Source organism: Pseudomonas muyukensis, from assembly GCF_019139535.1.
Classification (GTDB): domain Bacteria; phylum Pseudomonadota; class Gammaproteobacteria; order Pseudomonadales; family Pseudomonadaceae; genus Aquipseudomonas; species Aquipseudomonas muyukensis.
In genome coordinates, this window is the sequence record NZ_CP077073.1 from 3,485,476 (window position 1) to 3,597,497 (window position 112,022).

The following is a 112,022-nucleotide window of genomic DNA, read 5'->3' on the forward strand; positions in this document are numbered from 1 at the left end:
CGAAGGACGCATGTTGCGCAGTTGCCAGGCCCACGAAGACGTGCTCTACCACTACGACGAGCTTGGTCACCTGCAGGCACGTCAGGTGCACGCGCTAACCGGCGCAGGCCAATGGCAGGTGCACAGTGAACATGACAGTTTCAACCGGGAAAGCGCACGCACCTTCCTACGTAACGGTGTCCCCTGCTTCCGTCAACAGATGACCTGGCGCGGCGATGGCCGTCTTGAAAGCAAAGCCAGCTACCAAGATGGCGAGCTGCTACGTACCGAGCGATTCACCTATGACTTGCTCGACCGTCTCGAAAGTTATGTGTGCGACACCACGCAAGCGGCACTCTGTCCCCAAGATGGTAACGGTACTCCGATCAAGGCCCAGACATTCACCTGGGATAGCCAGAGCAACCTGACCAGCTGGACCAATACCCCGTACGAAGGCGCTACGCTGACACAATCACTTGCCTATGCAACCTCGGACCCCACTCGTCTGACCTCGCTGACAACTGGCGAACAGGTGACCTCCCTCGACTGCAACAGCAATGGCCAACTGTCGGTCGACGGCCAACAACGGCAACGGGCCTACAATGCCGCCGGTCAACTCAGCCAGATCAAGAACGCCAACGGTGCCCTGTTCACACGCTACGAATATGACGGCCTGCAACGTCTTGCGGCGCAGTATGACCCGCACCACCAGACCACCTATGAGTTGCGTTACGACGGCGATGAGCTGATCGGCCAGGTGCGTTTCGACCAGGCTGGCAAAATCACCGGCAACACCAGCATTTCTCCAGGGCTGGCGCAGTATGACGGCGAGCAGGTGCGTTGGCTGATCGACGATCCCCAAGTGGGTATCGCCGGCCAGGTGTGCGACACCGACCTGCAACTGGCCCCCCTGCTGCCCTTCGGCGAAGGCGCGGCGCTCGACGGCTTGATCAGCGGCTACAACGGCATGCGCCGCGACCCCGTGACGGGCCAGTATCATCCAGGCAACGGTTACCGCAGCTACGACCCAGAGCTGCGCCGGTTTACCCAGCCTGACTGGCTGAGCCCGTTTGGCGAAGGAGGGATCAACGACTCTGCCTACTGCCCCGACCCGGTCAACCAGACTGATCTCAGTGGCGCGATCATGCTCAGCCGTTGGGGGCAAGATCAGGAACTGGCCAATTACGCAAAGATCCTGCGTGACACCAAACCCATGCCGGTCGGCGGACGCTGGCGCGGCCTGATGCTTTCAGCCGTGCTGACGGTAGTGGGTATCGCCGCGTCGGTAATGACCGGTGGCGCCGCCTCAGTGTTCTTCGTCGCGATCACGGCCTGCTCGCTCCTCTCGTTCGGCTTCGAGGTGGCCTCCGTACTGACGGAAGAGTCCAACCCCGAGCTATCCAGGAAACTGGGCTATGCATCGCTGGTGTTCGCGGTGGCGTCGCTAGCCCAAACGGCGGTTGGCCTTATCAAGAAAGCACCGGGACTGATCAAATCCGTGATGCGATCAATGCGCCAGATCGGTAAAAGGCTCTCCAAGGCCAAGCTTGACGGAAGGGTGACGAGCAGCATTGTGCGCCCCAGAGGATACGCGTGGGAGCAACTCGGTAGTATGCCCAGCGTCAGCCAAACGGCGAAACCTGCCCATCAAGGCCTGTTGGCCACACTCAAGGCGGTAGGGAGCAAGTTGTTCGACTACATCGCTGAGGCACCATTCAAGAATCTCAAAGATCTACGCTATGCGCGCATGGGCTATTACGGTACCGCCTTGCGCCAAGCGCACAGGCTGAACAACTTCGCGACTCGGTCACGGCAGGTGAGCGCGGGGGCTTGGATAATCGGCAAGGTGGTCGAAGGCTACCTTGTTCAAGGTTCAGTCAGGGCCGTTATCGCCTTCGCGACTAATGATGTGGAGGCCCACGTTACGCCTTGGTCGCGTTACTTCCCCCCAAAAAAAGAACCGAAGGAGCAAGAAATCCTATCCGAAGACTAACGAACGCTACCGGTCTTTGTTCGCCAGCCGCAATCGGCAACCACTCAGACTCACAGGGTCCAAGCACCGCTCGAGCAACTAAGGCTTCATTGGCATCCCAAACAGATCAAATTAGGAGTTGAGCCATGAACAATGTGAAAACCGCAAAGGTCAAGATGTACAACGCCTCGGAAAAGTCTGGTTTCCTTGATTACGAGATTGATGGTGACGATGTCATCCTGCGTAAGCAGTCTGCCGCGAAGTTTACCTTAAAAAGCGGTGACGAAGTGACCTTCGAAACTGTAGAAGAGGACGGAAGCTTCTACGCCATAAATGTAAAACCCATGTAGACGCATCAAAGCTGATGCCGTCGCATTAATCGGCAGAACACTGGATTAACCCTCACTGCCTGTACTAGGCTCTGTATGAAAAGTCTTGAGACGAAGGTCAGGCAAGGCGAAAACAGCCGAGCAAGCGCAGTGTACTGGAGTACAGGAGCATTGCGAGGCGGTTTTCAACGCAGCATGAACGAGTATCAAGGCTTTTCGTACAGAGCCTAAGCTGATCACCGCTGTAGCCACGAGGTGCGGTCAGTACAGGCAGTGTGTCAAACGTTGCCCCAGGGGTTCAGTCATCGCTACCGGGCTCTGCACGAAAAGCCTTGGTACTCGTTCAGGTCGCGTTGAAAACAGCCTCAAAATACGCATGTACGCCAGTGCAGTCGAGCGCGACGCCAACCGTTCCTCAGCTGTTTTCGCCTGACCTGACCTTCGTCCAGGCTTGTCATACCAAGCCTAACCATCGTCGCGCAGGTGCCGCTCACGCAGCTCCTGGCGCTCCTTGGCCTCGATGCACAGGGTGGCGGTGGGCCGCAGCAACAGGCGGCGCAGACCGATCGGCTCGCCGGTCTCGGCGCACCAGCCGTAGTCGCCGCGGGCCAGCCGTTCCAGGGCCTGGTCGATCTTGTCCAGCAGCTTCTTTTCCCGCTCCAGGGTGCGCAGTTGCCAGTGGCGCTCGGCCTCGGCGCTGCCGATGTCGGCGGGGTCGCTGTGCACCTCCTGTTCGCGCAGGGCACGCAACTCTTGCTCGATGCGGACCTGCAACTCGCCGCGCTGGGCCAGCAGCAGGTTGCGGAAGAATTGCCGCTGGGGCTCGTTCATGTAGGCGGTGGCGGGTTGTTGCAGCAGTTGTTCTTCAGTCATGGAATACATCCAAAAAAGCCAGGCGCCAAACGCCTTGTCGCGGGGCAAGCCCGCTCCCACAGGGCTGCGACGCAGCCCCACGCTGTCAGCGGTCGAACATCAAAGGCAGGCCCTGGCATTGATCACGCACCCGTCCTTGGTGCCAGGCCAATTGCCCCGACACCACCGTGCTGCGCACCAGGTGGTGAAAACTGCGCTGCTGGAATGGGCTCCAGCCGCAACGCGCCAGCACCGGGTCGGCGGCGGCCGGGCGCGGCGTGGCCAGGCGCTCGACCAGGGCCAAATCGGCCCAGTAACCCTCGCGCAGAAAACCCCGCTCGCGAATGGCGAACAGCTCGGCCACCGCGTGGCTGGTCTTGTGCACCACCTGGGCCATGCTCAACAGCCCTTCGCTGACCAGCTCCAGCGCCGCCGGCAGCGCATGCTGCACCAGCGGCAGGCCGGCCGGCGCGCGGCTGTAGACCCGGCGTTTTTCCTCCAGGGTGTGCGGCGCATGGTCGGTACCGATCACGTCGATCACGTCGCTGGCCAGGGCCCGGCGCAGGGCGTCGCGGTCGCTGCCGGTCTTGATCGCCGGGTTGCACTTGATCAGGTGCCCAAGGGTGGCGTAGTCGCTGTCGTCGAACAGCAGGTGGTGCAGGCACACCTCGGCGGTGATGCGCTTGCCGGCCACAGGCCCAGGCTGGAACAACGCAAGCTCCCGCGCGGTGGTCAGGTGCAGCACGTGCAGGCGCGTGCCGAAGCGTCGGGCCAACGCCACCGCCAGGCTGGAGGAGCGGTAGCAGGCCTCGGCATCGCGGATCAGCGGGTGCGCCGCCGGCGGGATGAACTCGCCATGGCGGCTGCGCCACCAGCGCTCGTTCTCGAGGATGCTCGGGGTGTGCTCGCAATGGGCCAGGACAAGGGTCGGCGCATAGATGAACAGCTTCTCCAGCACCTGCGGGTCGTCCACCAGCAGGTTGCCGGTGGAGGCACCCATGAACACCTTGATCCCGGCCACCGCGCAGGGGTCGAGGGCGGCGATGGTGTCGAGGTTGTCGTGGCTGACGCCGAAGTGGAAAGCGTAGTTGGCCCGGGAGCCGGCGGCAGCGCGTCGCTGCTTGTCGGCCAGGGCCTCGAGGGTCAGGGTCGCCGGCTGGGTGTTGGGCATGTCCATGAAACTGGTGATCCCGCCAGCCACCGCCGCCCGCGACTCGCTGGCGATACTGCCTTTGTGCGGCGCGCCGGGCTCACGGAAATGCACCTGGTCGTCGATCATCCCCGGCAACAGCCAGGCACCCGCAGCATCGAGCTCCAACGCCGCCTGCACGTTATCGAGGCTGCTGGCGATCCGCTCGATGCGGCCATGGCGCACCAGCAGGTCGGCTTCGAATTCGCGCCCCTCATTGACCAGCCGGGCGTTGCGCACCAACAAGTTGTTCATCGTCAGAACTCGTTCTGCAGGGCCTTGTAGCCCTGCACCAGGTCGATGTTGGTGCGCGCCACGTCCTCGGAGAACTCCGAAGCCGACACGCTGACCGGCGGGTAGCTGGCCAGGTCGGTGTGCGGGCCGATGTGCTCGGTGGGCGGCACGTAGAAGCGCGGCGGCAGGTCGCGGCCGTCGACCACCGAGTTGTGCCGCACCACGCTGCCGTCGCCGACCTTGCAGTTGAACAGCACGCTGTTGAAGCCGATGAACACCCGGTCGCCCACCTCGCAGGGGCCATGCACGATGGAGCGATGGGCAATGGAGCTGTACTGGCCGATGCGCACCGCGGCGCCGGACTTGGAATGGATCACCACGCCATCCTGGATGTTGGAGTTGGCGCCGATGACGATCGGCTGCATGTCGCCACTGGCGTCCACCTCGTCGGCGCGGATCACTGCGTAGGGGCCGACGAACACGTTGTCGTGGATGATCACCTTGCCGCAGATGATGGCGGTGTGGTCGATGTAGGCCGACTCGGCGATTTCGGGGAGGTGGCCGGAGGGGTTCTTGCGGATCACGGGGGCGGTCCTGGGCAAAAGGAAGGCGTTAAATGTTACGTTATAACAATTACTTTGCAACACCTTTGCAGGAGGATCTGGCAAACTTCACCCCTTGCAGGAGCCGGCCTTGCCGGCGAACACCGGTGTAGCCGGTGCCATTCACGCTGTTGCCTGGTTCGCCAGCACGCTGGCCCGCACCCTCAACGTTCACAACGCCAGGCCTTTACCATGCGCATTCGCCCCACCCTCGCCCGCGACGTCGCCCTGCTGCCGGCCCTCGAGCGTTCGGCCGCCCAGGCCTTCCGGCAACTACCGGCCCTGGCCTGGCTGGCCGACGGCGCCGTCATGGCTGAAGCCGACCACCTGGCGTACGTCAGCGCCGCCAGCAGCTGGGTCGCGGTGGATGAGCACGACACCCCGGTGGGCTTTCTCTGCGCGACGGTCGCAGGCGACGCCCTGCACATCGACGAGCTGTCGGTCGGGCTCCAGGCCCAGGGCCATGGCCTGGGGCGGCGCTTGCTCGACCAGGCCAGCGCCTCCGCCCGCCAGCACGGCCAGCGCTGCCTGACCCTGACCACCTTCGCCGAGGTGCCGTGGAACGCCCCGTTCTACCAGCGCTACGGCTTCGTGCCGTTGTCGGTGGGGCAACTCGACGCGCGCCTTTCAGCCGTGCTGGCCGCGGAACTCGCCCACGGCCTGCACAACCGCTGCGCCATGCGCCTGTCGCTCGCCCTGTGAGCCGCGGTATCCAAGGCCCCCGCCTCTCACGTAAAGTCAGCTGACCTGCGGTAACGGACAACCCGATGGATAAATACGCCCCCCGCCAGTGGCTGCCCCACGAAAAGCCCAGCCTGCCCGGTTCGCCTTCCACGCCCCTGCACGCGCCGGCCAAGCGCCTGGCCTACGGCGTGGTCGGCCTGCTGGTGGCCATCACCGGTGGCCTGGGCAACGCGCTGGTGGTGGCCAACCTGCCGTTCCTGCAAGGCGCCCTGGGCGCCACCAGCGCCGAGATGGCCTGGCTGCCGGCCGCCTTCGTGATGACCAACGTGTCGATGAACCTGCTGCTGGTGAAGTTCCGCCAGCAATTCGGCCTGCGCGCCTTCACCGAGGTGTTCCTGGTGCTCTATGCCCTGGTCACCTTCGCCCACCTGTTCGTCAACGACCTCAACTCGGCCATCGCCGTGCGCGCCGCCCACGGCATGGTCGGCGCCGCGCTCAGTTCGCTGGGGCTGTACTACATGATCCAGGCCTTCCCCGCCCAGTGGCGGCTCAAGGCCATGGTGCTGGGCCTGGGCGCCTCGCAACTGGCGGTGCCGTTGGCGCGGATCTTCTTCGAGGACCTGCTGCAGATCGCCGAATGGCGCGGGTTGTACCTGTTCGAACTGGGCCTGGCACTGGCGGCGCTGGGTTGCGTGCTGCTGCTCAAGCTGCCGCCGGGCGACCGCTTCAAGACCTTCGAGCCGCTGGACTTCCTGACCTTCACCCTGATGGCCAGCGGCACCGCCCTGCTCTGCGCGGCGCTGTCGCTCGGGCGCATCGACTGGTGGCTGGATGCGCCGTGGATCGGCGTGGCGCTGGCGGCGGCCATCGCTTTGATCTTCTCGGGGCTGGCCATCGAGCACAACCGCAGCAACCCCCTGTTGATGACCCGCTGGCTGGGCAGCGGCGCGATCATCCGCCTGGCCCTGTGCGTGATCCTGATCCGCATGGTCACCTCCGAGCAATCCACCGGCGCGGTGGGTTTTCTGCAGGCACTGAACATGAGCAGCGAGCAGATGCGCACGCTGTACGCGATCATGCTGCTGGGGGCTATCGCCGGGCTGGCCAGCAGCGCCCTGACCATCAACCCCGCCCACCTGGTGCTGCCACTGTTCATCTCGCTGGCGGCGATGGCCACCGGCGCCTTCATGGACAGCAGCTCGAGCAACCTCACCCGCCCGGCGCAGATGTACTTGAGCCAATTCCTGCTGGCCTTCGGCAGCACCTTCTTCTTCGGCCCGTCGATGGCCCTGGGCATCAGCCATGTGCGCGCCAACCCGCGCAATCTGGTGAGCTTTTCGGTGCTGTTCGGGATCTGCAACAACCTCGGCGGCCTGATCGGCTCGGCGTTGCTGGGCACCTTCCAGACCCTGCGCGAGAAGTTCCATTCCAGCACCCTGGTCGACCAGCTCAGCAGCCTTGAACCGCTGGTCGGCGCACGGATCCAGGGCGGTGGCGCCGGCTACGCCGGGGTCATCGTCGACCCGGCGCTGCGCAACGAGGTGGGCATGCGCCTGCTGGCCAACGCGGCAACCCGCGAGGCCAACGTGCTGGCCTACAACGATGTGTTCATGCTGATCGGCACGATCGCTATCCTGACCATGATCTGGATCTTCATCCGCAGCCTTTACCTGCGCTACCTCAACGCCACCAGCGGTGCCCCGACCCGATGACCCAGGAAACGCCCACGACCACCACCACCGCCATCGCCGAAACCCCAGAGGGCAGCGTGCCACCGAGCGAGCCGAGCAGCCCGGCGCGCACCCGGCGGGTACGCCTGCTGTCGTCGCTGAGCTTCGCCGCCGTGGCCCTGGCTGGCATCCTGCTGGTGCTCTACGCCTGGCGCCTGCCGCCGTTCAGCAGTGCCATCGAGAGCACCGAGAATGCCCTGGTACGCGGCCAGGTGACGATCATCGGCCCGCAGCTGGGGGGCTATATCGTCGAGGTGCCGGTGCATGACTTCCAGTTCGTCAAGCAAGGCGACCTGCTGGTACGCCTGGATGACCGCATCTACACCCAGCGCCTGGCCCAGGCCATTGCCCAGCTCAAGCAGCAGCAGGCGGCGCTGGCCAACAACCTGCAGCAACGCAACAGCGCCGAGGCCACCATCGCCCAACGCCAGGCGGCGATAACCGATGCCGCGGCCCAGGCCGACAAGGCCCGCGCCGACCTGCAGCGCAACCAGGCGCTGGTCAGCGACGGCTCGGTGTCGCGCCGCGAGCTCGACCTCAGCCGCGCCAGCCAGGCCGCCGCCATCGCCAGCCTGGCCCAGGCCAAGGCCGCACTGGAGATCGCCCGCCAGGACCGCGAGACGGTGATCGTCAACCGCGCCGCCCTGCAGGCTTCGGTGGAGAACGCCAAGGCCGCCGTCGAGCTGGCCCGCATCGACCTCGACAACACCCGGGTCAAGGCCCCGCGCGACGGCCAGCTCGGCCAGATCGGCACCCGCCTGGGCGCCTACGTCAACCCGGGCGCGCAGTTGATGGCGCTGGTGCCCGATACCCTTTGGGTGATTGCCAACATGAAGGAGACGCAAATGGCCAACGTGCGCATCGGCCAGGCGGCGACCTTCACCGTCGATGCGCTCAACCACCTGAAGCTGCGCGGCCATGTGCAGCAGATCTCGCCGGCCACCGGTTCCGAGTTCGCCTTGCTGCAAGGCGACAATGCCACCGGCAACTTCGTCAAGATCGCCCAGCGCATCCCGGTGCGCATCACCGTCGACGCCGGGCAGGCCGATGCCCGGCACCTGAGGCCGGGGATGTCGGTGGTGGTGAGTATCGATACCCATCAAGGCGTGGTTGCCGAATAAGGACCCTGCGCATGACCGCCATTCGAATACCGCGTCACCGATGGCGCGCCGACCTTTGAGTATTCCGGGTCTGCCGAACGCCAGATCAGCGCATGCACCAACGCCCACTCTCCATGATTCAAAACCGCTCGGCGACCATCTTGAACGGGTACGGCTGGGCCTGGTACTTGCCGATCTTGCCACGCTTGGGCAACACCACCTTGTGTTCGTGGCGCAGGTCCTTGTAGGGGATCTGCTGCAACAGGTGGCTGATGATGTTCAGCCGCGCCTTGCGCTTGTCTTCGGAGCGCGCCATGTACCAGGGGGCCCAGGATGAGTCGGAGGCGGCGAACATGTCGTCGCGGGCGCGGGTGTAGTCGTCCCAGCGGTTATAGGACTTGACGTCCATCGGTGACAACTTCCACAGCTTGCGCCCGTCGTTGATGCGGTCCTGCAGGCGCCGGGTCTGCTCCTCGGCGCTGACTTCGAGCCAGTACTTGATGAGGATGATCCCCGACTCGACCATCATCCGCTCGAACATCGGCACCACGGTGAGGAACTTGTGCGCCTGCTCGTCGCTGCAAAAGCCCATCACCCGCTCGACCCCGGCGCGGTTGTACCAGCTGCGGTCGAAGATCACCACCTCGCCGGCGGCCGGCAGGTGGGTCAGGTAGCGCTGGGCGTACATCTGGGTCTTTTCCCGGTCGGTGGGCGCCGGCAGCGCCACCACACGGAACACCCGCGGGCTGACCCGCTCGGTGATGGCCTTGATCGTGCCGCCCTTGCCGGCACCGTCGCGGCCCTCGAAGACGATGCACACCTTAAGGCCCTTGGCCACTACCCACTGCTGGAGCTTGACCAGCTCCACGTGCAGGCGCTTGAGCTGCGCCTCGTAATGCTTGCGCCCGAGTTTTTCCGATGCGTTGTCGTGCTTGCGTTTGCTGCCCCCGGCCTTGGCCATCACCTGCTCCTCGTTGACGGTCCCCGGTGGCACCGGGGCGGATCAGAGGAGTATGGATGAGCGCTGGCAAATTGCCGGGCAAGCCGCCGCCGCGGTGCGTGGGTACTTTGCCAAACGCCGCACAACCTCGTCGACATGTCGTCTTGCCATGATTGCGGGGGCTCTGCAACGCGGGTTTTAATCCTGGCGTCGTACATTCAAGGAAGCCTTACCATGGACAGGAAGCTCATAGCGCTGGCACTGCTGGCAACCTTGGCCGGCTGCTCGGACGGCCAGCAGCCCAACGAAACCGACCTACGCCAGGCCGCCCAGGCCTACCTCGATACCCAGTACCCCTACTGTTTCGTGATCAGCGCTTTTCCTGCCCGTACCCGCGACTTCGATGTCGAGGGGACCAACCAGGCCCTGCATGCCCTGGCCCAGGTCGGGGTGGTCAGCGAGCGCGAGATCAGCCGCACCGAAGTGCCCGAGCGCCTGTGGCAACCGGCGCGCACCGATATCTACTATGCCTACGAGCTCACCGACGAAGGCCGCCGCTACTACAAGGCCGATGTGCGCCAGGACAAGGCTGGCAGCCTGGGTGGGTTGTGCTTTGGCAAGGCCGAGGTCACCGCCATCAAGGGCTTCAGTGAACCCAGCGAGCACCAGGGGCGGACCCAGGCACAGGTCACCTACAGCTACCGGGTGACCGACCTGCCGAGCTGGGCCGCCGATCGCGCGGTGCAGGCGGGAATCGCCGGGCTTGGCCAGGCACTGGCCAGTGCTGAGCAGCCCTTGGAGGAAACCCGCAGCATGGTGCTGACCGAGCGGGGCTGGGTGCATGAGCGGTTGTTGGTCAATTGAAATAGGGGTGTTTGCCGCGAGTTATGCAGCGTCTGGGAGATCGAGCGCCGCGCGGGCGGCGCTCGATCTCCCAGGCGCTGTAAATCCCGCGCCCCCCTGCGGCCTCTCGTCGCAGGCACCTCCCCCTTGGCAAATCCGCCACACACCGTAAAATCCCGCCTCCTTTTCCCGTCGCCCCCGGCCTTGCGCCTCCTGCCCACGCGCAGCGCTCGCACGCCGACACGGCGTATATCCGCGTGTTCCAACTTGAGGTCCGTATGTCTGCGCGTTTGCTGGCGATGGCGCTGGCGCCCCTGCTCGGCTTGTTCATCATTGCCCTGGGCAATGGCTTCCTGTCGTCCCTGACCACCCTGCGCCTGGGCGCCGCCGGCGAATCGGCGACCACCATCGGTATCGTCTCCTCGACCTACTTCATCGGCCTGACCCTGGGCGCGGTGTTCAACGACCGGTTGATCCTGCGCATCGGCCATATCCGCGCCTACAGCAGCTTCGCCGCGCTGATCGGCGCGACCATCCTGCTGCAGGGGCTGTTCTACGACACCACCTGGTGGTCGGTGCTGCGCCTGATCAACGGCTGGGCCGCCGTCGGCGTGTTCCTGGTCATCGAGAGCTGGCTGCTGCTGGCCGGCGACGCCAAGATCCGCGGTCGCCTGCTGGCGCTGTACATGATCACCTTCTACGGCGCGGGGGTGATCGCCCAGGCCGGCCTGGGCGAGATCACCCGCCTGGGTGACACCGCGCCGTTCATGCTCGCCGGCATGCTGGCCACGCTGTCGGTGCTGCCGATCGTGATCCTGCCGCGGGTATCGCCGCTGCTGGACCAGGTCGAGCCGCTCAAGCCGCGCCAGTTGCTGGGCGTGGCGCCGACCGGGCTGGTCGGCTGCTTTGGCTCCGGCGTGGCCATTGCCGCGATCTATACCCTGCTGCCGCTGTACCTGCAGCGCATCGGCATGGATGTGGGCGAGGTCGGCGGGATGATGGCCTGGGTGATCCTCGGCGCCATGCTGTTGCAGTACCCGGTGGGCCGCTGGTCCGACCGCAAGGACCGGCAGACCGTGCTGATCGCCCTGGCGGCGCTGTGTACCGTGCTGTCGCTGCTGATCGTGCTGCTGCCGGCCGACACCCTGCTGCTGCCGGCCCTGCTGTTCCTGCTCGGCGGTGGCGTGTTCGCGCTGTACCCGGTGGCGGTCAGCAGCGCCGCCGACCGGGCCCCGGCCGATGCGCTGGTGCCGATGATCCAGGGCCTGCTGCTGATCAACTCGCTGGGTTCGGCGCTGGCGCCCCTGGCCATTTCGCCGATGATGACCTCCTACGGCGAGGTCGGGCTGTTCTGGGCCTTCGCGGTGATCAACCTGGCCATGGTCGGGTTCTTCCTGTGGCGCCGCGGCAAGCGCCCGGCCCCGGAGCACCCGGCGCCGTTCGCGCCGACCGCGACCTTCTCGCCGACCGGTGCCGAACTGCGGGTCACCGAGGACCTGATGCACGCGGCCCAGGAGCATCCGCCCCTGGATGCGATGGCGGCCGCGCCTGCGAAGCCTCGGGCCGACCTCGGCTGAATCCGCCAAGGGCCGCTGCGCGGCCCTGTTCATGACCGCTCGTCGCGCCGCGGGCACCCCGGCCCGGCAGCAGTGGCCAAAGCCATGACAGTTCATCCGACAGGAGACGCATCATGGTCCGTAACCGCCCCCTTGCCGTCCTGCTGGCCCTGACCCTGGGCCTGGCATCGGCCGCCAGTTTTGCCGCCACCGACATGCACGGCAGTGCTGGCCACAGTGAACAGTCATCGGGCGATCAGCCCAAGGGCAAGACTGCCGGTGAAGGCAGCAGCGTGAACGATCCCGGCGGCAGCCGCAGCAATGACAGCAGCGATACCGGCAGCGGTTCGGATGCCGCCGACGGGGCCGCGGGAGGCTCGAACAGCACCGGCGAGGCAACCGGCAGTGGCGCCGGGGCGTCGGGAGGTACCGCCGAGGACCAGGACAGCCGCTAAGCCTTGAGGCCATTGCCGGCGAACCACCGGCGCAGCCGGTGCCAGGCACGTGGTTCGCCAGCAAGGTCGGCACCTACCGGCAGGGGCACCAATCAGGCCCCTCAACGCCAATATCGCGCCTGCTCCACCACCCGCTCGTGCTCGGCAAACAGCAACGGCAACTGCGCCTTGAGATAATCCAGCCAGGTGCGCACCTTGGCATCCAGGTAGTGCCGCGACGGGTAGATCGCATAGATCTCGCGCTGGCGTAGCCGATGCGGGGCCAACAAACGCAGCAGGCGCCCCTCCTCCATCGCCAGGCTCGCCGAATAATAAGGCAGCAGCCCGATCCCCATGCCCAGCTCCGTGGCCTTGAGCATCGCATCGGCGACATTGGTCAGGAAGGTGTCCTGGGGCACGATCACGCAATCCTGCGGGCTGCCTTCGAACGACCAGTCCTCCTCGAACAACGGGTCGACCGTGCGCAGGCAGACATGCCCGTGCAGGTCTTCGGGGCGCTGCGGCACGCCCTGGCGCTCGAGGTAGTCGGGCGAGGCGCACAGAATGCTGTGGATGCTGCCCAGGGGGATGGCGATCAGTTGCGAGTCCGGCAGGCCCTGGCCGATGGCAATCACCACATCATGCCCTTCGGCCAGCGGGTCGGGGTTGCGCTGGGACAGGGTCAGCTCCATGACCACCTCCGGGCAGGTCGCGTTGTAGCGCGCCACCAAAGGCATCATCAACAACCCCAGGCCGTGGGTGCAATGGATGCGCAAGCGCCCACGCGGGGTCAGGTGGGCGCCGCGGGCCTCATCCATGGCTTCCTCGGTGAGCAGCATGATCTGTCGCGCACGCTCCAGGAAACGCTCGCCCGCCTCGCTCATGCGCAGGCGTCGGGTGGTGCGGTGCAGCAGGCGGGTCTGCAACTGGTTCTCCAGTTCGGCAACGATCCGCGACACCTGCGCCGCCGAGATGTCCAGGGCGCTGGCCGCCGCGGCGAAGCTGCCGCATTCCACGACCCGGGCGAAGGTGCGCATTGCATGCAGCATATCCATGAGCTGATGCCTCATTCATACGTAATGGGCATGAATCTATCACGGGATAGCCCATTTATTGTGAAACGTAAATGAATGGATCATGAGGCATGTTTCACAAACAGGAGCTGCTCATGAAATCTTCACTCGCCTTCATCGCCCTTTGCACTTCGCTCGCTTCGTTCGGCGCCTTGGCCGCCACCGACGCCCAAACCTACGAATACGGCATGCCGCTCGATGTGGCCAAGGTCATCTCGATCACCCCGGCGAGCAACGCCGCCAACTGCCAGATCGGCACCGCGCACATGGTCTACATCGACCGCCAGGGCCAGACCCGCGAAGTCGACTACCGCGAAATGGGCAACTGCTCGCAGCAGTGAGCTGCGGGAAAAATACCAGCCAACGTGCTGAAAGTGCATTTGCCCTGCCCGCGCCGCACCGCATGATCTTCCGGGACAACAACAAGAACAGCCCGGACCATGAACCCGACCGATACCCCCGCCGCGCCCTGCGCGCCCGCCTCGCCCAGCGCCCACGCCCGTGTCACCTGGCGGCTGATGCCGCTGTTGCTGGTGTGCTACCTGTTCGCCCACCTGGATCGCATCAACATCGGCTTCGCCAAGATGCAGATGAGCGCCGACCTGGGCTTTTCCGATACCGTCTACGGCCTTGGCGCCGGGCTGTTCTTCATCGCCTACGCGCTGTTCGGCGTGCCCAGCAACCTGGCCCTGGAACGGGTTGGGCCGCGGCGCTGGATCGCCGCGCTGATGATCACCTGGGGGCTGCTGTCCAGCGCCATGATGGGCGTCGAGGACGCCGCCGGGTTCTATGCCCTGCGCTTTTTGCTGGGGGTGGCCGAAGCGGGCTTCTTCCCCGGCATCCTGGTGGTGCTCAACCGTTGGTACCCCGCCCGGCGCCGGGCCCAGGTCACCGCGCTGTTCGCCATTGCCGTGCCGCTGGCCGGGGTGGTTGGCGGGCCGTTGTCCGGCGCAATCCTCCAGGCTTTTCATGACCTCGGCGCACTGCGTGGCTGGCAATGGATGTTCCTGATCGAGGGCTTGCCGGTGGTGCTGCTTGGCCTGGTAGTGCTCAAGGCGCTGCCGGACAGCTTCGAGCAGGTGGCTTGGCTGAGCGACGCGCAAAAGCACGCCCTGCGCACGGAAATGGCTGGCGAGGAGCGGCGCAAGCCGGTCACTTCGTGGCGTGGATTGTTCCGCGACGGCCATGTGTGGTTGCTGGTGGCGGTGTATTTCGCGGTGATGCTGGCGGTCAACACCCTGGCGTTCTGGATGCCCAGCCTGATCCATGGCGCCGGTATCGGCAGCGACGGCCAGGTCGGCCTGCTCAGTGCCATCCCCTACCTGGCCGGCTGCCTGTTCATGCTCGGCTGCGGGCGTTCGTCCGATCGCCTGGCTGAGCGCCGTTGGCACCTGTGCGTGCCGCTGCTGATGGCAGCCGCCGGCATCGCTTTGGCGGGCCTGGTACCTGGTAGCCCGGTGCTGGTGATGGCTGGGCTGGTGGTCGCCGGCATGGGTGCCAGCGCGGCCCTGCCGATGTTCTGGCAACTGCCGCCGGCGTTCCTGGCGGGCACTGCCCAGGTCACCGGGATTGCCATGATCAGTTCGTTCGGCAGCATCGCGGCGTTCCTGGCGCCTTACCTGATCGGCTGGATGCGCGATACCGCCGCAAGCCCAGGGCTGGCCCTGCAGGTGCTGGCGGTGGCGATCATGCTGGGTGGGTTGCTGGTGCTCAAGGTGCCGGCGGCGCTGGCGGATCCGTGCTGACCGCCGTGCTGTCGCGCAGGGAACCATGCCCTGTGGGAGCGGCCTTGCGTCGCGAAAGGGGCGCGTAGCGGCCCTAGATTCCGAGCCCTCATCGAAATTGCTGGGGCTGCTGCGCAGCCCTTTCGCGACGCAAGGCCGCTCCCACAGCGTTAACGGTTTGCTCCATGGTAGCCGGCTTGCCAGGCGCCGCGCGCAATCAGCCCAGCAGCTCGCTGATCCAACGCGCCTGGCGGGTCATCTCGCGCACCTTTTCCTCTGGTACCGCCTGCCGCGCCCGGGCGAAGTTGTCCAGGGTCTGCTGCTTCTGGCGCAGCATGCGCCGCCATTTCACCAGGAACGCCGGGCTGCGCGCCGCCATCAGCAACGGGCCGAAGTACAGTTGCTCGGCGCTGTAGCGCACCGCCTCGCAGCGTTCGGCAACGATGATTTCGTAGTCGAAGCGATTCTCGCGCAGCACTTCCTCGACCAGGATCCGATAGCCGTTGTCCATCAACCACTGACGCAGCGGCTGCTCGCCGCCGTTGGGTTGCAGGATCAGGCGCTCCTGGCCGCTGAGATACGCCTTGCCCGCCTCGAGGATGGCGCAGATGGTCTCGCCGCCCATGCCGCAGACACTGACCGCGGTGATGCCATCCTGCGCCGCGATCGCCGCCAGGCCATCGGCGTGACGCACGCTGACCTGCGCCTCGAGGCCGTTGTCACGCACGGTGCGCTGGGCCGAAAGAAACGGCGTCAACGCCACCTCGCCGGCCACCGCGGCGCTGATCGCCCCACGGCGCACCAGCGCCACCGGCAGGTAGCCGTGGTCCGAGCCGATATCGGCCAGGCGCGCGCCCGCCGGGACATGGGCCGCCACGCGCTCCAGGCGCGCGGACAATCTGTGTTCGTTCAACTGCTGCCTCTCTCACAACCTGGGCCCGGCGCCTGCGGCCGGGTCGGGGCGCGATTCTGCCGGGGCTGGCCGTGCATTTCAAATGCCCGCGACCAGTACCCGCCTCGACCTGCCCGGCGCGCTCGCGTAGGCTTGCCGCTTTCCTTCCGTTGCAAGGCGAGCCCCATGGCCAATAACGACATCATCTACACCCCCGACCCAGACGCCGACTCGATTTCCTCGGACGTCGCCGAGTACAACGGCATCCTGGTCAGCACCCAGATCCCGGTGCACGCCGATGGCAGCCTGGCTCTCGGCGACATCACCACCCAGTGCGAATGCACCCTGCAGGCGCTGAAAGTCGCCCTGGAACGCGCCGGCAGCTCGATGGACCGGGTACTGCACCTGACCATCTACCTCACCGACATGGCCGACCGCGCCGCGTTCAACGAGGTCTACCAGCGCTTCTTCAGCAAGCCATGGCCGGTGCGCGCGGCCGTGGGCGTGGCGTCGCTGGCGTTCGAAGGCATGCGCGTGGAAGTGACGGCGATGGCGGCCAAGGGCTGATCGTCTGGCCAGGCGGCCAAGGCAAGCCTTGGCCGCCACTCACTCCTTGGGCAGCAGCGGCAAATAGAATGGCATCTCGAACTCCGGCATGCCGGAACCATCCGCCGGCCTCACGACCACCTTGCCATCCTTGCAATAGCCGCCGATCACGCTCATCTGGCCGACCACCGCCATCAACGAACGCTTGGCCATGCGCGTCTCGCGCTCCTGCGGGCTGGTAAAGCACGGCGCCATGCTAGCCTGCAGGCCATCGTCGAGTAGCGGTGGTTGGTCTGGGGCGGCGCAACTGGCGTCGAGCATTGCCTGGTCCAGTCCCTTGGCCCCTTTCAAATTTGCCCCGCTCAGATTGACTTCGGCCAGGTTCGCCCCCTGAAACTTCGCGCCAGCCAGGTCGGCGTCCTCGAAGTCGGCCAGCATCAGGTCCGCCCCCGAAAAATCGGCAGCGCCTAGCTTTGCCGAAGTGAACGTCGCGCCATTGAGGGTGCTGGCCGAGAAATCGCTGCCGCGGGCGGAAGCCCCCTTGAAGTTGGCGAACAACATGTTCGAGCGTTGGAACCGTGCTTCTTCCAGAACAGCATTGGCGAAGGAACTGGCGTTCAACTCTGAAAACGACAAGTCACTCATCGTCATCCGGCTACCGTTGAAGTTGACGCCCGTGCCGTGCAAAGAACGGGCGGACATCCGGATCATCTGCAACCGAGACAGGTCCTGGCATTGCACAATGGCACCGTCCAGGTCGATACCGTCCAGCACCGCCGACGCCGAGCGTAATGTCGCGACGGCCTCGGGGAATTCCGCCGGCAACAGGCTGCCACGGGCGGATGCGACGGTGCCAAATGCTTTTTCCAGGTAACTTTGCGCCAGGGGTTTGTGGTTGAACCAGATGATCCCCCCGGCGACGGCGCCCACCGCCAGGACGAACGCTGCCTGACGCAGCCTCGAACGACGCCGCCTTCCCGACAGGTAGCCATCCACGCGGGCGCTGATGGCGGCGACCTCTACGCGCTTGTTCTGGACCAGCCGCAACGCGGCGCCTTCGCCCGACATCACCGAGGTGAACACATCGATACCTGGCAACCCGTAGCTGCTCGCATCCTCCACCGCCTGCTGCACGCTTGCGCCCAGCCGAGCAAGCTCTGCCACCGACAACGCACTCACCTCAGGTACGCCGTTCAGCGCGGTGATCACGCTCTCGCGAAGTGACTCCAGCGCAGGCCCGACCATGAACGCCAGCTTGCCCAGGACCGCGGCAAGCACATCGCTGGCCAGGCCGGTCTTGCCGACCAGCACCGCCAATTCGTCGGCACAGGCCTGGTTGGACCTGTCGAGCGAGGTGATCCATGACTTGAGCAGCACAAGGCTCCGGCTCTTCCTTGCGTCATCGTCAGCGGATTCACCCGGGATATAGGCCGCGACGTTGCTGCAGATCACATAGCGGTGGATGCGCGCACCCCAGGTAGCTTCCAACTGACCGAAACGAACCAACGCCTTGACCATGTCCGCGTCGCGCGTGGTCCATTTGCCGTTGCCCTGGCGCGTCTTGACCTGGAACACGTCGATCCCGCCGTCACCCCGCACCCCGAGGATGTCCTCCCTGTGTTCGAACCAGAATTCGTTATAGGTTCTGGTGCGCATCGCATCAAACAGCAGTAGCACCCCCATGGTTGCCTGGTATCGATAGCGTCGCTGCACATCGGCGGCGATATCGGATGATTGGCTTGGGAGCTGGCTCGGCGCCGTAAGCGGCGGCTGCCTCATTGGGTCATGGGTGGTCAAGGTCTTCCTCCGTTGCACCCAAGATGCGGCGCAAAAGCATTTTTTCAAGAGAATTCATGCAGATACCCAGCGAATTTGGCCAAGAGCCGCCGCGCCTGGCCGAGCAGGCGGCATCGATCCGTCGCCTGCGGGTAGTGAAAGGTGCGAGCGCCCTGTTTCGCCGTTACAATGCCCGCCTTACCGTGACAGCCCGAACCTATAACGACATGTCCCTTCCAAAGCACCACCTGGAACTGCTCAGCCCTGCCCGTGACGTGAGCATCGCCCGCGAGGCGATCCTGCACGGCGCTGACGCCATCTACATCGGCGGCCCGAGCTTCGGCGCGCGCCACAACGCCTGCAACGATGTCAGCGACATCGCCGGCCTGGTCGAATTCGCCCGGCGCTACCACGCCCGGGTGTTCACCACCATCAACACCATCCTCCACGACAACGAACTGGAACCTGCGCGCCAGCTGATCCACCAGCTGTACGACGCCGGCGTCGATGCGCTGATCGTCCAGGATCTGGGGGTGATGGAGCTGGACATCCCGCCGATCGAGCTGCACGCCAGCACCCAGACCGACATCCGTACCCTGGAGCGGGCCAAGTTCCTCGACCAGGCCGGTTTTTCCCAACTGGTGCTGGCCCGTGAACTGAACCTGCAGCAGATTCGCGCCATCGCCGGCGAAACCGACGCGGCCATCGAGTTCTTCATCCATGGCGCGCTGTGCGTGGCCTTCTCCGGCCAGTGCAACATCTCCCACGCCCAGACCGGGCGCAGTGCCAACCGTGGCGACTGCTCCCAGGCCTGCCGCCTGCCATACACCCTCAAGGACGACCAGGGCCGCGTGGTCGCTTTCGAGAAGCACCTGCTGTCGATGAAGGACAACAACCAGACCGCCAACCTGGCTGACCTGGTCGATGCCGGCGTGCGCTCGTTCAAGATCGAAGGCCGCTACAAGGACATGGGGTATGTGAAGAACATCACCGCCCACTACCGCAAGGAGCTCGACGCCATTCTCGAAGGCCGCCCGGAACTGGCTCGCGCCTCCAGCGGGCGCACCGAGCACTTCTTCCTGCCCGACCCGGACAAGACCTTCCACCGCGGCAGCACCGACTATTTCGTCACCGACCGCAAGGTCGACATCGGCGCCTTCGACTCGCCGACCTTCACCGGTTTGCCGGTGGGTGTGGTGGAGAAAGTCGGCAAGCGCGACCTGCAGGTGCTCACCGAGGTGCCGCTGACCAACGGTGACGGCCTGAACGTGCTGGTCAAGCGCGAAGTCGTGGGTTTTCGCGCCAACATCGCCGAGCTCAAGAGCGAATCCGAGGAAGACGGCCAGAAGCGCTACCGCTACCGCGTCGAACCCAACGAAATGCCCGAGGGCCTGGACAAGCTGCGCCCGAACCACCCGCTGTCGCGCAACCTCGACCACAACTGGCAGCAAGCCCTGCAGCGCACCTCGTCCGAACGCCGGGTCGGCGTCGAGTGGCACGCGGTGCTGCGCGAGCAACGCCTGCTGCTGACCCTCAGCAGCGAGGAAGGCATCAGCGTGCAAGTGGCGCTGGACGGCCCGTTCGGCGCGGCCAACAAGCCGCAGCAGGCGCTGGAGCAACTGCACGACCTGCTCGGCCAGCTGGGCACCACGATGTACCACGCCAACGCCATCGAGCTGGATGCGCCACAGGCGTACTTCATCCCCAGCTCGCAACTCAAGGCCCTGCGCCGCGAGGCCATCGAGGCACTGACCCAGGCCCGCGTCCAGGCCCACCCGCGCGGCTCGCGCAAGGCCGAAGCCACCCCGGCGCCGGTGTACCCGGAGTCGCACCTGTCGTTCCTGGCCAACGTCTACAACCAGAAGGCCCGCGACTTCTACCACCGGCACGGCGTGCAGCTGATCGACGCGGCGTACGAAGCCCACGAGGAGCACGGCGAAGTGCCGGTGATGATCACCAAGCATTGCCTGCGCTTCTCGTTCAACCTGTGCCCCAAGCAGGCCAAGGGTGTCACCGGGGTGCGCACCAAGGTGGCGCCGATGCAACTGATCCAGGGCGACGAAGTGCTGACCCTGAAGTTCGACTGCAAGCCGTGCGAGATGCATGTGATCGGCAAGATGAAAGGCCACATCATCGACTTGCCGACCCCTGGCAGCGCGGTGGCCCAGGTGGTCGGGCACATCAGCCCGGAAGACCTGCTCAAGACCATCCCACGCGCCCCTCACTGACCCAGTAGCAGCCCAATTGCTGGCGAACCGGCGACACAGCGCCGGGTTCGCCAGCAAGATGCCGCCGCGAGGTCGAGTCTTTTTAGTCTCATGTGATACACTCGAGCATCTTTGGCATAGCCAGACATCGACTCGAGGCCACCCATGCGCATCACCCTCCAGGAAGAACGCCTGCTCAAGGCGCTGGCCCACGCCATCGTGGTCCACCCCCGCGCCACCCTGAAAGAGCTGGCCGAGACCGCCGGCGTCAGCAAGGCCACCCTGCACCGCTTCTGCGGCACCCGGGAAAACCTGCTGAGCATGCTCGAGGACCATGGCGAACACGTACTCAACCAGGTCATCGACGAAGCAGACCTGACCCAGGCCGAGCCGCTGCACGGTATCCGTCACCTGATCGCCGAACACCTCAAGCATCGCGAGATGCTGGTGTTTCTAATGTTCCAGTATCGCCCCGACACCCTGCTCAACGACGCCGAGGACCAGCGCTGGCTGGCCTATACCCAGGCCATGGACGCCTTCTTCCTGCGCGCCCAGCAACTGGGCGTGCTGCGCATCGATATCAGCGCGGCGGTCTTCACCGAGATGTTCATGACCATGATCTACGGCATGGTCGATGCCGAGCGCCGCGGCCGCGCCGCCAGCGCCAACAGCGCCCAGACCCTTGAGCAGCTGTTCCTGCATGGGGCCCTGGCACCTGCCTGACGCCGCTCGGCGAACACCTGGTCGCCCAGGAGACCGAGCGCCGCTCGCGGATGGTTCGCCTTAGGTGATCTAGCGCCTGTGAGACCGAGCGCCGCCCGCGCGGGCGGCGCTCGGTCTGATAGGCGCTGCATCTGCGTCGGCGAACACCTGTCAGCCATCACGCCCCTGTCTCACCCCGTCTCATTCTGCGACACCCCGCGCCAAGCCCTGCCCGCGCCACCCAGGACAAAACCCTTTGGCGCCGGGCCCATCGCCACTTCACAGCCCTTGGCACGCCCTTTGCCAAAGCCCTGGCTACCCCCAAAAGCCAAGAGGCACCGTCTGATGAATACCGAACTGCCGATTCTCCCCGCTACCCGCGCCTTCCTGGCGCGCAAGCTGAAGATGCGTATCGGCGCTGAGTGGCAGGATGCCGCAAGTGGCCAGACCATGACCTTCCGTAACCCGGCCACCGGGGAAGTGCTTGGTGAAGTGCCCTCGGCCCAGGCACAGGACGTGGACCGCGCGGTGCACGCCGCGCGCCAGGCCTTCGACGACTCGGCGTGGAGCCGCATGCGCCCCCGCGAACGGCAGAACCTGCTGTGGCGCCTGGCCGACCTGATGGAGCGCGACGCCCAGCAGCTCGCCGAACTGGAGTGCCTGAACAACGGCAAGAGCGCCGTGGTGGCCAAGGTGATGGATGTGCAATTGGCCATCGACTTCCTGCGCTACATGGCCGGTTGGGCCACCAAGATCGAAGGCAGCACGGTCGAGCCGTCGATGCCGCTGATGCCCGACGGCGACTTCCATGCCTTCGTCCGGCGCGAAGCCGTGGGCGTGGTCGGCGCCATCGTCGCCTGGAACTTCCCGCTGCTGCTGGCCTGCTGGAAACTCGGCCCGGCCCTGGCCACCGGCTGCACCATGGTCCTCAAGCCCGCCGACGAAACCCCGCTGAGCGTGCTCAAGCTCGCCGAGCTGGTGGATGAAGCCGGCTACCCGGCCGGGGTGCTCAACGTGGTCACCGGCACTGGCCTGAACGCCGGCGCGGCCCTCAGCCGCCACCCCGGCGTGGACAAGCTGACCTTCACCGGCTCCACCGAGGTCGGCAAGCTGATCGGCAAGGCGGCCATGGACAACATGACCCGTGTCACCCTCGAGCTGGGCGGCAAGTCGCCGACCATCGTCATGCCCGATGCCAACCTGCAGGAAGCCGCCGCCGGCGCCGCCATGGCGATCTTCTTCAACCAGGGCCAGGTATGCTGCGCGGGCTCGCGCCTGTACGTGCACCGCAAGCACTTCGACAACGTGGTGGCCGATATCGCCGGCATCGCCAATGGCATGAAGCTGGGCAACGGCCTCGACCCTTCGGTGCAGATGGGGCCGCTGATCTCGGCCAAGCAGCAGGACCGGGTCACCGGCTACATCAACCTGGGCCGCGAGCTGGGCGCGACCCTGGCCTGCGGCGGCGAAGGCTTCGGCCCGGGCTACTTCGTCAAGCCCACGGTGCTGGTGGATGTCGATCAGCGCCACCGCCTGGTGCAGGAGGAAATCTTCGGGCCGGTACTGGTGGCCATGCCGTTCGATGACCTCGACGAAGTGGTGCGCCTGGCCAACGACAACCCCTATGGCCTGGGCGCAAGCATCTGGTCCAACGACCTGGCGGCGGTGCACCGCATGATCCCGCGGATCAAGTCGGGCTCGGTGTGGGTCAACTGCCACAGCGCCCTGGACCCGGCGCTGCCGTTCGGTGGCTACAAGATGTCCGGCGTGGGTCGCGAGATGGGCGCGGCGGCGATCGAGCACTACACCGAGCTCAAGGCGGTGATGATGAAGCTCTGACGGCCCGACCTCAAGCCAACCTGCACACGCCAGCCTTGCTGGCGAACCCGGCGTGAGCAGGCGCGCGAACAGACGCCCCTGGCTCAGCCGCGCAAGTGCTTGAGCTTGCGGTACAGCGTCGCCCGGCTGATGCCCAGGGCCTCGGCGGCAGCCGAGACATTGCCCTGGTGCCGGGCCAGGGCGGCGCGGATCAGCTCCAGTTCGTTGTCGCGCAGGCTGCCGGAGGGCGCTGCGCCGCGGGTCAGCTCGTCGAGCAGGCAATCGGTGAGGTGTTCGAGGGTCAGCACCTGTTCGTCGGCCTCGCGCATGGCCAGGGCGGTGCGCAGGACCATCTCCAGCTGGCGGATGTTGCCTGGCCAGTCGAAACCGTCGAGCAACGCGGCCAGCGCTGGGTCGAGGCTCACGCCACGGCCCGCGGACTTGTCCAGCAGGCCCTGGATGATCGCCGCCAGGTCCTCGCGCTCGCGCAAGGCCGGCAAGCGCAGCGACACGCCGTTGACCCGGTAGTACAGGTCCTGGCGCAGACGCTGCTCGGCCACCAGGCGCTTGAGGTCGCGGTGGGTGGCGCAGATCAGCGCCACGTCGATGTCTTGCTCGTCAGCGGCCCCCAGCGGCGCGACCCGGCGCTCCTGCAGCACACGCAACAGCCGGGCCTGCAAGGCCAGCGGCATGTCACCGATCTCGTCGAGGAACAAGGTGCCGCCGTGGGCCTGCATCAGCCGCCCGACCATGCCACCCCGGCGCGCACCGGTGAAGGCGCCGTCGCGGTAGCCGAACAGTTCCGACTCGATCAGGCCTTCGGGGATCGCCGCACAGTTGACCGCCACGAATGGCTTGTCGGCCCGCGGCCCGGCCTGGTGCAGGGCGCGGGCAGTGACTTCCTTGCCGGTGCCGGTCTCGCCCAGCAGCAACACCGGCAACCCGCTGGCCAGGCCTTGGCCGGCCATGCGCAAGGCCCGGGCCAGGCGCGCGTCGTCGCCGGCCAGCGCCTCGAGGGCCTGGGCCTTGGCCGGCGAGGCCGACCGGGGCGGCGCCACCGCGCCCTTGAGTGGCGATTGCCGCGGCAGGTGCAGGGCACGGAAGAAGAGTTCGCCGCGGGCAGTCTGCACACTGCTCACCGCGCCCTGCCACAGACGGGCGATAAAGCCCGGCGCGCGTTCGCCAAACAGGTCACTGGCAGGCTGGCCGAGCAGGGCCTGGCGGCTTGCCCGCAGCAGTTGGCAGGCATTGTCGTTGGCGGCCAGCACCTCGCCGTCCAGGCTCAACGCCAGCAGGCCCTGCCAGGCGCTGGCCAGGTACTGCGGGCGGCTATGGAAGGCCAGCACCAGGTGCTCGGCCTGTTGCAGCGCGAACAGCCGATTCTCGATCTGCCCGGCCGCCAGCAGCAGCGTCGACAGGCTGTCCTGGGGCTGGGCCATGACCCCTTCGCGGGTGACATCGAGCACGCCGATCACCTGGCCTTGCGGGTCGCGCAGTGGCACCGAGGTACAGGAGAACGGGCTGAGCCGGTCGAGGTAATGCTCGCCGCAGTTGATCAGCGTCGGTTGGCCTTCGACCAACGCCGTGCCGATGGCGTTGGTGCCGCGCAGCGCCTCGCTCCAGCAGCTGCCAGGGTGCAGGTCGCGCAGGCCCTCGCGGGCCAGCACCTGCTTCTGGCCCTCGATGGCCAGTACATTGGCCTGGGCATCGCCGAGGATGACGATGCCGCTCTTGCCCTGGCGCTTGACCAGGTAATCCAGCTCCGGGGTGACGGCGTCGATCAGCAGGCGGTTGTGCTCCAGCAGGCTGCGCAGCTCCTGGCCCTGGCCCAGTTGCTCGCCTTGCAGGCAGTCCAGGCCGTGGCTGAGGCTTCGGCGCCAGGAGGCGTCGATCGCGTCACGCAGCATGCCCGAAGGCAGTTCGCCTTCGTTGGCCAGTTTCAGGCGCACCAGGCGCGATTGCTGCAGAGGGTCGCCGGCGCCGAGGGCCGAGGTAGGTTGTCGCGCCATTGCATGCTCCATGCGCTGCCTCGTTTGTACGAGGCATCCAATTTTTCGGCAGTGTGCGTCAGAAATGGGTTGGCGTCATCAGGTGAGGGTTGTTCGTCGGGGGGATTTGCCGCCAGGCACGCGTGCAGGTGGCTTCATCGAGCAGGCGACGCGGCTCAGACCTCCCACGGCACGCCGCCCTCCCAGCGCGCCACCAGCAGGTCGATGAACCCTCGCACCCGTGGCGACAGGTGGCGCTTGCTCGGGTAGACGATACGGATCGGCTCCGCTGGCGGCCGATAATCGTGCAACACCTCCAGCAAAGCCCCGGCGCGCAAGTCGTCGCTGGTGATGTAGGTCGGCAGGTGGATCAGCCCGAACCCGGCCCGCGCACCGGCCAGCATGGCTTCTGAGCTGTCGATGTTGAGCCGCCCGGGTTCCTCGCACAGGTGCAGCCCGGCCTCGGTGCGAAAGCGCCAGGGCGCGGACTTTTCGCCAACCAGGAAGGCAATCTTGTCATGCCCATACAGGTCCGCCGGCACCTGCGGGGTGCCGTGACGCTCGAGGTAGCCGGGCGAGGCGCAGGTGACGAACTGCTGCCAGGCCACGGTACGGGTCAGCAGCTGCGAGTCCTCTTTCGGCGCGCCGATACGCACCGCCACGTCGACGCCCTCCTCGACCAGGTCGACATACCGGTCGGTGAACCGGATATCGGCGCGCAGGTCGGGCCACTGCTTGAGATAGGCATCGAGAATCGGCAGCACATGGCGCTGGCCGAACGACAGCGGCGCGGTCAGGCGCAGGGTGCCGGTGGGCTTGCCCCGGCGCAGGGCCATGGTGCTCTCGACCTCGTCGAGGTCGTCGAGAATCTGCCGCCAGCGCTCGAACGCCACCAGCCCTTCGTCGGTCAGGCTCAACTTGCGCGTGGTGCGGTTGAGCAGGCGCACGCCCATGCGCACCTCCAGGCGGGCGATGCCCTTGCCCACCGCCGAGCGGGTCAAGCCCAGGCTGGCCGCCGCTGCGGTGAAGCTGCCGGCTTTCACGGCGCTGACAAAGGCGGCGATATCGCCGAAACGGTTGGGTTCCATGCTGTTTCCTGGGTAAGGCAAGACCTGCTAGATGGGTGCGGCCTGGCCGATTGCAAGGGTCAGTGCCCGGCCTCGATGGCCGGCGTCGCCCAACTGGCCAAGGGTAACGGCGGCTGCGGGGCCAGGATCCGCCGCCAGATCAACCCCAGCTTGGCGCCATCGAACATCGACGCCGCGCCGCCACCGGCCCAATCCCGTGGCGCAATCGCTGCCCACTGCCCGGCGGCGTCACGCCGGGCCATCTCGAAGCGAAAACTGTAGTTGCCCGGCAAGCCCATGCGCAGGTCGCTGACCACCAGCGCGTCGCCAATCACGTCGTAACGCAGCCAATCCCCGGTGAACCAGCGCAAGCGCTGCAGCAACGGCGCATCGGCCAGTACCTCACCGGCCTGAAGATTACGTGGCAGGCGCAGGTGCTCCGCGGGCGTGCGGTCGAAAAGGCTGCTCACGCCCTCGTAATAATGGCCATCCGGGGTTTTCGCCAGCAGCCGCCAGACCAGGCTGTTGAAGGCGATCGGCACGGCGCGCACTTCGCTTGCGGCTACACCCTGGGCCTGCAACGCCTGCTCGAAGCGCTGCTCGACGAGTATCCGTCCGGCCAGGCCGAAGCCCAGGTAGGCCGTACTGAAGGCCAGGGCCAGCGACAGCAGTGCCACGGCCCGGCCACGCAAGCCCCGGCACCCGGCATACAGCACCGCCGCCAGCAGCGGCAGGGTGTAGAGCGGGTCGATGATGAACACCGCCGCCCAGCTTTGCGGGGTCGGCTGCAACGGCCAGAACAGTTGCGTGCCGTACACGGTGAAGGCATCCAGCAACGGATGGGTCACCAGCACCAGCCAGAAGGCCAGGAACAAGCGGGGCCAGGCGTAGCCCTTGTGGCGCCCGACCCAAGCGACCAGCCAGGCCAGCAACAAGGCCAGGCCGCTGAGCACGAACAACGAATGGGAGAAGCCGCGATGGTAGGTCATCTGCGACACCGGGTCGGCGTAGCGGATCAGCACGTCGAGGTCTGGCAGGGTGCCGAGCGCGGCGCCATACAGCAGCGCGCGGCGGCCCTGGACACGGCCCAGCACGGTGCCCTGCAGGGCGGCGCCGAGAACGGCTTGGGTCAATGAGTCCAAGGGGCAGGATCCTTTATGCTGATCGATCCGTGGAACCTACCCGGATCCAGGCACCCCGTGCAAACCCTCGTTCACCGCCAACGCGACCGCCTTAGAACTGCACCCCACGGGTCAGGCCACCATCGACCAGCAGGTTGGTGCCGGTGATGAAGCTTGCCGCGGGGCTGGCCAGGAACACCGCCGCCCGCGCCACTTCATCGGGCCGGGCCATGCGCCCCAGGGGGTTGGCGGCCAGGCTGCGGGCGAAGGCCTCGGGTTGCTCGCGCTCGATCTTGCCCCATACGCCATCGGCGAAATAGACATTGCCCGGCGACACGCAATTGACCCGGATGCCCTCGTGGGCATGGCGCGCCGACAGGGTCTTGCCATAGTGATTGAGGGCGGCCTTGAGCACGCCATAGGGTTCGTCGAAGCTGCTCAGTTCCCGGCCCGACACGCTGGAAATCAACACCACCGCCGCCCGCGCCGAAGCCCGCAACCATGGCAGCGCCGCCGCGACCAGGCCGACGCTGCCCAGCAGGTCGGTCTCGAACGCCTGGCGCCACACCGCGGCCTCGCTGCCATGGGCCAGGGCGCTGACATTGGGCACGACGATATCGACGCCGCCCAGGCGCTCAGCCGCCTGGGCAACCCAGGCCGTGACTTGCCCGGCATCGGTGATATCCACCGCCCAGCCCTGGGCATCGGCCCCCAGCTCGGCCTCGGCGGCGCGCACGCCGGCCTGGTCACGGGCACAGAAGGCCACCTGGGCGCCTTCGCCCAGGAAGCCCTCGACGATTGCCCGGCCAATACCGCGGGTGCCGCCGCTGACCAATACCCGTGCGCCTTGCAGTTGCAGGTCCATGCATGTTTCCTCTGGCTGATTGAAGTGGCGCGAGTCTAAGGGCGATCGCGCGCCAGCCTGCGCTATGGGCCGAGAAAAGCCATGCAGTTCGACAATGCCGAACAGGCACGCCTGCAAGCCTGGCCGATTGCAGGCACAATGGCCGGCCACCGCCCACTCGGGATCGCCCCATGTCCAGCAATAGCCGCCAGATCCAGTCCCTCGAACGGGCCATGCACCTGCTCGAGCTGATCCGCGCCGAGGGCGGCCGCGCCCGCCTGAACGACCTGGCCGCACTCAGCGGCCTGGGCAAGAGCACCGTGCATGGGCTGCTCGACACCCTGATGTCGCTGGGCTATGTCAGCCGCGACCAGCGCCATTACGCCCTGGGCCTGCGCCTGCGGCAACTGGCGCAGCCGGTGGGCGAAACCGAGCAACGCCTGCGCCAGGCCTTCACCCCGGCCTTGCGCGCTTTCGCCGAACTGTGCGGCGAGCGTTGTTTCCTCGCCGTGCCCGGCGGCACCCGAGCCTACCTCACCCTGGCCGCGCTCGATGGCCGCGGCCAGCCCCTGCAACTGCCGGCGGACACCCGCCGCGACGGCCTGACCACCTCGGCGATCGGCAAGGTGCTGCTGGCCCACGACCGGCAACTGGCGCGGCAGTTGGCGCGCACCCAGCCGGTGGCCGAGGCCTTGACCGAGGACCTGCGCCAGGTGGCCAACCAGGGGTATGCCCTCGACCTCGCCGCCTCGCGCCCCGACCTGCACTGCTTCGCCCTGCCCCTGCGCCTGCGCGGCCAGGTGGTCGCCGCGCTGGGCGCCGGCGGCCCGGCCGAACGCCTGCAGGCGCCGGTGATGCGCCGCATGGCGAGCCGAGCAATGCGTTCGCTGTTCGACCTGGTCAAGTGCTGAGCGCTACAGGCGTTTAGCCATTAGCACAGGCGTGCTAATCGACCCTGGCCAGCCAAGCCCCCTATAGTCCCTGCCTGTATTGGAAAAATCAGGAAAGGACCTCCATGCCCCGCACACTTGCCCACGCCTGCCGCTGGCTGGCCGCCCTGGCCTTGGCCGGCAACGCAGCGGCCATGGCCGCGCAGCCCTCGGGCGACTACTGGATCATCTACGGCAAGGGTGAGCGTCTGCACAACGAGGTGTATGTCGCCGATGCCGCCGGCATCATGCAAAAGCCCGGTGGCGTGCAATCGGCGCAGGTCATGCAGCTGTTCGAGGACCCGGCCTTCCCGACCCTGGCCGCCTACGAGGTGCAGGTCAAATGCAAGCAGCGCCAGATCCGCATCGACAGCGCCCGGGCGATCCGCCGCTTCGACGGAGCCCTGCGCGATGTGAAAACCAATGTCAAAGGCTGGGTCGCACCGAAGGACTACTGGCTGCAACGCACCTTCGCCTTCGTCTGCGCCCCCGACAACCGCGCGCGCAACCAGATGCTGGCGCTCGGCAAGATGCCGGCGGCGCAGATGGTCGCCACCATCCAGGCCATGTTCATCCAGCTGATTGGCGTGCAGGCCAACAGCCAGGCGGTGCAGGAGCTCGACGACATGCTGGGCAACAGCCCACGATGAGCACTCGCGCGCGACTGATCCTTGGCCTGTTGCTGCCGACCCTGGCCGGCTGCATCCCGACCCTGCCGGAGCTGTTGGCGAGCAACCAGTGGCAAGGGCGCGACGCCAAGCAGGCCATCGACTTCTTCGGCCCGCCCATGCGCATGGAGCCCTTGCCTGGCGGCGCTGGCGTGCAACTGGGCTGGTACCGCGATACCACCTACGTGCGCAAGGAGGTGGTCGGCAGTACCGCCGAGATGCAAGGCAACGTGATGGTCCACACCAACTACTGGGACGACGTGGCCCATCCTGGCGGCTGCACCATCCTGATGAGCGTGAACAAGGCACGGCAGATCAGCGATTTCGCCACCAAAGGCCGCTGCAACGGCGTCGACCTGGCGCCATGAGCGCGGGGCCAGCCCGCGTTCGCGGCCAGCCAGGACTTGCCCCGCGCGTGTAGGGCGCCGCCCTGGCCAAACACGGCGAACCGTCTTTACTTGCTGGTACACCCCTTGCCCTCGGTGTACGCCCATGAAGATCGTGGTCACCAGCATCCTCGTCGACGACCAGGCCAAGGCCCAGGCCTTCTACCACCATGTGCTGGGCTTCGAGCCCAAGCACGACATCCCCCTGGGCAAGCACCGCTGGCTCACCCTCACCTCGCCCAACGACCCCAACGGGGTCGAACTGCTGCTCGAGCCCGACGCCCATCCGGCGGCCAGGACCTACAAGGCCGCCCTGAAACAGGACGGGATCCCCGCCACCTCGTTCGGGGTGCGCGATATCCAGGCCGAATACCAGCGCCTGTGCAAGGCCGGTGTGCAGTTCACCCAGCCACCCACGGACGTGGGGCCGGTCACGGTGGCAGTGTTCGACGATACCTGCGGCAACCTGATCCAGATTGCCCAGCGGCATTAGCCGAACTGACGGCTGTCCAGCAGGTGCGCCCTAGGGCCCACTCCCCCAGCGCAGCCACAACAAGGAAAACCCATGCGCTACGAGTTCAGCGAAGTCCTCAATGACCAGGTCGACTATTTCCTGCTCGGTGATATCCAGTTGCTCGAGCAGTTCAAGCAACAGCATCAACTGCCCGATGACCTGGCCCGTGCCTTCACCAGCGGTGACAGCGGCGACCAGGCGGTGCGCGAGGGCGTCATCCTGCCCCTGGCCGGCATCGACAACCTGCCCTACCGCATCCTCTTCACCCTCGATGGCCATACCCCGGCCCTGCTCGAACCTGGCAGCCGCCTCAAGCACCGCCGAGACGGGCACCGGCTGCGGGTCGAGCATCGCGGGCTGATGCTGTTCACCTGGCGCATCCTGCAGCACTTCACCAACAAGACCCTCGGCGACCTGCTGGCGCGCTACCAGGAGCCGGGGCGGCCGCTGATCGCCCTGGACAATGGCGAGTATGACGTGCAGGTGCTGGCCGGGGCGCTGGTGCGCGACGGGTTGTACGAGCCGGCGTTCGAGTTCGTGCTGCGCAAGGTCCACCGCCGCGAGCCGGTGGCCGAGGTGGACATCAGCTATCGCTATGCCCTGCGCGGCTACTTCGACTGAGATCTGGCCATCGCGGGTCAAGCCCGCGCTGCCTGGCACCGGCCATGCCGGTGTTCGCCGGCAAGCCGGCTCCTAGCCCAGCCCCTAGCCTTGCTGGCGAACCAGGCGCCGCGAAGGGCTGCCTCAGGCATGGTTGATATCGCGGTCCTTGGTCTCTGGCAGGAAGAAGATCCCCAGCACCGCGGTCATCACCGCGATCACGATCGGGTACCACAGCCCGTAGTAGATATCCCCCGTGGCCGCGACCATGGCGAACGCCACGGTTGGCAGGAAGCCGCCGAACCAGCCGTTGCCGATGTGGTACGGCAGCGACATCGAGGTGTAGCGGATCCGTGCCGGGAACAGCTCCACCAGCCAGGCGGCGATCGGCCCGTAGACCATGGTCACGTAGATCACCAGGAGGGTCAGCAACAACAGCACCATCGGGTAGTGGATCTTCGTCGGGTCGGCCTTTTCCGGATAGCCCGCCTCCTTCAGCGCCGTGCCCAGGGTGGCGGTGAACGCGTCGTTCCGGGCCTTGAAGTCCGCCGCTGCCAGGCTGTTGCCATCGAAGCTGGACAACACCCGCTCGCCGATGCGCACCTGGGCCACGCTACCGGGCTCGCCAGCCTGGTTGGTGTAGGGGATGGCGCGCTTGGCCAGCAGGCTCTTGGCGATGTCGCACGAGCTGCTGAAGCGGGCCTTGCCCACCGGGTCGAACTGGAACGCGCACTGGGCGGGGTCGGCGATCACCACCACCGGGTTCTGTTCCTGGGCGACGAACACGTCCGGGTTGCCGTACTCGGTGAGCCCCTTGAAGATCGGGAAATAGGTCAGCGCGGCAACGATGCACCCTGCCATGATGATCGGCTTGCGCCCGATACGGTCGGACAGGCTGCCAAACAGGATGAAGAACGGCGTGCCGATCAGCAGGGAACCGGCGATCAGCAGGTTGGCGGTCTGCGGGTCGATCTTGAGCATCTGCAACAGGAAGAACAGCGCGTAGAACTGCCCGGTGTACCACACCACCGCCTGGCCGGCGGTGCCACCGAGCAGCGCCATGATCACCACCTTGAGGTTGTCCCAGCGGGCGAACGATTCGGTCAGCGGCGCCTTGGAAGCCTTGCCCTCGGCTTTCATCTTCATGAACACCGGCGACTCGTTCAGTTGCAGGCGGATGTACACCGAAATCGCCAGCAGCAGGATCGACAGCAGAAATGGCAACCGCCAGCCCCAGGCCTCGAACGCCTCGGTGCCCATGGCCGTGCGACAGGCCAGGATCACCAGCAGCGAGAGGAACAGGCCAAGGGTGGCGGTGGTCTGGATCCAGGCGGTGAAAAAGCCCCGCCGCCCCTTGGGTGCGTGCTCGGCCACGTAGGTCGCCGCGCCGCCGTACTCGCCGCCCAGTGCCAACCCCTGCAGCAGGCGCAGGGTGATGAGGATCACCGGGGCGGCCACGCCGATGGCCGCGTAGCCGGGCAGCAAGCCGACGATGGCGGTGGACAGGCCCATGATCACGATGGTGATGAGGAAGGTGTACTTGCGCCCGATCATGTCGCCCAGGCGGCCGAACACGATGGCGCCGAACGGGCGCACGGCGAAGCCTGCGGCGAAGGCCAGCAAGGCGAAGATGAACGCGGTGGTTTCATTGACCCCGGCAAAGAAGTGCTTGGCGATGATCGCCGCCAGTGAGCCGTAGAGGTAGAAGTCGTACCATTCGAACACCGTGCCCAGGGACGAGGCGAAGATGACCTTGCGCTCCTCCCGGGTGATGCCGCGTTGGGGCGCGCTACTGCCCGTGGATGCGCTGTCGAGGACCGCCATGGGTCGCCTCCGGGATGATCGGTGCGGGCCGGCGTATTCCCAACGATCTCGAACGCACATACCCAGGCCGCAGGGCTTTAAGGTTGCGCGAAGCACGACGAGGCGCGGCCTCGGATCGCGGCAAGGTAATCTGAAGCATAATCGCCTTTGCGTGGATATCCACCCAGGTGCCAAGCAGGTAGACCAATGACGCGAACGGATACCCCATGACAACAAGCCCCGACACCGCCTGGCATGGCGAGCTGTGGTTGGCCGACGACCATTGCCTGGTGCTCGGCACCCCCGGGCGCACCTCGGCCCATGCCCACTACGCCCACCAGGTGCTGATCGCCGAGCACGGCGAGCTGTGCCTGGAGATCGCCGGCCAGCGCCAGTGCGGCGCCTTGCTGGCGGTGCCGTCGCTGCAAGCCCATGCCGTGGTCGAGCCACAAGGGCGCTGCATCACGGTGTTCGCCGAGCCGCTGGCGTTCGACCTCGATACCCTGGTTGCACTGTGCCGCCAGGCCCAAGGCGATGCCCAGGCCTTGGCCGAACGCCTGCGCGATTGTCCGCGTCGCCCGCTCGACCCACGCCTGGCCTGCGCCCTGGCGCGCCTGCGCGCGCTGGATGAACAGCCCCTGCCGGCGCACGCCCTGGCCCAGGCCGCGAGCCTGTCGCTGAGCCAGCTGGAACGGCTGTTCAGCGCCCGCCTGGGGCAGTCGGTGCGACGCCTGGTGCTGTGGCAGCGCCTGCGCCTGGCCTTGCAGCGGGCGTTGGCCGGCGACAACCTGACCGCCGCGGCCATGGCCGCCGGCTTCGCCGACTCGGCGCACCTGTCGCGCAGCCTGCGCCAGCAGTTCGGCATTCGTGCCAGCGAGGCGCTGCGTCATCTGCGCTCAGGCGCCCTCCCCTAAGGCCGCGCGCAAAGCCGCCGGCACGCTGGCCGGTGGCTGCTGGGCGCGTGCATCACACCAGGGTTCGCGCAACTGGGCCAGGTACCCGACCGGGTAGTCCGGACGGTCGCCGATGCCCATGTCGTCGTCGGCCAGGGCATAGCCCGGCAGGTGCAGCGCGGTGCCCAGCAGGCGGTCCCACAGCGGCAGGAACAAGGCGAAATTGACATCGCCCACGTGGCCGTACTTCAGGTGATGCAGGCGATGTACCGGCGCCCAGGCGAACACATGGCGCAGCCAGCCGATGCGCATGTCGACATTGCTGTGCTGCAGCAGCAACTGGATGGCGATGCTGAACGCCAGCAAGGCCGCGACATCCTGCGGCAGGCCCAGCAACACCAGTGGCAAAACGCCGCCCAGGGCCTCGGCCAGCTGATGCAACGGGTGTTTCATCAGGCCATTGAAACCGTACAGCCGGGTCACGCTGTGGTGCACCGCATGCAGGCGCCAGAGCAGCGCGCTGCGGTGGCTGGCGTAGTGCACCAGGGTGATGCCCAGGTCCGCCAGCGGGATCGCCAGCAGCAGTTGCCAATGCACGGCCCAGTGGCTGGGCCAGCAATCGCTGCTCGGCAGCCAGGCGGGCAGCAGCGCGATGGCGGCGATGCTGAGGCTGTTGAGGGTCTCGTTGACCAGGGCGTGCAGATAGTCGCGCGGTCCTTCGCCGGCGCCCGAGGCCCAGGCCTGTTTGTAGGGGTACAGGGCCTCGCAGCAGAACGACAACAGGATGGCCACGGCCAGCAGCGGCAGCAGCCAGGCAATGCTGGCACCGAGGTGGATCAGGTAGAGCGCGGTGCCGATGAAGCCGAAGAACAGGCACGGGGCGTAGAGGAGGCGCATGGGTAGGTCCGTCTCTGGTTGGGGAGACGCCAGTGTTGCTTGAGCGCGGCGGTGCGGGCTTGAACGAATGGCGCATGTTGCCGCTGCCCATTCCCCAACCCTGGGGCCACTCGCCCACCCAGGAGCCCTCGGGCAAAGCCCCTGTGCCACTGCCGCGAGCCGCGGTCCAGAGCCTGCCGTGCGCCCTGCCGAAGAACCTGGCACAACAGTTGCCCATCCCTCCCCAGACGCCCCAACCCCTGGGCCCGTATGCAGGAGGACGCGACTCATGCACCGACCGACACCCCACCCGCTGGCCGTGGCGATCTTCGCCGGCCTGCTCCAGCTACCGGCCCAGGCTGCGCTGTATGCGGTCGACACCGGCCCCTACGCGCTGCCCACCGGCAAGTTCCCCGCCTGGTACCAGGACACCCATGGCCGGGTCCTCGACCTGTGCCTGTCCAAGGCCGTCAGTTCGCGGGTGGCCGGCGCCCCCGGCGCGCCGTCGTACATGTGCACCCTGCTGCCCACCCCGGGCGTGTTCGATGACACCCGCCCGCTGGCCTTCCCCAGCAACTTCCCCGACGAAGCCTTCTGGTTCACCGCCGACGCCGCCATCGTCGACGCCGCCCGCGGCATCGACCTGAGCTTCGGCACCGCCATCGAGGCGGCCTTCGGCGGCGGCGATCCGAAGGACAACGACCAGGTCAGCTTCGCCCGGGTGCGCATCCGCGTCGATGTGCCGGTGGCCGGCACCTACGTGGTCACCCACCCCTACGGCGTCGATGTGTTCGACGTGCCGGCCGGGGGCCGCCGGGCGATCAACATGACCCGCGACATCGGCATCGGCTCGCCGGGCGATTTCAGCGGCGCGCTCAAGGGCGACGTCGGGCCATTCCTGCGCAGCGTCAATGGCCCCTACAGCGAAACCAACCCGGACACCGGCGCCAGCGAGCGCTACGTCGGCGACCCGAACCTGGAAGAGCCGGTGACCGGCAGCCCGTTCAACACCAACTTCGTGCGCATCGAGGGGCCCAACGGTATCGACCTGCGCACCGAGCTGTTCGCGGTCTCTGGCAAGTTGTCCACGGTCAACCGCCCGACCCCGCTGATCCCGCAGCGCAGCACCTACTCGCGACACAGCGAGAACGGCGACCTGCGCGCCCAGCAGGATGTGTTCGTCATGGCCCCGCCAGCCCCGGCCACGGTGACCCTGAGCAGCCAGGCCCCGACCCTGGCCCTGGGCGAGGCCAACGGCACCGGCGCCTGGTACGCCCAGTCGGCGCTCAACCCGACCTTGCCGCTGACCTTGCAGGTGACCGCCGACAACAGCCTGGCCATCGCCACCAGCACGCCGACCACCGCAGCCATGCCCCTGGTCGACCTGGTGACCATCAGCCGCGCCGAGTACAGCCTGGCCAGCGGCCAGCTGACCCTGGTCGCCAGCAGCAGCGACGAGACCAGCCCGCCGGCGCTCACCGCGCGCACCGGCACCGGCACCTTGATCGGCAGCCTCAGCGGCAACGGCGCGGTCAAGACCCTGACCACCGGGCTTTCGCCGATTCCGCCGGCACGGGTGCAGGTCAGCAGCGCCAATGGCGGCAGCGACAGCGAAGACGTGGTGCTGGTGCCATGAACAGACAAAGGCCCCGCCCTCAAGGAGGCAGCATGAACACTTGGTCACGCCGTGCCCTGTGCGCCGCCGGTTTCACCCTCACCCTGAGCAGTGCGGCCTGGGCCGCGCTGTCCGAGGTCGACCCCGGCCCCTACACCTTCGCCACCGGGGGCTACCCCATGTGGTACAAGGACCACACCAACCTCGCCCTGGAGCTGTGCCAGTCGCGCGCCACCAGCAGCCGCGCCCCCGGCGCGCCCGGAGCCCCGGCCTACATGTGCACCCTGCTGCCCGAGCCAGGCGTGTACGACGACGCGCTGCCGCTGGTGTTCCCCGACAACTGGCCGCCAGAGATGTTCTGGTTCCTCGCCGAGACCGAGATCCCGCAGGTCGGCAACAGCGGCTATGAGCTGGAGGTCTACGTGGCCGGCCTGGAGGCGGCATTCGCCGCCGAGAACCCGGTCGACGGCGACCAGCAGAGCTTCGCCCGCATCCGCATCCGCGCCTCGGTGCCGCGCGCCGGCACCTACACCATCACCCACCCCTATGGCGTGGAGACGGTCAACGTCGCCGCCGGCCAGGTCGGTCGACGGGCGATCAACATCACCCGCGACATCGGTATCGGCGCCCCGGGCAACTTCAGTGGTGCCCTGACCGGTGACCTCGGCCCGTTCCTGCGCGGCATCGGCGGCCCCTACACCGCGGTCAACCCTGATACCGGCGCCACCGAGACCTTCGTCGGCGACCCGAACATCACCGAGGCGGTGACCGGCAGCCCCAACAACACCAACTTCGTGCGTATCCAGGGCCCGGCCGGGACCATCCAGACCAACGTCTTCACCGTCTCCGGCAAGGTCCTCGACCAGCGCCAGCAGACCCCGGTGAGCCTCGAGCGCGCCACCTACCAGCGCAACGCCGCCGGTACCCGAGTCGAGGTCTACGCCAAGGCGCCGAACAGTGCCAGCCTGTGCTTGCGCAACGGCCTGGCGCTGGTCGGCACGCCGCCTTCGCCGTGCCAGTTCGCCCTGCTCGCCGACAACAACGGGCTGTTCTTCAGCCAGCAACTGAGCCAGGCCGTGCCGCCGCCCGTGGTGGTGGTCACCGCCAGCAGCCCCACCGGCAGCACCCGGCCCACCTCGCTGTCGAGCAAGCTCAGCGACGTGGTCAAGGTCAACACCGCCCGCTATGACTGGGCCAACAAGCGCCTGCTGATCGAGGCGCGCTCCAGCGACGAAGTGGTGGTGCCCGACTTGCTGGTGCAGGGTTTCGGGCGCATGTCCAAGGCTGGCGTGGCGCAGAGCCTCACGGTCAACGACCTGGGCCAGCCGCCCGCGTCGATTACCGTCAAGTCGGCCCACGGTGGCAGCGATGTCGAGCCAGTGGTGGTGGTCGGCAGCGCGCCGGTGCAGGCCGAGAACCAGGCACCGATCGCCCGCGCCGATGCGGCCAGCACCAGCGTCGGCGTCCCCGTGACCCTCAGCCTGCTGGCCAACGACAGCGACCCGGACGGCAACGTGCCGCTGTCGATCAGCGACCTCACCCAACCTGGCACCGGCCTGGGCGGCGTGGTGCTCAATGGCACCACTGCCGTCACCTACACCCCGCCGGCCGGGGCCACCACGCCACTGCTGGTCACCTTCAGCTACCGCGCCATGGACGCCAAGGGCCTGAAGTCGACAGCAGCCACGGTGACCGTCAACGTCGCGCCGAACCAGCCGCCCAGCGCGGTGGCCGACAGCGCCGCCACCCTCGGCGTGCCGCTGACCATCAATGCCCTGGCCAACGACACCGACCCGGAAGGCAACCTGCCGCTGAGCATCGCCAGCGTCACCCAGCCGACCACCGCCGGGCGCGGTACGGTCAGCACCGACGGCAACGTCATCACCTACACGCCACCGGCCTCGATCCCGAGCGGGTTCACCACCAGCTTCAGCTACGTCGCCCGTGATGCCCTCGGGGCGCTGTCCAGCCCCGCCACGGTCACCGTGCAGGTATCGCCACGGCCAGCCCAGGAGACCTTCGCGGTCACCGCGGCAACGGTCACCGCGCGCTCGAACAACCGCTTCAACTGGGACATCAGCGGCACCTCCTCGGTGACCACCGGCAACACCATCACCGTGCGGGTGACCACCACCACTGGCGTGCAGACCCTGGGCACCACCACGGTGCCGGTGACCGGGCGCTGGCGCCTGGCAGTGAGCAACAGCACCACGGCCGTGCCGACCGCGGCGCCAACGGCCACGGTAACCAGCAGCCAGGGCACCACCCGTACCGTCAACGTGACCGTGCAATAGCCGCCGGAGGACACCATGAAGCCCCTGCATACCCTGTTGCTGTGCCTGGCCCTGGTCGGCCAGGCCCAGGCCGACGACCTGATGGACAACGCCGACCTCGCCGCCGGCAACGACCTCGGCGAGCCGCTGGTGGTGCGCCTGCTGCCGCTGGCTGCCGGCCAGGCGGCGCTGATCGAGCAACAGGGCACAGGCAACCGCGCCGCCCTCGACCAGTCCGGCCAGGCCCTGCTGGGCCGCATCGTCCAGGCCGGGGGCGCGCAGGAGGCGTACATCCTCCAGCAAGGCAGCGACCTCAGCGCGACCATCAGCCAGCAGGGCTACGGCAACGACGCGTCGATTCGCCAGAGCGGCAGCAGCAACAGCGCCGCCATCGAGCAGGTCGGCAACCACAACAGCGCCAGCATCGACCAGCGCGGCACGGGCCTGAACAGCACCGTGACCCAGGCCGGCAATGGCCAGCAGATCCACATCACCCAGTACCGCTAGACAGACCTGGAGGCATCACCATGCATACGCTCGCCCCCCTGAGCGCCGCCATTGTCCTGGCCCTTGCCGGCCAGGCGCTGGCCGACGACAGCAACTCGACCCAGTCCCAGCAGGGCAACCAGAACATCGCCGAGGTCAAGCAAATGGCCGCGCCGTTCGCCTCGGCCACCCAGACCCAGACCGGCCAGGGCCACAACCACATGGCCCTGCAGGACAACAGCACCAGCCATATCCAGCAGAGCGCCAGCGGCTCGTACAACGCCGGCTACGCCGAGCAGTTGTTCGAGAACGGCAGCCAGATCACCCAGCGCGCCGGCGGCAACACCAACGATGCCTTCGCCAGCCAGTCGGTGGGGGTCAACAACGAGGCGCTGCAGGTGCAGCAAGGCGGCGGCAACCGCTCGGTGATCTGGCAGGACACCCAGACCACCAGCCAGGCCACCACCCTGCAGTCCGGCCACGGCAACGACGCGACCATCGAGCAGTTGTTCGGTGGCACCAACAACAAGGGCCTGATCCAGCAAGGCGGCACCGGCAACCAGGCCGCCGCCGAACACATGACCCACCTGGACGGCGATATCGCCATCTACCAGGAAGGCAAGCAGAACTGGGCCTATGGCGACCAGCGCGATGGCCTGGGCGGCAGCATCGGCATCAACCAGTACGGTACCGGCAACTCGGTGGAGGTGTGGCAGGACAACCAGTCCGCCAGCTATGCCAACGTCTACCAGAATGGCCAGCAGAACGAAGGCTACATCGACCAGAGCTTTGGCCAGGGCAACACGGCCGGCCTGAGCCAGACCGGCCGCGGCAACGCCAGTTGGTCGGACCAGTTCGAGACCAGCCAGTCGGTCACCAGCATTTCGCAGATCGGCAACAACAACCTGCATTTCACCTACCAGACCGGCGACAACCATAGCCTGAGCATCAGCACCCAGGGCAATGGCAACCAGATCATGGCCAGCAACTGGAAGGGCGCGAAGTCAGGTGGGCAGTTCGGTGACAGCCAGCACGCCGAGATCAACCAGGCCGGCAATGGCAATGGCGTGAACATCACCCAGGAAGGCAGCAGCCAGCTGGCGCGGTTGAACCAGTACGGTAACCGCAACCAGATGGAGACTCGCCAGGGCGACAGCAACAACGAGTTGTATTTCGAGCAGAACGGTAGCGACAACCTGCTGATCGCCGACCAGCGCGGTAGCGCCAACTACGCCGAGGGCCTGGCCGGGGGCAATGGCGGCAGCATCAGCCTCGATCAGTCCGGCAGTGGCAACCAGAGCTATACCTACCAGCTGTATGGCCAGGGCAACCAGGCCACCATCAAGCAGACCGACGGCGTCAACCTGGCCTACGTGACTCAGGGCGGCAATGGCAACCAGGCCTTTGTCGACCAGAGCGGGGCCAGCCAGACGGCCACCATTACACAGTACGGCAATGCCAACATGGCGACCGTTACCCAGCAGTGATGCCCTTCCCCCTTGGACCGCGGTGTTGGCCTCTCCCTGGCACTGCGGTTCTTTTTTTTCTGGGAGCTGTTCTGTTGTTCTGGGGTTTTGGGGTTTTGGGGTTTTGGGGGGCTTTGACTTCCCGAGCGTGGGTTTTGAAAGCTATAGGCGCATTCATTGGCTATATCGACGCACAGTCACCTTTTCGCCTTTACGGCGACCTACTTTTGCACGCGGGCAAAAGTAGGCAAAAACCGCTGGCTCCATTCATCCGGCCCCTACGCTTCGCTCCGGGGTCCCCTCGCTCCGTTCTTGCTCCCGTGGGGACCGCGCTGTACGCCCCATCCTGGGGCGCAGCGCTCGACGGCCATCCATGGCCGTCGCCCCACTACGCAAGAACTCCACTCGGCCTCCTGAAGTCGCAATTGGCGGCGCCTGAACTATCGCGCGCTTAGAAGCAAAATCAAGAGCAGATCAAGAGCAGATCAAGAGCAGAGATATCGCTTTATATGTTGTTTGCCCCGCGATGCGATCCAGAGTTCCCACTGTTTCAACTAGCGACTAGCTGCGCCAGTGCAGGCGCCGCCCGTAACTTCGCGACTTCAGGAGGCCGAACGCAGGCCTTGCGTAGGGAGGTGACGGGCATGGATGCCCGTCAAGCGCTGGGGCCCAGGATGGGCCCTACAGCGCGGTCCTCCCGGGAGCAAGGCCGGAGTGAGGGAACCCGGAGCGTAGCGGAGGGCCGGATGAATGGAGCGCACGGTTTTTGGTTCCTTTTTGCCACGACAAAAAGGAACTCGCCGTAAAGGCGAAAAGGTGACTAAGCGTCGATATAGCCAATGAATGCGCTTACATCTGTGAGTACCCACGCCGACCGACTTTGACTTTGACTTTGACTTTGACTTTGACTTCAAGAGCCATAACCCATTGAAGCCCTACCCGCGAACACAACAACCAACGCCACACAACGAATAGCAAGACAAACACCCCAAAAAGAAGGGATGCCGCCCCCACCTCCCGGCAGCAGCGAACATCCCCCTCGGCTACTGCCCCGCCACCTCACTGGCCGGCGCCAGCTGCAACACCTCGCTGGTATAAGCCCACTCCTCCTGAACCTTCTGCGGATGCTCGTTCAACTTGATCCCGTAGGACGGAATGATCTGCCTGACCTTCGCCTGCCACTGCGGCGTGGCCAACTTGTCCTTGAATACCTTGCCCAGCAAGTCGAGCATGATCGGCGGCGCGGTCGAGGCCCCCGGCGAAGCGCCGAGCAAGCCGGCGATGCTGCCGTCCTTGGCGGTGACGATCTCGGTACCCAGCTTCAGCACCCCGCCCAGGTTCTCGTCCTTCTTGATGATCTGCACCCGCTGCCCAGCCTGCCACAAGCGCCAATCCTCCTTCCTGGCCTCGGGAAAGTAGGTCTGCAACGCGGCGAAACGGTCATCGTCCGATTGCAGCACCTGGCCAACCAGGTACTGCACCAGGTCGAACTCACGCACCCCCACCCGTACCATCGGCCAGGTGTTGTGCAGCGACATGCTGGCGAACAGGTCGAACAGCGAACCCTCCTTGAGGAACTTGGTGGAGAACGTGGCGAACGGCCCGAACAGGATCATGCGCTTGCCATCGAGCACCCGGGTGTCCAAGTGCGGCACCGACATCGGCGGCGCGCCGGTGGCGGCGATGCCATAGGCCTTGGCCATGTGCCGCTGGGCGATGGCCGGGTTGTCGGTAACCAGGAACGAGCCCCCCACCGGGAAGCCGGCATAGTCCTTGGCCTCGTCGATCCCCGACTTCTGCAGCAGCGTCAACGCCGCGCCGCCGGCGCCAATGAACAGGAACTTGGCATCGGTGGCGGCGCTGCTGCCGTCCTTGAGGTTCTTGTACTGCACATGCCAACTGCCATCGTCGTTGCGGGTGATGGCCTCGACCTCGCTGGACAGCTTGAGGTCGAAGTTCGGCCGGGTCTGCAGGTAGCCGACGTACTGGCGGGTGATCTCTCCGAAGTTGACGTCGGTGCCGATCGGCGTCCAGGTGACCGCGAGTTTCTGCTTGGGGTCGCGCCCTTCCATCATCAGCGGCACCCACTTGGCGATCTGCGCCGGGTCTTCGGAATACTGCATCGGCTTGAACAGCGGGCTGGCCTGCAACGCCTGGTAGCGGCGCTTGAGGAAGCTGATGTTGTCGTCGCCCCAGACGAAGCTCATGTGCGGCGTGGTATTGATGAACGAGCGCGGGTTCTGCAGCACCCCCTGCTTGACCTGCCAGGCGAGAAACTGCCGCGTCACCTGAAACGACTCGTTGATCTCCACCGCCTTGCTGATGTCGATCTTGCCGTCCTTCTCCGGCGTGTAGTTGAGTTCGGCCAGGGCCGAGTGGCCGGTACCGGCGTTGTTCCAGCCGTTGGAACTCTCCTCGGCGACCTTGTCCAGGCGCTCGACCATCTGCATCGACCAACTCGGTTCCAGCTCGTTGAGCCAGACCGCCAGGGTGGAACTCATGATGCCGCCGCCCACCAGCAGCACGTCCACACGCTTGCTCTCGGCGGCCTGGGCATGCAGCCCCAGGGCCAGGGCCAGGCCGGCCAGCGCCCATTTGCTCTTGTCGGTGATCTTCATGTGCTCTCCCTCTTCGCCTGTGCGGGTCCTTTGAGTACGCCTGGGTCAAGCGTAGCTGAGCGAACCGCGCGGGCATGCCCGCCTGGCCAATGCGCAGCTACGCCCGAAAGGCGCGATAGCGACAGGATGTTGGTTTAGACTGCGCGCCATTTCCCAGGACAGCGACCATGGCGACGATCATCGGCCCTCGTGCAACCCTCTGCGGCCTGGCCGCGATCCTGCTGTGGAGCACGGCCTCGGCGCTGATCCGCAGCGTCAGCCAGTATTTCGGCGCCATTGGTGGCGCCGCCCTGATCTACAGCCTGGGCGCCGGGCTGCTGGTGCTGTTGCTGGGCAAGCCGCGGCTGCGCAAGGCCTCGCCCGGCTACCTGCTAGGCGGCTCGGCGTTGTTCGTGGCGTATGAGGTGTGCCTGTCGCTGGCCCTGGGCTACGCGCTGGACAGCCACCAGGCGATCCAGCTGATGGTGGTCAACTACCTGTGGCCGAGCCTGACCGTGGTGCTGGCCATCGTGATGAACCGCCAGCGCACGCGCTGGTACATCGTGCCGGGCACGGCCATGGCCCTGCTGGGCATTCTCTGGGTGGTCAGCGGTGAGGGGCTGTCGCTGCAGGGTGTGCTCGCCAATATTCGCTCCAACCCACTGGGCTACAGCCTGGCGACCACCTGCGCGATCACCTTCGCCCTGTACTGCAACGTGACCCGGCGTTATGCCGACGGGCAGAACCATGTGGTGCTGTTCTTCCTGCTGACCGCCGCGGTGCTGTGGCTGAAGTATGCCTTCAGCCAGGAAGTACTGCCGGCATTGCGCTGGGACGCGGGCCTGGAGTTGCTGGGGGCCGGCCTGGCCATGGCCGGCGGCTACGCGTTGTGGAACATCGGTATCCTGCGCGGCAACCTCACCCTGCTGGCCACTGCCTCGTATTTTGCCCCGGTGCTGTCGTCCGGGTTCGCCGCCCTGTGGCTGGGGGCGCACCTGGCGCTGCAGTTCTGGCAAGGGGCGGCGCTGGTTACCGCCGGATCGTTGTTGTGCTGGCAGGCGACCCGCGCGCCCCGCCAGCGCCGTGCTTCGTAGCCACCGGCGGGACCTGCGCCGTCATGGCTGCTGATACTGGCTCAGGTACTTGTCCAGCACTGCCTTGTCGCCCTCCCCGGCCACCTGCCACAGGCGCCGCTCGATACCCTGGGCCAGCAGATGCCCCACCGCCGCCTCGATCGCCGACAGCACGCACAACTGCGCCGGCTCGTTGGTGGTGTAGCCCACCTCGGCCTCGAGCAGCTTCTTGAATTCGATGAACTTGAACACCCCGGCGCTGCGCCCCACCGAGTAGATGGTCTTGCTGGTCATGACGTTGGCCAGCACCTGCCCGGTGCGCACATCCACTGCCCGCAGGTTGACCGTGACCTGGTCGACCCGGTACTCGCGGGACAGGTCGATGCCCAGGTAGCGCGCGCCCTCGCCGCCGCTGCGCACATTGGTGTCGTAGGCGATGATGCCGCCCTCGAGCATCAGGTTGGCGGCCTGCAGCGGCGGCAGCTCGCCCTGGATATTCTCGGCCACGTCGGGCTTTTTCTGCGAGGCGCGGATGATCTTGCGCTCGGTCAGCAGGTTCTGCAGGCCTTCGCGCTCCAGCACCACGAACCAGCCACTGGCATTGAGCGCGTCCATCAGCATGCTGGCCGCGCCCTGGGTGACGCTGGTGGAAAACGAGCTGGCCGGGGTCGGCTTGTACTGCCCGGTCTGGTCGCGGAAGCCATACACCACCGCCATCAACCGCCCCCGCGGCCTGGGCATGTTGATCAGGTCGTAGTAGGTCGAGGCGCGCGGCGTCAGGGTCGGGGTCTGGCTGTCCTGTTCGGCCGGCATCGGCTCGCGCAGGCCGCAGCCTTGCAGGGCGGTGAGGATCAGCAGTGTGCTCAGCAGACGTTTCATGGTGTTCTCTCCCCTTGGAAATGGCCGTCCCTCTCAGGGGTTCAGGCCGCTCACGTCGATGATCGAGACTTGCCCGGTGGCGCGGTCGGTGACCCGGATGCTCAAGGCACCGGAGTCGTCGATCACATCGATGAGAAAGGCATCGGTGGCCATGCTGCCGCCCTGGCCGTTGCCAATGTTGTCCAGCAGTTGCCCCAGCAGCCGCGATTCGAGCTGGTTGCTGAAGCGCTCCAGGGCGCTGGTAGTGGCGAACGCCGAGCTACGGTCCTTGAGGTCCGGGTCGTCATGATCGTTCTGCGCCTGGGCGTTGTTCAGCAGCCAGGTGCCGTTGAGCGGGTTGCCGCCGAAGGCCGGGTTGACCGGGGTGTACACCAGCTCCGTGGCCAGGGCCTGGCAACCGAGGCCGGCGGCCAGCAGGCAGGCGGCGACTCGCAGGGGTATGTGGTGGCTCATAGCTCGTCCCTCTCCAGATCGGTTGTGTCCTGCAGCAGCCGTTGCAACTTGCGCTGGATAATCTGCTGGCGGACCAGGTCGGCGGCCTCGACGGCCTCGTCATTGAGTTGCGTGGTGTTTGGCGGCAGGAAGCGCCGGTACACCACCTCGCGTTCGTACTCCACCGTCACCAGGCTGCCCCAGCGGGCATCCGGGCGCTCGCGCACCACCAGGTTGAAGTCGAGCCGGCTGGTGGCGCGCAGCCGGTCGCTGAAGGCGTAGTAGAAGTCGTGGCCGATGTGCGAGATGGTGTTGTCGACGATGAACCCCATCATCTCGTCCTCGTCGCCGGCGTAAACCTGTGCCTGTGCCAGGGCCAGGCACAGGCAGGCCATGGCCGCCAGGCGCTTCATGGCGCATCTCCTGCGCCTGCATGGCTGCGGGCGCCGCTGGCGCTCTCGGCGAATGCCTGCTCGGCCACGAACTGCCAGTCGCTGTAGCGCTGCAGGCCTTCGAACGCGCTCCACTGGGCGTCGAAGCCGCTGCGCTTGAGCGGCGCGGCGTCGGAGCGGCTGTACACGCCGGTGATGCGGCCATCGACCGCGCGCAGCAGGCCCCAGTCATCACTGCCGGTGACCGGGTCGGGGTACAGCCGACGCAGGTGCCGTTGCGGCGACGGGAAGCGGTTGTCCTCGAGCAGTTCGGCCAGCGCCTGCGGGTACTGGGCCAGCCCCGGGGAGGCGCGATAGAAGCTGCGCAGCGCCTGGGCGTACTGGCCGCCGATCCACAGCAGCTGGCGCTCGTGCTCGCGCTGCACGCAGGTGCTCCACAGGGTGCCGCTGGCGGCCAGGGCCACGCTGCTGACCGCGATCAGCAACAGCACCCCCAGGTAGGTGAAGCCACGTTCACCACTCGGCATAGAGGCTGCCATCACGCGCCCTCCCTGTAGCCCCGCTCTTGATGTCGGCGACGCCACCGGCCACGCCCTCGGGCGGCGGTACCAGCTGCCAGGCGTCGCGGCGCTCGCTGATCGGGTCCAGCGGCGCGCTGCGCAGGTAGCGTTGCTCCACCAGTTGCTCGAGGGAATCGGGGTAGCGCCCGGTGTCGCCGTAGTAATGGTCCAGGGCCTCGCGCAGCACCGCCAGGCTCTGGCGCAGGGTGGCCTCGCGGGAGGCCTCGAGGCTGTTGAAGTAGCGCGGCAGGGCGATGGTCATCAGGGTGGCGATGATGGCCATGACCACCAGCAGTTCGATGAGGGTGAAGCCCTTGCTCGGTTTCATCGCCGTCACCATTGCCCATAGGGGATGTTGTTGAGGCCCTTGCCCGGGGCCTGGGAGTACACGTCGAACACATCCTCGCCTTCGCGCGGGTTGTCCGCGGCGCTGTCGTAGGCGCGCAGGCCCCAGCCGCCCTGGTCGTCGGCCTTGGCCGCGCGCAGCGGGTCGTGGGGGATGCGCCGCAGGAAGTAGAACTTCGCGCCCTTGGCGCTGCGCACATCGCGCACGCCGTCCACCAGCACCTGCAGGTTCGGCGGGTAGCCGCTGGCGTTCAGGCGCTTTTCGATATAGCCGGCGTCGAAGGCGCGCTTGTAGGCGTCGATGGCGTCGCGGATCTGGTACAGCGCCTCGCGCAACTGCTGCTCCTTGCCCCGGCGCACCACTGTCTCGGTCAGCGGCGCGGCCATGCTGGCCAACAGCCCGAGCAGCGCCAGGGTCAGCACCACCTCGATCAGGCTGAAACCGCGCTGGGCGGGGTTCATGGCCGTGGGCTCCGCTCGCTGGGCACCACCGCCATCTGGCCCTGGACCACCGGTGCGGCGTCGGTTTCCGGGCTGGGCGCGTCGGTCGGCACGGCGCCGCTGGGCAGCGGCTGGGCCAGCTGGCGCACCTGCAGGCTCGATTCGGTGCCGGTGGCGAACTCCATGTCCGAGGGGCTCTGGTACGGCAGGTTGCGTACGATGCGCGGGGTGATCGCCAGGACCAGCTCGGACTTGCTGTTCTCGTCATGGTTGCTGCCGAACAGCCGGCCCAGGCCGGGGATGTCGCCAAGGCCGGGGATCTTGTTGCCGCTGCCGGTCTTGTCGTTGCGCACCAGGCCCGCCAGTACCTGGGTCTCGCCATCGTGCAGGCGCAGGCTGGTCTGGGCGTTGCGGGTGTCGACCTGCACCGGGATGGTGCCCTGGCGGGTCGGCTCCAGGGGCGTGGCGTTGCTCACTTCCAGCGCCACCTTGATCGCCACTTCGTTGTTCAGGTGCACGGTGGGCTGCACCTCGAGCTTCAGGCCGACGTCGAGGTAGGTGACGCTCTCGGTGATCACCGGCCCCTGGGTCGACGGTACCGAAGTGGCGCTGATGATCGGCACCCGCTGGCCAATGTGGATGCGCGCCTGCTCACGGTTGCTGACGCGGATCACCGGGCTGGCCAGGGTGTTGATGTCCTTGTCCTGGGCGTTGATCTTGGCCTGGGGCGCCGGGGCGATGGAGATGCGCCCGGAATTGATGCCGCGCAGCTGGTCGAGCACGCCCACCGGGGTGCCGTCGCTGTTGATCACGCCGAAGGTGTTCGGCCATTGCAGGCCGAGGTCGAGGATGCGCGAACGGGCCACCTCCATCACCTCCACCTCCAGCACCACCTCGGGGTTGGACTGGTCCTGGGACTGCAGCAGCTTCTCGGCCATGCGCACGGCGTCGGGGGTGTCGCGCATGGTCAGGGTGTTGAGGCGCTCGTCGACGAACACGTCGCGGGTCTTGAGCATGGTCTTGACCATGTTCAGCGCGGTATTGGCGTCGATGCTGGTCAGGTAGAAGGTGCGCATGACCAGTTCCTGGTAGTCCTTGGTCTTTTGCGGCGAGTCGGGGTAGATCAGCAAGGTGTTGTCGTTGACGATCTTCTGGTGCAGCTGGTTCTGCTCCAGCAGCAGGGCCACGGCGTCCTCGATGCGCACCTCGCGCACGAAGATGGTGGCTTTGATGTCCGGGCGCAGGTCCTTGTCGAAGATGAAGTTGATCCCGGCGACCTGGGCCAGCACCTCGAAAATGGTCTTCAGGTTGGCGTCGCGAAACTCCAGGGTCACCGGCCGCTCCAGCTTGCTGCGCAACTGCGGGAACGGCGTGGCGGTGCGCGCCTGGACGTTCTCGATGTCGCTGCGCAGGGTCTGGCCCTTCTGGTTCTGCGGGTCGAGGCGCAGCACTTCGCGCATGTAGCGCTCGGCGCCGAACAAGTCGCCCTGGCGCAGCGCCGCCTGGCCCAGGGCGACGCGCTCGTCGAGGGTGCGGATCAGCTCCAGTTGGCGGATGCCTTCCAGGGCTCGGCGGTTGTTCGGCTCCAGGGTCAGGACCCGGCCATAGCCCATGCGCGCGCCGGCGAAGTCGTGGCGGCCACGGTCGCTGTCGGCCTGGCCGAGCAAGGCCTCGACCGCGGTCTGCCGGCCGTGGGCCAGGGCGATGTTCAGCTCGGTGTTGCGCGGGTCATCGCGCAGGGCCTCTTCCAGGCGGGCGATGCCAGCTTCGTACTGGCCTTCCTTGATCAGGTCCTCGCTGTCCTCGCGCACGGCGCTGGAGCCGCAGGCGGCCAGCGCCGCGCACAGGGCCAGGAGCAGGAATGGAGCAGGCTTGCACGACTTCGAAGGCTTCATGGTGCGCTCCCGACAGACAAGGTCTGTGGCTGGTGCAGTGGCAGGTAGACCAGGCTCAGCTCGGTGGCCGAGACGCGGTCGAGGCGGTAGGTGTCGTCGATCACATCGCCCTGGCGCACGACGTAGAGCTTTTCGCCGCTCTGCAGGAAGATCTGCAGGTCGTCGCGCTCACCCATGCGGCCGATGAACTGGAACGGCAGCGCCGGGGCACTGGGGGCAACGGGCGTGGGTGCGCTGAGCACAGGTTGTTCGGTGACCGTGGCCAGGGTTTGCGGTGCGGTCCATTGCTGGCTGGGGAACAGGTCGCGTGAAGGGCTGGCGGCCTCATCGCCGGGCACGGCCGCTTGCACCTTGACGGACGTCGCGTGGGAGCGCGCTTGCCCCGCGATCGGGGCAACCGCCTCCACGCCGAACCAGTGCCCCGGCGCCCACGCCAGCACGGCGCTCAAGCCCAGGAAACCGCCCCACATCACCGCACGCTGAGTGTTCATCACGACCTCGACAGGTAAAGGGTCATGCGGACACGGCCGCTGAGTTCGCGGTCGCCGATACGCTTGCGTTGCAGCTCCAGGTCCTCGAGCACCAGGGTCGGCAGCTGGCCGCTCAAGCCCTTGAGGAAGCCGCGAATCTGCGGGTAGCTGCCACGCACCGGCAGGACGATCTGGTAGCGCGCCAGCTGTGTCCTGGGGTCGATGCCCAGGGCATATTCGCCGCGCGCCAGGCTGATGCGCTCGGCGCTGGCCAGGTGGTACAGGCGCTCGATCAGTTCGCTGGCCTCGGGTTGGCCGGGCAGTTGCTGGCGCAGCTCGTCCAGGGCCTGCTGCTCGGGCTTGGCCTGGACCTTCAGCTCGCCCCGCGCCAGGCGCTGAACCTGCACCGTGGCGTCGGCCTCGGCGGCGCGCAGCGCCCGCACGGCCTGCCACTGCGGCAGCACCGTGGCCAGGACGAAGCCCAGGGCCAGCAGGCCGACCAGCAGCGCGGCCAGCCCTGCCCGCCCCAGGCGCAGGACGGCTTCATGGAGCAACAGGCTAGGGACGCGCATGGCCGGTCTCCCAGGTGGCGGTGAGGTTGAAGCGCACCGGGTGCTCGGCCTGCCCGGCCAGCACTTCGTGGTTGAGCAAGGACACGTCCGAGAGCTGCTCGCTGCGCTCCAGGCGCTGGTGGTACTGCAGCATCGCCTCGAGGTTGCGGGCCTCGGCGCCGATCCGCAGCTGGCCCTTGCGCGCGTCGGGGGTGAGGCTGAGCAGCGCCACGTCTTCCTGGGGCATCGCCTCGAGCATGGCGAACAGCTGCTGCCAGGGCCGCTGCAGCTGCAACGAGACGCTGCGCATCTGGGCCAGGCGCTCGGCCTGCTGGCGAATCATCGCGCTGCTCTGTGGCGCGGCAGTGGCCGGGCGCCGGCCGAGCTTGAGTTCGAGCTGGTGCACGCGGCCTTCGAGGGCCACCTGCTCGCTCACCAGGTGCTGCTGGGCCAGTACCAGCACCGCCAGCGCGGCGCCGCCCAGGGCCAGCAGGGCCCAGGCTGCCGGGCCGCTGTGGCGGGGCTGGAATTCCAGGTCGAGGCGGCGCATCTCAGGCCACCGCCCGCCACATGGCGCACAGCGGGTCGGCCTCGGCGCCCGGCGGGCACAGCTGCACCGCGCCGATAGCCGAGTGCGTGCCACGGCCGGGGGCATGCAGGTACACCCGTGGTGGTTGCGCGCCGTACAGCTCGCAGGTGCGCTCGATCAGCGCCTGCAAGGCCTGGTCGTTGTCGGCGCAGCCTTGGGCCAGCACCTGCTGCCAGGCACCGCCGGCGGCCAGCAGCAACACGCTGCGGCGCGGTTCGGCGAGGACGAAGAGAAAATCGCCCGGCTGCAACTGCGCCGCGCAGCGGTTGTAGGCGGCCATCAGGTAGGGCTGCACCGAACGCAGCCTCAGCTGGTTGTCCCGACCCAGCGCCTGCAAGCCTTGCAGCAGGGCCTCGGGCAGCGCCGTGGCGATGCGCGCGGCACCCGCCGGCTCGGGCGAAAGCACGATGCGCCAGTCGTCCAGGGCCTGGCCGTAGAGGTGTTCGAAGCAGGCTCGGGCATAGGCCTGCAGTTCGCGCGGATGGCCGATGGCATCGCTCCAGGGCACCAGGCAGAAGCGGCTGTAGCGCGCCGAGAGCAGCACCTGCAGCTGCGCGCCGCGCACCGGCTGCTCGGCCAGCAGGCCGCCCAGGGCGGTCAACGCCGGGGCCCAGGCAGGCTGGGCGGCCTCGCAGGCAACCTCGCGGCTGCCCAGCCACAGGGGTTGATGAGCGTGCCAGCGACCCAGGCCGACACCCTCGGCGCCGAGCACGGCGCAGTATTTGTCAGGCGATAAATGTGACACGGTTGATCTCCTCCAAGGTGGTGCGGCCGGCGCGGACCAGGTCCAGGGCCGAGGCCCGCAGCAGGCGCAGGCCGCGCTGGCAGGCCAGCTGCTTGATCTGCCCGAGCGGGCGGCGTTCGACGATCATCTGCCGCAGGTCGTCGTCCAGGTGCAGCAGCTCGGCAATGGCGCAGCGCCCGCGGTAACCGCTGCCGCGGCACTGGCCGCAGCCCTGGGCGCGGACCAGCTGCCAGCCGCCGACCGCCTCGCGGCTAAGGCCCGAGGCTGCCAGCAGCTCGTCGTCCGCCTCGCAGGCCTGGGCGCAATGCGGGCAGGCCAGGCGTACCAGGCGCTGGGCCAGCACGGCGTTGAGCGCCGAGACGAAGCTGTAGGGGTCGACCTGCATCTGGCTGAAACGGCCGATTACGTCGAAGACGTTGTTGGCGTGGATGGTGGTGAACACCAGGTGCCCGGTGAGCGCCGATTGCACGGCGATCTGCGCGGTGTCCGGGTCGCGGATCTCGCCGACCAGGATCTTGTCCGGGTCATGGCGCAGGATCGAGCGCAGGCCACGGGCGAAGGTCAGGCCCTTCTTCTCGTTGACCGGGATCTGCAGCACGCCGGGCAGTTGGTACTCGACCGGGTCCTCGATGGTGATGATCTTGTCCACGCCATGGTTGATCTCGCTGAGCATGGCGTACAGGGTGGTGGTCTTGCCGCTGCCGGTGGGGCCGGTGACCAGGATCATGCCGTAGGGTTCGCCGGCCAGGCGACGCAGCGCGCGCAGGGTCTGCTCCTCGAAGCCCAGGGCCTGCAGCTGCACGCCGCTGACCTGGTCGCACAGCGCCTGCTTGTCGAGCACCCGCAGCACCGCGTCCTCGCCGAAGATGCTCGGCATGATCGATACGCGAAAGTCGATCTGACGCTCGCCGATGGCCACCTTGAACCGGCCGTCCTGGGGCACGCGCTTCTCGCCGATATCCAGCTCGGCCATCACCTTGATGCGCGAGATCACCTGTTCGGCAAAGGTGCTGCCGCTGGCCTTGCCGGCAGCGTTGAGCACGCCGTCGATGCGGTACTTGATCACCAGGCCCTGGCCGGTCATGCCCAGGTGGATATCGCTGGCGTGCTGCTTGAGGGCGTCGTAGAGGGTCGAGTTGACCAGCTTGACCACCCGGCTCTGGTCCTCACTGATGCTGGTCAGCGACAAGCGTTGCAGCGGGTCGGCCTCGGTGCTGGCCTCGCTGTCCTGGCCGAGGGCCTCGACGGCGTGGAAACTTTCTTCATGGCGGGCAAGGTAGGTGGCCAGGTCGGCGGCGTGGGCCAGGTACAGCGGCAGGCCTTGCAGGCAGTCGTCGATCCAGGCCAGGCGGGCACTGTCGAAGGGGTCGGCGAACACGCCGATCAGCGCGCCGTCGTGCTCGACCAAGGCGAATTCGCGCTTCAGGCATTGCGCCAGGCTGACCCGGTCAAAGGCCGGGACGCAGGCGAACAGGGCCTGGGTGGCGAGCATCGGGTAATGCAGGGTGACCGCCAGGCGCTGGGTGAAGGTGGCCGGGGTGTCGCCGCAGAGGCGCTCCAGGCAGGCCAGCAGGCGCGCTTCGCCGGCTTGCTGGCGGGCCTGGGCGATGAGGTCGCGGGGGTAGCCTCGCGCTGGGTCCAGTGGATCTGTATCGAGTGCCTGGGACATGGCCTGCGACTCCGCTCAGGGGCGGCGCCGCAGGCCAGGGGCCTTGGGCGCCGCTATTCCCCGGTGAGCAGTTGTTCGTCGTCAGGTTCGGCAGGCCTGCCACCGTTGCGTCGGCGGTCGGCCAGGACCCAGCTGCCATCGTACAACTGCAAGGGGAACGACTCGTTCCTGTTCTGGCGTCGCTCGACGAACCCCGCGGCGGGGTGGTCCGTGGCCCTGCGCTGGCGCTCGATGCCCATCAGGTCGAAGACGGCGCGGGCCAGTTCCATCAGCGGGAACGGCTTGAACAGGACATGGCTCACCCCAAGCTCGGCGGCCCGCTCACGAACCTCGGCGGTCGGGTGGGCGGTAATCAGCACGAAATGGCACTGCCTGTTCCTGCGCACGGCCTCCAGGACCTGAAACCCCTCCATGTCGGGCAAGCGGTAATCCAGCACGATCACGTCCGGTGCCAGGCTCGTGGCCAGTTCGATGCCAGCGGCACCGTCGTGGGCGAGATGGACCTGCAGGCCTTGCGCCTGCAAATACGCCTGCAGGTTCTGCGCAAGGGTCTGTTCGTCATCGACTACCAGTACTCTGTTCACCAAGGTCCACTCCCCTGAACTGCCCGGTTCCCCGGTCTGCGAAGTGCGGCCTTGTAGAGGCTTGAGCAGGCTTCGTGCCAGGCATGAAAAATCATCGCACACCGCTGTTAAGTCACTGATATTGCTTAAACTACTTTGCCGCTTTGGGCCGCGCGAGCGGGCGGTTCCCCACAACCGGGGAAGCTGATGGCACATTGCCCTGCGGCGATTCCCCAACACTGGGGAATCGCCTTGGCTAGCCCCTCAATCGGCGCGCTCCACTGTAGCCCAATCACGCAAACGTTGGCGCGCCGCTTGCCGCGCCTGGGCCTGCAATTGCGCGACAAGCGCATCCCTGGCCAGGCGCAGGCCGTGTTCAGTTGAGACAGAAGTATTATCACTTTGGTTCTGCTTTGCTTGCAGTGCTTGCCCATTGGCTTGATGGAAGGCGGCGATTTCGGCGGCGCTGGGCTCGGCGATGACGGTCAGCCGGGCATAGGCTTGCTGGGCGGCCAGTTCATGACGAGTGTAGTCCGCGAAGCCCGGGCGATCGAAGCCCGCCTCCTGCAGCCGCCGCTCGAACAGCGCCGGGCTGGCGAACGCCGCTTCCACTGCGGCCACCTGGGCCTGGACCTGCGCGTCGCTGATCTCGATGCCCTGGCGCCGCGCCTCCTGCCACAGCAGCTCCTTGTCGATCAGCTCATCCAGCGCCTGGTCGCGCAGGCGCTTGTACAGCGTGGGGTTGCGGATGCTGGTCAGCGCCCGGCCCTGGGCCTGGAGGTAGTCGCTGAAGTAGCGCTCCAGGCGCAGCACGCCGATTTCCACGCCGTTGACCCGCGCCACAGGCTGCTCGGCGTAGCTCAGCTGGGCGAACAGCAACAGGCAAAGCAACATTCTCATCAGCGCATCCTCGCTACCAACCTGTAGAAGCCAGCCTTGCCGGCGAACCCTGGGACGCCCCGCCCCCGCGCCAGATCCTGGATTCGTTCATGGCATCTGCGCCGCTGCACGATACGGCGCCACCTCGACAAACCGCGGCCCCGGCAAGCTGACCGCCACCACATGGGCACCTGCCAGGCCCTGGCGCCGCCCCGGGCCAAACCCCAGCAACGGGGTCAGCCCGGTGTCGACGTCATGCAACTGCTCCAGGGCCGCCAGCAACTGCTCGCGGCTGGCATCGCGGCCAACCTGCTGCAACGCCTCCGTCAGCAGCCGCCAGGCACACAAGGTGCTGACCTGCAACGAGGCCTGCCGGGCATCCAGCCCCTGGCGCCGCTGCATCCCGGCCAGGGCCGCCCTGCCCTGCGCGGTCCAGTCGCCGGGCACGAAGGGGTAAGCCAGGAACACCCGCTGCGACCACTGCGCCGGCAAACCTGGCACGGCACTGGCCACTTGCGCCGAGGCCGCGAACAGATAGGGGGTGCGCCCAACGGCCTGCAAGCGCCCGGCCAGCTCGGCGAAGGCCTGGGCTCGGCCCACAAAGACGATGCCCTCGCCCGCGGCCTGGGTGGCGACGGCCTCTTGCGGCGGCGGTGGCGACCACCCCAGCTGCTGCAGGCGCTGGCGCAAGGCCTCGGCGTCGGCGGCCTGGTCGGCTCCGGCATAGACGATCTGCAGGTTCTCCAGGCGCAAGGTTTCGCGGGCATGCAGCGCAACGCTGAGCAACTGTTCGGGCACGCTGGGCAAGGGGTCGAATACCAGGCTGGCGCCGCCTGTACGAGGCGTGCTGCCAATCAACGGCACGCCCGCGCGCTCCAGGGCCTGGGTCTGGAGCAGCGGCGCCACGGGCGCGACCAGCGCGAACACCTGTTGTTGCAACAGCGCCTGCAATGCCTGCTGGGTGCTGACCGGGTCGTATCCCGGATCCTGCACCACCAGTTGCACGCGCCGGCCATGCACGCCGCCCAGCCGGTTCAGTTGCTCGACACTATCCTCCAGCACTGCGCGCACCACCCGCCCAGCCTCAGCCAGCGGCCCCTGCTGCGGCAGCAGGGTGCCCAGGCGCAAGGTGTTCTCTTGCACGCCGGGATCGCGTTCCTCGCCCAGGCGCTTGAGGTAGGCCGTGAGGTTGCGCTGGTCGGCCAGGGTCAGCTCGAAGCGCGGCATCGCCGGGTCGAGGCGGTTGCCGGCAGGGTCGATGCCGCTACGGATGACGCGCGCCAGGCTGGCGTCGCTGTAGGCCGGGTAGCGCCGGCTATTGCTTTCGCGCTCGCCCTGGCCCAGCGCCAGGCGCTGCCAGTCCAGGCTCGGCGGGCGCACCCCGCCTTCGCTGCGGCCACGGCCATCGTTGCCGTGGCAACTGGCGCAAGGCAGCACGCTGGCCGGCACGCTGATGTCGCTGGCGCCGACCCGGGCGGTGAGTTGGGCGTCGCTGCTGGACAGGCCTTCGCGGTACAAGCGTTTGCCGGCTTGTTCGTTCGCGCTGAGGTCAAGGGCCACAGCGGGGCCCTGGGACGCCAGGCAGTAGATAAGAGCCATCATCCATGAAAGCCCCAAGCGAAACCTTGGGGGAGCGGCCTTGCGTCGCGCAAGGGGCGCGCGGCGACTTCGGGATGTCAGCACAGACACATGAATCGCCGGGGCTGCGTCGCAGCCCTTTCGCGACGCAAGGCCGCTCCTACAGGCGTTGCGCCAGCGCTCGACAATGTGTTGCCACAGCGACCGGGCCATGGCTGCTATCGCCCGGCCAGGGGTTGGGCCAGCAGTTGCAAGCGCTGGGCAATGGCCGCAGGCGGCGCGTCTGGGCGGATCTTGCTCCAGCGCTTGCCCGCCACGTCGCCGGCGATCAGCTGGGTCGAGTGCTGTTCAGGGCTGGGCAGGAACTGCCCCAACCGCCCGAGCACCAGCTCGACGCTGGCCTTGTCGCCTGTGAGGAACAGCCAGTTCGGTCCATCCACCCCCTGCTGGCCGGCAAAGGCCTTGAGCACCTCGGGGCTGTCGTTGAGCGGGTCGCTGCTCACCGAGACGAAGGTCACCTGCGCCGCCAGCGCCGGCCCCATGGCCTCGCGCACCTCGCGCAGCTTGCGGGTGATCAGCGGGCAGGCATCGTTGCAGTGGGTGAAGATCACATTGAGCATCACCACCTTGTCCTTGAGCACATCGCTGTAGAAGCGCAGCGCGCGGCCGTTCTGGTCTTTGAGCACGGTATCGGTGAACCAGGCCTGCGCATCGCGGGTACCGCCGCCGCTGACCATCGGCTGCGGCGCAGGTTGCGCGGTCGGGGCGTGGCCCTCGTGGGCCAACGCCATCGAGGTGAAGATCCACAGGCAGGCCGCCAGCACCAGCCAGTCGAGGCTGCGCATGCGTGAAGTGTGGCTACTCATGGTTGAGCCTCCTGGCCGGCGATGGCCGTGCTCTTGGCATGCACCCGGCGGGCGCCGAGGCGGTTGATCTCGGTGACCAGCACGTTGGGGTCGGTGAAACCGTAAAAACGTGTCCAATGGCCACTGCGCCCGTCACCGACCAGGATCAGCGGCGGGTGCTCGCTGAGGTTGGCGCTGAAACTGCCCAGCCCCTTGAGGGTTTCGCTGATGGCGTAGGGCGAGCCGGTCAACCAGCTCCAGCCCGGCCCGTGCTGGAAGGCCCGGGCATACCCGGCCAGGCGCTTGGCATCGTCGCGCTGCGGGTCGATGCTGATCGACACCAGGCGGATCTCCTCCCCCACCCGACCGCCGAGCTGCTGCTGGACCTTGCTCATGATCGACGACACCACCGGGCACACCGTGGTGCAACTGGTGTAGATGAAGCCCATGACCACCAGGTGGTCGCCGACCAGGTCCTGTTCCAGGCGCACCGGCATGCCGTCCTGGTCAAGCAGCGGCACATCGGCGAAGCGCACGCTGGCCTTTTCCTGGCGGGCGGCGGGCGGCTCGGCGGGCTTGGCGCCGTGCTCATGGCCGGCATGGGCCAGGGCCAACGGGCTGGCCAGCAACAGGCTCAAGCCCAGCAGGGTGATGGCGGTGGGTCGATTCATCGCAGGCTCCTGGGTTCCCCTTGGGAAGCGGTAGGCGTCGCCGTGGCCGGCAGCACGCGCAGGCTGGTGTAGTTCTCTTCGGCGAAGGTGCGACCAAGGCTGGGCGACTGCACGTGCAGGTACCAGGCGCCGGCCTCGGCCAGCTCCAGCGCGGCCTGGTAGACCCCCTCGCCCATGTCCACCAGTTGCACGTTGCGCGGCAGCGACGAGGGCGCGAGGAAGTAGCGCAGGGTCAGGTCGCTCAGGCCGGTGCGCGGCTGCCCGTCCTCGCCGAGGATGCGCACCCGGGCCAGGTACGGGCTGTGCTGGCGCGCCAGCTGGTCGGCACCGATGAACTCGGCATGCACGCGCTTGTGCAGGCTGGACTGCGGCAGCGCCGCCACTTCGGTGCTGAAGCAATGGATGATCTGCGGCTGGTTGAGCAGGAACGCCACATCGAAGGTGCCGGCGGCCGGCAGTTTCACCGTCGAGCCATACACCCCCGGCGCCACCTCGCGCAGGCTGCGGTCGATGACCATGGCCGCGCGGGCCTGCTGGCCGCGGTTGTTGTAGCCGGACATCGGCGCGTTCATGCCTTCGGCGTAGAAGTAGGTGGTGTTGTCCACCGGGTTGACCACGAACACCGCGTTGTCGTCGCGCGACACGCTCACGCCCTGGGCCAGTGGCAGGTCGCCGGCCTGGCGCGGCGCCGCGGGCCCGGCCTCGAAGCCCTGGACGATCGGCTCACGGCCCTGGCCGAGGCTGGCCAGGTTGATCATGCTGACTTTCGCCGAGGCCAGGCCGCGCACGTAGGCATAGCCCTTGGTGAAGGTCAGCTGGTAGGGCTCGGCGGCCACCGGGATGCGGTGGAGCAACTGGTCGTTGCTGGCATCGATCACCAGGGCCTGGTTCTCCAGGGTGTTGAGCACCACGCCATAGCGCCCGTCGCGGCTGAAGCGCATCGGCCCCAGGCCCTGCTCGGCCTTGACCTTGTGGCGCAACTGGTGGCTGCGGGCGTCGATCACCCACACCACGCCCTCCTCGCCATCGACCACATACACCGCCTGGGACAACGGCGAATAGGCCACCGCCAACGGCTGGCGGCCGACCTCGAGGGTTTTCACCAGGCGCATCTGGGCGATGTCGATGACGCTCAAGGTGCCGGCGTCGCGGTTGCTGACGAAGGCGTACCGCGAGTCGGCGCTGAAGGCGATCTCGTGGTGGCCGGAGCCGGTGGCGAACGATTTGAGCGTGGTGCGGCTGGGCACATCGATCACCGTCACCCCGCCCTTGGCCGGATCGCTGCTGTTGTTGCCCACCCACAGCAGGCGCTGGTCAGGTTGCAGGGCCACCCGCAGCGGCTGTTCGCCGGCCTCCAGGGTGGCCACGCGGGTGAAGGTCTCGGTGTCTATCAACGCCACCTGGTTGCGTTCGGGCATGGACACGAACACCTGCTTGTCGTCGCCGGTGGCCACCCAGTCCATGGGCCGGCCGGGCAGGTCGATGCGCGCCAGGGTGCTGGTGACCCCGCCCACCGAAACCGTGGGGTCGATCACCGTGAGGCTGGCGTCCTTGTTCAGCACCAGCAGGAAGTAGCTGTTGAGGTCGAGCAAGGGTCGGGCGCCGATGCTGCTTTTGAGGAACAGCGCCACCCGTGCCTTGCAGCTGCTGTCGCGATCACCGAGCGGGGCCGCTTGCGCCGGGTCCAGCCAGGCACCGGGGGCCATGCCCGAGAGCGGCTGGCCGCTGGCCTGGTCGCTGAGCTTGAAGCGGATGCTGGCGAAGTCGCCCTCGCGCAGTTCGCTGCCGCTCAGGGGCCGCGCCTCGAACTCGACGGTCACCCCGTCGCGGCTGAGGCGATGCAGGGCCTGGGGATCGGCGGCCTCCTGCAACAGCTCGCGGGGGTCGCACCAGAGCTTTTCGTAGGCGATCCCCAGGCCGATCAGCGCGCTGCCCAGCAGCAGGCCCAGGTATACCGGGCGCAGCTTGCGGTTCATGCCGGCACGCGAGGGGTGGGGAGTTCGAGGGGGCTGAGCATGCTGCACCTCCACAGGTTCAAGGGGTCTCTGAAGGGGTGCAAGCAAGCGTTGTGCCATGAAATAAAGGCTTTTTAATCAATGGCTTGGATCTTGGGTGGTCGAGGATGCTGGGGGGGGTGACCCAAAGCCGGGGGGCGCAAGTGTTCGCCGAGAAAGTTGCAGCGCCTGGTAGATCGAGCGCCGCCCGCGCGGCGCATCGCGGATGAATCCGCTCCTACATTGGTTGCAACGTGGCCATGCCTGATAGGCCATGGTTGTCAGCCTTGTGCGCTCGACGCGTTTTTGCGTGGGCGTTGCCGCCGCCCCGCCTTTCTTGCGCCCTGCGCCAAGGCTGGCAACCATGGCCTGACAGGTTCGGTACGTTGCAACAGATGTAGGAGCGGATTCATCCGCGATGCGCCGCACGGGCGGCGCTCGGTTTCATAGGCGCTGCACTACTTTCGGCAAACACCTGGCGGCCTCCCCCAACGCCTCCCCCAACGCCCGCAACTCCCCCCCCCCTACTGCCCCGACGCCACCGCCGGCGGCGCTTCATTGGTCACCCGCAACAACCCCCACAACCCCGACGTATTCCCATACGCCGCATAATCCCGGTACAGGTAATCCCCCGGCAGCGCATTCGCGCCCCCGGCACTGGGCAGCATGAAGCTGAAGTGCGCCGCCGGCAGCACGCTCTCCTGGGCGCCGATGTACATCGCCATCGGGTTGTAGCCAAAGCGCACCGAGCCAATCCCCGGCAGCCCCATCGGATAGCCCTCGACATCATTCTTCTCGGCCTGGAAGTTGTGCAGCGGCCAGACATGCCCATCGAGCTGGTAGGTCATGCCGCGGCTCCCGCCGCTGGGCATGACGATATGGTTGCGCACTGGCTGCCCGGGCTTGGCGTACAGCACCGGGGTCTGCGGGTCACCGCCAACCAGGGCGTTGCTATAGGCCATGTGCGCATTGGGAATATCGGCAAAGCCCAGCCCGTCGGCATGGCCGAACGGCGAGTCCGGGGCCATGCCGAAGCGCAGCCACAACGGCTCGGTCCGGTAGTTCACCGCCATGTTGCCGTTGTCCTGCGGGTCACCTGCCGCGCCGTTGCCCTCGGTGTTGATCCCCGCCACCGGGGCGCCGTCGGCCCAGCGCATGTTCAGCGCCCGCTGCCACACCGTGACGAAGTCGCGGTAGTCGGCCTGGCCGCTGACTTTTACCGTGGCCTGGGCGCGGCTGGCGTTGTCCTCGGTCCAGGTCGCGCCCTGCGGCAGGATGCTCATCGCGCCCACCAGGCCCTTCTGCGGCTGCTTGATCACGTCCGCCGGGGTCAGGTTGAGGCCGCCGAACTCGATGGCGGTGGTGTTGATGTTGTCCACCGTGCGGCCCAGTTGCAGGGTCGGCTTGCCTTCGCGCTCCAGGTGCCCGGCATAGTACTGGTACACCTTGCTCGGGTAGGCGCCGCTGCTGCCAGTGCGCGGCGCCACGGTCTGCACCGGGTTGAGGCCGACGTTGACACCATCGGACTTGGTGATGTCGTAGGCCAGCAGTTGCGCGTGCAAGCCCACCTGGCTGGACGGACGCATCAGGTTGTTGGCGAAGGCCGTGGCGCCCTCGCTGTCGAAGCGGTCGCGCTTGACCACGTTGTGCATCACCGCGGTGCTGGGCAGGTCCGGCATCATCAATGGCAGGCGGTTTTCCAGGGTGACGCTGATGCAGTCGCCGGCATTGGCGCGCAGGATCAGCGGCTCCACCGGCACGCCGGGCTTGAGCTTGCCAGTGCCTGGGTCGAGGTCGGCCTTGCGCACATAGAGGATGGCCGTCGGGTCGTGCAGCGGCGCGCTGTGGCCACCGACGGTGAAGGTCTCGCCATCCTCGGGGTCGACCCCGCTAACCAGCGGGATGCTGGTACGCCGGCTGTTGAACACCAGGGTGCCGCCATTGGCCTTGAGCGCCCCGCCAACGTGCTGGCCGACGCCATTGGGGTCGTTGATGGCCAGGTTGTGGCGGTTTTCGAGGATGTCGTTGGCCAGCGCCGCGACCACTTCGTAGCTGCGCTTGACCGTCGGCCGGGTGCCGATGCCATTGGCGTTGGCCGTGGTTTTCGGGCAGATGCCGTCGAAGTTCACGGTGTTGCGCATGGCCACCGGCTGTGGGTTGTTGGGCAGTGGGAACAGGTCGGCGCGTTGTGCGGTGTAGTTGCGCATGATGCCCCAGATACCGTTCCAGTAGCCCTCGAGCGCCGCGTCCAGCGAGTACAGGTAGTCGCCGTTGCTGGCCGCGGAACTCGAGATCATCGACACCGGCGCCATGAAGCCCAGTTGCTCGGAAATGCCGATCATCTGCGAGGACTTCCACCCCGAGTTGGAGCTGTTGCCGAAGCCAGAGCCATTCTGTAGCCACTTCACCCCGTGCAAGGTGACGTTGTGTTCCTCTTCGTGGCCACCGGCGTGCATGCGCAGGCGCACGTTATCACCCGAATAGGTGCGCAGCATCGGGGTGAACGGGTCGCCCGGCTCGCTGCCGGCCTTGTTGATATGCGGCGGGAACAAGGTGGTGCCGCCCGTGGGGCCGACCGCCTGGGTGATCGCCGAGGGCGCCAGGTTCATCGCCGGGATGGCCCGGTCGGTGCGGGTCTGCAGGGCGTAACCAAGGTCGCCGCCAGGCCCGTCGGCCTGCATGCCGCGCTTGCCGTCGGGGCCGACCTTGTTCGGGTCGAACACCCGCAAGGCCAGGGGCTCGTTGCGGTAGTTGACGACGAACATGCCGGGGTCGTCCACCGAGATCGCCTGCGGGCAGGGCCGAGTCGGGCAGCCGGGGTTGATACCGCCGCGTGCCTCGACAATGGCCTCGAGCAGGTTGGAGGCCTTGCCGCGCACCGGCGGGTTGATGGCGTAACGGAAACTGTCGGCGGTGGCCGGGTAGGCCTGGCCGTCCGGCACGCCGTTGGGGCCGGCGCCAACGTACACGCCGGCTTCATAGGCGTGCTGGAAGTCGCTGTATTCGAGGAAGAACTCGCGGTAGCTGTCGTTCTTGCCATCGCCATCGTGGTCGCCGGTCTGGATCACCGCCTGCCACGAGGTCGGGCCGCCGTCCTGGCGGGTGGCCGGGTTGTACAGTTGCTCGCCGGTCTCGGCGTGGTACCAGGTGGAGCCGGCGGGCTCGGCCAGCACGGTGGCGTACAGGCCCAGTTGCTGGTGGGTCGAGGGGCCGAGGTGGTCGTGGGTGAAGATGGTGCCCAGGCCACGGTCGACGTTATGCACGTTGACCAACGGGTCGGCGAACCAGCGCTGCATGGCGGTGCGCGCACCGAGCCAGTCGGCACGGCCGAAGCGGCCGAAGTACGGATGCTGCTTGGCTTTCGGGCAGGCCGCGGTGCCATCGCGGGCATCGCCCTCGCTGCAATTGTTGAAGCTGCGGATGGCATGCACGCGCTCGACCACGCTGCCGGGCGAGAGGATACCGTCCTCGTAGTTCCAGCCGTTGGCCGAACCGTCGGCGGCAGTCAGGTCCCACTTGGGCAGGTGAATATGCTGGCCGATCACGTCGGTGGGGGTGCGCACCTGGTAGTCGTCCATCTCGTAGAACGACGGGATCAGGTTGGTGTGCACGTACTGGGTGCAGTCGAAGGTGTTCATGCGCATCACCAGCGGCTCTGGCGGGCGCTGCTTGGTGATCACCGGCCAGGCGTCCTCCCACAGGGCGAGGATGCGCGCCTGCGGGAAGTGATAGCCGACCTTGTTGTACACCGCATCGAACTGGATGTTGGCGGCCTTGTACAGCCGCGGCCGGTCGGCGGTGAAAGTGGAGGCGCCACGGAAACTCATGCCGGTGAGGCTCTCGCCGCTGAAAAACTCGCCCACCCCGGACGCCTGGGTCAGGCGCTTGCCACGGTCATCCATGCACGGCTCATAGAATGGCGCGCCGGCGGTGGGCAAGGCGCCGTTGGTGCGAAAAGCCCTGGCCACCGGCTGGCTGCCGGGGATCAGGGCAAAGCTTGGATGCTCGGCCTTGGCGTGGAACTGCATGGCCGCCTGTTCGACCTCGGTGCCCTCTTCGGGCAAGTAGATCGGCTTGGCCTTGTGCACCACCTTGGAAAAATCCAGCTTGGTGGTGGTGGTCACGGCATCCCCACCGGCAGACACACCGTCGAGGGTGTGCCGGCCCAGGCCGCCGTCCCAGCCGTCGACCTGGTTGGGGTCAAGGTTGGCCCACAGGGCCTTGCCGCTGTCCTTGAGCTGACGGGCCAGGGCCGGGTCGAGCATGTCCAGCGGCGGGGTCGGCGGGCGTTGGCCGACGCTGCTTTCCATGCCGCCGATCCAGAACGGGTAACCGGGGTTCTTCAGCGTGCCGTCGGCATTGCGGTTGCCCTCGCTGCGGTCGACCAGGGCCAAGGAGCCGACCGCGCGTGGCGCGGCGGGCTCAGCGGGATGATCGTCGCCCTGCTCCTGGTTATCGTCATGCCCGGCGAGCAGGGTTTCGGACAGCTTGGGCACCACGCTGACCTTGCCCGGCATCGGCGCCATGGCCTTGCCCGGCAACGGCACGATGGCCGGGATCGGCGTGCCGGCGACGATCTCGCCGTCCGGCAGCGCCCGGGCACCCAGGGCCGGCTTGCCGCTGCGCAGGGCGAACGGCGTGGTATGGAAGCCGTTTTCGCCCTCGCCGCTGACGGCCAGCCGGGTGCCGGGCTCGAACACATCGTGCACCCGCCACATGGCCCACATGCCCTGGGCGAAGTGCGGGTAGAAGTGGCAGTGGTAGATGGCATCGCCCGCCACCCGGTTGCGGTTGCCCGAGCCGCCGTTGGCGATCTCGTAGGTGTAGCCCACCCCGGGGCCGATGCCCTGGGCATCGATGTAGTCGGAGTTGTCGTCGTTGGGGTTGAACAGCCACTGGTGCCCGTGCAGGTGGAAGATATGCTGCTCGTGGCCATTGTGGGTGTTGCGAAACTTGGTGAAATCGCCGATGTAGCTGTGGTGCACGTTGGCCGGTTCGGCCGGGTACAGGGCCATGCTCGCCTTCACCCCGATGGCGCTGGCCGGCGGTACTTCGCCTGGGCGGATATGCTCGAGGCCGACGTTGGCCGGGATGTCCACCAGGGTGCCGATGTCACCGACGGTATGGGCGCTGAGGAAAAACTCCTCGTAGGCGCACGACAGGCAGTCGTGCATCGGCCCCACCCCCAGGCGATTGGCCACCACCTCGGCGCCCATGCCGCCGGAGCCGTAGTTGATCATGAACGAGTCGCGGGTCGGCTCCAGCACATGGCCCATCACCGGGTCGGCCCAGTAACCGGGGAAGGCCTGGGTGCCGGCGACTTCGTCGGCGAACTGCGAGGCGAAGTCGCGAAACGCCTCGAGCCGGTTGGGCAACGCCGGGTTGCGCTTGCCGACGCTTTCCAGCGGGTAGGTATTCTTGGGGAAGCTGCCGTCGGGGTTGGGGCCCATGACGATGGCATCGGTCTCGCTGTTGATGATCTCGTTGCCATCGACCATGGCGATGATCGGCTTGCCGGCCTTGCCTTCGGCGATCCACGGCTGGCTTTGCGGGTAGCGCGCCGCGTAGTCGATCACCGGCTGGCCGGTGGCGGTGCGGCCAGTGGTGGCCAGGCGCATTTCCTCCTCGGTCAGGGTGTTGCGATAGGTACGCCCGGCCTTGGGCACCACCACCACCTGGCCGAACAGGCCGTTGGCGACGTTGCCGGCATTGCCCTCGCCGCCGAACGGCGCGCCGCGACTGGAGGCGGCGAAGGCGCCTTCACGCTCGGCATACAGGGTGTAGCTGCGGGTGCTGCCCGGGGCCACCAGGAAGTTGCCGTTGCGCCCGGTGTTGGCGGCGATGTCGGCGATGCTGTTGACCGCCTGCATGCCGTTGACCTGGAAGCCCACGTGACGGTCGCTGACCTGTTGGTCGGCGATGAAGTGCTCGCCCCCCTCGCCGTCCGGCAGCTCGAGTTCCTCGCCCTCCTCGCCTTCTGGCTCCTCGGGCTCGATGCCGTGCTTGTTGGGGTTGGCCTGGTAAGCCAGCAGGTTGGTCAGGTTGACCGTCAGGCAATCACCGGCGGCCACCCGCAGCACGATCGGCCGCGGGCGCTTGTCCGGGCGCAGGGTGACCTTGCCCGGCACTGCGGCGCCGCCGTTGCTCAGCAGCACCTGGCGCTCGTCCACCACGTCCTGGCGCAGGGCGAACAGCATGCCGTTGGCGTTCTGCGCGCCGAGGCGGTTGAACATCAGTGGCTGGTCCAGGGCCACCACGTTGGCCACCAGCGTGCGCTGGCACTGCACGGCCGCCTCGCTGCTCGCCTGCCAGGCGAGCAGCGCCAGCAGCAATGAGGACAAGGCCGGGCCTTTGCGGGGGGTCGACATGGGGCACCTCCGGGACGCAGGGATTCTGCGGGGAGCCGGAGCAAGGCCCGTGCCAGGAAATTTATCTGTATTTTTCAGTTAGTTAAGAACAAGCAGTCGCGATCCAGGGGAACTTGCCCCACTGCCACAACCGGAAGTGGGGATCCGCTGGCACCGGCTGCGCCGGTGTTCGCCGGCAAGGCCGGCTCCTACAACGCTATCTGCGCCATCCCTACCCCGCGTAGGCGCCAGCCTTGCTGGCGAACCCGGCAACGCGGTCCCCACAACGCCCAATCACCCCGATAGCATTTAATGATTGAACGCCCCCACGCAGGTGCAGTAAGCTCGGTCTCGATCACTGGAGAGCAACATGTCGAAACAATCCTGCAACCCCGCCCATCACACCGGTCGCGCCGCGCACCGCGTGCTGGCCGTTGCCGGTCGTAACGCTGTCGCCTCGTTTTATTTTGGGTATTGGTTTAGCCACTAGGCGCCGATCCCCATCCGGCGCCCACCTTCGAGGGGCCGCCGAACATGAGAATACTCAAACCCCCGGTCGGCTCCCCGACCGGGGGTTTTGTTTTTCCGGGCCTTCACACACCGATTCAGCTTGAGGACAGATCCATGAACTACACCACCTATTACCGCACTTTCGCCTGGCGATTTAGCCAGTTCCGTTCGGGCCAGCCTGCCGCCTCCGTTCGGTCGATTTCCGGTGGCATTGCCGCACAAACACCCCTTTCGACGATCTGTCGAACACCTCGATAGGGCCGACCGCGCGGGCCAGAACCCGCTGTCCGCCCAAGGAAGAACACGCCATGCAAGCCACCCACCTCGCCCTGCCCCTGACCCAGCCGCAAGCGGCCAACACCACCGTCAGCCAGCGCCTGCCCAGCCCACACCTGCTCAAGCAGCAGATGCCGCTGTCCAGCGAACTCACCCAGCAAGTCCAGGCCCAGCGCCAGGCGATCCGCGCCATTCTCGAAGGCCGCGACGAACGCCTGCTGGTCGTGGTCGGCCCCTGCTCGCTGCACGACCCGCGCTCGGCCCTGGAATACGCCGAGCGCCTCGCCGCCCTCAGCCGCGAAGTCGATGACCGACTGCTGCTGGTGATGCGCGCCTACGTGGAAAAACCGCGCACCACCGTGGGCTGGAAAGGCCTGGCCTACGACCCGCACCTCGATGGCAGCGACGACATGCACGCCGGCATCGCCCTGTCCCGCGGGCTGATGCTGGGCATGCTCGAACGCGGCCTGCCGGTAGCCACCGAACTGCTGCAGCCGATGGCCGCCGGCTACTTCGACGACCTGCTGGGCTGGGCCGCCATCGGCGCACGCACCACCGAATCGCAGATCCACCGCGAGATGGTCAGCGGCCTGGCGCTGCCGGTAGGCTTCAAGAACGGCACCGACGGCGGCGTCGCCATCGCCTGCGACGCCATGCGCAGCGCCGCGCACCCGCACCGGCATTTCGGCATGGACGCGCAAGGCCATCCGGCGATCATCGAAACCCTGGGCAACCCGGACACCCACCTGGTGCTGCGCGGCGGCCACCAAGGCCCGAACTACGACGCGCAGAGCATCGCCCAGGCGCGCCAGGGGCTGGCCAAGGCCGGGCTGCCGGCACGGATCATGGTCGACTGCAGCCACGCCAACAGCCGCAAGGACCCAGCACGCCAGCCGGCAGTGTTCGAGGAAGTGTTGCAACAACGTTTGGCCGGTGACCGTTCGATCGTCGGGATGATGATCGAGGGGCACCTGTTCGAGGGCTGCCAGGCGCTGGGCAAGGGCGCGCTGCAATACGGGGTGTCGATTACCGATGGGTGCCTGGGTTGGGAGGCCACCGCCGCGTTGTTGCGAGGGGCAGCGCAACGGCGTTGACGCCTGCGCCTCGATGTGAGCGGCGCGCAGGGCTCGAAGCCGTGCGCGCCGCTCACGGGTGTTGACATCAGGGTGCGTCAGGCGTCCAAAGGTGCAACGACCAACACCGGGGCGGTTCGATTGAACAGCGCAAGGCCTTTTTCTTTTTCAAGGTGCATGTTCGTCCAATACTGGGTCCAGTTGAAGTTATAGGGCGGCTGGTTCGGGTGAGCAAAGGACTGCTGCCACCAATGCCAAGTAATGAAACCGCGCACCGACTCCCACCCTACCCACGGCAGGTTATTGCCGAACGGGTGGGTATAGACACGCGCAAGATCGTACCAGTGGTCGCGCGTCATGACGGTGCGGGCCTTGTTGCCATGGTTGTTGCTGAGCCAATCCCTGTATTGGTAGATGTTGAACACGCCAGGCAATTGCTCCACCTTCCATATGTTGCTCACCACTACCTTATAAGTAACCGCCACCGTTGTTACCGTATCGCGCACGGTGATGGTCGTGGAGCCATTGCCTTCGCCAACTACCAGGCCATTGCCATCTACCTTCGCTACCTTGGTATTGCCCGATTCGTAGCTATAATGGCCACTCCCTCCCCTCGCCTGGCGTGTCTCAGTATTACCCAGTGACTCCTTGCCGCTTCTCGGCCTACCGGGTAGTTTCACCGACAGCCCACTCAGTATCATCTCACTGGTAGCCAGGCCCAGGGCTGGCATCACGGTGAACTCCAGCGGAGCGGAACGCCCCAGCTCCTGCCCCTCGTTTATCACCCTATAGCGCACAGTCACCCTGCGCCACTCGTTGCCTCTGAACTGTTCTTCCGGCAGCTTGATTTCGATGTTTCCGGTAGCGCCAAATTGCCCTGGGAATGACGGAGAGTCCTTGTCTCCATTGTTCATCCAAAGTTCCACGTGCGCGTTCTCCAGCCCTGCCACGAACGGCACGGTGAAGCTCACCTCGGTGCGCTGCGGGTTCAGGTAAAGCAGGTCGCCCAACACATCGGCAGAAGTGGGCTTGAGCAAGTCGAAGGCGCTGGCTGTGCTGATATTCAAGAACAGCCGCCTCGAGGTGCCGAATGCAGTGTTATCGCGGAACACGTTGTAGAAGAACCGGACGCGGTCGCCAATATGGTCCTTTAGCACCTGCGCCGCGCTAGCGAACGGCACGTGGTAGTTGATTTCCGTGTCCCTGATGGTCACCTCGTCAAGCCTGGCATACGGTAGCTCAGTCCCGTCGGCCCGCATGATGACGTAACCGATCCTGACCACATCATTGGTGTCGAAGTCGAGATCGTTGGCACGCAGCCTAAGAACGAGCCCACTCGGATGCACAGCGCCCACGCCAATTGCGGTGCGAATGCGACTAGCGTCGTTGACCACACCGTTATACACCCACAATTCCGGGAACACCGCAGCGTACTCCGGATAAACCTCGGTCGTCTCGGACCACCCCTTCGCGGCCTTGTTCTCGACCACATCCTGTACGGTCCATTGCACCGTCCATTTTTTACGCCCGCGCAGGCTAGCCAACTGCAGGCCCGTCAAGGTAAAGCGCAGGTCTTCGGTGCCGCCACTGGTCACGGTGAAGGTGAAGTGCAAATTTTCAACTGCGAGGGTGATCTTGTCGTTTTTGCGTCTGTTGTCGTAAGTGGCAATGGTGAAGCTGACCTCATCCTCGTTGTTCAGCCGCCTCGGCAGCGCCACCTTGAGCGCAGGTAGCTGCTTGTCGCCACCCGGAATCGAGGTCTTGTAGAGCACCTTGATCGCCGGGGAAGTCTCCTGGTTACCGCTAGGCTGCCTGATGAACCTCGTGTACCAGACTAGCTCCACCCCCTCCGGCGCAGGTACCGGTGGCATTTCATTTTCGAGCACCCATTTAAGGATGTCCTCAGTGGGGTCTAGTTCAGTGATTGGGTGTATTGACTTGCCTGTCTCTGGGTTCGCACCCTCGGGGTGGCAAAAGTGATGAGCCTCGCCCAGCTGAAGGTTCTCAGGGCGCTGCAGGAGGATCGGCAAGCCTTTTTCGTTGTTAAAAACCATGCTCCGATTAATACCGATGATGGCGTTTTCATCATTCGGAAGCTCGATCAGTGGCAGGGGCTGCGCGGGCCATACCCCCGCATCATTGAGGCTGATGCTGTTAGGCCATACCATGCGCCTGAACTTGTCACGTTCGTTGAGCTCATCGCTGATCACCATCAAACCCAGGCCATCCTGCGGCCCTTCCGTGCCTGGCCTCGGCACTGGGTCCGCTGCTGGCGCGGGGGTTCCTGTTTCTTCGACCAAGTCCTTGAACCTGCTCATCTCGATCATCTCCAATATGCCGGGGGTGGGTTGGCTCCTCGGCCCATTGCACTGCACGCCCCTTGACGGCACAACTGGTAGAAATAACAGGTCGAGGGCTCCAGCACGCTGCCAAGACATCGCTTTTGGGCTACCCTGTGCCTTTTTACTCAAGGAGTTACCCCATGGCCCGCGCCACTGCCCGTCACATCCTCGTCAGCAGCGAAGACAAGTGCAACGAACTCAAGGCCCAGATCGAAGCCGGTGCCGACTTCGCCGAAGTCGCCAAGGCCAATTCCACCTGCCCGTCCAGCCGCCAGGGCGGCGACCTGGGTTCGTTCGGCCCGGGCCAGATGGTCCGTGAGTTCGACACCGTGGTGTTCAGCGCGCCGCTGAACGTGGTGCAGGGCCCGGTGAAGACCCAGTTCGGCTACCACCTGCTGGAAGTGACCAGCCGCCAGGACTAAGTCATCGCCGACAATGACCGCCCCTGTAGGCGCGGATTCCTCCGCGGTAGCACCGGGACAGGCAATGCCGTTGCCTGGGAAGACGCTATCGCGGATCCATCCGCTCCTGCAGGGCCTCTGTGGCCTGCTGTTGTCATGCATGGCCAACGCCGCCCCGACCCACGCCCTCACCGTCTACGGTGAAGCCCCCCGCTACCCCGCCGACTTCCAGCACTTCGACTACGTCAACCCGGCGGCCCCCAAGGGTGGCAGCCTGCGCCGCTCGGCCATGGAGATCGGCCAGTTCGACCATGTGTTGCCGTACATCGACAAAGGCACCGGCGTCAGCCAGGTCGATGGCTGGCTGTACGCGCCACTGGCGCTGCGCTCGCTGGATGAGCCCTACACGGTCTACGGGCTGATCGCCCAGCGCCTGGAACGCGGCCCCGAGGATGCCTGGCTGCGCGTCTACCTCGACCCACGGGCCAGGTTCGCCGACGGCAAGCCGGTGCGCGCCGAGGACGTGCGCTTCAGCTTCGACCTGCTGATGGGCCAGGGCAGCCTGAAGTACCGCACGCAGTTCGCCGACGTCAGCGGCGTGACGGTCGAAGGCCCGCGCCAGCTGCGCTTCGACTTCAAGCCGGGCCATGGCCGTACCCTGCCCCTGGAGCTGGCCGGCCTGCCGGTGCTGCCCGAGCACGATTGGCAGCAGCGTGACTTTGCCAACGGCGCCGGTTTCGACCCGCCGCTGGGCAGCGGCCCCTACCGCATCGGCCGCATCGACAACGGCCGCAGCATCACCTTCGAGCGCGACCCCAACTGGTGGGCCCGTGACCTGCCGGTGGCCCGCGGCCTGTACAACTTCGCGCGGATCCGCATCGAGTACTTCGGCGACACCGAAGTCGCCCGCCAGGTGCTCAAGGGCGGCGGCTACGACTACAACCGCGAATACTCCGCCACGGCCTACACCCTGGGCTACAACGGCGCGGCGCTGGACGACGGGCGCCTGCGCCGCGCCCACCTGGGCCCGGCCAAGCCGCAGATCGCCCAGGGCTTCGTGTTCAACCTGGACAAGCCGCCGTTCAAGGACCGTCGCGTGCGCCAGGCACTGGCCTTGCTCTGGGACTTCGAGTGGAGCAACCGGCAGATGATGCGCAACCTGTACATCCGCCAGCAGAGCCTGTTCTCCAACACCCCGCTGGCCGCCCGCGCGCTGCCCGACGCCGGCGAGCTCAAGCTGCTCGAACCGTTGCGCGGGCAGGTGCCGGACGACGTGTTCAAGCAGGTGTTCAGGGCCCCGGTCAGCGACGGCTCGGGTATCGTTCGCGGGCAACAGCTGCAGGCCCTTGCCCTGCTCCAGGCCGCCGGCTGGCGGCCCCAGGGCGATCGCCTGGTGAATGCGGCGGGCGAACCGCTGAGCTTCACCTTCCTCAACGGCCAGTCGGGCCTGGAACGCCTGCTGCTGCCGTGGAAACGCAACCTGGCGCAGATCGGCGTCGAGCTGAACATCCGCAACATCGACGCGGCGCAGTACGTCAACCGGGTGATGGCCCGCGACTACGACATGGTCGTCACCGGCTACCCGGTCACCCTGTCGCCGGGCAGCGAGCTGTATACCTATTTCGGCTCGGCCGCGGCCAACGACCCCGGCTCGAACAACCTGATGGTGCTCAAGGACCCGGCCGTGGACCACCTGCTCGATGGCCTGGTGCGGGCCAGCAGCCAGGCCGACATGCTGCGCCATGCCCATGCCCTGGACCGGGTGCTGCAATGGAACTACTACTGGATCCCCAACTATTACCCGCCAGGCAGTTCGACAGTGTGGTGGAACCGCTTCGGCCTGCCCAAGGTGCAGGCCGCCTATGACGAAGGCCTGGACACCTGGTGGGAGATCAGCCCGACGCCGTTGACCGGCGCGCAGATGGCCGACCGCCAGGAGAAAACGCCATGACGGCTTATATCCTGCGCCGGCTGTTGCTGATCGTGCCGACCTTGCTGGCGATCCTGCTGGTCAACTTCGCCATCGTCCAGGCCGCGCCCGGCGGGCCGGTGGAGCAGGCCGTGGCCCGCTTGCAGGGCATCGGCGGCGGCGCGCCGGGCGCACGGGTCGAGGCGCTGCAGGGCGGCTCGCGGGCCAGCCGTGGCCTGGACCCGAAACTGATCGAGCAGATCAAGCACCAGTACGGTTTCGACAAGTCCGCCCCCGAGCGCCTGTGGCTGATGCTCGGCCAGTACGCCCGGCTGGATTTTGGCCAGAGCTTCTTTCGCGGCGCCAAGGTCACCGAGTTGATCCTCGACAAGCTGCCGGTCACCTTGTCGCTGGGTTTCTGGGCGACGCTGATCACCTACCTGGTGTCGATCCCGCTGGGCATACGCAAGGCAGTGCGCCACGGCAGCCGCTTCGATGCCTGGAGCAGCGCGCTGATCGTCATCGGATACGCCCTGCCCTCGTTCCTGTTCGCCCTGCTGTTGATCGTGCTGTTCGCCGGCGGCACCTCGCTCAACTGGTTCCCGGTGCGCGGCCTGGTGTCGGACGATTTCGACCAGCTCAGCCTGCTGGGCAAAGTGGCCGACTACTTCTGGCACCTGGTGCTGCCGGTGGGCGCGCTGGTGATCGGCGGCTTCGCCACCCTGACCCTGCTGACCAAGAACGCCTTTCTCGAGGAGATCTCGCGCCAGTACGTGGTCACCGCCCGGGCCAAGGGCCTGAGCCAGCGCCGGGTGCTGTACGGGCATGTGCTGCGCAATGCCATGCTGCTGGTGGTGGCCGGGCTGCCGCAGGCGCTGATCACGGTGTTCTTCGCCGGCTCCTTGCTGATCGAGGTGATCTTCTCCCTCGACGGTCTGGGGCGCCTGAGCTACGAAGCGGCGGTGTCGCGGGACTACCCGGTGGTGTTCGGCACCTTGTTCATCTTCACCCTGGCCGGCTTGCTCATCCGCCTGGTTGGCGACCTGTGCTACACCTGGCTCGACCCACGCATCGACTTCGACGCGGGGGGCCGCTGATGCTGTCGCCCATCGCTCGGCGCCGCCTGCAACGCTTTCGCGGCAATCGCCGTGGCTGGGTTGCGCTGTGGCTGTTCGCCGCGTTGCTGCTGCTGAGCCTCGGCGCCGAGCTGGTGGCCAACGACAAGCCGCTGCTGCTCGGCTACCAGGGCCAGCTCTACAGCCCGGCGCTCAAGCGCTATACCGAGCAGCAGTTCGGCGGCCAGTTGCCGTTCCAGCCCGATTACCGCAGCCAGTACGTGCGCCAGCTGATCGAGGGCCAGGGCGGCTGGATGCTGTTCGCGCCGATCCCGTTCAGCGCCGACACGCCCAACTACGACCTGCAGGTGCCCACCCCCAGCCCGCCGAGCACGGTCAACTGGCTGGGCACCGACGACCAGGGCCGCGATGTGCTGGCACGGGTGCTGTACGGCACCCGGGTGTCGCTGCTGTTCGCCTTCGCCTTGACCCTGCTCAGCGTGCTGATCGGCGTGAGCGCCGGCGCCCTGCAGGGTTACCACGGCGGCTGGGTCGACCTGCTCGGTCAACGTTTGCTGGAAGTGTGGTCGGGGTTGCCGGTGCTGTACCTGCTGATCATCCTGTCCGGTTTCGTCGAGCCGGGTTTCTGGTGGCTGCTGGGGATCATGGCGCTGTTCTCGTGGCTGGCCCTGGTCGATGTGGTGCGCGCCGAGTTCCTCCGCGGGCGCAACCTGGAGTATGTGAAGGCCGCGCGGGCACTGGGCCTGCCGGACACCCAGGTGATGCTGCGGCATATCCTGCCCAATGCCATGAATGCGACCCTGACCTATGTGCCGTTCATGCTCACCGGGGCAATCACCACCCTCACCGCGCTGGACTTTCTCGGCTTCGGCATGCCAGCGGGCAGTGCCTCGCTGGGCGAGCTGGTGACCCAGGGCAAGCAGCACCTGGAAGCGCCTTGGCTGGGCTTCACCGCGTTCTTTGCCCTGGCGTTGATCCTGTCGTTGCTGGTATTCATTGGCGATGCGCTGCGCGAGGCGTTCGATCCACGCCGGTAGAAACATCACAATTTGTGGGAGCGGCCTTGCGTCGCGAAAGGGCCGCAACGCGGCCCCAGCGGTTCGATGTGTTGCAAGAGTGGTCGGGCTTGCTGCGCAACCCTTTCGCGACACAAGGCCGCGCCTACAGGTTCCGCGCAAATGCTGGCCCAATGGATACCCACCATGCACGACAACCTCAAGGACTACCCCCAGGTCCGGCAACTGGCGATCCGCTCGCTGTTCGAGATCATCGAGCAGTCCAGCGAGGGCACGGTGATCGTCGACCGCCAGGCGCGCATCGTCTGGATGAACGAGCGCTATGCCCGGCGCTTTGGCCTGGCCGACGCCGCCAGCGCCATCGGCCAACCCTGCGAAGCGGTGATCCCCGGCAGTCTGATGCGCGAGGTGGTCAGCAACGGCAAGCCAATCCTGCTGGACATGCTCGACACCGCCAACGAGCCACTGGTGGTGATGCGCCTGCCGATCCATGACCACCAGGGCGCGCTGATCGGCGCCATCGGCTTCGCCTTGTTCGACGAGCTGCGCAGCCTGTCACCGTTGCTCAAGCGCTATGCGGCCCTGCAGCAGGAGCTGGCCAGCACCCGCTCGCAACTGCGCGCGCGCCAGGCGCGCTACAGCTTCGCCCAGTTCGTCGGCAGCAGCGCTGCGTGCCTTGAGGCCAAGCGCCGGGCCCGACGTGGCGCCGCCAGCGACTCGCCGGTGCTGCTGCTGGGCGAGACCGGCACCGGCAAGGAACTGCTGGCCCATGCCATCCACGCCACCTCGCCACGGGCGCCCAAGGCCTTCGTCAGCATCAACAGCGCGGCGATCCCCGAGACCTTGCTCGAGGCCGAGTTCTTCGGCACCGCCCCCGGCGCCTTCACCGGCGCCGAGCGCAAGGGGCGCAGCGGCAAGCTGCAACTGGCCGAAGGCGGCACGCTGTTTCTGGACGAGATCGGCGACATGCCCCTGGCCTTGCAAAGCAAGCTGCTGCGGGTGCTGCAGGAGAAGGAGTACGAACCGGTGGGCTCCAACCAGATGCTGCGCAGCGATGTGCGGATCATCGCCGCCACCTCCATCGACCTGCAGGCGGCCATGGCCCGTGGGACGTTCCGCGCCGACCTGTACTACCGGCTGAATGTGCTGCCGATCGAGGTGCCGCCGCTGCGCGAGCGCCTGGAGGACCTGCCGGCCTTGTGCGAGGCGATCCTCGCCGAGCTGGGCAGCCAGTATGAGTTGGAACCTGAGGCCCAGGCGCTACTGGGGCGCCATGCCTGGCCGGGGAATATTCGCGAGCTGCGCAATGTGCTGGAGCGCACGACCTTGCTGGCGGACCAGCCACGATTGAGCGCGCAGGACCTGGCCAATGCGCTGGGGCCGATGAGCCCGGTGCAGGTCGCCACGCCAGCTTTGGGCTATCGCGAGGCCTGTGTTCAGTTCGAGCGGGGGTTGATTGTCGATGCCCTTGCGCGCAATGCCGGAAATGTACCGCAGGCTGCGCAGGCATTGGGCTTGGGGCGCTCGACGCTGTACAAGAAAATGGTCGCGCTGGGCATTTCGTCTCAATAAGGGGAATAAAGTCTCCAAACAGAGATGAGCAACCCTGTAGGAGCCGGCTTGCCGGCGAACCAGACAACGCGGTGGATGGCACCGGCTATGCCGGTGTTCGCCGGCAAAGCCGGCGCCTACAGGGGATCGACGAACGTCTCAAGATCGAGACAAATTGGCTGCTCATCAATTATTTTTTCAACAAAATCAAGCAGTTACACAGATGGCACGAATATCGCTAACAGCCGATCCAACCATAAAAACAACAGTTGGAGACCCCCTCGATGACCGTGCTCATCGCCCTCGCCGCCCTTGCCCTGCTGATGGTCGCCGCCTACCGCGGCTACAGCGTCATCCTCTTCGCCCCCATTGCCGCCCTCGGCGCGGTGCTGCTCACTGACCCCGCCGCCGTGGCCCCGGCCTTCACCGGGGTGTTCATGGACAAAATGGTCGGTTTCATCAAGCTGTACTTCCCGGTATTCCTGCTCGGCGCGGTGTTCGGCAAGCTGATCGAGCTGTCGGGCTTCTCCCGTTCGATCGTCGCCGCCGCCATCGGCCTGCTCGGCACCCGCCAGGCGATGCTGGTGATTGTGCTGGTGTGCGCCCTGCTCACCTACGGCGGCGTTTCGCTGTTCGTGGTGGTGTTCGCGGTGTACCCGTTCGCCGCCGAGATGTTCCGCCAAAGCGACATCCCCAAGCGGCTGATCCCGGCAACCATCGCCCTGGGCGCGTTCTCCTTCACCATGGACGCCCTGCCCGGCACCCCGCAGATCCAGAACATCATCCCCAGCAGCTTTTTCAACACCACCGCCTGGGCCGCGCCCTGGCTGGGGTTGATCGGCACGCTGTTCGTGTTCTGCGCCGGCATGCTCTACCTGCAGCGCCAGCGCAACAAGGCCCGGCGCACCGGCGAAGGCTATGGCAGCAACCTGCGCAACGAACCGCAGACCGCCGACGACATCGTGCTGCCCAATCCTTGGCTGGCCCTGGCGCCGCTGATCCTGGTGGGGGTGATGAACCTGCTGTTCACCCACTGGATCCCGCAGTGGTATGGCGCCAGCCACAGCCTGCAACTGCCGGGCATGGGCGCGCCGGTGCAAAGCGATGTGGCCAAGCTCACGGCGATCTGGGCGGTGCAGGCGGCCTTGCTGGTGGGCATCCTGATGGTCCTGGTGTGCGCCTTCGGCACCCTTCGCCAGCACCTGGCCGAAGGTAGCAAAAGCGCCGTGAGCGGCGCCCTGCTGGCGGCCATGAACACCGCCTCGGAATATGGTTTTGGCGCGGTCATCGCCTCGCTACCGGGCTTCCTGGTCCTGGCCGACGCCTTGCGCGGTATTCCCAACCCGCTGGTAAATGAAGCCATTACCGTCACCCTGCTGGCCGGTATCACCGGCTCCGCCTCCGGTGGCATGAGCATCGCCCTGGCGGCCATGGGCGACAGTTTCATCGCCGCGGCCAACGCCGCGCACATTCCGCTGGAGGTGCTGCACCGGGTCGCCGCCATGGCCAGCGGCGGCATGGACACCCTGCCGCACAACGGCGCGGTGATTACCCTGCTGGCGGTGACCGGGCTGACCCACCGCGAGGCCTACAAGGATATTTTCGCCATTACCCTGATCAAGACCCTGGCCGTGTTCGTGGTCATCGCCACGTTCTACGCCACCGGCATCGTCTGAAGGAGAACGACATGACACTCAAAGGCAAGACCGCACTGGTCACCGGTTCCACCAGCGGCATCGGGCTAGGGATCGCCCAGGTGCTCGCCGAGGCCGGCGCGAATATCCTGCTCAACGGCTTCGGCGACCCGGCATCGGCCATCGCCGAAATCGCCCGCCACGGGGTGAAAGTCGCCCATCATCCCGCCGACCTGTCCGATGTCGCGCAGATCGAACAGATGTTCGCCATGGCCGAGCGTGAATTCGGCGCGGTGGACATCCTGGTCAACAATGCCGGCATCCAACATGTGGCGCCGGTCGAACAGTTCCCGGTCGAGGCCTGGGACAAGATCATTGCGTTGAACCTGTCGGCGGTGTTCCATGGCAGCCGCCTGGCCCTGCCGGGCATGCGGGCACGTGGCTGGGGGCGCATCATCAACATCGCCTCGGTGCACGGGCTGGTCGGCTCCACCGGCAAGGCCGCCTATGTCGCGGCCAAGCACGGCGTAATCGGCCTGACCAAGGTGATCGGCCTGGAGACCGCCACCAGCAATGTCACCTGCAACGCCATCTGCCCCGGCTGGGTGCTGACCCCCTTGGTACAGAAACAGATCGATGACCGCGCGGCCAACGGTGGCGATCCGTTGCAAGCGCAACACGACCTGCTGGCAGAGAAGCAACCGTCGCTGGCCTTCGTCACCCCTGGCCATCTGGGCGATCTGGCGCTGTTCCTGTGCAGCGAGGCCGGCAGCCAGGTGCGCGGCGCGGCCTGGAATGTCGATGGCGGTTGGCTGGCGCAGTGAAACGGCTAGAGTGAAAGGAGGATGGCACCGGCCTTGGCCGGCGCCTACCTGCGGCCACCCGACCTTTGAGGGTTCCTGATATGCACGACGTACTCTGGCGCCCCACCACCCGCCAGATCGAAGCCAGCCGGATGGACGCCTTCCGCCGCTGGGTCAACTTGCGTTTCAACCTGCAACTGGGCGACTACCCCGCCCTGCACCGCTGGAGCATCGAGCAGCGCGCGCCGTTCTGGCAGGCCCTGGCCGAATACTTCCAGGTGCGCTGGCATACCCCGCCCAGCAGCACCCTGGTGGAAGGCCCGCGGATGAGCGACGCGCGCTGGTTCACGGGCGCCACCCTGAACTTCGCCGAACACCTGCTGCAACGTCGCGACGACCGCCCGGCCGTGATCGCCGTGGGCGAGGATGGCAGCCGCCACAGCCTCACCCACAACCAGCTGGCCGCCCAGGTGGCCGGGCTGCAACAGGCCCTGCGCCAGCTCGGCATCCAGCCCGGCGATCGCATTGCGGCGGTAATGCCCAATACCTGGCAGACCCTGGTCGCCATGCTCGCCGCCAGCAGCCTTGGGGCGGTGTGGTCCAGCTGCTCGCCGGAGTTCGGCGCCCACGCCATCATCGACCGTTTCAGCCAGATCGCGCCGCGGCTGTTGATCGCCTGCGCCGGCTACCAGTACGCCGGCAAGACCTTCGACCAGGTCGACACGCTCAACCAGGTACTCGCCCAGTTGCCGCAACTGCAGCACCTGCTGGTGCTGCCGCACAGCCGCGCCGCCACCTGTGCCGATGAATTCGGCCCGGTGCCGACCACGCTGTGGAATGACTTCTTCCAGCCCGGTGGCAGCCCGACCTTCGCCGCGCTGCCCTTCGACCACCCGCTGTATATCCTCTACTCCAGCGGCACCACCGGCGTGCCCAAGTGCATCGTCCACCGCGCCGGCGGCGTGCTGTTGCAGCACCTCAAGGAGCACGGCCTGCACAACGACCTGAAGGCCGACGAGGTGTTGTTCTACTACACCACCTGCGGCTGGATGATGTGGAACTGGCTGGTGAGTGGCCTGGCGCTGGGCGCCACCCTGGTGCTGTACGATGGCTCGCCGTTGCACCCTGGGCCCGAGCGCCTGGTGGACCTGATCGACGCCGAAGGCATCCACGCCTTCGGCACCAGCCCCAAGTACCTGGCGGCGCTGGAGCAGGCCGGGATCAAGCCGGCCAGCTCCCATCGGCTGGACAGCCTGCGGCTGATACTGTCCACCGGCTCGCCGCTGTCGCCCCACAGCTACGACTATGTATACCGCCAGTTCAAGGCCGACCTGTGCCTGGCGTCGATGTCCGGGGGGACCGATATCGTCGCCTGCTTCGTGCTCGGCAACCCGTTGCTGGCGGTGCGCCGTGGTGAAATCGCCGGCAAGGGCCTGGGCATGGCGGTGCAGGTGTGGAACGAGCAGGGCCAGCCGGTCACCGGCGAGAAAGGCGAACTGGTGTGCATCCATCCCTTCCCCTCGATGCCCTTGGGCTTCTGGGGCGACCACGATGGCAGCCGCTATCACCAGGCGTACTTCAGCCAGTTCGAGGGGGTCTGGTGCCAGGGCGACTATGCCGAGCAACTGCCGACAGGCGGCCTGGTCATCCATGGCCGCTCCGATGCCGTGCTCAACCCCGGCGGCGTGCGCATCGGCACGGCGGAGATCTACCGGCAGGTGGAGAAGGTCGAGCAAGTGCTGGAAAGCGTGGCCATCGCTCAGGATTGGCAAGGCGACGTGCGCGTGGTGCTGTTCGTGCGCCTGGGTGACGGCCTGCAACTGGACGACGCGCTGCGCCAGCGCATTCGCCAGGTGATCCGCCAGTTCGCCACGCCGCGCCATGTGCCGGCGGTGATCGCCCAGGTCAGCGACATCCCCCGTACCCTCAGCGGCAAGCTGGTGGAGCTGGCGATTCGCAATGTGGTGCACGGCTTACCGGTGAAGAACACCGACGCGCTGGCCAACCCCGAGGCGCTGGAGCAGTTTCGCGACCGTCCGGAACTGCGCTGAGCCGATCGCCAGCGCGCTTGCGCTTGCACCCCGACGCGGCATAATGGCGCCCTTTTTGCGCCGAAACACAGGTACCCCACCATGAAAGCCCAAGCCCGCCACATCCTGGTCAAGACCGCTGAAGAGGCCGAGAAACTCAAGCAGCGCATCGCCAACGGCGAGGCCTTCGACGTGCTGGCGAAGAAGTTCTCCACCTGCCCGTCGGGCAAGCGCGGCGGCGACCTGGGCGAGGTGCGCCCAGGGCAGATGGTCGGCGCCATCGACCAGGTGATCTTCAAGAAGCCCCTGCGCGTGGTGCACGGCCCGATCAAGAGCAAGTTCGGTTACCACCTGGTGCAGACCTTCTATCGCGACTGAGCCCGCCGCTGCAGCAGGGCCGGCGCTTGCTCGCCGCTGGCCACCACCCGTTCCAGCCCCTCCTGCACCCCCAGGCTGGCGCGCTCCATGTCGGCCACGGCCTTGAGCATGGCCGCGGTATCCCCCGCCACATGGGCATTGAGCGCATCGAATGCACCACGGTGCACGGCTGCGTGGGGCGCGTCGATCTCCAGGTAGCCGGCCAGGTGGGCATAGTGCCGGGCGCCATCGCCCTCGCGGTACCACTTGCCCAGGCGGCAGCCGGTGTGGTCGGTGAAGTCCGCCAGCCCCTCCTGCGACACCCCGAACAACACCTTGTACACGCGAAACTTGTAGAGCAGGTGATCGAGCTTGGCCAGCTCGCAGAAACTGCGCAGCGCCGACACCGATGCCGAGCTTTCCGCCACCGTCGACATGTCCAGCAACTGGCGCATGGTACTGGCCGCAGACTGGCCCACGGCACTGTAGGACGACGACTGTTCGGCCAGGCTGGCAATGTGGCCGCGGCTTTGCGCACTGTCGGCACGAATCGCCGAGACCAGCGTGCCGATTTCGGCGGTGGCGTCGGCCGTACGCCGGGCCAGGGTCCGGACTTCGTCGGCCACCACGGCAAAACCGCGCCCGGCATCACCGGCCCGCGCCGCCTCGATGGCCGCGTTCAGGGCGAGCAGGTTGGTCTGGTCCGCCACCTCGCGGATGATTTCCAGCACACCACCAACCTGCTGGGCCTGGTGGTCGAGCTTGCCGACCTTTTCCGATGCCTCGCCAGAAGCATCGGCCAGTTGCTCAAGGTTGTCGGCGATCGCATCGATGCTGCTCTGGTTGTTGCTGGCGATGCCCTGGATGCGAATGGCGTACTCGCGCTCCTGCTCCATGCTGTGGGCCAGGCTGGCGAACGAGGTCTGGGTCATTTCCAGGGACTGCGAGAACGCCGACAGGTTGCCCGCCAGACGGGTGAGCACCTGGTTCTCCTGCGACAACAGGGTGGCCTGCGCCTCGGCGGCGGCGGCACGCTGTTGCGCTTCGGCCAGTTGCTCGCGCACCTGTTGCAAGGCGTTGTTCAGGTCGTTGATGTGCTTATCCTGCTGGCCTGCTTTGTTCCACCACTTCACACTTGGCTCCTGGGACGCGCCCACCGCTTGATGCCCGACACCGCTGCGGGCATTAACCGTTAAAGCTCCCAGCATCCGGGCAACGGCACAAGCATCACCTGGCGGTTAAAACAGCGGATCAGCCCGTCAGCGGCGCGCGGCCAACAGGCCCAGGCCCGCGCAGCCCAGCAACGAAGCACTGACCCGGTTGAACAGCCGGCGCGGCCCGGGCCGCTCGAACCAGCGTTGCAGGTAGGCACCGAGCCCGGCATAGATGGCAATGGCCGCCCACTCCAGCAACAGGAACAATGCGCCCAGTTGCAGGAACTGCTCGCCGACCGGGACGGTGCTGCCCACCGCAACGAACTGCGGCAGGAACGCGGTGAAGATCAGGATGGCCTTGGGGTTGCCCGCCGCCACCCAGAACTCCTGGCGCGCCAGCTTCCAGGTGCCGCGAGGCTGCTCGCCAGTGCCTGCGGCCTGCGCCAGCGGTGCCCGCCACAACTGCCAGGCGATGTAGAACAAGTAGCCGGCGCCCAGCACCTTGATCGCCAGGAACAGGTATTCGCTGGTATGCAGCACCACTGCCAGGCCCATGGCCGCCAGGGCGATCATGCCGCTGAAGGCCAGCAGGCGCCCGGCACCAGCCACGCAGGCGGTGCGCAGGCCATAGCGGCTGGCGTTGTGCAGCGACAGCAGGTTGTTCGGCCCGGGGGCCATGTTCAGGGCAAAACAGGCAGGGATGAACAGCAGCAGGCTCGACAGGTCCATTCTTATTCTCCTTCGCGGGCTCGCAGCGTCGCGCCCGTCGGGTCGCCGCGTCAAGCACAGCGACGCGCCGAATGACCGGCACAGTGGCCAGCAGGTAGACTGCGATTTTCCGCCAGCCTCCAGGTCGCCGGCCATGTCCCCTCACCGCAGCGAAATCTGGCACGACCCGGCGCTGCCCTACGTCGAAAGCCGCCGCGCCTGCCAAAGCCGTGCCTGTTACCGCGCCCATAGCCACCCGAGTTTGTCCATCGGCGCGGTGGACGCCGGGTTCAGCCGTTTTACCGGCGCCGGTGAGGGTGAGGTGCGGCTGACGCCGGGCACCTTGGTGCTGGTGCCTGCCGAGCGGGTGCATGCTTGCAATCCCGAGCCGGGACAGGCCTGGAGCTACCAGATGCTGCACCTGGATGCCCAATGGCTGGGCAACCTGCGCCTGGAGTCTGGGGTGGCCGCCGCGCAGCCGGGGGCCGTGGCACGGATCGTGCGATCGAGGGCTGTCTACCGGCAGTTCTGTGCACTCAATGCGCTGCTGTTTTCGGCGGTGCCGCCGCTTGCGAAAGAGGCCGCGCTGGTGGCGTTCATCGGCGACCAGGACTTTGCCGCGCACCCGGCCCTGCTGCCGGCGCCAGCGCTGCAACCGTCGCTGCTGGGCGAACTGCTGGGGCGGCTCGAGGCGCAGGCGCTGGACGGGGTGAACCTGGGGCAGTTGGCCGAGCAGGCCGGCATGGGGCGTTACCAGCTGATTCGCGCCTTTGCCGCCGCCACAGGGCTGACGCCCCATGCTTACCTGCTTAACGCCCGGGTGAACCAGGCGCGCAGGCTGTTGCGCCAGGGGCAGGCGTTGGCGGAGGTTGCCTACCGCCTGGGGTTTGCCGACCAGGCGCATTTCCAGCGGGTATTCAAGGCCCATGCGGGGGTGACGCCTGGGGTGTATCGGGCATCCGCCATTCCCCCAGGCGCCGCGATGACGGGCAGCGGCCCGTAGGCGCCAGCCTTGCTGGCGAACCAGGCGCCGCGGTGCTTGGCACCGGCTGTGCCGGTGTTCGCCGGCAAGCCGGCTCCTACCCTGATTGCGACCTGCCTGGCCCGTAGGAGCCAGCCTTGCTGGCGAACCAAGCGCCGCGGTGGATGGCACCGGCTGCGCCGGTGTTCGCCGGCAATGCCGGCTCCTACGCCGATTACAGCCTGCAACCCCCGTAGGAGCCAGCCTTGCTGGCGAACCAGGCGCCGCGGTGGATGGCACCGGCTGCGCCGGTGTTCGCCGGCAAGGCCGGCTCCTACGCCGATTACGGCCTGCACACCCGTAGGCGCCAGCCTTGCTGGCGAACCAGGCGCCGCGGTGGATGGCACCGGCTGCGCCGGTGTTCGCCGGCAAGCCGGCTCCTACGCCGATTACGGCCTGCAACACCCGTAGGCGCCAGCCTTGCTAGCGAACCAGGCGCCGCGGTGGATGGCACCGGCTGCGCCGGTGTTCGCCGGCAAGCCGGCTCCTACGTCGATTACGGCCTGCAACACCCGTAGGCGCCAGCCTTGCTGGCGAACCAGGCGCCGCGGTGGATGGCACCGGCCATGCCGGTGTTCGCCGGCAAGCCGGCTCCTACGCCGATTACGGCCTGCAACACCCGTAGCCAGCCTTGCTGGCGAACCAGGCGCCGCGCGGCCTCAGGCCTTGATCACGATGGTGTTGGCCAGCATGTCGCCCAGCCGCTTGCGCGAGCCGAAGAAGATGAAGATCCAGTCGAAGATGCTCAGGAACGGCGTCGTGATGTTACGCACGAACGACTGCCCAAGGCTGCAATTGAGGTAGCTGCGTTCGTCCACCACACAGATCCCCAACAGTTTCTTGCCCACGCTCTGGCCATTGGGCAAGGCATCGGAGAACAGGTAGTACGCCAGCGGCACCCCCAGCGCGAGCAACGTGGCCATCTGCTCGGGCAGCGGCAAGAACTCGACGACCCTGAAGGTCACGAAGAAAATCGCGTAGGTAACCAGCACATCGATCATCTGCCCGCCCCAGCGTCGGCCCAAGCCAGCAAGGTTCTTGGGTTTCTGATAGGTGGTCGGGGTATCGGAACTGCTCATGAATCCATTCCATTGCAAGGGGTGAGCCCTTGTATCGGCCAGTTTTCGCGCGGGTTTAGCGCCGTATCAGTGCCCTTGCAATAATCTTCAATACCCCGCGTTCGAGCACCGCCAGACTGCGGTTTTGCCTGCAAGGAAACCGCCCCATGCAACAGTTCCTGATCATCGCCGCCGCCCACTTCCTCGCCCTGCTCTCCCCCGGCCCGGACTTCTTCCTGATCGCCCGCGCCGCTGCCAGCGCAGGATGGCGCGTGGCCAGCGGCGCCTGCCTGGGAGTGGCGCTGGCCAACGGCGTGTTCATTGCCGCAGCCTTTGCCGGGGTGTCGTTTCTGCAGGCCGGCAGCGCCCTGTTCATCACCTTGCAACTGGTCGGCTGCGCCTACCTGCTGTACATCGGCCAACTGTTTTTACGTCATGCCGGGCACAGCCGCCTGGAACCAGGCCAAGGCCCGGCAACGGCCACGGGGTGGCTGGGCAACCTGGGCATGGGCTTTGCCTCGGGCATCCTCAACCCCAAGAACGCCCTGTTCTACGCCAGCCTGGCGAGCATGGTCGCCGGCAGCGCCGCCCTGGTGAAGCTGGCCTATGGCAGCTGGATGTTCAGTGCCGTGCTGCTCTGGGACCTGCTGGTGGCCATGGCCATCGGCAACCACCGGGTGCTACGCCGCTTCGGCCTGGCCCTGCCCTGGCTGGAACGGGCTTCGGGGATATTGCTGATGCTGCTCGCCGCTGGCGTGCTCATGCATCTGCTGTGGGGCTGACCACGGTCAGGCTGGCAAGGTCCAGCAGGCTGAAACAGCCACTGCTCCAGCCACGGGTGTCCAGGTGCCAGACATTGCCCAGCACCTTGACCGCAGGCACCGGCGTATGGCCGACCAGCAAGGCGCGCAACCCCTGCACAGGCGTGCTGTCTGCTGTCTGCAGGCGCCGCCGCGACCACTGACACACTTCCCGAACCGCCGCATCGTCCAGCCCCTCGGGCACCTGCGCCCAGTCGCTGAAGGGGCTGTCGGCGTGCAGCAAGCCAACCGGGCCGTCGGCGGTTTCGACCTGCAGTGCGACGGGCAGTTGCTGGAACGCCTCGACAAAAGGCCGCTGCGCCTGCGCTGGTAGATCGAGGAACCAGCCGCCACCGACAGCGCGGTAGGTTTCCAGGTCGACGCGACCGCCGCACAGGTGATTGATCGCCAGCGTCTCGTGGTTACCCTGCACGGCATGGAACCAGGGCTTGGCCAGCCACGCCAAAACCTGCAGGCTGTCCGGGCCACGGTCGACCAGGTCCCCCACGCTGAACAGGCGATCGAGCGCAGGATCGAACCCCACCGCGTCCAGGCAGGCCTGTAAACGCCCGAAATGCCCATGGATGTCCCCCACGGCCAGATCGCGCCCCCGGGTATTGGCGGCTAGCCGCCGAAAAGCGTTCATTGCATCGTTCCTCTGCTACGGTCGCGACAGCGGCGTAAAATAGACAGGCAAGCCGTCCGCACCCGGAGGTGCATCATGCGTACCGCCCTGGCCTGTAGCCTGCTGATGGTGCTGGCATTCGACAGCATGGCACAGGGCACCCCGACCGCGCAGGTCGAGGTGCGTTTCGACCACCCGCAACGCTTTCGCGACGCCAGCCTCGACAGCCCCGGCTATTCACGCGGCGCCGACCCGCAAGTGCTCGAGGCCCTCCGCCAGCACTTGCACAAACTCGGCCAGCGCTACTTGCGTCCCGGGCAGCACCTGCTCATCGATATCCGCGACATCGACCTGGCCGGACGCTTCGAGCCCTGGCACGGCAATGCCTACGATGTGCGTTTCATGCGCGATATCACCTGGCCGAGCATCGACCTGAGCTACACACTGGAGCAACCTGGACAAGCGCCGCAAAAGGCCGAAGAGCGCCTGAGCGACAAGATGTACCTCAGCCGACCGGGGCGTCTTGGCAGCAGTGACCAGCTGTTTGCCGAAAAAGCCATGCTCGACGACTGGTTCCGCCTGCGCTTCGCCAGGCCTGCGTCCTGACGGTCAGACGCGCAACCGACGCAGGGCGATCGGCGCGATCAAACGGTGAAATGGCGCCACCGGCAGCATGTACAGCCGCCCCAGCCAATTGTGGGTGCGCACCACCGTACTGACCCGTACTTCGCACTGGCCTGCGGCGAGCGGGCGGCGCAGCAGGGCGATATGCACGTCCAGGTGACGGTCGCAATCGGCGAGCAGCACCTCGTGCGCCTGGTTGGCGAGCAAGGTGAAGATCCCCACCCGCTCGCCCGGCTGGTAGCTGTCGGCGTCACGGACGGGATCGATGGCGGTCAGACGCCCGAGGTCCTTGAGGCCCAATGGCGCCACCAGACGGTTGCGCACTGCCATCAGCTGGTCGATCCAGCCCGGCATGTCGGCCATCAGCCGCAAGAACAGGGCCATGGCCGGCTGCTGCTCATCGGCGAGGACGATAGCCCGACAATGGCGAAAACTGGCCTGGGCCGCATGCGCGGCGATGAGTGAGTCGGCGGGAATGGTGGCGGTACGGGTCATCGATGCTCTTCCATGAAATCCAAGCCTGGCGCCTGGTGAAGGCGGCTGCGCCGATAGTATCCTCGGGGCTTGTCTCAACGCCAAGGAAGCGGCGACATGAAATACCTGTTGTTGACCCTGACCAGCTACGGCGCCAGCTACTACCTGGTGGGCTTGTTGATCCGCGGGCGCCTGGCCGACCTGGCCGAAGGCCTGCGCCACCGCCCTGACGCGCCGCCAGCTGGGCAGTACCTGCGGGAAGTCGAGGAACATGCGCGGCGTGCCCATCGGCACTACAGCCTGTTTGTCGGCACGGCTTCGACCTTGCTGCTGGTGAGCCTGGCGGCCTGGCTCGGCTGAACACCTGGCTCAGAACGCCAACGCCAGGCTTTGCCGCCCCTCGAGCGCCAGCAGGTACTGCTTGGCCGGCAGGCCGCCGGCAAACCCGGTGAGGCTGCCCGAAGCGCCGATCACCCGATGGCACGGGGCGATGATCGAGATCGGGTTGCGCCCGTTGGCCGCGCCCACCGCCCGCACCGCGCTGGGGTGGCCGATCTGCTGGGCGATATCGCGGTAGCTGCGGGTCTGGCCAAAGGGGATGCTCAGCAGCGCCGCCCATACCTGGCGCTGAAATGCCGTGCCGGCGAAATCCAGCGCGAGGTCGAAGCGTTGGCGCTGCCCGGCGAAGTACTCGCCCAACTGCCGGGCCGTTTCCCGCAAGGTCGGGTGCTGGTCGTCGCGATGCAGCGCGCCCAGGCGCACCCGGTTCTCTCGCTCCTGCTCCCACAGCACGGCCGCCAGGCATTCGCCGCGCGCGACCAGGGTGAGGGTGCCGACCGGCGATTGCAGCAAGGTGAAGGCACAGGACATGGACAGGCTCCGGGCAGTGGCTGATCGAGGCACTCTACCCAGGCCGGGGTGGATGCGCACTCGGTTTCTTGCTCTGGCAGCGTTTCTTGGTCGCGCCGTACACTAGTGTGGTGTTTTGCAAATACGACCAATAATTCGCGAGTGATTTTTGTGCCCAAGCAAGGCGTCGCGACGAGTCGTAGCCCAGCTACGGCGAGGAGCGACAACGCAGCATGGGCGCAAAAAGCACCGTGAATTGTGGTCGTTATTTGTGAAACACCACACTAGCTTGCCACTGGTCTTGCCAAGGATGAATAAAGTGCCCTCGCCCAACCCGCAGATTACCCTCGAACGCTTTGCCGAAGCCCATGTGCCAGGCGTCACCGCGCTGTACAACGAAGCGGCGGTATGCCGCCAGGTCCTGCAGATGCCTTTTCAGGCGGCCGATGCCTGGCGCAGGCGCCTGACAGGGGACAGCGAACGGCACTTGCAATTGGTGGCGCTGCACCAGGGCCAGGTCATCGGCAATATCGGCCTCGAGCAAGTGAGCCGGGTGCGGCGCATGCATGCCGGCGTGCTGGGCATGGGCGTTGCCACGGCCTGGCAGGGCCAGGGCATCGGCTCACGGCTGTTGGCGGGCGCACTGGAGGTTGCCGACAACTGGATGAACCTGGCGCGCCTCGAGCTCACCGTCTATGCCGACAATGAAGCCGCCCAGGCGCTGTACCGCAAGTTCGGCTTCGAGGTCGAGGGCCGTCTGCGCGACTATGCGGTGCGCGACGGCCAGCTGGTCGATGCCCTGTACATGGCGCGGTTGCGCCGCCCGGCGGCGCCTCAATCGAAGAACTGCATGCCCTCGTAGGGCTTGGCCCGGCAAGCCGCCAGCCTGGAGCGCAGGTCACCGACATGGGCTTCGAGCTGGTGGCCGTCAGGGTCGAGAAAGTACAGCGACTCGCCCTCGCTGGTGTCCTGCTTCCACAGCGCTACACCGGCCTCGCGCAAGCGTTGCGCGAAAGCGCTGAAGTGCTGCTGGGTGATCGAGAACGCATAGTGGGTGTAGTTGCGCTGCAGGTCTTGGGCCTGGACCTGGTCGAGCGCCAGGCACAGCCACAGATCCCCCAGGCTCAGGTAGGCGCCCCGGGCCCAACGAGCCTCGAGCCTGAAGCCCAGCACCTGGTGGTAGAAATCGACACTGCGCGGCAATTGAGCGACCGCCAGGGTCAGGTGATTGAAACCGGCCAGCATGGCAAATCCCTGTAGGAGCCGGACTTGCCGGCGAGGCTGACCACGCGCCCTGGCGTGTTCGCCGCGACTTTACCCAGAGGAGGGTTCACCAAACAAGCCGTTTCACCCCCGCCCCTCATGACGCAACGCCGCTCATGCAATATTTGGCAACATCCTCGCGGCCTGCCACCATGAAACCGAACGGATCCAATGCTGTCCCATTGCCATCGGTAACGGCAGAGGTTGTTGCAACGGGCCAGCCCCGGACGGCCTCGAGCCCTGGGTTACCGGCGGGTGCAGCAAATGCCGCCCTTTATTTTTCAAGGCTGAAAAGAGCGAATCATGAAACAGAATCTTCTCCTCGTGGCCGTGTGTGCCGCCCTCCTCCAGGCCTGCACTTCGGCTTCCACCCCACACGAAGGATCGCCCTCGATGCCTGCAACCAGCGCCACTGTCGCCACCCAGCCGGCACTCCCGGCCTATTACTGGACCCTGGTGTCGGCCACCGACGCCTCGGGCAAGCCCATCGCCGCCCTGGCCAAGGGTGTCGAGCGCAAGTTGCGGCTGACCTTCGGCGAACAGAACCTGAACATCAGCGGCGGCTGCAACGGCCAGTTCGGTGGCTACAGCTACCAGGACGGCGTGCTCAAGGTGCAGTCCCTCGCCTCGACCCTGATGGCGTGCGAAAAGAGCCTGATGGACCTGGACGCCCAGATCGGCCGCCTGCTTAAAGGTGACCTGCGTACCGCCATCAGCGGCCAGACTCCGGAGCCAGTGCTGCAGCTGACCACCCAGGACGGCGCGGTCCTCAAGTTCCAGGGCGAGGCCACCCCAGAGACCCGCTACGGCAGCAAGGGCGAGATCAAGTTCCTGGAAGTGGCCGCCAAGACCGTCAAGTGCAGCCACCCGCTGATCCCGAACTACCAGTGCCTGCAAGTGCGCGAGCGCCGCTATGACGACGCCGGCCTGCAACTGCCGACCCAGGACACCTGGCACCCGCTGTACCAGTCCATCGAGGGCTATGAGCACCAGGACGGTGTGCGCAACGTATTGCGGGTGAAGCAGTACGCGTGGAAGAACGCCCCCGCCGACGCACCCTCGCAGGTCTATGTCCTGGACCTGGTGGTCGAGCAGGACGCTTCGGGCAAGCGTTGACAGCCCCCCGGCAGGCCATCGTCCATGGCCTGCCGCCTCACCCCGCGGGCAATGAGCGGGGTCACCTGTGCGGGTGCGCGCCCATGCCCAAGCCTCGCCTCACATCGCTGTGAATGCCTTCAATCCAGGCAGGCTTTAGCGGCCTGGCGCAGGTGGTTGGTCGACAGGAAGCTGCCTTTGTAGAACGTGGCGCGACTGCCATCGTGGGATTTGACGACTTCCAGCACATCATCGGAGGTCACCGAGCTGGACGCGGTGATTCGATAACCATTGGAAATCGATTTCTGCGTGGTCTGCGGCGCCAACGCCTGCCACTTGGGCAGCACACAGGCGGCATATGCCTCTGGGGTTTTGCGGGTGAGTTTGCTACCGGTTGGCTCGCCGGGGGTAGCGCAGCCTGCAAGGGAAGCAAGCACGGTCGAGCAAACAAGAATACGAAAAATTAGCATTTGCAATTGATCCACATGAACTGCCGGATTCTAACAATTGCCGTCAAGGACCGCCAACCAACCAAAGTAGACAGCCTCAGGGAATGCCAACGCTCGGAACATCGCGCGCCAGCAGTAGCGCATGACAGGCTATCAGAATCGTCTGATTAACCAGCGGTAGATCTGCACGTAACTTTGAAGCTTTATATATCGAGCATGCGCCATGCAAAACTCAGACAAAGTTACGCTTCAGCAAGCAAGCAAGCAAGCAAGCAAGCAAGCAAGCAAGCAAGCAAGCAAGCAAGCAAGCAAGCAAGCAAGCAAGCATTTTACTTGCTTGCGGCAATTATAACAAGCACTTTTATTACAATTTCTGCATGTACAAGAACGCACTTACAAATTAATACCAACACCACAGAGTTTGCACCTGAAGATCTAAACAAGGCATTCGATACCCTGAAAAATGACCACCCAGAGTTCGACTGGAGATTCGTTGAGAGGCGCGCCAATACATGACAGTAACGGCTGACTGTTCTCTTTCTCTCGACAACTGGTTAACTATCGGTGACTCATGAAAAATAAATCAGCACGCTTCAACCGTCTTACCATTACCCTGCTCTACTTATTCGCCGGCCTCGCCACTCATGCGCAGGCGTTTACCGTGACTGCCGCGGGTGCGACGATAGAAGGCGACATGATACGCTACAACTTCATCATCAGTGATTGGTCAACCTTCGACTCCAGCAGAGGCGTTTGCGAGCAAGAGCCGGGCGTTACAACTTGCAATATCCACACTGGCACCTGGCGTTACTCAACCGGGGTGGGGACCGGCGCCTTTCCCACCAGCGGTACGCGATCGTGGCGAATACCGACCCGCTCGGGATCAACACTGGGAAGCATGTTGACGGACCTACAAAAAGAAGGGTTTTACGTGCCCCTCAGAACCTCTATTGTTATCCCCGCCTCTGTGGATGTGAGCGATGCGTGTGCCGGGCTGACCTCGTCAAGAACGGGGCCTAGTATCGGTGGGGGCATTGGCAAGTTCGGTCCATGTTTACGCTTGGCCAACATGAAGCCGCCTGCACCCACTTGCGAAACACCCGACGTGAAAGTTGAGTTGGGCGACTACTCCACTCGAGACTTCCCGCGCTATGGCGACTTCACACTGCCCAAAGCATTCAACCTGCTAATGAACAACTGCACCACCACGGTCAAGAAAGTCTCGTACACCCTGTCCGCCAACCCGACCGCACCTGCTGTAAACGCCGCCCAGGGCATCGTTGCGCTCAATAGCGCTTCAACCGCAAAAGGCATTGCCCTGCAACTGCTCGACAGCAATCAGAACCCCATCCAGCTCGACAAGAACTACAGTTTCAACGAGCTGACCGCGGGCGGTGGCAATTTCTCGATCCCGCTCAATGCCCGGTATATACGCACGCTGCCCAACGCTGGCGCAGGCACGCAAGACAAGGGCGTGACGGGCGGCACGGCCAACACCGAGGTCACTTTCATCATGAGCTATCTGTGATACCGCAGCAGGGCTGATCAGCAGCTGTTGTCATGCACCAAGCCTGCGCGCCTTGTGCTGCGAAAGGGCTGCAAAGCAGCCCCCGGCAACCTTGAATTGAAGCAGCCACATGCCAAATAATCGCCAAGGCCCTGAACGGGCTGCCCTATCGCACTAGTATCTCCACCCGACACGGCGCCATGGCGCAGATCAGCTAGTTGAGTGGGTATCGTCCGCGACCGTCCCCCTCAAGCCAACGCAAGGAAGCAATTTGGCATGAACGCCATGCAAACACTGGGCATGATCTTGCTGGCATCGACCAGCGCTGCAGCCGTGGCACACGAAACCGATGACCCCATCGAAAGAGCGGTGCTCAGCACGACACTGATCCCCTCCCTCATTGTTGGCGGCACCACGGCACTGACGGTCTATGGTCCTTCGAGCCTGAAATCGGCAAAGTCCGATGCGCTCGCATTCATCGGCTCAAGCGGCAAGATCCGCGGCGCTCAATTTGAGCAAGCGGTTCGTGACTACCGCTCCACCCCCGGCTTGGCACCTATGTCGGATGAGCAATTGGCCCTGGCAATCGCAACATCGCGCTGAGGCCTGCCCGCCTCATGGCGCGTCCACGAGCAAGAGTGTCCCATGGCTGCCTTCGAGCACTCGGTGTTGCTTCCCGGCAGGAACGATATGAAGATCCCCCGCGCCCATGGCGATCACCTCACCTTCTACTTCCAGGTGCATCTGCCCGTCGATCAGCACCAAGGCCTCGTCGAACTCGCTATGGACCTCATAGGGCGTACCCTGCACATCCATGCGAATGACTTTGAGGTTGGCGCCCCCTGCGCGACCCAACAAGCGCGAGCGCCACGTGCTGGGGAGCAAAGCAGCTGCCTGGACTAAATTCGTTGCCATGTTTCCCCCGCTTGCAGATGTCATGCCTGGGCAGTCTAGAGGGGTGACCAAGGTAGGCATAAGACGCATTACGCATAGTCATAGACCTCACTGGCCGTTAGGGGGGGATTTGGCTGAGGCGCGATGCAGCACCTTCGGCGAACCTCCAAACACCATCAACAGCACGACAAACAGCACCCCCGCCACACCGACTGAAACCACCAGGCCTTGATCACCTATCGCGCCAATCGCTGCACCGGTGGCAATCGGGCCGGCGATACTGCCCAAGGTGTAGCACAAGGCAATGGCGGTCATGGCCGTCGATAACTGGTGTTCCTCGACCCGATCACCGGCCTCGATCACCGCCAGCGTATTCATGCCGCCGATGGCGCCACCCCAGACAAACACCATCAGCGCGGCAAGCCAGGGCGTGTGTGCCCACAGCGCAATCAGCAGCGCGCCTGCGACCAGCAGCACCGCGCAAAACAACTGCGCGGTCTTGTAAGCACTGCGGTCGGCCACCCAGCCAATGGGGAGTTGCAGCACCGTGCCACCCGCACCGAATGCCGACAGCAGTAGCGTGGCAAGGCCGAGCAGGTAACCCGCCGTCAAGGCATAGCTGGCGAGAAAAGTCACTGCGGACGTTTCGCCATACCCGGCAATGAAAGCTGCGCACAGCGCCAGGGGAATTCGACGAACAACACGCCATGGCGACTTGCTCCGCCGAGCACCAGGCCTCACTGCCGCCGCCCTCAAGCTCCAGCCGACGATACCCGAGGCACCGGCGAGCCCCGCGCCGGCATAGTAGGCAAGTGCATTGTCGACGCCGAACAACGACAGCAGCAGCGGACCCAGCGCAATACCCAGGCCCATCAGGGTTTCATGAATCCCTATGGCTCGGCCTCTCTGGTTTTTCTGCGCAACCAGCACTATCCAGGTATCGCTGGCGATCCAGCGCAAAATAAGCCCGACGCCCAGCATGAAGTTCAACGCGAACAGCAGCATCGGGCTGTGGCTGACGGACATGCCGAGCACAGCGACCACGGTCAAGGCAGCACTGATCATCACCGCCCCGGGCAGCCCTAGCAGCATCAGCAATCGCGGAACCATGCGATAAAGCAAAACAATGGCCAGCCATGAAGCGCTCACTACCAGCCCGATCACCTCCGGCGCATGCCCCATGCGCTGCATCGACAAGGACAGCAGCGGTGTGATGGTGCCTATCTGCACAACCTGCGAGAGCGCCGACAAGAGGTTGATCCTGGCCAGCACACGCCACCGCTGCCGAGCGCTGAATTCAATGGCGGGATTTTCCACAGGCGCACCTTCAAGCAACGGTAGTTCGGCAAGTGGCGCTTGCCACTCAAGCGTTGCCGCACTTGCGTACGGCCGGCCCTCGTCTGGTGTTTGACAAATAACGGCTCTGGTCCACGGTGCTTTTTGCGCTCATGCCGCGTTGTCGTTCCTCGCCGTAGCGGGGCTGCGATTCGTCGCGACGCCTTGCTTGAGCACAGAAATCACGCGCGCATGATGGGACGTACTTGCAAAACACCACACCAGGTGACAAAGGCCATGACTCAAGCGCCTACAAGGCGCCCGAGCGACCGTCTTCGAGCATTTTCAGCAGCGGTGGCGACTTGAAGCAGTTCTCTGGCTGGACCCGCGCCCACAAGCCGCCCTGCCCCAGCTCCCGCCCCCGTTGATCTGCCCGTGCCAACCACGCCTCGACGCTGCTGATGCGGTTCGGGTGGATCTCATCCAGCAGGGCATAATCGCGCTGGATGATGTTGTGTTTCCAGACATTCCAGAACCCGGTGAAATTATCACCGAAGCTCATCGTGCTCTTGTCGTTCGGGTCGGCGTTATACCCGGTCGGCAAGCCAGCCACCATCTGTAGCGGGCCGTGCCAGTAGGTGTCCAGGTCGGTGTCGATGTAGCGCGCTGGGTGGCCGGTCACCCGCTCGAACGCCTCGGCCAGCTTCTGGTACTCGACGTGTTCGATGGCGACCTCCAGGTTCATGCCGTTGGCGCGCTCGGGGTTGTCGAACAACCAGCGGACATAGTGCCCGCAGTCCTCGAGCGCCACATGGGGAACGGCACCGCTGCCCAGTGGCACTCGCCAGGTGACGACACCCTCCTCGACCGCGGGCGTCATCGGCGTCATCGGCGAGACGGCCATCTCCATGTAAGGCCCCGTGGTGAACAGCGCAGCGCCCATGCGCGCCTGGTTGAACCCGTTCTGAAACAGGATCCACTCACCGATGCGACCCTTGCCGTCATAGTGGCCGGTACGGAATTTCGAATCGTAGCCCGCCTTCTTCAACGCGTAGTCGAGATTCCCATACACGAAAAACTTGATCCCTTCTTCAATGGCGATCTCATAGCAACGCATCGCCCAGTAGACCTCGGTCTTCTCCCCGGTGTTGAAACCATCCAGGTTCACGTACGCGCCATCGCAGCCGCGAAAGCCCTCGCGCAGCACCGCTTCGTCGGCGAAGGTGCCCTTGACGATGGACACATTGCCCAGCTCGAGCAGGGCCTTCGCCCGCCGCGAGCCTGGGTCGCGGCTAAGGGCGCGCACGGCATATTTTCTGTCGGCGACCAGGCCGCTGATGACCGGCAGGCCCTGGGCCCCGGTGCCACCTATGACAAAAATCCTGGAAGTGGAGTAAGCGGACATCGTGGGTTCCTCGGTGTTGAGTGAACGTAGCGATTGCTGTGCAAGCGACAACTTGCGAGGTGATCCGGCCCTGCGCCATCCAGGCCCCGATCGCTACTGGCAAGCAGTGACTCTTATAATAGGAGTCACTTGTGCAATTGCGCAATCTGTTCTTCACCACCTGGCGGACGACTCTTATAATCAGACCCACCTGACAACCACCTCGGTGCCCCCTGGGAAATGATTCATGCGCTCAAAAGGTTTTGACGGAATGGTGTGCCCGATCGCTGGCGTCATGGCGGCGATCGGTGATCGCTGGGGTTTGCTGATCCTTCGCGACCTTGTCCTGGGGATCAGCCGATACGATGACTTTCGCCGATCCTCCGGGGTGACCAACGCCACCCTCAGTGACCGGCTCAAGCACCTGGAAGGCAATGGCCTGGTCGAACGGCGGCGTTACCAACTGAATCCGGAGCGGTTCGAGTACCTGCTGACCGCGCAAGGTCGGCAACTCGCCCCACTGATGCTGGTACTGGCCCAGATCGGCGATCGCCTGGAGGTGTCCGGTGCGGCGGCGGCGCCCCTGAAGTTTGTCAGCCGCAAAACAGGCGCCAGCGTGAACTGGGGCTTTTTCGATCAGCAAACGGGAGAACCCTTGGCGCCGCTGGACATCGCCATCGAGGCAGGCCCAGGCGCGGACGACCTGATGCACTGGCGGCTAACGCAAGCCAAGCAGCGCCAGGGGCAGAACCAGGCGGAGGACGCAGATCGGCGTGATAACTGAGTGGGCAACCAGCAGCGGCTCACGCCACCCAGTGCCGCCGACAGATTGACGAGCAGCGCAGGCAACGCCCCGGTTCAGGCGGTGCCCTTGGCCTGCTGCTCCAGATGCACCTGCAAGGTCGGGTCGATTTGCAGGGCGCTGGCCAATTGGTCAAGGTAGGCACGCTCTGTGGCCTGCTGGTCATCCACCAGCATCACGCTGGCCAAGTACATTTCCGCGGCCATGGCCGGATCCTGGGCCGATTGCGCCACTTCGGCGGCGTCGAGGGGTTTGCTGAGCTCCTCATCCAGCCATTGCTGCAGTTGCGGATCGCTGGCGTGACCTTTGATTTCAGCGCGGATCAGTTGCTCTTCTTGCGGATCGATGCGTCCGTCCGCCTTGGCGGCGGCAATCAGCGCGCGCAGGATGGCATGGCTGTGATTGTCGGCCTCGGGGCCGGACAATTGATCCACGGTACGCACGGCCTGTTGCGGGGCAGTCGCCTGGCTGCGCTGCCAGCTTTGATAAGCCTGGAACGCCATCATGCCCAGCGACGCCAGCGCGGCGTAATTGACGCTGCCCGTGGCGCGTCCCTGGCTAGCGCCGCGGCCACCTAAAAGGCCACCCAGCAAATCACCCAGGCCACCAGTTGCCGTTGCCCTGCCGCCCCCCAGCAATCCGCCCAGCAAACCGCCAAGGCTGTCTGGCGCCGACAGGTTGCTGCTTCCTTGTCGCGCCTGCGAGCCCTGCCCGGCCCGCAGCAACTGTTCCAGTAGATCACTCGTGTTCATGGCGCCGCCCTCGGTCGGTAGTCGCTACCCAGTCCAGCAACGATAGTCCCCTCGAGGCGATCCGCCAGGACCGTCTGGCCGGCGGCTGGCCTGGGGTTGGCCATGGCAAACCGCAAGGCGCGACTCGCCCCCGCGATCACGCGAGCGGATAGCGCTTGAACACCTCGCTTGCCTCCAGTTGCGCCGTGTGGGCCGCAAGGGCTGGGAAATCCTCAGCCTTGACCCACTCGGGCACCATCAGTTGCACGAACGACCAGGCCACCGCGGTGGTGAGCGCCGCCTGGTCTGGCCGCTCGCCTTGCGCCGGCCGCGCCGCCCAGTGCCTGTCGAGCGCGGTACAGGCCGCCAGCAACTGCCCGCAGATGCGCTCGACCCAAGGTGCATGAAGCTTTTGCGCCGGTCGCAGCTTGTGCTCATAGACGATCTGCACGGCCTTCTCGCATGCCGCCAGCGCCAGCCCCAGGCTACCCAGGGCCGTGGCCAGCGCCTGGGCCTGCTGCGCCGGCGGCATCAACGACTTGGCGGGGCTGGCGAGGCGCTCGAAATAATCGATGATCAGCGTCGAGTCCATCAGTACCGAGCCATCATCCAGTACCAGGGTCGGCGCCTTGACCACCGGGTTGACCCGGGAAAACGCCTCGAACGTGCTGAACACCGACAACGGCTCATGCTCGAAGCTGATCCCCAGCAAATCCAGGGAAATCGCCACACGGCGTACATAGGGTGAATCCAGCATGCCAATGAGTTTCATCCATCACGCTCCTTGATTAGACGGCAAGCAAACCCTGTGAGCATGGTTCAGGTTGCAAAAATTTCTAGCTGCCGTCACCCGTGCAGTTATGGCTAAATGCTGCCGCCAAGGACTCGCACCACCTCGAGCGTCCACAGCCACAAAAGGGTTAACGCCGCCAGCGGCCCTGCCGATAACCCGAGCCGTGACGCTGGCACAAGCGTGGTGACGATACTTGCAGCCTGGATGCCTTGGCGCCCGGCTGCGTCATTTAAGGAAGCGTGATTGTGATCATCGGCATCGACCTGGGTACCACCAACAGCCTTGTCGCCTACTGGGATGGCGAACAGGCGCGAATCGTGCCCAATGCCCTGGGCGGGCTGCTCACGCCAAGCGTGGTCGGCCTCGACGACGAAGGCCAACTGGTGGTTGGCGAAATCGCCCGCGAGCGGCTCCACACCCATCCGCAACTGAGCGCCTCGCTGTTCAAGCGCTACATGGGCAGCGCCCGCGAAACCCAGCTCGGTGGGCGCGCCTACCGCGCCGAAGAGCTGTCGGCGCTGCTGCTGCGCAGCCTCAAGGCCGACGCCGAGCGCGCGTTGGGCCAGCCTGTCGAGCACGCGGTCATCAGCGTGCCGGCGTACTTCAGCGATGCCCAGCGCAAAGCGACGCGGATCGCCGGCGAGCTGGCCGGCCTGAAGGTCGACAAGCTGATCAACGAACCCACCGCCGCCGCCCTGGCCTACGGCCTGCAGCAGCGCAGCGAAGCGAACTTTCTGGTGTTCGACCTGGGGGGCGGCACCTTTGACGTGTCCATCCTGGAACTGTTCGAAGGCGTCATGGAAATCCGCGCCAGCGCGGGCGACAACTTTCTCGGCGGGGAAGACTTCGACGACCTGCTGGTGGAGCACTTCATCAGCAAGATCGGCCGCGCCGACCTGCCCGACACCACCCTCCCCGCCACCGCCCAGCGCTTGCGGCGCGAAGCCCAGCGCGTTCGGCATGCCCTCGGGCAGGCGCCGGTTGCCAGTTTCACCCTGCGCGAACAAGACCGTGAGTGGTGCCTGGAGTTGACCCAGGGCGAGCTGGCAGACATTGTTCGCCCCTTGCTCGAGCGCCTGCGCGCGCCCATCGAGCGCGCCATGCGCGATGCCCGTATCAAGGTCGCCGACCTGGACGAAATCCTCCTGGTCGGCGGCACCACGCGCATGCCGCTGGTGCGCAAGCTGGTGGCCTCGCTGTTCGGCCGGATCCCGTCGATGCAGCTCAACCCCGACGAAGTCGTGGCCCAGGGCGCGGCCATCCAGGCCGCGTTGCAGGCCCGCCATGCCTCGCTTGAAGAGGTGGTGCTGACCGATGTCTGCCCCTACACCTTGGGCATCGAGACGTCGGTCCAGCACGGTAACGGTTACCAGGCGGGCCATTACTTGCCGATCATCGAACGCAATACCGTGGTGCCGGTGAGTCGCTCACGCAGCGTGTCGACCCTCAGCGACAACCAGACCGTGGTCAAGCTGGGGATCTACCAAGGTGAAAGCCGGCTGGTGAGCCACAATATCTTCCTCGGCGAGCTGGAGATTGCGGTGCCGCCGCGCAAGGCCGGTGAAGTGGACCTGGATGTGCGCTTCACCTACGACAACAACGGCTTGCTGGAAGCCCAGGTGCACCTGCCGATCAACGGCGAAACCCGCCGGCTGGTGATCGAGAACAACCCCGGGGTCCTGCCCCCCGAGCAAATCGCCCAACGCCTGGCCGCGCTGCAAGCCCTGAAGGTGCATCCGCGCGACCAGCAGGTCAACACGCTGCTGTTGGCCCGGCTCGACCGCCTGTACCAGGAGCGCCTGGGGGCGGACCGCGAGCATGTCGCCGGGCTGGCCAACTATTTCCAACGCATGCTCGATACCCAGGATGAGCAGCAGGTCCGCAAGGCCCGCAGCGAGGTCACCGAGCACCTGGCCGACCTTGAGCGGGAGTTCTGAGCCATGAGCCACTGGCAACTGCTGGAACTCAGCGAAGATGCCGATGCCCGCAGCATCAAGCGTGCCTATGCGCGACTGCTCAAGCAGCACCGCCCGGACGATGACCCGCAGGCGTTCCAACGCCTGCGCGAAGCCTACGAGAGCGCCTTGGCCGAAGCGGCCTGGCGGGCCCAGGATGATCAGCAGGTGCTTGCTGCGCCTGCGCCGGCAAGCGCCCCCAGCGCGCAATCCACGCCGGCACCGCAGCCCCTGGAACAGATCGCCCCCACCCTCGCGGCAAGCCCGCCGCAACCGTCCCTGGCGCAGATGCAGCAGTGGCTGGCCGACGGCCAGGAGCGTCAGGTCATCGACGCGCTGCACCTGTGGCTGGCCAGCGAGTGGCTGGTTGCGCTCGAGCGCCGTGAGCAGTTCGAGCAGGACCTGCTGGCGTGGCTCGAGTCGGCGCCCCAGTGGACCCCGGCCTTCTTCGAACGGGTGTGCCAGGCCATGGGCTGGGACGAAACCCAGGGCGCGCTGCCCTGCGCATACTGGCGCTGGAGCGGCCTGATCCAGCGATGCCAACAGCACACCCTGGAAGTCGCCGTGCGGCAGAACCTGGACCGGTTCGACGCCGACCCCGAGCTGTACAGGGAAACCGCCCTGCTGCTCAAACCCATGAGCGACCGCCGCCGCCGCAGCCTGGCCGACCTGTTCCACGACTACGATTGGCAACGTTTTACCGAGCTCGCCCAAACCCTCGAGTACCAGCACCCCGAACTGCCGGCGCGCCTGGGCCTGCAGCCGCTCGACAACTGGCGGCAGTGGCTGCCGGCGGCCAGCTATTTCGGGGTATACGCGTTCCTGTGGTTCAGCCTGTCGCTGCTGTTGGTGGCAACGCTGGTTACCCACCCCAACAGGCTGGGGAGCAGCGCCCTGCTCCTGTCGCCGCTGTTCGTCGCCGCCGTGGTGTTCGTGGGCATGAAGGCTTACCGGATCTGGACGTTCCTGGCGGTGCTCTTGGCACCGCTCGATGTGCCGCTGAGCCGCTGGCTACTGCCACGGGCCTGGTATCGGCAAAGTGCCGGGCTGCTGGTGCTGCGCCACGTACTGCCCAGCGCCGCGCCGGCCGCCCTGGCATTCGTATGGTGCAAGGACGTGCCCTGGCTGCAGTGGAGCAGCCCGCTGCTGATGTTCGCGGGCACGCTGTACTTCACCCACCTGGCCCTCAGCGGCGGCAGGGTGGCGCTGTGGGACCGGCTACGAGGCGCCGTCATGCGCCCGCTCGGGCGTTTGCCCTGGCACCTGCTGCGCCGCGAAGACGTGCTGATCTGCCTGGCGGTGATCGCGACGGGGATCTGGGTCTTCATGCGGGCCAAGCCAGGCCTCTAGAAGCTCACAGTGCCCCTGCCAGGAAAAAGATCGGCACGAAAGACAGCGCGGTCGACACCGCCACCACGAACGCCATCAACTGGTGATCGCCGCCCTGTTGCGTTGCCAGCACGTAGGAGTTGCTGGCGCAGGGCAGCACCGAGTACAGCAGCACCAGGGTCGCCGCCAACGGTGGCACCGGCCAGGCACTGATCAGGCCGTAGGCCAGTAGCGGAAATACGCACAAGCGGATACCGGTCGTCAGCAACCCCGTCTTGCACAGCCTTGCAAACTCACCACGTGGGAACCGCAAGGCCGCGCCGACGCAGATCAGGCTCAGCGGCAGAGCCGGTGCCCCCAGCGCTTGCAGGGGCTGGCCAAGCGACGCAGGCAGCGTCACCCCGCTCAGGTTGAGCGCCAGCCCCAGCCCGCTGGCCAGGATCAGCGGATTGAGGCAGACCTTTGGCAACACCGCCCAAGGCGAACCCTGCCGATTGCCGAACGCCAGCAGGACCACCGTGTTGGAAATGGCCACCATGTAGGCCACCACCACGGCCGCGACGCCATAATCCTCAGGGCTGAGCAACTGATAAGCCACACTCAGGAAAATGAAACTGTTGAAACGTACCGAGCCTTGCATGACCGAGGTGAAGGTCGCATGCACGGTGCGCCGGTAGCGGCAACCCAGCACTACCCCGGCGCTGATCAGCAGGGTTATCCCGCCCAGTACCAGCACCGTCGAGCGCGCCGCGCCGCCCATGGGGCCAGCGCTACCGATGGCATGCACCAGGTAGGCCGGGAAGAACACCCAGTGGGTGAGTTTCTCGGCGCCTTTCCAGAAACCAGGGTCTATCCAGGCATCGCGGCGCAGGAGCACGCCGGCCAGTATCAAGATGAATGACGGAGCGATGGCCGCCAAGGCTGTTCCCGCATGCATGACGCTCAACCTTCCTTGCTGTTGGTGGACGTGGCGGGTGCGCCGGCGACAGCGACCAAGCCCACCGCGGCCAAGGCCTCGCAGGCCAGGGCCGGGGCAAAGCGCACACCCGAACCGGAGGCGCCGAGCACCGCGCAGGCACCGGGCCCTTGTGGCAGGCACAGCACCCGCGGCTCGTAGTCGGCGCAATAGCTGTCGAACGCTGTCCGCGGGCGCAGAGAGTGAATGGCCAGGCCAGGCAGTTCTTCGGCGAGAATGCGCCGAGCCTGCCGAGCTTCCTGACGCTGGACGGCCAGGTCACCCTCGGCATCGGTGCGCCAATCCTCGGAGGTGATGCTGAGCAACCAACCCGCGCGTTGCCAATCGCGCATCACGAACGCCTTGCGCCCCGGCATGTACAGCACCCCTTCCCCAGCGTCCGGTAGCTGCGGGCCCTGCAGGTCGAAGGCGACAATCTTCTTGATCGAACCGGCCCGGGCCACGCCGGCCAGGGCATTGCTGCGAGCCCCCGCGGCAACGACCAGGCAACGTGCGCGCAGCAGGCCATCGGCAGTGTGCAGGCACCAGTCATCGCCCGCTCGGGTCACCCGCTCGACCTGAGCCTGGACCCTCTCGAAGCGCCCGCTCCCACCCTGCGCCAGGCAGGCCCGCACCAGTGCCGGGACATCAACCGCCAGGGCGTACCCGGCCTGCAGCAGCGTGGCAGGTGGGTGAACGCCGCGGTAGCGCCCCAGCACTTCGGCCAAGGGGCCCGACAGCGGTCGGGCCTCGAACATCAAAGGCCGAGGCGCTTGCGCCGGGTCATGGACAAAGCTGAAGGGCAAGCGGTGTACCCCCGCCCATCCGCGGCCCAGGGCCTGATAATGGGCGAAGGCCTGCAGCGACCGGCGGCGGCGCAGGCCCTCGCCGCAGAACGGCGTGACCAGCCCGGCCGACAGCGCGCTGGCAGCGCCTGGCCGACCATCGTCCACCAGCACGATGGAAAGCCCCGGCAGGCATCGGCGCGCCTCGGCCACCACGCTCGCGCCGACGATGCCGGCCCCCAGCACCAACAAGTCAGTGGCCATGGGCATCCCACCAGACCGTGCTGATCACCAGGGGCTCATGGCGATCATTGTGGATCTGATGCTGGTGATGGGACTCGAACACCAGCACATCGCCCTGCGCCACCCGCAGCGTGCTGCCCTGATAATGCAGCACCCCACCACCGCAGGCGATCATCCAGCACTCACGCACGGCATGAATATCGGGGCGCGACGTACACTGTGGAGCGACCGTGAACAAGCCACCGCGAAACGGTGTGGCACCTTCGCCAAGGCTGGCGAAATCGGCCTGGCGCAGCACCACCCCTGGCACATGGCTTTCGGCGGCCATTGGCCGGACCTTCGGATTGCCTGCCTTCATGCTCGAACCTCGCTGCTGGTTGACGACAATGTCTTGAGAATGGCCTCGCGGTCCTGGTCGAGCGCAGGCGCCGCACGCCGTTGCCGAGGGTCCGGGGCATCGGAGATCTTGATCGGCGAGCCGACCAGCCGGTAGTGGCCCACCTGCGGGTCATCCACATCGACCAACATGTTGCGCTCGGCCACCTGCGGGTGCGCCACCGCCTGGTCGACACGGTTGATGGGCCCGGCGGGCAAGCCGGCCGCCACCAAATGTTCAGTCCAGTGCCTGACAGAATGCGCGCTCAGGGCGTCATTGAGCCGCTGCGCCAGCAACCCCTCGTTATCCTTGCGCGCCTCCCCTGTGGCAAACAGGGGGTCTTCGGCCATCTCGGGACGGTCGATGGCCTGGCACAGCAGGGCAAACAGTTTGTCGTTGCCGGCGGCGATGATCAGCCCGCCATCCTGGGCCTGGTAGACCCCGAAAGGCGGCGCGATGGCCGGCCGGTAGCTGCCCACCGGGCCGGTTACCTCGCCGGTGGCGAAATAGCGCCCGATGAAGTACTCCATCAGCGCCAGCTGACAGTCGAACATGGCAATATCGACCTTCGCGCCGAGCCCTCCCTGCTGGCGCTTGAACAGCGCCATCAACAGCCCGCAGGTGAGGAACAAACCGGCGCTGATATCACCGATCGACACCCCCACCCGCACCGGGGTGCGCCCCGGCTCGCCGGTGACGCTCATGATCCCGCCCATACCCTGGACAATCATGTCGTAGGCGCGCCGCTGGGAGGACGAACCGGTATGGCCGAAACCTGAGGCGGCGCCGTAGATCAGCCGCGGGTAACGGGCATGCAGGGTCTCCCAGCCATAGCCGAGCCGCTCCATGGTGCCGGGGCGAAAATTTTCAGTAAGCACGTCGGCCTGTTCGAGTAGCTGCTCGAAGATGGCGCGGTCCTCGGCCTTTTTCAGGTCCAGGGCGATACTCTCCTTGCCTCGGTTGAGCGAGGAGAAATACGCCGACTTGGTGCCGAACCATGGTCCATAGGCTCGGGCATCGTCGCCCGTGCCAGGTTGTTCGACCTTGATCACCCGGGCGCCATGGTCAGCCAGCAGCATGGTGCAGAACGGCCCCGCGAGCACTCGGGTCAGGTCGACGATCAGCAGCCCATCGAGTGCGGGTTTCATGGCGTGGCCTCCAGGCTGGGGGTGTGATTGCGCACGGCGGCCAGCGGTACCGTGCATTGCCCGAATGCGCTGCCAGTGACCTCGCCAGAGTGGCCAAGGGCTTGCCACAGTGCCGTGGCTAGGCTCGGCAGCAACGGATATGCCAGCAGCGCCAGGCCCTTGGCCCACCAGTAACGGTCCTGGTCGCTGACCAAGGTGTCGTAGCGCGCCGCCCAGCGGGCAATGCTCTGGCTCAATGCCCGTGGGTCGAAATAAGCGAAAGACAGCACCTGAGCTTGCTCATCAGCGGCCGCCTCGACCGCTGCCTGCCATGCCTGGCTCGGTTGCCCAGGCGCGGCCACGGCCGCCAGCGCCGCGTCGGCACGCGCCAGCAGGCTGGCGTAGTCCTCGACCAGGAAGCGCTCGAAGTCGGCGCGGCGGAAATCCGTACGTCCGTGCGTCGGGCTGGTGCTGGCCAGGAAGTAGCGCAGCGCATCGGACGGGATGCGCCCCTCCCGGGCAATGTCCGCGACCCAGATCGCCCACCCTTGGCTAGTCGAGAACTTGCGACCCTCCAAAGTATAGAAATGGTTGATGAGGAAATGGTCGAACGGCTTGGACGTACCATCGGCCATGGCCATGGCCTGGATGCTGACCAGGTGCGACACGCTGTTGTCGATCCCGAAGCCATTCACGGTGATCACCGGCGAGTCACGATCGAACGGGTTATGCGCCAGGCCCGTGGCCTGGGCGAAGCAGTCACCGACGAAACGCACCGCGCCGAACAACAAGCCATGGCCGAACAATGTGCGGGGTTGGCCACGCACCTCGCAGGGCAAACCCCAGCCGGCGTGGTTGGTCACCCGCACCTGGGGCGATGGCCGGTGCAGGTGGCGCCTGGCGATATCGATGAAGGTGTCCGGCGTCTGGGTCCCTTGCAACTGCTCGATCAGCGCCTGGGGCTGGCGAATGTCGAAGAACAGATTGGCCAGCGCCCGCCCGGGTACCTGTTCGCCCCAGCGCGCACAAGGCTCGCGGACTTCATCCGGCTCGAAGTGCGCGCCGCAGTCCTCGCAGAAAAAACCCGAGATGGCAGCGTCGCACGCCGGGCAATGGCCGGTCAGGTAGCTGCCGCTGACGAACTGCTGACGCGATTCGGACCACGGCATCTGCTCCTCGACACAGCGGATGGCGTGCTGGTCGTCGAGCCGTTCGACCAACGCCTGATGGGCGGCCAGGTAAGCATCGCGATGTTCCGCGGCCAGCGGATCGACGAACAGGTCGACCTGCACGTTCATGTAGGCCAGGTCCTCGATGATACCGGCGCAACTTTCCTGGGCCAGCACGGCGGGATCCACCTCGGCCTGCTGGGCACGCAATGGAATGTAGGAATCGAACGGGTCGCTGGCGCAGACGATACTGGCTTTGTGGCCCTGCCGACGCAGGTGCCGCGCCAGGATGTCCAGGTTCAGGTAAGGCCCAGCGACATGGCCCAGGTGCAAGCGCCCATTGGGCGCGGGCATGGCCGGCACCAGCAGGTACTGTTTGAACGCGGCATCAGTCATGGCGCGCTCCTTGATCGTCGGCGACCTCCACGGTGACGTCGCCCGCCAGCTGCGCCAACACGCTGGAGATGTCATCCTGCATCGCGCACTGGGCGATCACGTAGGCAATCTCGTAGGCCTTGAAGCGCTCGGCAGGCAGTGCCATCTGCGCGCCGACCCCGGCGACCACCTGGAGGAAACGGGTCTCGCTGCGCTTGAACAGGCGCTCGAAACCCTCGACGCGGGTGACCCGACCGATGCCCGGCGGCATGATCACCCGTTGCCCGGCGCGACACACGGCGCTGCCGAGCCGATCGACACAATTGTCCGGCACCACGCCGCAGGCTAGCTGCAACACGGCCTGGTACGGCGAGAAGCCCAGCACGCTATTGGGGATCAGGTGCGAGTTGATGAACTCCCCGCCCAGGCGGCCGCCGATCTCGAGGATCTTCGGCCCCTGCGCGGTGACCATCAGGTCGACGTGGAAACCGCACCAGTCAATGCCCGTGGCCGCGACCGCGCGGCGCACCAGGTCGCAGATCTGCGCTTGCAGCGCCGGGTCAAGGCGCGAAGGCGTGACATTCTCGTACTGGATCGGGATGGCCCGGTCGAACTGCTTGTCGATGATCGCGTTGATCACCACACGGCCGTCGGCCACCAGGCCGGAGATCGAATGCTCCGAACCGACCAATTGCTCCTCGAGCAGCGCGTGTTGGCCATACAGGGCGTACATTTCGCCCTTGTCCGGGGTGTTGTAGGCACGGAAGGCACGATAGACCGACAGTGCATCACAGCCCGGTTGCAGCATGAAGATGCCGCGGCTGCCGGAGTTGCCCGCCGGCTTGAGCAGCGCAGGCAGGCCCACGTGGTCCAGCCCTTCGAGGAAAGCCTGCTCGTCGCTGACCACGGCATAGCGCGGGTTGGCATTGGCCACCGCATCGAGGCAGCGCCGGGTGCGCGCCTTGTCGCGCACATTGGCGGCAGCCTCGGCGCTGCTGCCCGCCAACCCCAGGCGTTGGCTCAGGCGGCTGGCCAACTCGACTTCCAGGTCCTTCCAGGCGACCACCCCAGACAGCGTGATGCGGTGTTCATCCAGATAGCCGAGAATGGCCTCCTGGGCCGCGTCGTAATCACCCAGGCGGGTGACGATGACACCGGCGCAGCCCATGGAGCGGAACGGCTCGGGCGTGGGGGTGGCGACCAGTACGTTGAAGCCCAGTTCATGGCCCGCGGCGATTTCGGCGATCCGCTCACCGGCCAGGGCACGGGTGTCGAGGTAGAGGATGTAAGGTGCTTCGGACATGATTCGCTCCTTCATTCAGTCAGTTGTTGGTCGTGCAACAGGCCGTCAGGCTCGGCCAGCCCCAGGCCCCACTCCACCAGCCCCGGAGGCGTGGTGACGTCATACAGCGCTTGACCCAGCAAGCGGTTGGCAATCTTGCCGCTGCGCCATGCCGCAAGACTGAGGTTGGGGTCGGCAATGCCACGGATGTGGCGCGCGGCGTTCTGGAAGAACAGCCGCGGGTGATCGGCCCGCGCCCACTTCACCGCATAGTCATGGTCGAGCTCGGGCAGGCCATCGCGCGTCGCCATCTCGAAGCGCAGCGGTTGTAACGCCGCCGGCATCTGAAACTCGGAACCGGTGGCCAGCAGCACCAGGTCGGCCTGCAGATGGCGGCTGCCGCTGACGCTGTCCAGACGCAGCGCCAGGCCATCGTCCGCGTGGCGCAACGCTTGCAGCGTCGTCCCCGGCAACAAGCGACAGAACTGCTTGCGCCCCTCGATGTAGGTCACCTCGTAAAGACGCCGGTAGATGCTCTCGAGCAGCGGCTGGACCACGCCATCACTGGCCATGTGCTGCTGAGCCAGGGCCACCTGGCGCTGCTGCGCGGACAAAGCGAAAAAGTGATCGCTGTAGCCGGGCACGAACCATTCATTGACGAAGGGTGAATCGTCCATCGGCAGGAAGTTGCCGCGCCGGCTGACCCACGCCAGCGAAGCCGGCGCCACGGGCGCTGGCAGGTTGAGCATCATCTGCACCAGTTCGGCGCCACTCTGCCCACCGCCCACCACCACCACGCGTTTGCCTGCTAGCGGCGGCGCGTCGGTGACGAAACGCGACGAGTGCATCACCGTTGGCCCCAGGCAGGCCTGAGCGCAGCTGGGGATGCTCGGCCGGTGCCCGGTGCCGACGACCAGGTTGGCGGTACGCGCAACCCCCTTGGCATGGGTGACCAGCCATTCCCCGCCGTCCCGAGTGACCCGCAGTACTTCGGTACCAAACGTCAGGTTCGACAGCGACTGGCAAACCCACGTCATGTACTGCTCGAACTCCTTGCGCCGCACCGTGGGAAACCGCGCGTTGAGGAAGGCATAGAGCCGCTCGGTCTTTTTTAGAAAGGCGATGAACGAATAGGGGCTGCACGGATCGGCCAAGGTGACCAGGTCCTTGAGAAAGCTGGTAGTGAGCGAGGAGTTCACGTGCATCATGCCCTCGTGCCAGCGAAAATCCGCCCGACGCTCGAAGAACATGCTGCTGAACTGCTTGCACGGCTCCAGCAAGGCCGCCAGGCTCAGGTTGGCCGGACCGATGCCCAGGCCGATGACATCAAAACGTTGGACATGACGTGACGCGGCCTTCCCGGCCATCGACGGAATTTCACACGTATTCATTGGAATCACTCCTGCAAGCTTCAGGAAAGGGTGGCGTGCCCAGGCGGCTTCATCAGCATCGCGGCGCTTGGCCCTCTCCGGCGCTCGGCATGGGTGTGGTGTCGGCAAGCGCCAGCCTGGCCAACTGCCGGCCACAACTCACCGCCGTGGCAATGCCACTGCCGCAATAACCACCGCCCCACGACACCGGCCCCTTGCGCCCTGTGCGCGGCAGGCCGTCGGGCGTGAAACCGAGGTTGCCAGACCACGCCTGGCGCACCTCGACGTCAGCCAACGTCGGGAAGTAGCTCGCCAGGCGGCTGCGCAGCCCGGACACCACGACCTGCGGCTCGGCATCCAGGGGCAGCAGGCCCAGACGACTGCCAAACAGCAAGCGCCCCTGGTGAACGCGGAAGTAGTCCTTGTCGGCGCTGGCCGTGCCATAGACCCGCGGCTGCTGGGTGATCAGTCGCAGTGCAGTGGCTGTCAGCGGCGCACTTTCGAACAGGTGGGTCTGGTACAGCACCAGGGGCTCGCGGGCCGCTGCCGCGGACAACGACCAGGCCTGCTCGCTGGCAATCAGCGCCCGTGCCGTGCTGATCCGCCCTGGCGCCAGCACCAGATCGACCGTGTCGGCCCCCGGCTCAAGTGCCAGCACCGGGCTTGCATACTGGACGCGTACACCGAGGGCCTCGGCATGGTTGCGCAAGGCAAGCAACAGCCGCGCCGGCTCGATCAGGGCGAAATGCTCATTGAGCAGCCCGCCCACCACGCCTTGCGCACGGGTCTGTTCGCCGACCTGGCGAGCATCCAGCCAGCGCACGCCAGTGCCCAGCAGTGCCTGGGCCTCGAGCCCGCGTTGCCTGAGCGCCGCCGCCGCGGCATCGTCCAGCGCCAGGGTGATATGCCCTGGCTGCGTCCAGGCGCAGTCATAGCCGAATGCCTGGATCTGCTCCCTGAGGGCGCGCACCGGCGCCAACGCCGCCTGCAGGCGCTTGGCCGGGTCATGCTCGCCGTGGGCAGTCGCAGGCAGTGCCGGGGGCATGACCGCGACCGAACCGAAGTTGCAGGCGCTGGCGTTGCCGCCCCATTGCCCAGCGTCCAGCACACGCACGCTTGCCCCCTGCCGGGCCAACTCGATGGCAGCGCTCAGGCCGCAGTAGCCAGCGCCAATGACCACTGCGTCACAGGTCGCTTGTCGGGCCATCATGCCTCACCTCCCAGCGCGGCCTGTTCCATGAAGCGCCGGTAGCCGGCCTCGAAGAAGAACTCGGCCTGCCCCTCGGGTGGCTGCAACTGGTCCAGCCAGCAGGCCGTCTCGGAGTATCGGGCCAAAAACGGACGGCCCAGCCAGCGCGGATCACGGGCCTGGATGAACTTCAACAGGAAATGGCGCTGCCCATGCACCTCCAAGGTACCGCTGACCTCAACCTTGCCAGGCCCCGCGCTCATGGAGGGGCCGCGAGCGGTCTTGGCCAGCCCCGACACCGCCTCGATGGCCCCGTTGTAGATCGACAGCGCGCGCGCCAACGGGATCTGGAAATAATCACGTGGGCCGGTATCGCGCTCGACGAACATGTAGTAGGGCACGATGCCCAGGCGCACCTGTTCCTGCCAGTTGCGCTTCCAGGTCGCGGCACTGTCGTTGATGTGCCTGAGGACCGGCCCTTGGGCGCGGATGACGATACCCAGCTGCTGGAGCGCGGCCACCGCTTCCTGGGCAATCGGCGTGGACAACTCGCGCCAATGATTGAGGTGGGCCATGAGCGCGATGTGCTTGCCACTGTCCACCAGGCGCCGCAGCAACGCCATGAGTTGCGGTGTGTCGACATCACTGACAAAGCGGTAGGGCCAGTACGTCAAGGCCTTGGTACCGATCCGTATCGTGGTGACATGGCGCAGGGCCGGGTCCAGGAAAGGCTCCAGGTAGCGCTTGAGATGAGCCGCAGTCATCACCAGCGGGTCGCCGCCGGTGAAAAGCACATCGCTGACCTCTGGATGGCGCGCCAGGTAGCGGTGCAATTGCGCGCCATCGTTGGAGGCGAACTTCAGCGACTTGTCGCCAATGAACTGCGGCCAGCGAAAACAGAACGTGCAATAGCTGTGGCAGGTCTGGCCGTGGCTGGGGAAAAACAACACCGTCTGCGGATACTTGTGCTGCACCCCGAGCAAGCGCTCACCATCGAGCAACGGGGCATTCAGATGCTGCTGTGCCGGATGCGGGTTCATGCCTTCGCGCACACGCTGCACCAAGGTCTCCAACGCTTGCTCGCCGGCCCCGCTGCGCACGCAGTGAGCGAGCCGGTCGAGGTCCTCGGCATCGAGCATCTGTGCCTGGGGGAAGGT

The 112,022-nt window shown here is 66.2% G+C and carries 103 protein-coding genes and 1 pseudogene (2 of these 104 only partly in view); 47 read left to right on the plus strand and 57 right to left on the minus strand.

All coding sequences use genetic code 11. The features are described from left to right. Positions 1–1,972, plus strand: partial view of an RHS repeat-associated core domain-containing protein gene (locus tag KSS95_RS15580; protein ID WP_217847970.1) — the final stretch only. The gene continues 6,800 nt to the left of window position 1, outside the view; the window shows 1,972 of its 8,772 coding nt (coding positions 6,801–8,772); its start codon lies off the left edge, out of view; the stop codon is at positions 1,970–1,972. A gap of 125 nt (positions 1,973–2,097) precedes the next feature. Beyond that, complete coding sequence (locus KSS95_RS15585; RefSeq protein WP_217847971.1) at positions 2,098–2,301, plus strand: cold-shock protein; 204 nt, start codon at positions 2,098–2,100, stop codon at positions 2,299–2,301. A 444-nt stretch (positions 2,302–2,745) separates the two neighbouring features. Here KSS95_RS15585 and dksA read toward each other — a convergent pair whose 3' ends face one another. The 3 genes from dksA to KSS95_RS15600 all read right to left on the minus strand — a co-directional run bounded on the left by dksA (position 2,746) and on the right by KSS95_RS15600 (position 5,139). Further along, positions 2,746–3,153: an RNA polymerase-binding protein DksA gene (gene dksA / locus KSS95_RS15590; protein ID WP_217847972.1), complete on the minus strand. Its 408-nt coding sequence runs from the start codon at positions 3,151–3,153 to the stop codon at positions 2,746–2,748. 85 nt (positions 3,154–3,238) lie between these two features. Further along, positions 3,239–4,576, minus strand: a complete 1,338-nt coding sequence (locus tag KSS95_RS15595) for a dihydroorotase (protein ID WP_217847973.1) — start codon at positions 4,574–4,576, stop codon at positions 3,239–3,241. Between the two features lie 2 nt (positions 4,577–4,578). Continuing rightward, positions 4,579–5,139: a gamma carbonic anhydrase family protein gene (locus KSS95_RS15600; protein ID WP_186662146.1), complete on the minus strand. Its 561-nt coding sequence runs from the start codon at positions 5,137–5,139 to the stop codon at positions 4,579–4,581. Positions 5,140–5,349: 210 nt separating this feature from the next. Between KSS95_RS15600 and KSS95_RS15605 the strand changes: the two genes are divergently transcribed. The 3 genes from KSS95_RS15605 to KSS95_RS15615 all read left to right on the plus strand — a co-directional run bounded on the left by KSS95_RS15605 (position 5,350) and on the right by KSS95_RS15615 (position 8,692). Then, entirely contained in the window at positions 5,350–5,859 is a 510-nt protein-coding gene (locus KSS95_RS15605; RefSeq protein ID WP_217847974.1) for a GNAT family N-acetyltransferase, read from the plus strand. 65 nt (positions 5,860–5,924) lie between these two features. Next, positions 5,925–7,553, plus strand: a complete 1,629-nt coding sequence (locus tag KSS95_RS15610) for an MFS transporter (RefSeq protein ID WP_217847975.1) — start codon at positions 5,925–5,927, stop codon at positions 7,551–7,553. Next, the gene (locus KSS95_RS15615; RefSeq protein ID WP_217847976.1) at positions 7,550–8,692 is read left to right on the plus strand and encodes an HlyD family secretion protein; all 1,143 of its coding nucleotides are present in this window, start codon (positions 7,550–7,552) and stop codon (positions 8,690–8,692) included. The genes KSS95_RS15610 and KSS95_RS15615 overlap by 4 nt, the downstream gene beginning before the upstream one ends. Positions 8,693–8,810: 118 nt before the next feature. On the opposite strand, the gene ppk2 is transcribed toward KSS95_RS15615, so the two are convergent. Next, complete coding sequence (gene ppk2, locus KSS95_RS15620) at positions 8,811–9,632, minus strand: polyphosphate kinase 2 (RefSeq protein ID WP_217847977.1); 822 nt, start codon at positions 9,630–9,632, stop codon at positions 8,811–8,813. Positions 9,633–9,845: 213 nt separating this feature from the next. Here ppk2 and KSS95_RS15625 point away from each other — a divergent pair, with 213 nt between their 5' ends. The 3 genes from KSS95_RS15625 (at position 9,846) to KSS95_RS15635 (ending at position 12,465) form a co-directional block, all read left to right on the plus strand. Further along, a complete protein-coding gene (locus tag KSS95_RS15625) occupies positions 9,846–10,475 on the plus strand; it encodes an SEN1982 family lipoprotein (RefSeq protein WP_217847978.1) in 630 nt (209 codons plus the stop codon). A gap of 257 nt (positions 10,476–10,732) precedes the next feature. Then, positions 10,733–12,031 carry an MFS transporter gene (locus KSS95_RS15630; RefSeq protein WP_217847979.1) on the plus strand — a complete coding sequence of 433 codons (1,299 nt, stop codon included), beginning with the start codon at positions 10,733–10,735 and terminating at the stop codon, positions 12,029–12,031. A gap of 113 nt (positions 12,032–12,144) precedes the next feature. Beyond that, positions 12,145–12,465, plus strand: coding sequence for a hypothetical protein (locus KSS95_RS15635; protein WP_217847980.1), 321 nt, complete (start codon positions 12,145–12,147; stop codon positions 12,463–12,465). A gap of 101 nt (positions 12,466–12,566) precedes the next feature. On the opposite strand, the gene KSS95_RS15640 is transcribed toward KSS95_RS15635, so the two are convergent. Then, complete coding sequence (locus KSS95_RS15640; protein ID WP_217847981.1) at positions 12,567–13,499, minus strand: LysR family transcriptional regulator; 933 nt, start codon at positions 13,497–13,499, stop codon at positions 12,567–12,569. Positions 13,500–13,612: 113 nt separating this feature from the next. Here KSS95_RS15640 and KSS95_RS15645 point away from each other — a divergent pair, with 113 nt between their 5' ends. Together KSS95_RS15645 and KSS95_RS15650 are read left to right on the plus strand one after the other, a co-directional pair. Next, positions 13,613–13,858: a DUF2790 domain-containing protein gene (locus KSS95_RS15645; RefSeq protein ID WP_217847982.1), complete on the plus strand. Its 246-nt coding sequence runs from the start codon at positions 13,613–13,615 to the stop codon at positions 13,856–13,858. Positions 13,859–13,957: 99 nt separating this feature from the next. Then, on the plus strand, positions 13,958–15,262 hold the full coding sequence (locus tag KSS95_RS15650) for an MFS transporter (protein WP_217847983.1): 1,305 nt from the start codon (positions 13,958–13,960) through the stop codon (positions 15,260–15,262). A 196-nt stretch (positions 15,263–15,458) separates the two neighbouring features. On the opposite strand, the gene KSS95_RS15655 is transcribed toward KSS95_RS15650, so the two are convergent. Beyond that, positions 15,459–16,154: a tRNA (adenine(22)-N(1))-methyltransferase gene (locus tag KSS95_RS15655; protein WP_217847984.1), complete on the minus strand. Its 696-nt coding sequence runs from the start codon at positions 16,152–16,154 to the stop codon at positions 15,459–15,461. Positions 16,155–16,319: 165 nt separating this feature from the next. Between KSS95_RS15655 and KSS95_RS15660 the strand changes: the two genes are divergently transcribed. After that, a complete protein-coding gene (locus KSS95_RS15660) occupies positions 16,320–16,700 on the plus strand; it encodes a RidA family protein (RefSeq protein WP_217847985.1) in 381 nt (126 codons plus the stop codon). Between the two features lie 39 nt (positions 16,701–16,739). On the opposite strand, the gene KSS95_RS15665 is transcribed toward KSS95_RS15660, so the two are convergent. Further along, positions 16,740–18,476, minus strand: coding sequence for a dsDNA nuclease domain-containing protein (locus KSS95_RS15665; RefSeq protein ID WP_217847986.1), 1,737 nt, complete (start codon positions 18,474–18,476; stop codon positions 16,740–16,742). A 206-nt stretch (positions 18,477–18,682) separates the two neighbouring features. Here KSS95_RS15665 and KSS95_RS15670 point away from each other — a divergent pair, with 206 nt between their 5' ends. The 3 genes from KSS95_RS15670 (at position 18,683) to KSS95_RS15680 (ending at position 23,203) form a co-directional block, all read left to right on the plus strand. Beyond that, on the plus strand, positions 18,683–20,683 hold the full coding sequence (locus KSS95_RS15670; RefSeq protein WP_217847987.1) for a peptidase U32 family protein: 2,001 nt from the start codon (positions 18,683–18,685) through the stop codon (positions 20,681–20,683). A gap of 144 nt (positions 20,684–20,827) precedes the next feature. Beyond that, entirely contained in the window at positions 20,828–21,385 is a 558-nt protein-coding gene (locus KSS95_RS15675) for a TetR/AcrR family transcriptional regulator (protein ID WP_217847988.1), read from the plus strand. A 324-nt stretch (positions 21,386–21,709) separates the two neighbouring features. Continuing rightward, a complete protein-coding gene (locus KSS95_RS15680; RefSeq protein ID WP_217847989.1) occupies positions 21,710–23,203 on the plus strand; it encodes an aldehyde dehydrogenase family protein in 1,494 nt (497 codons plus the stop codon). 83 nt (positions 23,204–23,286) lie between these two features. On the opposite strand, the gene KSS95_RS15685 is transcribed toward KSS95_RS15680, so the two are convergent. From KSS95_RS15685 to KSS95_RS15700, 4 genes are all read right to left on the minus strand, one after another. Beyond that, entirely contained in the window at positions 23,287–25,191 is a 1,905-nt protein-coding gene (locus tag KSS95_RS15685) for a sigma-54-dependent Fis family transcriptional regulator (RefSeq protein ID WP_217847990.1), read from the minus strand. A 155-nt stretch (positions 25,192–25,346) separates the two neighbouring features. Next, entirely contained in the window at positions 25,347–26,258 is a 912-nt protein-coding gene (locus tag KSS95_RS15690; RefSeq protein ID WP_217847991.1) for a LysR family transcriptional regulator, read from the minus strand. A gap of 59 nt (positions 26,259–26,317) precedes the next feature. After that, positions 26,318–27,379 carry a metal-dependent hydrolase gene (locus KSS95_RS15695; RefSeq protein ID WP_217847992.1) on the minus strand — a complete coding sequence of 354 codons (1,062 nt, stop codon included), beginning with the start codon at positions 27,377–27,379 and terminating at the stop codon, positions 26,318–26,320. Between the two features lie 91 nt (positions 27,380–27,470). Further along, positions 27,471–28,223, minus strand: a complete 753-nt coding sequence (locus tag KSS95_RS15700) for an SDR family NAD(P)-dependent oxidoreductase (RefSeq protein ID WP_217847993.1) — start codon at positions 28,221–28,223, stop codon at positions 27,471–27,473. A 170-nt stretch (positions 28,224–28,393) separates the two neighbouring features. Here KSS95_RS15700 and KSS95_RS15705 point away from each other — a divergent pair, with 170 nt between their 5' ends. From KSS95_RS15705 to KSS95_RS15725, 5 genes are all read left to right on the plus strand, one after another. Then, a complete protein-coding gene (locus KSS95_RS15705) occupies positions 28,394–29,113 on the plus strand; it encodes an IclR family transcriptional regulator (protein WP_217847994.1) in 720 nt (239 codons plus the stop codon). A gap of 104 nt (positions 29,114–29,217) precedes the next feature. Then, positions 29,218–29,781 carry a hypothetical protein gene (locus KSS95_RS15710; protein ID WP_217847995.1) on the plus strand — a complete coding sequence of 188 codons (564 nt, stop codon included), beginning with the start codon at positions 29,218–29,220 and terminating at the stop codon, positions 29,779–29,781. After that, entirely contained in the window at positions 29,778–30,167 is a 390-nt protein-coding gene (locus KSS95_RS15715; protein WP_217847996.1) for a hypothetical protein, read from the plus strand. The genes KSS95_RS15710 and KSS95_RS15715 overlap by 4 nt, the downstream gene beginning before the upstream one ends. Before the next feature lie 124 nt (positions 30,168–30,291). Then, positions 30,292–30,678 (plus strand): VOC family protein, encoded by a 387-nt coding sequence (locus tag KSS95_RS15720; protein ID WP_217847997.1) that lies wholly within the window; start codon positions 30,292–30,294, stop codon positions 30,676–30,678. 72 nt (positions 30,679–30,750) lie between these two features. Next, entirely contained in the window at positions 30,751–31,320 is a 570-nt protein-coding gene (locus KSS95_RS15725; RefSeq protein WP_217847998.1) for a hypothetical protein, read from the plus strand. Positions 31,321–31,443: 123 nt separating this feature from the next. Here the strand turns inward: KSS95_RS15725 and KSS95_RS15730 are convergent, their stop codons facing one another. Continuing rightward, a complete protein-coding gene (locus KSS95_RS15730) occupies positions 31,444–33,123 on the minus strand; it encodes an MFS transporter (protein ID WP_217847999.1) in 1,680 nt (559 codons plus the stop codon). Between the two features lie 206 nt (positions 33,124–33,329). On the opposite strand from KSS95_RS15730, the gene KSS95_RS15735 reads away from it, so the two are divergent. Further along, entirely contained in the window at positions 33,330–34,016 is a 687-nt protein-coding gene (locus KSS95_RS15735; protein WP_217848000.1) for a helix-turn-helix domain-containing protein, read from the plus strand. Here KSS95_RS15735 and KSS95_RS15740 read toward each other — a convergent pair. After that, on the minus strand, positions 33,999–34,892 hold the full coding sequence (locus tag KSS95_RS15740) for a sterol desaturase family protein (RefSeq protein ID WP_217848001.1): 894 nt from the start codon (positions 34,890–34,892) through the stop codon (positions 33,999–34,001). The genes KSS95_RS15735 and KSS95_RS15740 overlap by 18 nt on opposite strands. Before the next feature lie 268 nt (positions 34,893–35,160). Between KSS95_RS15740 and KSS95_RS15745 the strand changes: the two genes are divergently transcribed. The 4 genes from KSS95_RS15745 to KSS95_RS15760 are packed head-to-tail and all read left to right on the plus strand — an operon-like array spanning position 35,161 to position 40,732. Further along, positions 35,161–36,507 (plus strand): hypothetical protein, encoded by a 1,347-nt coding sequence (locus KSS95_RS15745; RefSeq protein ID WP_217848002.1) that lies wholly within the window; start codon positions 35,161–35,163, stop codon positions 36,505–36,507. Between the two features lie 32 nt (positions 36,508–36,539). Further along, a complete protein-coding gene (locus KSS95_RS15750) occupies positions 36,540–38,780 on the plus strand; it encodes an Ig-like domain-containing protein (protein ID WP_217848003.1) in 2,241 nt (746 codons plus the stop codon). A 15-nt stretch (positions 38,781–38,795) separates the two neighbouring features. Beyond that, positions 38,796–39,266 carry a curlin gene (locus KSS95_RS15755; protein WP_217848004.1) on the plus strand — a complete coding sequence of 157 codons (471 nt, stop codon included), beginning with the start codon at positions 38,796–38,798 and terminating at the stop codon, positions 39,264–39,266. Between the two features lie 20 nt (positions 39,267–39,286). Further along, entirely contained in the window at positions 39,287–40,732 is a 1,446-nt protein-coding gene (locus KSS95_RS15760; protein ID WP_217848005.1) for a curlin, read from the plus strand. A 1,022-nt stretch (positions 40,733–41,754) separates the two neighbouring features. Here the strand turns inward: KSS95_RS15760 and mqo are convergent. Continuing rightward, entirely contained in the window at positions 41,755–43,329 is a 1,575-nt protein-coding gene (mqo, locus tag KSS95_RS15765) for a malate dehydrogenase (quinone) (RefSeq protein WP_217848006.1), read from the minus strand. Between the two features lie 167 nt (positions 43,330–43,496). Here mqo and yddG point away from each other — a divergent pair, with 167 nt between their 5' ends. Continuing rightward, positions 43,497–44,402: an aromatic amino acid DMT transporter YddG gene (gene yddG, locus KSS95_RS15770; protein ID WP_302467651.1), complete on the plus strand. Its 906-nt coding sequence runs from the start codon at positions 43,497–43,499 to the stop codon at positions 44,400–44,402. A gap of 21 nt (positions 44,403–44,423) precedes the next feature. On the opposite strand, the gene KSS95_RS15775 is transcribed toward yddG, so the two are convergent. The 19 genes from KSS95_RS15775 to mnxG form a co-directional block, all read right to left on the minus strand. Further along, positions 44,424–45,260 carry a CsgG/HfaB family protein gene (locus KSS95_RS15775; protein ID WP_217848007.1) on the minus strand — a complete coding sequence of 279 codons (837 nt, stop codon included), beginning with the start codon at positions 45,258–45,260 and terminating at the stop codon, positions 44,424–44,426. Positions 45,261–45,293: 33 nt separating this feature from the next. Then, complete coding sequence (locus tag KSS95_RS15780) at positions 45,294–45,713, minus strand: curli assembly protein CsgF (RefSeq protein WP_217848008.1); 420 nt, start codon at positions 45,711–45,713, stop codon at positions 45,294–45,296. Further along, positions 45,710–46,105 (minus strand): curli production assembly/transport protein CsgE, encoded by a 396-nt coding sequence (csgE, locus tag KSS95_RS15785; protein ID WP_217848009.1) that lies wholly within the window; start codon positions 46,103–46,105, stop codon positions 45,710–45,712. The genes KSS95_RS15780 and csgE overlap by 4 nt, the downstream gene beginning before the upstream one ends. Beyond that, a complete protein-coding gene (locus tag KSS95_RS15790; RefSeq protein WP_217848010.1) occupies positions 46,102–46,623 on the minus strand; it encodes a type II secretion system protein in 522 nt (173 codons plus the stop codon). Before KSS95_RS15790 ends, csgE begins: the two co-directional genes overlap by 4 nt. After that, positions 46,598–46,972 (minus strand): type II secretion system protein, encoded by a 375-nt coding sequence (locus KSS95_RS15795; RefSeq protein WP_217848011.1) that lies wholly within the window; start codon positions 46,970–46,972, stop codon positions 46,598–46,600. The genes KSS95_RS15790 and KSS95_RS15795 overlap by 26 nt, the downstream gene beginning before the upstream one ends. Before the next feature lie 5 nt (positions 46,973–46,977). Beyond that, positions 46,978–47,451, minus strand: coding sequence for a type II secretion system protein (locus KSS95_RS15800; protein ID WP_217848012.1), 474 nt, complete (start codon positions 47,449–47,451; stop codon positions 46,978–46,980). After that, positions 47,448–49,325, minus strand: coding sequence for a secretin GspD/PilQ domain-containing protein (locus KSS95_RS15805; RefSeq protein ID WP_217848013.1), 1,878 nt, complete (start codon positions 49,323–49,325; stop codon positions 47,448–47,450). The genes KSS95_RS15800 and KSS95_RS15805 overlap by 4 nt, the downstream gene beginning before the upstream one ends. Further along, on the minus strand, positions 49,322–49,816 hold the full coding sequence (locus tag KSS95_RS15810) for a hypothetical protein (protein ID WP_217848014.1): 495 nt from the start codon (positions 49,814–49,816) through the stop codon (positions 49,322–49,324). The genes KSS95_RS15805 and KSS95_RS15810 overlap by 4 nt, the downstream gene beginning before the upstream one ends. Beyond that, positions 49,816–50,367 (minus strand): GspMb/PilO family protein, encoded by a 552-nt coding sequence (locus KSS95_RS15815; RefSeq protein ID WP_217848015.1) that lies wholly within the window; start codon positions 50,365–50,367, stop codon positions 49,816–49,818. The genes KSS95_RS15810 and KSS95_RS15815 overlap by 1 nt, the downstream gene beginning before the upstream one ends. After that, positions 50,354–50,896, minus strand: coding sequence for a PilN domain-containing protein (locus tag KSS95_RS15820; protein ID WP_217848016.1), 543 nt, complete (start codon positions 50,894–50,896; stop codon positions 50,354–50,356). Before KSS95_RS15820 ends, KSS95_RS15815 begins: the two co-directional genes overlap by 14 nt. 1 nt (position 50,897) lies before the next feature. Next, positions 50,898–51,680, minus strand: coding sequence for a hypothetical protein (locus tag KSS95_RS15825; protein ID WP_217848017.1), 783 nt, complete (start codon positions 51,678–51,680; stop codon positions 50,898–50,900). Beyond that, a complete protein-coding gene (locus KSS95_RS15830) occupies positions 51,661–53,349 on the minus strand; it encodes a GspE/PulE family protein (protein WP_217848018.1) in 1,689 nt (562 codons plus the stop codon). The genes KSS95_RS15825 and KSS95_RS15830 overlap by 20 nt, the downstream gene beginning before the upstream one ends. A 53-nt stretch (positions 53,350–53,402) precedes the next feature. Next, positions 53,403–53,936: a response regulator gene (locus KSS95_RS15835; protein ID WP_217848019.1), complete on the minus strand. Its 534-nt coding sequence runs from the start codon at positions 53,934–53,936 to the stop codon at positions 53,403–53,405. Between the two features lie 240 nt (positions 53,937–54,176). Beyond that, on the minus strand, positions 54,177–54,812 hold the full coding sequence (locus KSS95_RS15840; RefSeq protein WP_217848020.1) for a SurA N-terminal domain-containing protein: 636 nt from the start codon (positions 54,810–54,812) through the stop codon (positions 54,177–54,179). An 87-nt stretch (positions 54,813–54,899) separates the two neighbouring features. After that, entirely contained in the window at positions 54,900–56,390 is a 1,491-nt protein-coding gene (locus KSS95_RS15845) for a cytochrome c/ABC transporter substrate-binding protein (RefSeq protein ID WP_217853999.1), read from the minus strand. Between the two features lie 197 nt (positions 56,391–56,587). Next, the gene (locus KSS95_RS15850) at positions 56,588–57,235 is read right to left on the minus strand and encodes an SCO family protein (protein WP_217848021.1); all 648 of its coding nucleotides are present in this window, start codon (positions 57,233–57,235) and stop codon (positions 56,588–56,590) included. Further along, positions 57,232–57,885, minus strand: a complete 654-nt coding sequence (locus KSS95_RS15855) for an SCO family protein (protein WP_217848022.1) — start codon at positions 57,883–57,885, stop codon at positions 57,232–57,234. Before KSS95_RS15855 ends, KSS95_RS15850 begins: the two co-directional genes overlap by 4 nt. Further along, positions 57,882–59,861, minus strand: coding sequence for a YncE family protein (locus KSS95_RS15860; protein WP_217848023.1), 1,980 nt, complete (start codon positions 59,859–59,861; stop codon positions 57,882–57,884). The genes KSS95_RS15855 and KSS95_RS15860 overlap by 4 nt, the downstream gene beginning before the upstream one ends. A gap of 542 nt (positions 59,862–60,403) precedes the next feature. Continuing rightward, positions 60,404–66,247: a manganese-oxidizing multicopper oxidase MnxG gene (mnxG, locus tag KSS95_RS15865; protein WP_217848024.1), complete on the minus strand. Its 5,844-nt coding sequence runs from the start codon at positions 66,245–66,247 to the stop codon at positions 60,404–60,406. A gap of 797 nt (positions 66,248–67,044) precedes the next feature. On the opposite strand from mnxG, the gene KSS95_RS15870 reads away from it, so the two are divergent. Continuing rightward, complete coding sequence (locus KSS95_RS15870) at positions 67,045–68,106, plus strand: 3-deoxy-7-phosphoheptulonate synthase (RefSeq protein ID WP_217848025.1); 1,062 nt, start codon at positions 67,045–67,047, stop codon at positions 68,104–68,106. A 77-nt stretch (positions 68,107–68,183) separates the two neighbouring features. Here the strand turns inward: KSS95_RS15870 and KSS95_RS15875 are convergent, their stop codons facing one another. Next, on the minus strand, positions 68,184–70,403 hold the full coding sequence (locus tag KSS95_RS15875; protein ID WP_217848026.1) for an immunoglobulin-like domain-containing protein: 2,220 nt from the start codon (positions 70,401–70,403) through the stop codon (positions 68,184–68,186). 164 nt (positions 70,404–70,567) lie between these two features. Between KSS95_RS15875 and KSS95_RS15880 the strand changes: the two genes are divergently transcribed. The 9 genes from KSS95_RS15880 (at position 70,568) to KSS95_RS15920 (ending at position 81,225) form a co-directional block, all read left to right on the plus strand. Further along, on the plus strand, positions 70,568–70,849 hold the full coding sequence (locus tag KSS95_RS15880; protein WP_027594867.1) for a peptidylprolyl isomerase: 282 nt from the start codon (positions 70,568–70,570) through the stop codon (positions 70,847–70,849). 13 nt (positions 70,850–70,862) lie between these two features. Then, entirely contained in the window at positions 70,863–72,779 is a 1,917-nt protein-coding gene (locus KSS95_RS15885) for an extracellular solute-binding protein (protein ID WP_217848027.1), read from the plus strand. Next, entirely contained in the window at positions 72,776–73,834 is a 1,059-nt protein-coding gene (locus KSS95_RS15890) for a microcin C ABC transporter permease YejB (RefSeq protein WP_217848028.1), read from the plus strand. The genes KSS95_RS15885 and KSS95_RS15890 overlap by 4 nt, the downstream gene beginning before the upstream one ends. Then, the gene (locus tag KSS95_RS15895) at positions 73,834–74,850 is read left to right on the plus strand and encodes an ABC transporter permease (protein ID WP_217848029.1); all 1,017 of its coding nucleotides are present in this window, start codon (positions 73,834–73,836) and stop codon (positions 74,848–74,850) included. Before KSS95_RS15890 ends, KSS95_RS15895 begins: the two co-directional genes overlap by 1 nt. Positions 74,851–75,015: 165 nt before the next feature. Then, entirely contained in the window at positions 75,016–76,401 is a 1,386-nt protein-coding gene (locus KSS95_RS15900) for a sigma-54 interaction domain-containing protein (RefSeq protein WP_217848030.1), read from the plus strand. 263 nt (positions 76,402–76,664) lie between these two features. Next, entirely contained in the window at positions 76,665–78,056 is a 1,392-nt protein-coding gene (locus KSS95_RS15905) for a GntP family permease (protein WP_217848031.1), read from the plus strand. 11 nt (positions 78,057–78,067) lie between these two features. Next, positions 78,068–78,838, plus strand: a complete 771-nt coding sequence (gene hbdH, locus KSS95_RS15910) for a 3-hydroxybutyrate dehydrogenase (protein WP_217848032.1) — start codon at positions 78,068–78,070, stop codon at positions 78,836–78,838. Between the two features lie 80 nt (positions 78,839–78,918). Beyond that, positions 78,919–80,868, plus strand: a complete 1,950-nt coding sequence (locus KSS95_RS15915; protein WP_217848033.1) for an acetoacetate--CoA ligase — start codon at positions 78,919–78,921, stop codon at positions 80,866–80,868. A gap of 81 nt (positions 80,869–80,949) precedes the next feature. Further along, entirely contained in the window at positions 80,950–81,225 is a 276-nt protein-coding gene (locus KSS95_RS15920; RefSeq protein WP_133323846.1) for a peptidylprolyl isomerase, read from the plus strand. On the opposite strand, the gene KSS95_RS24835 is transcribed toward KSS95_RS15920, so the two are convergent. From KSS95_RS24835 to KSS95_RS15930, 3 genes and pseudogenes are all read right to left on the minus strand, one after another. Next, positions 81,213–81,659: a CZB domain-containing protein gene (locus KSS95_RS24835; RefSeq protein ID WP_437179617.1), complete on the minus strand. Its 447-nt coding sequence runs from the start codon at positions 81,657–81,659 to the stop codon at positions 81,213–81,215. The two genes, KSS95_RS15920 and KSS95_RS24835, sit on opposite strands and share 13 nt — an antisense overlap. Before the next feature lie 33 nt (positions 81,660–81,692). Further along, positions 81,693–81,932, minus strand: a pseudogene (locus KSS95_RS24840) (methyl-accepting chemotaxis protein); the annotation flags it as partial. A gap of 531 nt (positions 81,933–82,463) precedes the next feature. Continuing rightward, positions 82,464–83,087: a LysE family translocator gene (locus tag KSS95_RS15930; RefSeq protein WP_217848035.1), complete on the minus strand. Its 624-nt coding sequence runs from the start codon at positions 83,085–83,087 to the stop codon at positions 82,464–82,466. A 133-nt stretch (positions 83,088–83,220) separates the two neighbouring features. Here KSS95_RS15930 and KSS95_RS15935 point away from each other — a divergent pair, with 133 nt between their 5' ends. Further along, entirely contained in the window at positions 83,221–84,069 is an 849-nt protein-coding gene (locus tag KSS95_RS15935) for a helix-turn-helix transcriptional regulator (protein ID WP_217848036.1), read from the plus strand. 677 nt (positions 84,070–84,746) lie between these two features. Here the strand turns inward: KSS95_RS15935 and KSS95_RS15940 are convergent. Next, positions 84,747–85,166 (minus strand): RDD family protein, encoded by a 420-nt coding sequence (locus KSS95_RS15940; RefSeq protein WP_217848037.1) that lies wholly within the window; start codon positions 85,164–85,166, stop codon positions 84,747–84,749. Positions 85,167–85,312: 146 nt separating this feature from the next. Here KSS95_RS15940 and KSS95_RS15945 point away from each other — a divergent pair, with 146 nt between their 5' ends. Then, on the plus strand, positions 85,313–85,927 hold the full coding sequence (locus KSS95_RS15945; RefSeq protein ID WP_217848038.1) for a LysE family translocator: 615 nt from the start codon (positions 85,313–85,315) through the stop codon (positions 85,925–85,927). On the opposite strand, the gene KSS95_RS15950 is transcribed toward KSS95_RS15945, so the two are convergent. Beyond that, positions 85,905–86,591: a metallophosphoesterase gene (locus KSS95_RS15950; protein WP_217848039.1), complete on the minus strand. Its 687-nt coding sequence runs from the start codon at positions 86,589–86,591 to the stop codon at positions 85,905–85,907. The genes KSS95_RS15945 and KSS95_RS15950 overlap by 23 nt on opposite strands. Before the next feature lie 75 nt (positions 86,592–86,666). Between KSS95_RS15950 and KSS95_RS15955 the strand changes: the two genes are divergently transcribed. Beyond that, complete coding sequence (locus KSS95_RS15955; protein WP_217848040.1) at positions 86,667–87,176, plus strand: DUF3016 domain-containing protein; 510 nt, start codon at positions 86,667–86,669, stop codon at positions 87,174–87,176. A 3-nt stretch (positions 87,177–87,179) separates the two neighbouring features. Here KSS95_RS15955 and KSS95_RS15960 read toward each other — a convergent pair whose 3' ends face one another. Further along, a complete protein-coding gene (locus KSS95_RS15960; protein WP_217848041.1) occupies positions 87,180–87,689 on the minus strand; it encodes a DUF2867 domain-containing protein in 510 nt (169 codons plus the stop codon). A 96-nt stretch (positions 87,690–87,785) separates the two neighbouring features. On the opposite strand from KSS95_RS15960, the gene KSS95_RS15965 reads away from it, so the two are divergent. Further along, positions 87,786–88,028 carry a hypothetical protein gene (locus KSS95_RS15965; protein ID WP_217848042.1) on the plus strand — a complete coding sequence of 81 codons (243 nt, stop codon included), beginning with the start codon at positions 87,786–87,788 and terminating at the stop codon, positions 88,026–88,028. A gap of 9 nt (positions 88,029–88,037) precedes the next feature. On the opposite strand, the gene KSS95_RS15970 is transcribed toward KSS95_RS15965, so the two are convergent. Then, complete coding sequence (locus KSS95_RS15970) at positions 88,038–88,538, minus strand: methylated-DNA--[protein]-cysteine S-methyltransferase (RefSeq protein ID WP_217848043.1); 501 nt, start codon at positions 88,536–88,538, stop codon at positions 88,038–88,040. 289 nt (positions 88,539–88,827) lie between these two features. Here KSS95_RS15970 and KSS95_RS15975 point away from each other — a divergent pair, with 289 nt between their 5' ends. Then, complete coding sequence (locus tag KSS95_RS15975; RefSeq protein WP_437179552.1) at positions 88,828–89,379, plus strand: GNAT family N-acetyltransferase; 552 nt, start codon at positions 88,828–88,830, stop codon at positions 89,377–89,379. Here the strand turns inward: KSS95_RS15975 and fos are convergent. Further along, on the minus strand, positions 89,352–89,762 hold the full coding sequence (gene fos, locus KSS95_RS15980; RefSeq protein ID WP_217848044.1) for a fosfomycin resistance glutathione transferase: 411 nt from the start codon (positions 89,760–89,762) through the stop codon (positions 89,352–89,354). The genes KSS95_RS15975 and fos overlap by 28 nt on opposite strands. Positions 89,763–90,173: 411 nt before the next feature. On the opposite strand from fos, the gene KSS95_RS15985 reads away from it, so the two are divergent. Continuing rightward, complete coding sequence (locus tag KSS95_RS15985; RefSeq protein WP_225935513.1) at positions 90,174–90,896, plus strand: META and DUF4377 domain-containing protein; 723 nt, start codon at positions 90,174–90,176, stop codon at positions 90,894–90,896. A 119-nt stretch (positions 90,897–91,015) separates the two neighbouring features. On the opposite strand, the gene KSS95_RS15990 is transcribed toward KSS95_RS15985, so the two are convergent. Then, on the minus strand, positions 91,016–91,345 hold the full coding sequence (locus KSS95_RS15990) for a hypothetical protein (RefSeq protein WP_217854001.1): 330 nt from the start codon (positions 91,343–91,345) through the stop codon (positions 91,016–91,018). A 195-nt stretch (positions 91,346–91,540) separates the two neighbouring features. Here KSS95_RS15990 and KSS95_RS15995 point away from each other — a divergent pair, with 195 nt between their 5' ends. The 3 genes from KSS95_RS15995 (at position 91,541) to KSS95_RS16005 (ending at position 93,434) form a co-directional block, all read left to right on the plus strand. Then, entirely contained in the window at positions 91,541–91,840 is a 300-nt protein-coding gene (locus KSS95_RS15995) for a hypothetical protein (RefSeq protein WP_217854085.1), read from the plus strand. 55 nt (positions 91,841–91,895) lie between these two features. Then, on the plus strand, positions 91,896–92,852 hold the full coding sequence (locus tag KSS95_RS16000; RefSeq protein ID WP_217848046.1) for a fimbrial protein: 957 nt from the start codon (positions 91,896–91,898) through the stop codon (positions 92,850–92,852). 255 nt (positions 92,853–93,107) lie between these two features. Continuing rightward, a complete protein-coding gene (locus tag KSS95_RS16005; RefSeq protein ID WP_217848047.1) occupies positions 93,108–93,434 on the plus strand; it encodes a DUF2388 domain-containing protein in 327 nt (108 codons plus the stop codon). A gap of 12 nt (positions 93,435–93,446) precedes the next feature. On the opposite strand, the gene KSS95_RS16010 is transcribed toward KSS95_RS16005, so the two are convergent. The 3 genes from KSS95_RS16010 to KSS95_RS16020 form a co-directional block, all read right to left on the minus strand. Further along, positions 93,447–93,647: a cupin domain-containing protein gene (locus KSS95_RS16010; RefSeq protein ID WP_217848048.1), complete on the minus strand. Its 201-nt coding sequence runs from the start codon at positions 93,645–93,647 to the stop codon at positions 93,447–93,449. A 186-nt stretch (positions 93,648–93,833) separates the two neighbouring features. Next, positions 93,834–95,042, minus strand: a complete 1,209-nt coding sequence (locus tag KSS95_RS16015) for an MFS transporter (RefSeq protein ID WP_217848049.1) — start codon at positions 95,040–95,042, stop codon at positions 93,834–93,836. A gap of 268 nt (positions 95,043–95,310) precedes the next feature. Then, a complete protein-coding gene (locus KSS95_RS16020) occupies positions 95,311–96,405 on the minus strand; it encodes an NmrA family NAD(P)-binding protein (protein ID WP_217848050.1) in 1,095 nt (364 codons plus the stop codon). A 226-nt stretch (positions 96,406–96,631) separates the two neighbouring features. Between KSS95_RS16020 and KSS95_RS16025 the strand changes: the two genes are divergently transcribed. After that, positions 96,632–97,168: a winged helix-turn-helix transcriptional regulator gene (locus KSS95_RS16025; protein WP_217848051.1), complete on the plus strand. Its 537-nt coding sequence runs from the start codon at positions 96,632–96,634 to the stop codon at positions 97,166–97,168. A 74-nt stretch (positions 97,169–97,242) separates the two neighbouring features. On the opposite strand, the gene KSS95_RS16030 is transcribed toward KSS95_RS16025, so the two are convergent. Continuing rightward, complete coding sequence (locus KSS95_RS16030; RefSeq protein WP_217848052.1) at positions 97,243–97,938, minus strand: tellurite resistance TerB family protein; 696 nt, start codon at positions 97,936–97,938, stop codon at positions 97,243–97,245. A 136-nt stretch (positions 97,939–98,074) separates the two neighbouring features. Continuing rightward, positions 98,075–98,689, minus strand: a complete 615-nt coding sequence (locus KSS95_RS16035; RefSeq protein ID WP_217848053.1) for a glutathione S-transferase — start codon at positions 98,687–98,689, stop codon at positions 98,075–98,077. A 266-nt stretch (positions 98,690–98,955) separates the two neighbouring features. Here KSS95_RS16035 and KSS95_RS16040 point away from each other — a divergent pair, with 266 nt between their 5' ends. Further along, positions 98,956–100,647, plus strand: coding sequence for an Hsp70 family protein (locus KSS95_RS16040; protein WP_217854002.1), 1,692 nt, complete (start codon positions 98,956–98,958; stop codon positions 100,645–100,647). A gap of 3 nt (positions 100,648–100,650) precedes the next feature. After that, positions 100,651–102,015, plus strand: coding sequence for a J domain-containing protein (locus tag KSS95_RS16045; protein ID WP_217848054.1), 1,365 nt, complete (start codon positions 100,651–100,653; stop codon positions 102,013–102,015). A 4-nt stretch (positions 102,016–102,019) separates the two neighbouring features. Here KSS95_RS16045 and KSS95_RS16050 read toward each other — a convergent pair whose 3' ends face one another. The 9 genes in view from KSS95_RS16050 to KSS95_RS16090 are tightly spaced (at most 52 nt apart) and all read right to left on the minus strand, a layout consistent with a single transcriptional unit that may run on beyond the window. Beyond that, on the minus strand, positions 102,020–102,931 hold the full coding sequence (locus KSS95_RS16050; protein WP_217848055.1) for an AEC family transporter: 912 nt from the start codon (positions 102,929–102,931) through the stop codon (positions 102,020–102,022). Positions 102,932–102,936: 5 nt separating this feature from the next. After that, the gene (locus KSS95_RS16055; RefSeq protein ID WP_217848056.1) at positions 102,937–103,998 is read right to left on the minus strand and encodes an NAD(P)/FAD-dependent oxidoreductase; all 1,062 of its coding nucleotides are present in this window, start codon (positions 103,996–103,998) and stop codon (positions 102,937–102,939) included. After that, complete coding sequence (locus tag KSS95_RS16060) at positions 103,988–104,305, minus strand: cupin domain-containing protein (RefSeq protein WP_217848057.1); 318 nt, start codon at positions 104,303–104,305, stop codon at positions 103,988–103,990. The genes KSS95_RS16055 and KSS95_RS16060 overlap by 11 nt, the downstream gene beginning before the upstream one ends. 26 nt (positions 104,306–104,331) lie before the next feature. Next, entirely contained in the window at positions 104,332–105,501 is a 1,170-nt protein-coding gene (locus KSS95_RS16065) for a CaiB/BaiF CoA transferase family protein (RefSeq protein ID WP_217848058.1), read from the minus strand. After that, on the minus strand, positions 105,498–107,045 hold the full coding sequence (locus KSS95_RS16070; protein ID WP_217848059.1) for a methionine--tRNA ligase: 1,548 nt from the start codon (positions 107,043–107,045) through the stop codon (positions 105,498–105,500). Before KSS95_RS16070 ends, KSS95_RS16065 begins: the two co-directional genes overlap by 4 nt. Continuing rightward, positions 107,038–108,327 (minus strand): ATP-grasp domain-containing protein, encoded by a 1,290-nt coding sequence (locus tag KSS95_RS16075; RefSeq protein WP_217848060.1) that lies wholly within the window; start codon positions 108,325–108,327, stop codon positions 107,038–107,040. Before KSS95_RS16075 ends, KSS95_RS16070 begins: the two co-directional genes overlap by 8 nt. Positions 108,328–108,338: 11 nt before the next feature. After that, positions 108,339–109,697: a lysine N(6)-hydroxylase/L-ornithine N(5)-oxygenase family protein gene (locus KSS95_RS16080; RefSeq protein WP_217848061.1), complete on the minus strand. Its 1,359-nt coding sequence runs from the start codon at positions 109,695–109,697 to the stop codon at positions 108,339–108,341. A 52-nt stretch (positions 109,698–109,749) separates the two neighbouring features. Then, positions 109,750–110,886, minus strand: coding sequence for an NAD(P)/FAD-dependent oxidoreductase (locus KSS95_RS16085; protein ID WP_217848062.1), 1,137 nt, complete (start codon positions 110,884–110,886; stop codon positions 109,750–109,752). After that, positions 110,883–112,022: the 3' portion of a KamA family radical SAM protein gene (locus KSS95_RS16090; RefSeq protein ID WP_225935514.1), read on the minus strand. The gene runs 207 nt beyond the window's last position; only the last 1,140 of its 1,347 coding nucleotides appear in the window; its start codon lies off the right edge, out of view — the gene reads right to left on this strand; the stop codon is at positions 110,883–110,885. Before KSS95_RS16090 ends, KSS95_RS16085 begins: the two co-directional genes overlap by 4 nt.

What these genes read in the sequence shown, in the direction of transcription:
- KSS95_RS15965 (WP_217848042.1), top strand. Translation starts at nt 87,786, where the DNA reads ATGAAATACCTGTTGTTGACCCTGACCAGCTACGGCGCCAGCTACTAC.
- KSS95_RS15730 (WP_217847999.1), bottom strand. Translation starts at nt 33,123, where the DNA reads ATGGCGGTCCTCGACAGCGCATCCACGGGCAGTAGCGCGCCCCAACGC.
- KSS95_RS16075 (WP_217848060.1), bottom strand. Translation starts at nt 108,327, where the DNA reads ATGTCCGAAGCACCTTACATCCTCTACCTCGACACCCGTGCCCTGGCC.
- KSS95_RS15700 (WP_217847993.1), bottom strand. Translation starts at nt 28,223, where the DNA reads ATGGACCTGCAACTGCAAGGCGCACGGGTATTGGTCAGCGGCGGCACC.
- KSS95_RS16030 (WP_217848052.1), bottom strand. Translation starts at nt 97,938, where the DNA reads ATGAACACGAGTGATCTACTGGAACAGTTGCTGCGGGCCGGGCAGGGC.
- KSS95_RS15815 (WP_217848015.1), bottom strand. Translation starts at nt 50,367, where the DNA reads ATGCGCGTCCCTAGCCTGTTGCTCCATGAAGCCGTCCTGCGCCTGGGG.
- KSS95_RS15935 (WP_217848036.1), top strand. Translation starts at nt 83,221, where the DNA reads ATGTCCCCTCACCGCAGCGAAATCTGGCACGACCCGGCGCTGCCCTAC.
- KSS95_RS15975 (WP_437179552.1), top strand. Translation starts at nt 88,828, where the DNA reads ATGAATAAAGTGCCCTCGCCCAACCCGCAGATTACCCTCGAACGCTTT.
- KSS95_RS15710 (WP_217847995.1), top strand. Translation starts at nt 29,218, where the DNA reads ATGCCCCGCACACTTGCCCACGCCTGCCGCTGGCTGGCCGCCCTGGCC.
- KSS95_RS15625 (WP_217847978.1), top strand. Translation starts at nt 9,846, where the DNA reads ATGGACAGGAAGCTCATAGCGCTGGCACTGCTGGCAACCTTGGCCGGC.
- KSS95_RS15735 (WP_217848000.1), top strand. Translation starts at nt 33,330, where the DNA reads ATGACAACAAGCCCCGACACCGCCTGGCATGGCGAGCTGTGGTTGGCC.
- KSS95_RS15680 (WP_217847989.1), top strand. Translation starts at nt 21,710, where the DNA reads ATGAATACCGAACTGCCGATTCTCCCCGCTACCCGCGCCTTCCTGGCG.
- KSS95_RS15840 (WP_217848020.1), bottom strand. Translation starts at nt 54,812, where the DNA reads ATGAGAATGTTGCTTTGCCTGTTGCTGTTCGCCCAGCTGAGCTACGCC.
- KSS95_RS16060 (WP_217848057.1), bottom strand. Translation starts at nt 104,305, where the DNA reads ATGGCCGCCGAAAGCCATGTGCCAGGGGTGGTGCTGCGCCAGGCCGAT.
- hbdH (WP_217848032.1), top strand. Translation starts at nt 78,068, where the DNA reads ATGACACTCAAAGGCAAGACCGCACTGGTCACCGGTTCCACCAGCGGC.
- KSS95_RS15905 (WP_217848031.1), top strand. Translation starts at nt 76,665, where the DNA reads ATGACCGTGCTCATCGCCCTCGCCGCCCTTGCCCTGCTGATGGTCGCC.
- KSS95_RS15705 (WP_217847994.1), top strand. Translation starts at nt 28,394, where the DNA reads ATGTCCAGCAATAGCCGCCAGATCCAGTCCCTCGAACGGGCCATGCAC.
- KSS95_RS15800 (WP_217848012.1), bottom strand. Translation starts at nt 47,451, where the DNA reads ATGAACCCCGCCCAGCGCGGTTTCAGCCTGATCGAGGTGGTGCTGACC.
- KSS95_RS15870 (WP_217848025.1), top strand. Translation starts at nt 67,045, where the DNA reads ATGCAAGCCACCCACCTCGCCCTGCCCCTGACCCAGCCGCAAGCGGCC.
- KSS95_RS15690 (WP_217847991.1), bottom strand. Translation starts at nt 26,258, where the DNA reads ATGGAACCCAACCGTTTCGGCGATATCGCCGCCTTTGTCAGCGCCGTG.
- KSS95_RS15795 (WP_217848011.1), bottom strand. Translation starts at nt 46,972, where the DNA reads ATGAAACCGAGCAAGGGCTTCACCCTCATCGAACTGCTGGTGGTCATG.
- KSS95_RS15845 (WP_217853999.1), bottom strand. Translation starts at nt 56,390, where the DNA reads ATGGCTCTTATCTACTGCCTGGCGTCCCAGGGCCCCGCTGTGGCCCTT.
- KSS95_RS15960 (WP_217848041.1), bottom strand. Translation starts at nt 87,689, where the DNA reads ATGACCCGTACCGCCACCATTCCCGCCGACTCACTCATCGCCGCGCAT.
- KSS95_RS15970 (WP_217848043.1), bottom strand. Translation starts at nt 88,538, where the DNA reads ATGTCCTGTGCCTTCACCTTGCTGCAATCGCCGGTCGGCACCCTCACC.
- KSS95_RS16080 (WP_217848061.1), bottom strand. Translation starts at nt 109,697, where the DNA reads ATGAATACGTGTGAAATTCCGTCGATGGCCGGGAAGGCCGCGTCACGT.
- KSS95_RS15855 (WP_217848022.1), bottom strand. Translation starts at nt 57,885, where the DNA reads ATGAATCGACCCACCGCCATCACCCTGCTGGGCTTGAGCCTGTTGCTG.
- dksA (WP_217847972.1), bottom strand. Translation starts at nt 3,153, where the DNA reads ATGACTGAAGAACAACTGCTGCAACAACCCGCCACCGCCTACATGAAC.
- KSS95_RS15990 (WP_217854001.1), bottom strand. Translation starts at nt 91,345, where the DNA reads ATGCTAATTTTTCGTATTCTTGTTTGCTCGACCGTGCTTGCTTCCCTT.
- KSS95_RS15900 (WP_217848030.1), top strand. Translation starts at nt 75,016, where the DNA reads ATGCACGACAACCTCAAGGACTACCCCCAGGTCCGGCAACTGGCGATC.
- KSS95_RS15915 (WP_217848033.1), top strand. Translation starts at nt 78,919, where the DNA reads ATGCACGACGTACTCTGGCGCCCCACCACCCGCCAGATCGAAGCCAGC.
- KSS95_RS15585 (WP_217847971.1), top strand. Translation starts at nt 2,098, where the DNA reads ATGAACAATGTGAAAACCGCAAAGGTCAAGATGTACAACGCCTCGGAA.
- KSS95_RS16020 (WP_217848050.1), bottom strand. Translation starts at nt 96,405, where the DNA reads ATGTCCGCTTACTCCACTTCCAGGATTTTTGTCATAGGTGGCACCGGG.
- KSS95_RS16045 (WP_217848054.1), top strand. Translation starts at nt 100,651, where the DNA reads ATGAGCCACTGGCAACTGCTGGAACTCAGCGAAGATGCCGATGCCCGC.
- KSS95_RS15670 (WP_217847987.1), top strand. Translation starts at nt 18,683, where the DNA reads ATGTCCCTTCCAAAGCACCACCTGGAACTGCTCAGCCCTGCCCGTGAC.
- KSS95_RS15890 (WP_217848028.1), top strand. Translation starts at nt 72,776, where the DNA reads ATGACGGCTTATATCCTGCGCCGGCTGTTGCTGATCGTGCCGACCTTG.
- KSS95_RS15715 (WP_217847996.1), top strand. Translation starts at nt 29,778, where the DNA reads ATGAGCACTCGCGCGCGACTGATCCTTGGCCTGTTGCTGCCGACCCTG.
- KSS95_RS15955 (WP_217848040.1), top strand. Translation starts at nt 86,667, where the DNA reads ATGCGTACCGCCCTGGCCTGTAGCCTGCTGATGGTGCTGGCATTCGAC.
- KSS95_RS16055 (WP_217848056.1), bottom strand. Translation starts at nt 103,998, where the DNA reads ATGGCCACTGACTTGTTGGTGCTGGGGGCCGGCATCGTCGGCGCGAGC.
- KSS95_RS15760 (WP_217848005.1), top strand. Translation starts at nt 39,287, where the DNA reads ATGCATACGCTCGCCCCCCTGAGCGCCGCCATTGTCCTGGCCCTTGCC.
- KSS95_RS15605 (WP_217847974.1), top strand. Translation starts at nt 5,350, where the DNA reads ATGCGCATTCGCCCCACCCTCGCCCGCGACGTCGCCCTGCTGCCGGCC.
- KSS95_RS15660 (WP_217847985.1), top strand. Translation starts at nt 16,320, where the DNA reads ATGGCCAATAACGACATCATCTACACCCCCGACCCAGACGCCGACTCG.
- KSS95_RS15725 (WP_217847998.1), top strand. Translation starts at nt 30,751, where the DNA reads ATGCGCTACGAGTTCAGCGAAGTCCTCAATGACCAGGTCGACTATTTC.
- KSS95_RS15920 (WP_133323846.1), top strand. Translation starts at nt 80,950, where the DNA reads ATGAAAGCCCAAGCCCGCCACATCCTGGTCAAGACCGCTGAAGAGGCC.
- KSS95_RS15930 (WP_217848035.1), bottom strand. Translation starts at nt 83,087, where the DNA reads ATGGACCTGTCGAGCCTGCTGCTGTTCATCCCTGCCTGTTTTGCCCTG.
- KSS95_RS15640 (WP_217847981.1), bottom strand. Translation starts at nt 13,499, where the DNA reads ATGGATATGCTGCATGCAATGCGCACCTTCGCCCGGGTCGTGGAATGC.
- KSS95_RS15675 (WP_217847988.1), top strand. Translation starts at nt 20,828, where the DNA reads ATGCGCATCACCCTCCAGGAAGAACGCCTGCTCAAGGCGCTGGCCCAC.
- KSS95_RS15610 (WP_217847975.1), top strand. Translation starts at nt 5,925, where the DNA reads ATGGATAAATACGCCCCCCGCCAGTGGCTGCCCCACGAAAAGCCCAGC.
- KSS95_RS15885 (WP_217848027.1), top strand. Translation starts at nt 70,863, where the DNA reads ATGACCGCCCCTGTAGGCGCGGATTCCTCCGCGGTAGCACCGGGACAG.
- KSS95_RS15630 (WP_217847979.1), top strand. Translation starts at nt 10,733, where the DNA reads ATGTCTGCGCGTTTGCTGGCGATGGCGCTGGCGCCCCTGCTCGGCTTG.
- KSS95_RS16010 (WP_217848048.1), bottom strand. Translation starts at nt 93,647, where the DNA reads ATGGATGTGCAGGGTACGCCCTATGAGGTCCATAGCGAGTTCGACGAG.
- KSS95_RS15985 (WP_225935513.1), top strand. Translation starts at nt 90,174, where the DNA reads ATGCCTGCAACCAGCGCCACTGTCGCCACCCAGCCGGCACTCCCGGCC.
- KSS95_RS15755 (WP_217848004.1), top strand. Translation starts at nt 38,796, where the DNA reads ATGAAGCCCCTGCATACCCTGTTGCTGTGCCTGGCCCTGGTCGGCCAG.
- KSS95_RS15745 (WP_217848002.1), top strand. Translation starts at nt 35,161, where the DNA reads ATGCACCGACCGACACCCCACCCGCTGGCCGTGGCGATCTTCGCCGGC.
- KSS95_RS15995 (WP_217854085.1), top strand. Translation starts at nt 91,541, where the DNA reads ATGCGCCATGCAAAACTCAGACAAAGTTACGCTTCAGCAAGCAAGCAA.
- KSS95_RS15740 (WP_217848001.1), bottom strand. Translation starts at nt 34,892, where the DNA reads ATGCGCCTCCTCTACGCCCCGTGCCTGTTCTTCGGCTTCATCGGCACC.
- KSS95_RS15750 (WP_217848003.1), top strand. Translation starts at nt 36,540, where the DNA reads ATGAACACTTGGTCACGCCGTGCCCTGTGCGCCGCCGGTTTCACCCTC.
- KSS95_RS15790 (WP_217848010.1), bottom strand. Translation starts at nt 46,623, where the DNA reads ATGGCAGCCTCTATGCCGAGTGGTGAACGTGGCTTCACCTACCTGGGG.
- KSS95_RS16035 (WP_217848053.1), bottom strand. Translation starts at nt 98,689, where the DNA reads ATGAAACTCATTGGCATGCTGGATTCACCCTATGTACGCCGTGTGGCG.
- KSS95_RS15805 (WP_217848013.1), bottom strand. Translation starts at nt 49,325, where the DNA reads ATGAAGCCTTCGAAGTCGTGCAAGCCTGCTCCATTCCTGCTCCTGGCC.
- KSS95_RS15645 (WP_217847982.1), top strand. Translation starts at nt 13,613, where the DNA reads ATGAAATCTTCACTCGCCTTCATCGCCCTTTGCACTTCGCTCGCTTCG.
- csgE (WP_217848009.1), bottom strand. Translation starts at nt 46,105, where the DNA reads ATGAAGCGCCTGGCGGCCATGGCCTGCCTGTGCCTGGCCCTGGCACAG.
- KSS95_RS16000 (WP_217848046.1), top strand. Translation starts at nt 91,896, where the DNA reads ATGAAAAATAAATCAGCACGCTTCAACCGTCTTACCATTACCCTGCTC.
- mnxG (WP_217848024.1), bottom strand. Translation starts at nt 66,247, where the DNA reads ATGTCGACCCCCCGCAAAGGCCCGGCCTTGTCCTCATTGCTGCTGGCG.
- KSS95_RS16050 (WP_217848055.1), bottom strand. Translation starts at nt 102,931, where the DNA reads ATGCATGCGGGAACAGCCTTGGCGGCCATCGCTCCGTCATTCATCTTG.
- KSS95_RS15810 (WP_217848014.1), bottom strand. Translation starts at nt 49,816, where the DNA reads ATGAACACTCAGCGTGCGGTGATGTGGGGCGGTTTCCTGGGCTTGAGC.
- KSS95_RS15830 (WP_217848018.1), bottom strand. Translation starts at nt 53,349, where the DNA reads ATGTCCCAGGCACTCGATACAGATCCACTGGACCCAGCGCGAGGCTAC.
- KSS95_RS15650 (WP_217847983.1), top strand. Translation starts at nt 13,958, where the DNA reads ATGAACCCGACCGATACCCCCGCCGCGCCCTGCGCGCCCGCCTCGCCC.
- ppk2 (WP_217847977.1), bottom strand. Translation starts at nt 9,632, where the DNA reads ATGGCCAAGGCCGGGGGCAGCAAACGCAAGCACGACAACGCATCGGAA.
- KSS95_RS15895 (WP_217848029.1), top strand. Translation starts at nt 73,834, where the DNA reads ATGCTGTCGCCCATCGCTCGGCGCCGCCTGCAACGCTTTCGCGGCAAT.
- KSS95_RS24835 (WP_437179617.1), bottom strand. Translation starts at nt 81,659, where the DNA reads ATGCGCCAGTTGCTGGACATGTCGACGGTGGCGGAAAGCTCGGCATCG.
- KSS95_RS15820 (WP_217848016.1), bottom strand. Translation starts at nt 50,896, where the DNA reads ATGCGCCGCCTCGACCTGGAATTCCAGCCCCGCCACAGCGGCCCGGCA.
- KSS95_RS15950 (WP_217848039.1), bottom strand. Translation starts at nt 86,591, where the DNA reads ATGAACGCTTTTCGGCGGCTAGCCGCCAATACCCGGGGGCGCGATCTG.
- KSS95_RS15875 (WP_217848026.1), bottom strand. Translation starts at nt 70,403, where the DNA reads ATGAGCAGGTTCAAGGACTTGGTCGAAGAAACAGGAACCCCCGCGCCA.
- KSS95_RS15615 (WP_217847976.1), top strand. Translation starts at nt 7,550, where the DNA reads ATGACCCAGGAAACGCCCACGACCACCACCACCGCCATCGCCGAAACC.
- KSS95_RS15940 (WP_217848037.1), bottom strand. Translation starts at nt 85,166, where the DNA reads ATGAGCAGTTCCGATACCCCGACCACCTATCAGAAACCCAAGAACCTT.
- KSS95_RS16085 (WP_217848062.1), bottom strand. Translation starts at nt 110,886, where the DNA reads ATGATGGCCCGACAAGCGACCTGTGACGCAGTGGTCATTGGCGCTGGC.
- KSS95_RS16070 (WP_217848059.1), bottom strand. Translation starts at nt 107,045, where the DNA reads ATGACTGATGCCGCGTTCAAACAGTACCTGCTGGTGCCGGCCATGCCC.
- KSS95_RS15720 (WP_217847997.1), top strand. Translation starts at nt 30,292, where the DNA reads ATGAAGATCGTGGTCACCAGCATCCTCGTCGACGACCAGGCCAAGGCC.
- fos (WP_217848044.1), bottom strand. Translation starts at nt 89,762, where the DNA reads ATGCTGGCCGGTTTCAATCACCTGACCCTGGCGGTCGCTCAATTGCCG.
- KSS95_RS15780 (WP_217848008.1), bottom strand. Translation starts at nt 45,713, where the DNA reads ATGAGCCACCACATACCCCTGCGAGTCGCCGCCTGCCTGCTGGCCGCC.
- KSS95_RS15595 (WP_217847973.1), bottom strand. Translation starts at nt 4,576, where the DNA reads ATGAACAACTTGTTGGTGCGCAACGCCCGGCTGGTCAATGAGGGGCGC.
- yddG (WP_302467651.1), top strand. Translation starts at nt 43,497, where the DNA reads ATGGCGACGATCATCGGCCCTCGTGCAACCCTCTGCGGCCTGGCCGCG.
- KSS95_RS15880 (WP_027594867.1), top strand. Translation starts at nt 70,568, where the DNA reads ATGGCCCGCGCCACTGCCCGTCACATCCTCGTCAGCAGCGAAGACAAG.
- KSS95_RS16065 (WP_217848058.1), bottom strand. Translation starts at nt 105,501, where the DNA reads ATGAAACCCGCACTCGATGGGCTGCTGATCGTCGACCTGACCCGAGTG.
- KSS95_RS16025 (WP_217848051.1), top strand. Translation starts at nt 96,632, where the DNA reads ATGCGCTCAAAAGGTTTTGACGGAATGGTGTGCCCGATCGCTGGCGTC.
- KSS95_RS15775 (WP_217848007.1), bottom strand. Translation starts at nt 45,260, where the DNA reads ATGAAACGTCTGCTGAGCACACTGCTGATCCTCACCGCCCTGCAAGGC.
- KSS95_RS15635 (WP_217847980.1), top strand. Translation starts at nt 12,145, where the DNA reads ATGGTCCGTAACCGCCCCCTTGCCGTCCTGCTGGCCCTGACCCTGGGC.
- KSS95_RS15945 (WP_217848038.1), top strand. Translation starts at nt 85,313, where the DNA reads ATGCAACAGTTCCTGATCATCGCCGCCGCCCACTTCCTCGCCCTGCTC.
- KSS95_RS16005 (WP_217848047.1), top strand. Translation starts at nt 93,108, where the DNA reads ATGAACGCCATGCAAACACTGGGCATGATCTTGCTGGCATCGACCAGC.
- mqo (WP_217848006.1), bottom strand. Translation starts at nt 43,329, where the DNA reads ATGAAGATCACCGACAAGAGCAAATGGGCGCTGGCCGGCCTGGCCCTG.
- KSS95_RS15685 (WP_217847990.1), bottom strand. Translation starts at nt 25,191, where the DNA reads ATGGCGCGACAACCTACCTCGGCCCTCGGCGCCGGCGACCCTCTGCAG.
- KSS95_RS15850 (WP_217848021.1), bottom strand. Translation starts at nt 57,235, where the DNA reads ATGAGTAGCCACACTTCACGCATGCGCAGCCTCGACTGGCTGGTGCTG.
- KSS95_RS15860 (WP_217848023.1), bottom strand. Translation starts at nt 59,861, where the DNA reads ATGAACCGCAAGCTGCGCCCGGTATACCTGGGCCTGCTGCTGGGCAGC.